97 protein-coding genes, 1 tRNA gene, 1 other RNA gene, 2 pseudogenes and 1 other annotated feature (1 of these 102 only partly in view) are annotated in these 115343 nt (G+C 34.3%); of the genes and pseudogenes, 17 read left to right on the forward strand and 84 right to left on the reverse strand.

Translation table 11 applies throughout. The features are described from left to right. Nucleotides 1-320 precede the first annotated feature (320 nt). The 7 genes from CPHY_RS14765 to CPHY_RS14800 form a co-directional block, all read right to left on the reverse strand. Nucleotides 321-605: a hypothetical protein gene (locus CPHY_RS14765; protein WP_012200862.1), complete on the reverse strand. Its 285-nt coding sequence runs from the start codon at nt 603-605 to the stop codon at nt 321-323. 388 nt (nt 606-993) lie between these two features. Further along, on the reverse strand, nt 994-1383 hold the full coding sequence (locus tag CPHY_RS14770) for a PH domain-containing protein (RefSeq protein ID WP_012200863.1): 390 nt from the start codon (nt 1381-1383) through the stop codon (nt 994-996). A gap of 41 nt (nt 1384-1424) precedes the next feature. Next, nucleotides 1425-2117 carry a hypothetical protein gene (locus CPHY_RS14775; RefSeq protein ID WP_012200864.1) on the reverse strand — a complete coding sequence of 231 codons (693 nt, stop codon included), beginning with the start codon at nt 2115-2117 and terminating at the stop codon, nt 1425-1427. 95 nt (nt 2118-2212) lie between these two features. Beyond that, nucleotides 2213-3712, reverse strand: a complete 1500-nt coding sequence (locus CPHY_RS14780) for a sensor histidine kinase (protein WP_012200865.1) — start codon at nt 3710-3712, stop codon at nt 2213-2215. After that, nucleotides 3712-4386 (reverse strand): response regulator transcription factor, encoded by a 675-nt coding sequence (locus tag CPHY_RS14785; protein WP_012200866.1) that lies wholly within the window; start codon nt 4384-4386, stop codon nt 3712-3714. Before CPHY_RS14785 ends, CPHY_RS14780 begins: the two co-directional genes overlap by 1 nt. Nucleotides 4387-4706: 320 nt before the next feature. Then, entirely contained in the window at nt 4707-5006 is a 300-nt protein-coding gene (locus tag CPHY_RS14795; protein ID WP_012200867.1) for a hypothetical protein, read from the reverse strand. Between the two features lie 53 nt (nt 5007-5059). Then, the gene (locus tag CPHY_RS14800; RefSeq protein ID WP_012200868.1) at nt 5060-5872 is read right to left on the reverse strand and encodes a peptidylprolyl isomerase; all 813 of its coding nucleotides are present in this window, start codon (nt 5870-5872) and stop codon (nt 5060-5062) included. Nucleotides 5873-6209: 337 nt separating this feature from the next. Here CPHY_RS14800 and CPHY_RS14805 point away from each other — a divergent pair, with 337 nt between their 5' ends. Beyond that, nucleotides 6210-6770 (forward strand): thymidine kinase, encoded by a 561-nt coding sequence (locus CPHY_RS14805; RefSeq protein WP_012200869.1) that lies wholly within the window; start codon nt 6210-6212, stop codon nt 6768-6770. A gap of 234 nt (nt 6771-7004) precedes the next feature. Here CPHY_RS14805 and ssrA read toward each other — a convergent pair. Together ssrA and CPHY_RS21795 are read right to left on the reverse strand one after the other, a co-directional pair. Then, nucleotides 7005-7341, reverse strand: a transfer-messenger RNA (tmRNA) gene (gene ssrA, locus CPHY_RS21340). Between the two features lie 780 nt (nt 7342-8121). Further along, the gene (locus CPHY_RS21795) at nt 8122-8274 is read right to left on the reverse strand and encodes a hypothetical protein (protein ID WP_157668730.1); all 153 of its coding nucleotides are present in this window, start codon (nt 8272-8274) and stop codon (nt 8122-8124) included. 197 nt (nt 8275-8471) lie between these two features. Between CPHY_RS21795 and CPHY_RS14810 the strand changes: the two genes are divergently transcribed. Further along, nucleotides 8472-9422 (forward strand): helix-turn-helix domain-containing protein, encoded by a 951-nt coding sequence (locus CPHY_RS14810; RefSeq protein ID WP_012200870.1) that lies wholly within the window; start codon nt 8472-8474, stop codon nt 9420-9422. Between the two features lie 137 nt (nt 9423-9559). Here the strand turns inward: CPHY_RS14810 and CPHY_RS14815 are convergent, their stop codons facing one another. From CPHY_RS14815 to CPHY_RS14825, 4 genes are all read right to left on the reverse strand, one after another. After that, nucleotides 9560-9970: a response regulator gene (locus CPHY_RS14815; protein ID WP_012200871.1), complete on the reverse strand. Its 411-nt coding sequence runs from the start codon at nt 9968-9970 to the stop codon at nt 9560-9562. A 226-nt stretch (nt 9971-10196) separates the two neighbouring features. Then, complete coding sequence (locus CPHY_RS21800; protein ID WP_157668731.1) at nt 10197-10319, reverse strand: AgrD family cyclic lactone autoinducer peptide; 123 nt, start codon at nt 10317-10319, stop codon at nt 10197-10199. A gap of 107 nt (nt 10320-10426) precedes the next feature. Further along, nucleotides 10427-11002, reverse strand: coding sequence for an accessory gene regulator ArgB-like protein (locus tag CPHY_RS14820; RefSeq protein ID WP_041703713.1), 576 nt, complete (start codon nt 11000-11002; stop codon nt 10427-10429). Between the two features lie 55 nt (nt 11003-11057). Then, entirely contained in the window at nt 11058-12362 is a 1305-nt protein-coding gene (locus CPHY_RS14825; RefSeq protein ID WP_012200873.1) for an ATP-binding protein, read from the reverse strand. A 400-nt stretch (nt 12363-12762) separates the two neighbouring features. Here CPHY_RS14825 and CPHY_RS14830 point away from each other — a divergent pair, with 400 nt between their 5' ends. Beyond that, complete coding sequence (locus tag CPHY_RS14830; RefSeq protein WP_012200874.1) at nt 12763-12966, forward strand: cold-shock protein; 204 nt, start codon at nt 12763-12765, stop codon at nt 12964-12966. Between the two features lie 255 nt (nt 12967-13221). On the opposite strand, the gene CPHY_RS14835 is transcribed toward CPHY_RS14830, so the two are convergent. The 9 genes and pseudogenes from CPHY_RS14835 to CPHY_RS22480 all read right to left on the reverse strand — a co-directional run. Beyond that, nucleotides 13222-14868: a putative manganese-dependent inorganic diphosphatase gene (locus CPHY_RS14835; RefSeq protein WP_012200875.1), complete on the reverse strand. Its 1647-nt coding sequence runs from the start codon at nt 14866-14868 to the stop codon at nt 13222-13224. A gap of 13 nt (nt 14869-14881) precedes the next feature. Then, on the reverse strand, nt 14882-15346 hold the full coding sequence (gene smpB, locus CPHY_RS14840; RefSeq protein WP_012200876.1) for an SsrA-binding protein SmpB: 465 nt from the start codon (nt 15344-15346) through the stop codon (nt 14882-14884). Between the two features lie 22 nt (nt 15347-15368). Further along, nucleotides 15369-17519: a ribonuclease R gene (rnr, locus tag CPHY_RS14845; RefSeq protein ID WP_012200877.1), complete on the reverse strand. Its 2151-nt coding sequence runs from the start codon at nt 17517-17519 to the stop codon at nt 15369-15371. A 553-nt stretch (nt 17520-18072) separates the two neighbouring features. Then, entirely contained in the window at nt 18073-18318 is a 246-nt protein-coding gene (secG, locus tag CPHY_RS14850; RefSeq protein WP_012200878.1) for a preprotein translocase subunit SecG, read from the reverse strand. A 79-nt stretch (nt 18319-18397) separates the two neighbouring features. Beyond that, nucleotides 18398-19942, reverse strand: a complete 1545-nt coding sequence (gene gpmI, locus CPHY_RS14855; RefSeq protein ID WP_012200879.1) for a 2,3-bisphosphoglycerate-independent phosphoglycerate mutase — start codon at nt 19940-19942, stop codon at nt 18398-18400. A 272-nt stretch (nt 19943-20214) separates the two neighbouring features. Further along, nucleotides 20215-21570 carry an MATE family efflux transporter gene (locus tag CPHY_RS14860; protein WP_012200880.1) on the reverse strand — a complete coding sequence of 452 codons (1356 nt, stop codon included), beginning with the start codon at nt 21568-21570 and terminating at the stop codon, nt 20215-20217. Between the two features lie 243 nt (nt 21571-21813). Beyond that, the gene (locus CPHY_RS14865; RefSeq protein WP_012200881.1) at nt 21814-22695 is read right to left on the reverse strand and encodes an EamA family transporter; all 882 of its coding nucleotides are present in this window, start codon (nt 22693-22695) and stop codon (nt 21814-21816) included. A gap of 288 nt (nt 22696-22983) precedes the next feature. Beyond that, nucleotides 22984-24207, reverse strand: a complete 1224-nt coding sequence (locus CPHY_RS22475; RefSeq protein WP_330370919.1) for a class I tRNA ligase family protein — start codon at nt 24205-24207, stop codon at nt 22984-22986. An 18-nt stretch (nt 24208-24225) separates the two neighbouring features. Then, nucleotides 24226-24969 (reverse strand): annotated as a pseudogene (locus CPHY_RS22480) (class I tRNA ligase family protein); the annotation flags it as partial. A 28-nt stretch (nt 24970-24997) separates the two neighbouring features. After that, nucleotides 24998-25364 (reverse strand) — a binding site (T-box leader). A gap of 230 nt (nt 25365-25594) precedes the next feature. Here CPHY_RS22480 and CPHY_RS14875 point away from each other — a divergent pair. Next, nucleotides 25595-26302: a hypothetical protein gene (locus tag CPHY_RS14875; RefSeq protein ID WP_012200882.1), complete on the forward strand. Its 708-nt coding sequence runs from the start codon at nt 25595-25597 to the stop codon at nt 26300-26302. A 169-nt stretch (nt 26303-26471) separates the two neighbouring features. Here CPHY_RS14875 and tpiA read toward each other — a convergent pair whose 3' ends face one another. The 28 genes from tpiA to CPHY_RS15015 all read right to left on the reverse strand — a co-directional run bounded on the left by tpiA (nt 26472) and on the right by CPHY_RS15015 (nt 60023). Then, nucleotides 26472-27218, reverse strand: coding sequence for a triose-phosphate isomerase (gene tpiA / locus CPHY_RS14880; RefSeq protein ID WP_012200883.1), 747 nt, complete (start codon nt 27216-27218; stop codon nt 26472-26474). A 136-nt stretch (nt 27219-27354) separates the two neighbouring features. Further along, nucleotides 27355-28548 carry a phosphoglycerate kinase gene (locus CPHY_RS14885; RefSeq protein ID WP_012200884.1) on the reverse strand — a complete coding sequence of 398 codons (1194 nt, stop codon included), beginning with the start codon at nt 28546-28548 and terminating at the stop codon, nt 27355-27357. 182 nt (nt 28549-28730) lie between these two features. Then, nucleotides 28731-29741 (reverse strand): type I glyceraldehyde-3-phosphate dehydrogenase, encoded by a 1011-nt coding sequence (gene gap / locus CPHY_RS14890; RefSeq protein WP_012200885.1) that lies wholly within the window; start codon nt 29739-29741, stop codon nt 28731-28733. 367 nt (nt 29742-30108) lie between these two features. Next, a complete protein-coding gene (gene lepB / locus CPHY_RS14895) occupies nt 30109-30705 on the reverse strand; it encodes a signal peptidase I (RefSeq protein ID WP_012200886.1) in 597 nt (198 codons plus the stop codon). 11 nt (nt 30706-30716) lie between these two features. Further along, on the reverse strand, nt 30717-31286 hold the full coding sequence (gene lepB / locus CPHY_RS14900; RefSeq protein WP_242657953.1) for a signal peptidase I: 570 nt from the start codon (nt 31284-31286) through the stop codon (nt 30717-30719). Between the two features lie 115 nt (nt 31287-31401). Further along, nucleotides 31402-31650, reverse strand: a complete 249-nt coding sequence (gene rpoZ / locus CPHY_RS14905) for a DNA-directed RNA polymerase subunit omega (RefSeq protein WP_012200888.1) — start codon at nt 31648-31650, stop codon at nt 31402-31404. A 36-nt stretch (nt 31651-31686) separates the two neighbouring features. Continuing rightward, nucleotides 31687-31962: a DUF370 domain-containing protein gene (locus tag CPHY_RS14910; RefSeq protein WP_012200889.1), complete on the reverse strand. Its 276-nt coding sequence runs from the start codon at nt 31960-31962 to the stop codon at nt 31687-31689. 12 nt (nt 31963-31974) lie between these two features. Beyond that, nucleotides 31975-32853 carry a YicC/YloC family endoribonuclease gene (locus CPHY_RS14915; protein ID WP_012200890.1) on the reverse strand — a complete coding sequence of 293 codons (879 nt, stop codon included), beginning with the start codon at nt 32851-32853 and terminating at the stop codon, nt 31975-31977. A 265-nt stretch (nt 32854-33118) separates the two neighbouring features. Then, nucleotides 33119-34075, reverse strand: a complete 957-nt coding sequence (locus CPHY_RS14920; protein ID WP_012200891.1) for a TIGR03943 family putative permease subunit — start codon at nt 34073-34075, stop codon at nt 33119-33121. A 100-nt stretch (nt 34076-34175) separates the two neighbouring features. Further along, nucleotides 34176-35258 carry a CobW family GTP-binding protein gene (locus tag CPHY_RS14925; protein WP_012200892.1) on the reverse strand — a complete coding sequence of 361 codons (1083 nt, stop codon included), beginning with the start codon at nt 35256-35258 and terminating at the stop codon, nt 34176-34178. A 347-nt stretch (nt 35259-35605) separates the two neighbouring features. Beyond that, a complete protein-coding gene (locus CPHY_RS20940; RefSeq protein WP_012200893.1) occupies nt 35606-37504 on the reverse strand; it encodes a glycerophosphodiester phosphodiesterase in 1899 nt (632 codons plus the stop codon). A 120-nt stretch (nt 37505-37624) separates the two neighbouring features. Continuing rightward, on the reverse strand, nt 37625-38923 hold the full coding sequence (locus CPHY_RS14935; protein ID WP_012200894.1) for an MFS transporter: 1299 nt from the start codon (nt 38921-38923) through the stop codon (nt 37625-37627). Between the two features lie 285 nt (nt 38924-39208). Then, nucleotides 39209-41755 (reverse strand): DUF2298 domain-containing protein, encoded by a 2547-nt coding sequence (locus CPHY_RS14940; RefSeq protein WP_012200895.1) that lies wholly within the window; start codon nt 41753-41755, stop codon nt 39209-39211. 231 nt (nt 41756-41986) lie between these two features. Beyond that, nucleotides 41987-42730, reverse strand: coding sequence for a glycosyltransferase family 2 protein (locus tag CPHY_RS14945; RefSeq protein ID WP_012200896.1), 744 nt, complete (start codon nt 42728-42730; stop codon nt 41987-41989). A 158-nt stretch (nt 42731-42888) separates the two neighbouring features. Then, nucleotides 42889-43983, reverse strand: coding sequence for a UDP-galactopyranose mutase (glf, locus tag CPHY_RS14950; protein WP_012200897.1), 1095 nt, complete (start codon nt 43981-43983; stop codon nt 42889-42891). 17 nt (nt 43984-44000) lie between these two features. Beyond that, nucleotides 44001-46097 carry a hypothetical protein gene (locus CPHY_RS14955; RefSeq protein ID WP_012200898.1) on the reverse strand — a complete coding sequence of 699 codons (2097 nt, stop codon included), beginning with the start codon at nt 46095-46097 and terminating at the stop codon, nt 44001-44003. Nucleotides 46098-46242: 145 nt separating this feature from the next. Beyond that, nucleotides 46243-48279: an ATP-dependent DNA helicase RecG gene (recG, locus tag CPHY_RS14960; RefSeq protein WP_012200899.1), complete on the reverse strand. Its 2037-nt coding sequence runs from the start codon at nt 48277-48279 to the stop codon at nt 46243-46245. 405 nt (nt 48280-48684) lie between these two features. Beyond that, nucleotides 48685-50367 carry a DAK2 domain-containing protein gene (locus tag CPHY_RS14965; protein ID WP_012200900.1) on the reverse strand — a complete coding sequence of 561 codons (1683 nt, stop codon included), beginning with the start codon at nt 50365-50367 and terminating at the stop codon, nt 48685-48687. 20 nt (nt 50368-50387) lie between these two features. Further along, nucleotides 50388-50744: an Asp23/Gls24 family envelope stress response protein gene (locus CPHY_RS14970; RefSeq protein ID WP_012200901.1), complete on the reverse strand. Its 357-nt coding sequence runs from the start codon at nt 50742-50744 to the stop codon at nt 50388-50390. Between the two features lie 504 nt (nt 50745-51248). After that, entirely contained in the window at nt 51249-51446 is a 198-nt protein-coding gene (locus tag CPHY_RS14975; RefSeq protein WP_012200902.1) for a large ribosomal subunit protein bL28, read from the reverse strand. A 169-nt stretch (nt 51447-51615) separates the two neighbouring features. Beyond that, nucleotides 51616-52029, reverse strand: a complete 414-nt coding sequence (locus tag CPHY_RS14980) for a GerW family sporulation protein (RefSeq protein ID WP_012200903.1) — start codon at nt 52027-52029, stop codon at nt 51616-51618. Further along, nucleotides 52029-53351: a DUF2953 domain-containing protein gene (locus CPHY_RS22190; RefSeq protein WP_012200904.1), complete on the reverse strand. Its 1323-nt coding sequence runs from the start codon at nt 53349-53351 to the stop codon at nt 52029-52031. Before CPHY_RS22190 ends, CPHY_RS14980 begins: the two co-directional genes overlap by 1 nt. Before the next feature lie 41 nt (nt 53352-53392). Further along, entirely contained in the window at nt 53393-53701 is a 309-nt protein-coding gene (locus CPHY_RS14990; RefSeq protein WP_012200905.1) for a hypothetical protein, read from the reverse strand. Between the two features lie 103 nt (nt 53702-53804). Then, a complete protein-coding gene (locus CPHY_RS14995; RefSeq protein WP_012200906.1) occupies nt 53805-55202 on the reverse strand; it encodes a hypothetical protein in 1398 nt (465 codons plus the stop codon). Between the two features lie 119 nt (nt 55203-55321). Further along, nucleotides 55322-56476 (reverse strand): ABC transporter permease, encoded by a 1155-nt coding sequence (locus tag CPHY_RS15000; protein ID WP_012200907.1) that lies wholly within the window; start codon nt 56474-56476, stop codon nt 55322-55324. Beyond that, nucleotides 56463-57668: an ABC transporter permease gene (locus CPHY_RS15005; protein WP_012200908.1), complete on the reverse strand. Its 1206-nt coding sequence runs from the start codon at nt 57666-57668 to the stop codon at nt 56463-56465. The genes CPHY_RS15000 and CPHY_RS15005 overlap by 14 nt, the downstream gene beginning before the upstream one ends. 19 nt (nt 57669-57687) lie before the next feature. After that, nucleotides 57688-59112, reverse strand: coding sequence for a pyruvate kinase (pyk, locus tag CPHY_RS15010; RefSeq protein ID WP_012200909.1), 1425 nt, complete (start codon nt 59110-59112; stop codon nt 57688-57690). A 17-nt stretch (nt 59113-59129) separates the two neighbouring features. Further along, nucleotides 59130-60023 carry a rhomboid family protein gene (locus tag CPHY_RS15015; RefSeq protein ID WP_012200910.1) on the reverse strand — a complete coding sequence of 298 codons (894 nt, stop codon included), beginning with the start codon at nt 60021-60023 and terminating at the stop codon, nt 59130-59132. 356 nt (nt 60024-60379) lie between these two features. Between CPHY_RS15015 and CPHY_RS15020 the strand changes: the two genes are divergently transcribed. From CPHY_RS15020 to CPHY_RS15030, 4 genes are read left to right on the forward strand one after another with little or no spacing between them, the layout of a single operon-like run. Next, complete coding sequence (locus CPHY_RS15020) at nt 60380-62164, forward strand: Rqc2 family fibronectin-binding protein (protein WP_012200911.1); 1785 nt, start codon at nt 60380-60382, stop codon at nt 62162-62164. A 45-nt stretch (nt 62165-62209) separates the two neighbouring features. After that, on the forward strand, nt 62210-63034 hold the full coding sequence (locus tag CPHY_RS15025) for a histidinol-phosphatase HisJ family protein (RefSeq protein WP_012200912.1): 825 nt from the start codon (nt 62210-62212) through the stop codon (nt 63032-63034). 30 nt (nt 63035-63064) lie between these two features. Continuing rightward, the gene (locus tag CPHY_RS21805) at nt 63065-63235 is read left to right on the forward strand and encodes a hypothetical protein (protein ID WP_157668732.1); all 171 of its coding nucleotides are present in this window, start codon (nt 63065-63067) and stop codon (nt 63233-63235) included. A gap of 32 nt (nt 63236-63267) precedes the next feature. Next, complete coding sequence (locus CPHY_RS15030) at nt 63268-63867, forward strand: nucleotidyltransferase family protein (protein ID WP_012200913.1); 600 nt, start codon at nt 63268-63270, stop codon at nt 63865-63867. A 199-nt stretch (nt 63868-64066) separates the two neighbouring features. Here CPHY_RS15030 and mnmA read toward each other — a convergent pair whose 3' ends face one another. The 3 genes from mnmA to nifS all read right to left on the reverse strand — a co-directional run bounded on the left by mnmA (nt 64067) and on the right by nifS (nt 67148). Next, nucleotides 64067-65140, reverse strand: coding sequence for a tRNA 2-thiouridine(34) synthase MnmA (mnmA, locus tag CPHY_RS15035; RefSeq protein WP_012200914.1), 1074 nt, complete (start codon nt 65138-65140; stop codon nt 64067-64069). A gap of 319 nt (nt 65141-65459) precedes the next feature. Next, nucleotides 65460-65900, reverse strand: coding sequence for a Fe-S cluster assembly scaffold protein NifU (gene nifU / locus CPHY_RS15040; protein WP_012200915.1), 441 nt, complete (start codon nt 65898-65900; stop codon nt 65460-65462). Nucleotides 65901-65951: 51 nt separating this feature from the next. Beyond that, a complete protein-coding gene (nifS, locus tag CPHY_RS15045; protein WP_012200916.1) occupies nt 65952-67148 on the reverse strand; it encodes a cysteine desulfurase NifS in 1197 nt (398 codons plus the stop codon). Between the two features lie 541 nt (nt 67149-67689). Between nifS and CPHY_RS15050 the strand changes: the two genes are divergently transcribed. Beyond that, the gene (locus CPHY_RS15050; protein WP_012200917.1) at nt 67690-69219 is read left to right on the forward strand and encodes a putative polysaccharide biosynthesis protein; all 1530 of its coding nucleotides are present in this window, start codon (nt 67690-67692) and stop codon (nt 69217-69219) included. A gap of 317 nt (nt 69220-69536) precedes the next feature. Here CPHY_RS15050 and CPHY_RS15055 read toward each other — a convergent pair whose 3' ends face one another. The 12 genes from CPHY_RS15055 to CPHY_RS15100 form a co-directional block, all read right to left on the reverse strand. After that, nucleotides 69537-71318, reverse strand: coding sequence for a hypothetical protein (locus tag CPHY_RS15055; RefSeq protein ID WP_041703715.1), 1782 nt, complete (start codon nt 71316-71318; stop codon nt 69537-69539). A 397-nt stretch (nt 71319-71715) separates the two neighbouring features. Continuing rightward, nucleotides 71716-71817, reverse strand: a complete 102-nt coding sequence (locus CPHY_RS22695; protein ID WP_081428556.1) for a zinc-ribbon domain-containing protein — start codon at nt 71815-71817, stop codon at nt 71716-71718. 52 nt (nt 71818-71869) lie between these two features. Next, nucleotides 71870-72451: a hypothetical protein gene (locus tag CPHY_RS15060; protein WP_012200919.1), complete on the reverse strand. Its 582-nt coding sequence runs from the start codon at nt 72449-72451 to the stop codon at nt 71870-71872. 451 nt (nt 72452-72902) lie between these two features. Further along, nucleotides 72903-74168, reverse strand: a complete 1266-nt coding sequence (locus CPHY_RS15065; protein ID WP_012200920.1) for a cytochrome P450 — start codon at nt 74166-74168, stop codon at nt 72903-72905. Nucleotides 74169-74459: 291 nt separating this feature from the next. Beyond that, nucleotides 74460-75062, reverse strand: coding sequence for a helix-turn-helix domain-containing protein (locus CPHY_RS15070; RefSeq protein WP_012200921.1), 603 nt, complete (start codon nt 75060-75062; stop codon nt 74460-74462). Between the two features lie 162 nt (nt 75063-75224). After that, a complete protein-coding gene (locus CPHY_RS15075) occupies nt 75225-75569 on the reverse strand; it encodes a GIY-YIG nuclease family protein (RefSeq protein WP_012200922.1) in 345 nt (114 codons plus the stop codon). Between the two features lie 120 nt (nt 75570-75689). Continuing rightward, complete coding sequence (proC, locus tag CPHY_RS15080) at nt 75690-76487, reverse strand: pyrroline-5-carboxylate reductase (RefSeq protein ID WP_012200923.1); 798 nt, start codon at nt 76485-76487, stop codon at nt 75690-75692. A gap of 28 nt (nt 76488-76515) precedes the next feature. Continuing rightward, nucleotides 76516-76686, reverse strand: a complete 171-nt coding sequence (locus CPHY_RS22570; RefSeq protein WP_334290446.1) for a helix-turn-helix domain-containing protein — start codon at nt 76684-76686, stop codon at nt 76516-76518. A gap of 44 nt (nt 76687-76730) precedes the next feature. Further along, entirely contained in the window at nt 76731-78425 is a 1695-nt protein-coding gene (locus CPHY_RS15085; protein ID WP_012200924.1) for a flavin monoamine oxidase family protein, read from the reverse strand. A gap of 135 nt (nt 78426-78560) precedes the next feature. After that, nucleotides 78561-78980: a ribosomal maturation YjgA family protein gene (locus tag CPHY_RS15090; protein ID WP_012200925.1), complete on the reverse strand. Its 420-nt coding sequence runs from the start codon at nt 78978-78980 to the stop codon at nt 78561-78563. Next, nucleotides 78946-79290, reverse strand: a complete 345-nt coding sequence (locus CPHY_RS15095; RefSeq protein WP_012200926.1) for an MmcQ/YjbR family DNA-binding protein — start codon at nt 79288-79290, stop codon at nt 78946-78948. Before CPHY_RS15095 ends, CPHY_RS15090 begins: the two co-directional genes overlap by 35 nt. 455 nt (nt 79291-79745) lie before the next feature. Then, the gene (locus tag CPHY_RS15100) at nt 79746-80780 is read right to left on the reverse strand and encodes a hypothetical protein (RefSeq protein WP_012200927.1); all 1035 of its coding nucleotides are present in this window, start codon (nt 80778-80780) and stop codon (nt 79746-79748) included. Between the two features lie 554 nt (nt 80781-81334). Here CPHY_RS15100 and CPHY_RS15105 point away from each other — a divergent pair. Continuing rightward, nucleotides 81335-82351, forward strand: a complete 1017-nt coding sequence (locus CPHY_RS15105) for a right-handed parallel beta-helix repeat-containing protein (RefSeq protein WP_012200928.1) — start codon at nt 81335-81337, stop codon at nt 82349-82351. A 751-nt stretch (nt 82352-83102) separates the two neighbouring features. Here CPHY_RS15105 and CPHY_RS20945 read toward each other — a convergent pair. From CPHY_RS20945 to metA, 7 genes are all read right to left on the reverse strand, one after another. Beyond that, nucleotides 83103-83891, reverse strand: a complete 789-nt coding sequence (locus CPHY_RS20945; protein ID WP_012200929.1) for a DUF3883 domain-containing protein — start codon at nt 83889-83891, stop codon at nt 83103-83105. Between the two features lie 28 nt (nt 83892-83919). Continuing rightward, complete coding sequence (locus tag CPHY_RS21810; protein ID WP_157668733.1) at nt 83920-84060, reverse strand: hypothetical protein; 141 nt, start codon at nt 84058-84060, stop codon at nt 83920-83922. A gap of 343 nt (nt 84061-84403) precedes the next feature. After that, on the reverse strand, nt 84404-85351 hold the full coding sequence (locus CPHY_RS15115; protein WP_012200930.1) for a DUF3883 domain-containing protein: 948 nt from the start codon (nt 85349-85351) through the stop codon (nt 84404-84406). Next, the gene (locus CPHY_RS15120) at nt 85326-87308 is read right to left on the reverse strand and encodes a DEAD/DEAH box helicase (RefSeq protein WP_012200931.1); all 1983 of its coding nucleotides are present in this window, start codon (nt 87306-87308) and stop codon (nt 85326-85328) included. The genes CPHY_RS15115 and CPHY_RS15120 overlap by 26 nt, the downstream gene beginning before the upstream one ends. Nucleotides 87309-87312: 4 nt before the next feature. Next, a complete protein-coding gene (locus tag CPHY_RS15125) occupies nt 87313-88605 on the reverse strand; it encodes a hypothetical protein (RefSeq protein ID WP_012200932.1) in 1293 nt (430 codons plus the stop codon). A gap of 3 nt (nt 88606-88608) precedes the next feature. Continuing rightward, complete coding sequence (locus tag CPHY_RS15130) at nt 88609-90222, reverse strand: DNA cytosine methyltransferase (protein WP_012200933.1); 1614 nt, start codon at nt 90220-90222, stop codon at nt 88609-88611. Nucleotides 90223-91097: 875 nt separating this feature from the next. Next, the gene (gene metA, locus CPHY_RS15135; protein WP_012200934.1) at nt 91098-92003 is read right to left on the reverse strand and encodes a homoserine O-acetyltransferase MetA; all 906 of its coding nucleotides are present in this window, start codon (nt 92001-92003) and stop codon (nt 91098-91100) included. A 257-nt stretch (nt 92004-92260) separates the two neighbouring features. Here metA and CPHY_RS15140 point away from each other — a divergent pair. Continuing rightward, nucleotides 92261-93435: pseudogene (locus CPHY_RS15140) on the forward strand (IS110 family RNA-guided transposase). Between the two features lie 175 nt (nt 93436-93610). Here the strand turns inward: CPHY_RS15140 and ligA are convergent. Beyond that, nucleotides 93611-95572: an NAD-dependent DNA ligase LigA gene (gene ligA / locus CPHY_RS15145; RefSeq protein ID WP_012200935.1), complete on the reverse strand. Its 1962-nt coding sequence runs from the start codon at nt 95570-95572 to the stop codon at nt 93611-93613. A gap of 191 nt (nt 95573-95763) precedes the next feature. After that, nucleotides 95764-97197, reverse strand: a complete 1434-nt coding sequence (rluF, locus tag CPHY_RS21355) for a 23S rRNA pseudouridine(2604) synthase RluF (RefSeq protein ID WP_012200936.1) — start codon at nt 97195-97197, stop codon at nt 95764-95766. A 568-nt stretch (nt 97198-97765) separates the two neighbouring features. Here rluF and CPHY_RS15155 point away from each other — a divergent pair. The 3 genes from CPHY_RS15155 to CPHY_RS15165 all read left to right on the forward strand — a co-directional run bounded on the left by CPHY_RS15155 (nt 97766) and on the right by CPHY_RS15165 (nt 99754). Continuing rightward, a complete protein-coding gene (locus CPHY_RS15155) occupies nt 97766-98167 on the forward strand; it encodes a hypothetical protein (protein WP_041703716.1) in 402 nt (133 codons plus the stop codon). 242 nt (nt 98168-98409) lie between these two features. Next, nucleotides 98410-98482, forward strand: a tRNA-Arg gene (locus CPHY_RS15160). 534 nt (nt 98483-99016) lie between these two features. Next, nucleotides 99017-99754, forward strand: a complete 738-nt coding sequence (locus CPHY_RS15165; protein ID WP_012200938.1) for a hypothetical protein — start codon at nt 99017-99019, stop codon at nt 99752-99754. A 296-nt stretch (nt 99755-100050) separates the two neighbouring features. On the opposite strand, the gene CPHY_RS15170 is transcribed toward CPHY_RS15165, so the two are convergent. From CPHY_RS15170 to CPHY_RS15190, 5 genes are all read right to left on the reverse strand, one after another. Continuing rightward, complete coding sequence (locus CPHY_RS15170) at nt 100051-100983, reverse strand: DUF5688 family protein (protein WP_041703717.1); 933 nt, start codon at nt 100981-100983, stop codon at nt 100051-100053. Between the two features lie 611 nt (nt 100984-101594). Beyond that, complete coding sequence (locus tag CPHY_RS15175; protein WP_012200940.1) at nt 101595-102392, reverse strand: hypothetical protein; 798 nt, start codon at nt 102390-102392, stop codon at nt 101595-101597. A 41-nt stretch (nt 102393-102433) separates the two neighbouring features. Beyond that, complete coding sequence (locus tag CPHY_RS15180) at nt 102434-104092, reverse strand: putative bifunctional diguanylate cyclase/phosphodiesterase (RefSeq protein WP_049762398.1); 1659 nt, start codon at nt 104090-104092, stop codon at nt 102434-102436. Nucleotides 104093-104721: 629 nt separating this feature from the next. Then, the gene (gene gltA / locus CPHY_RS15185; protein ID WP_012200942.1) at nt 104722-106101 is read right to left on the reverse strand and encodes an NADPH-dependent glutamate synthase; all 1380 of its coding nucleotides are present in this window, start codon (nt 106099-106101) and stop codon (nt 104722-104724) included. 12 nt (nt 106102-106113) lie between these two features. Then, complete coding sequence (locus CPHY_RS15190; protein WP_012200943.1) at nt 106114-107004, reverse strand: sulfide/dihydroorotate dehydrogenase-like FAD/NAD-binding protein; 891 nt, start codon at nt 107002-107004, stop codon at nt 106114-106116. Between the two features lie 445 nt (nt 107005-107449). On the opposite strand from CPHY_RS15190, the gene asnB reads away from it, so the two are divergent. After that, on the forward strand, nt 107450-109303 hold the full coding sequence (gene asnB, locus CPHY_RS15195) for an asparagine synthase (glutamine-hydrolyzing) (RefSeq protein ID WP_012200944.1): 1854 nt from the start codon (nt 107450-107452) through the stop codon (nt 109301-109303). Between the two features lie 255 nt (nt 109304-109558). Here the strand turns inward: asnB and CPHY_RS15200 are convergent, their stop codons facing one another. The 5 genes from CPHY_RS15200 to CPHY_RS15220 all read right to left on the reverse strand — a co-directional run bounded on the left by CPHY_RS15200 (nt 109559) and on the right by CPHY_RS15220 (nt 114100). Continuing rightward, nucleotides 109559-110320, reverse strand: coding sequence for a sensor histidine kinase (locus tag CPHY_RS15200; protein WP_012200945.1), 762 nt, complete (start codon nt 110318-110320; stop codon nt 109559-109561). Beyond that, nucleotides 110313-111035, reverse strand: coding sequence for a LytR/AlgR family response regulator transcription factor (locus CPHY_RS15205; protein ID WP_012200946.1), 723 nt, complete (start codon nt 111033-111035; stop codon nt 110313-110315). Before CPHY_RS15205 ends, CPHY_RS15200 begins: the two co-directional genes overlap by 8 nt. A 40-nt stretch (nt 111036-111075) precedes the next feature. Next, nucleotides 111076-112014, reverse strand: a complete 939-nt coding sequence (locus tag CPHY_RS15210) for an SPFH domain-containing protein (RefSeq protein ID WP_012200947.1) — start codon at nt 112012-112014, stop codon at nt 111076-111078. A gap of 1 nt (nt 112015) precedes the next feature. After that, the gene (locus CPHY_RS15215) at nt 112016-112456 is read right to left on the reverse strand and encodes an NfeD family protein (RefSeq protein WP_012200948.1); all 441 of its coding nucleotides are present in this window, start codon (nt 112454-112456) and stop codon (nt 112016-112018) included. A 177-nt stretch (nt 112457-112633) separates the two neighbouring features. Next, complete coding sequence (locus CPHY_RS15220; RefSeq protein ID WP_012200949.1) at nt 112634-114100, reverse strand: MFS transporter; 1467 nt, start codon at nt 114098-114100, stop codon at nt 112634-112636. A gap of 213 nt (nt 114101-114313) precedes the next feature. On the opposite strand from CPHY_RS15220, the gene CPHY_RS15225 reads away from it, so the two are divergent. Beyond that, nucleotides 114314-115204, forward strand: coding sequence for an HAD-IC family P-type ATPase (locus CPHY_RS15225; protein ID WP_012200950.1), 891 nt, complete (start codon nt 114314-114316; stop codon nt 115202-115204). Between the two features lie 90 nt (nt 115205-115294). Continuing rightward, on the forward strand, nt 115295-115343 hold the 5' end (the start) of the coding sequence (locus CPHY_RS15230; RefSeq protein WP_041703719.1) for a hypothetical protein. Its footprint extends 164 nt past the window's final position; only the first 49 of its 213 coding nucleotides appear in the window; the start codon lies at nt 115295-115297; the stop codon falls past the right edge of the window.

The following is a 115343-nucleotide window of genomic DNA, read 5'->3' on the forward strand; positions in this document are numbered from 1 at the left end:
AAAAACATACGGATAAAAAGAAATACTCCCTTAATACTAAGGAAGTACCTTCTATATAAATTATTCTCTTTGTTTACTATATATTTTGAAACAATAACTTATATATCTATATATCTATATATCTTATATCTATATACCTACTATCTATATATCTTATATCTATATACCGACTATCTATATACCGACTATCTATATACCTTATATCTATATACCTTATATCTATATACCTTATATCTATGTAATAAAATTACACACCAACGGAATCTAATTACAACTCAATCTATTATTCTTATGAAATTTAATGTATGGTATAAGTAACACTATTTATCCATGGTTGCTACATCTGAATTAGTTTCATTTACTTTTGCTGCCTTACGTCTTCTTATTCTTGGCTTAGCTTTATCCTTGATAACATTTTTAAAGAGTTCTGGTTTAGCAACTCTACTATGTACTATGCTACCGCATTCTGTACAAATCAAATGCTCCACTTTAGAACCAGCATATCCTGATTTTCCAGTCATAACGGCACCTTGAGCACTTTGATATCCCCACCCCATCTCATTACTTCCACAAAATGGGCAACTCTCAATTCTTATCTCAACCATGAAAATACCTCCTTTTTACTATCCCTCAGTTAAGGGCGCATACCATCCACCTTATTGTACTATAGAGTTTCTAGAATGTCCATACAAAACCCCCGAATCCATGATACGTTCTTTTACAGATGCATTGGGATTATTCATATTCTCGTCAATTGAAAGAAAAGTTGAGTAAATAACAAACAGGATTATATCAAAAACCTATCAATGTAAAAAGGATGCTATCTATATAATGAAATCATCACTACTTAGATAGCACCCTTTTCATAATTTAAATATATTTTCCATCTTTGTTATCAAAATAAAGAATATAAATATCTAGTTCTATCTACTTCTATAGTAAAGAGTACTAATATCCAGTTCCCATCACTTCTATAGTAAAGAGTACTAATATCTAGTATTCATCTTCCACGTCATCCTCATCCACATCTTTTTGTTCTTGTCCGTCTAAGATATGCATGGCCCTACGTTTTCTTCTAGCTTCTTCTGAAGCTTCCATTAAATAGTCCTTTATGCTAGAGCTCTTACGTATATGTATTAGCTTAAGCTCTGGGTGGGTCTTATCTCCAGTATAACAGGTAACAGTACCAAGGCAAAAAACTCTTTCCAAAAAACTACGTGTTAGTCTTACATCTTGAACTTTATACATATACGCATCATCCTCAACTATAGTTAAAAAACCACTCTGAATGTTGATTTTATCTGGTCCAATGCGATATGTAACAAAGTGCAATGGTAAACCAAACAACTTTGTACGTTTCTTCTCCTTATAAACTACTTCCATGTTACACTCCCCCACTAACATATACTTGCACTAAAACTTCACTACTTCAGTTTAATGATTGCAGTTTTCTCATCCTTTGAAATTATGAGATTCGCTGCTTTCATCTCTTGTTTTTTAGGCACTTCAAAGATCACGATAGCCTCTTTCGTTTCTTTGCCTCCAATTTCCAAGTCTATATAGCGCAAATCATTTAATATAAATGTTAACTGTGGCTTCAATATCGTACCCATATCGATATCTAACTGATACTGGATCCCTGCATCTGTTAATTGAAGTTTTGTTGCATTCTTCGATGTGTTTTTTACATTGAACTTAATTACCATCAACTGCTTACCCTTGGAAGCATCTAAGGAAAAATACTCATCCGAAAAACTATTTACTATATCATAACCAGTGTATTCTATTGTTAGATTCTTAATCCCAATTACTTCGGTAAAATCCGAATTCGCTTGAATATTAGCTCCTGTTTGATGACCATTTGTATTTCCCTTATTAGAAACTGTACTAGGCTTTTCAGCACTAGGAGTTGGGGTTACGGTTGCTACAGGTATTGGTGTAGGTGATGGTTCAATTAATGCTTGGTCATAAGACCTTTGTTGACTTAATAATACACCCGATAGATATTCCGCAATAATATTATTTTCATTTTCCGTTAGCCGAATTGAGCTGGCACAACCGGTTAATCCAAACATAGAAACTACTGCTAAAGATAGCAATAATCTTTTTTTCAACATATCTCCTCCTATGGAAGTAAATTCTATATTTTTTATCACTCAATTGTTTTTCTCATCATAACACTTTTTTCTGGGTTCGGCAACGAATATCAAAGTTATGATGTAATATCTAATTCAAACCAAAATTCAACACCATTTGAGTGGTTTACAACACCACATTCTTTATTGTGTGCATTCATAATAGCCTTTACGATGGATAAACCGATACCATTTCCACCATATTCTCGTGTTCTTGCTTTATCTACTTTATAGAACTTAATCCATACTTTTTCTAAATCCTCTTCTGGAATTAACTCACCAGTATTAAAAACTGCTACACGAACTACATTCTCCATATGAATCAATTTGATTTCAACTATTTTAGCACCATCTGCATGATTGATCGCATTGCTTACGTAATTCGTCACTACTTCTTCAATCATGTATTCATCTGCCCATACATAACATGGCTGTTTTTCTTCAAAGATTATCCTAATCTCTTTTTGCTTGCATAGGATATCTGTCGATTGAATCACAGAATTAATAAGAGATACAATGTCGAAACGAATAATTTCCGGCTGATTATTACCAAATTCTAATTGATTCAAACTGAGTAGTTTTTTTACCATCTTATTCATCTTCATTGCTTCATCAATAATGACTTCACAATAAAACTCCCTACTCTGTTCATCCTCCGAAATATTATCTTTAAGACCTTCTGCATACCCTTGTATGAGAGCGATTGGTGTTTTTAGTTCATGAGTGACATTTGATAAGAATTCCTTCCTCATCTCGTCAATTTGTACTTTATCTTCAATATCGGATTGTAATTCAATATTCGCAACCTTTAATTCAGAAATTGTTTGCTCTAATTTTTCAGAAAGCATATTAATGCTATTCCCAAGCTGTCCAATTTCATCTTGTGACTTTCCTTCATACTTCGCATTAAAATCTAGGTTTGACATTTTCTTGGCGATGTTTTCTAATACCAAAATAGGTTTCGTGAAACTTCTGCTAATAAAGTACATAACTATCGTACCAACAACAGTTACAAAAATTCCGACATAAGCTAAGAAATTATTGGATATCGCAGAACTCGCCTGAAGATTTTCCATGTTAGTTCGTATGAATACGATAAATCCAGTATCTAATATTCCAATCAAGTCAATATAATTCATCTGCATCAATGCATCATGTTGGATATAAATATCGTATTTATTATCAACGGTTTTAATCCATTTTATTTTATCAATTAATGTATCTGGCGTATTTCCGTATAAGTACGCTTTCATTGATTTCTTTACTCGTTGAGTGTCACGATCAGTTCCATTCGATCGATATACCAATCCTAAATCCATATCTGAGATATATGCACTTGCATTGTTTTTCGAAATCATACTATCCATCATTACTAATTGTTCTTGAGTTAAACCTTTTTGACTGCTTTCATTGAAAGTATTATTAACCTCATAAAATACTGAATCCAAAGATTTTATCTTACTATACTGATAGTAATCAGTTAAAAAGGATTTATTTAATCCCCAGCACAAAAAAATCGTTAATGCCAGCGATATAGTAAGTAAAAATGTTATTTTCAATCGTAAGGAATGTTTCATTATACCACCTCGAATTTATAACCCATACCCCAGATGGTTTTGATATAATCACCCTTATCTCCCATTTTACTGCGAAGTTTTTTCACATGAGTATCAATGGTTCTAGCATCTCCAAAGTAATCATAATTCCATACATTATTTAAAATCTTTTCCCTGGATAAAGCAACTCCTCTATTTGTTATAAAATAGGTTAATAGTTCAAATTCTTTAACGCTAAGCTCAATCGCTAAATCATCTATCTTAACTTCATGCGCTGCCTTATCTATCACAATACCACCAATTTCCATAGTCTCATCCAAAGTTTGTATTGATCGACGTACAATGGCTTCTACACGCGCAACTAAGATTTTTGGACTAAATGGTTTCGAAATATATTCATCAACACCTAATTCAAAACCTAATAATTCATCTTTCTCATCACTTTTTGCAGTAAGCATAATGATTGGGACCTTAGAATATTTACGGATTTCTTTACATACTTGCCATCCGTCCATCTTTGGCATCATCACATCAAGAATAATTAAGGATATATCTTTTTGTTCAAAGAATATATCAACTGCCTGCTCCCCATTCTCTGCTTCTAATACATCATAGTTACTTCGAGAAAGGAAATCCTTTACTAATTTACGCATTCTGCTTTCATCATCTACCACTAAAACTTTTAGGCGTTCCATATTGTCCCTCCACTCTTTTCTACAGCATAACAAATATCTATGTAGAATTTGTGAAAACCTTAAACTTAGTTTTCTTTCTCCTGCAATGCTTTTTCTTTTTCAAGTATAGCATTTTCTCTATCTGTTAATTGCTTCTCCCATGCTGAATACTTATCTCGAATCTTTATCTCAGCATCTGTAAAAGGAGAGTTCTTACTAAGTAATACAGATACGAACATTCCAATTATAATTAAAATTAAAAAAGCATTGATGATACGCAAATTTCTTAGTTTCGCTTGTAATATATCTTTTTTTGCTTCTTTCTGTACCTCAGACGTCTGTTAAAAAGATGTGCTACGTACATAGGAACCTTTTTTCATCTCCGTTGGTACTGTTACAAACACCGGGCTCACCGCTTTATCAGAGAATGCATTCAGTTCTCTTTGTACTTCCCTAAGAAAATTGATTCCGGTCGGAGTAACAAATGATTGCTTTTCGATTAATCCTTCATATAGTTTTTTCAGCTTTTCTCTGTCCTTAAAGTCAGTTCTACCTTTAATATAAGCAATTGATTCAGCCTCCTTCTTGGCTAAGTCCATCTCTTTCACAGTTGCATACCTATATCCATCAAACTCAAACAATCCTTATTCCCCCTTTTTACAAAATGTGAATTATGTTTTTAAAAAGAATTTCTTTATTCAACTTCAGAAATTTTTATATTTTCTATCACAACTGGATTCTTTGGAGTTCCTTGATCGTCAGCTTTCTCGGTATTTGCGATAGCATCTAACACATCAAATCCTTCTATGACTTGTCCAAATACAGTATGTTTCCTGGTTAACCAAGGGGTACCACCATAGGTTATAAATTGATTCAACTCGTTTGAAGATAATTTTACGCCATATGCCTTTTGTACATAATCTATAAAGGATAAATCATAATATTCCTTTGCTAAATCCTTTAAAAGATTGACCTGTTCTGAATCAGCTTGTACAATAAAGAACTGACTACCATTCGTATTCGATCCACTATTTGCCATACAAAGAGCACCACGGAAAGGATATAAATCATTAGAGAATTCGTCTTCGAATGGTTCACCGTAGATACTTTCACCACCAAAACCTGTTCCTAATGGATCACCACCTTGAATCATAAACTCCTCTATGATACGATGAAACGTAACTCCATCATAATACCCATCCTTTGCATGTGTTACAAAGTTCTCTACTGCTTTTGGTGCTTCCTTCCCGAATAATTTTATCTTCATCGTGCCATAATCTTTCACATTAATTTCGGCAATTGTATCACCTTTCTTAACATCTTTAAACTGATATAACTTTTTTGCTTCTTGGGTAAGAGTCGGTTCCTCTACAACACCTTCCTTGCCTGGTTCCTCTTGAGTGATGGAGGATTTACCCTCACTGTTTCCTTTGTTTATTAAACCACATCCCACTAAACTAATCGCTATGGCTCCACATAATATCATAATTCCTAATTTCTTATGCATGGTATTCTCCCTTTATTTTTTTCTTATTTATTTAGTATAATAATGTTTGATTAACGTTAGTTTCATAAGTAATCATACTGTCACCTTTTTACTTTTGTATCGTATCATATTTTTTTGGAAAATACAACGGAAGTAAACAGTTGCTTATTCTATACACTAATGGTAGAATAATTTCCATATGAGTACAAATTAAATAGGATGTACAAAAGCGTTTGGTTACCATTCTAAGAATTCCCTCGATTCCTAGTTTTCATGCTAATATATTTAGAAGGAGTTTTAATCTAGTTAGATGGTTAATCAGAAAGAACTCGAATTTCTTTCTACCACGGAGGTATGGATGTCAAAATTATATTTTAAATACGGTTGCATGAATAGCAGTAAATCAGCGAATCTTCTGATGATACGCCATAATTATGAGGAACAGGGCTTTAATATTTTATTATTAAAACCTTCCATAGATGACCGAGAAGGAAAATCAATTATTAAATCAAGGATTGGAATTGAAGCAGAATGCATTATGGTTAAGCCATTAGATTCTATTAAGGATATTTTTCAAAAAAATCCTGCTGATATTATTATGGTTGATGAAGCTCAATTTCTAACGAAAGATCAAGTCGATGAACTATATGATATTTCTTTTCAAAACAATGTCTTATGTTTCGGTTTGTTGACGGATTTTCAACAACGTCTTTTTGAAGGAAGCCAAAGATTGATTGAGCTTGCTGAGAGTTTACAGGAAATTAAAACTGTTTGTGCCTGTGGTCGTAGAGCAACGATGAATGTTCGCTTTGATGAACATGGTAATGTAATTACTCGTGGCGAACAAGTTGACATAGGAGGAAATGATAAATATAGAGCGATGTGTAAATATTGCTATAATAATCTAACAAAAAAATAAGAGAATGTTAAATTATTATATATATATTCTTAGGTAATCTAATACACCATATTGTTTCTGTAACTATTAGTGTTAGGGTATGCAAATTTTTTGCATCTCTAACACTTTTATTTATGGAAGGAAAAGTTTGCGAGGTTGCTTTTACTTATTTAATTAATATTGTAATCTAGATAATTTTTTACATAAAAAAAGAGAACAAAAAGATATTTACATAATCTTTCTATCCTCATGCTTTAGTGGAGATGACGGGAGTTGAACCCGTGTCCAAAAGCCCTTCCATTGTACTTCTACAAGTTTAGTTGATCTTTTAACATTCCCTACGTCAGACTCGAATCAACACGATTCTGATTTCAGTAGCTTCATGTTACGCCCACATACTCAAAGCTTTGTATGAGTCGTTTCCTACATAGTCGATGCCTGGGTCTTAAAGTATAGGTGCTCTAAGTCAGACAGCTGCCATTAGGCAGCGTATGCTAAATTATCGTTAGCGTTTATATTTATTGTGGATTTAACGCATGCCTACGACTTGCTTCTCCAATTTCAAAACCCCTGTCGAAACCGGTACATCCCCAAATTATTACAGTACCTATTTTGAGGTGTGAGCTTATTATAGTATAGTATTAACTTTTTGTCAATAGATATTAGGCTGTAGTTTTTTTTACAATATTATAATAACAGCTGCAGCTTTTCGTGTTATCGAAGACTGCAGCCGTCACATGTATGAATATACTTTGGGGGCTAAATTAGTTATTGAATATTTCCCTTGTCCATTTATCTGGCATGGAATTCAGGATTTCTTGAGTCAGTTATCATATATACAGCCAACTGAAACATCAAGCGATGAATTTTCCATCCTGCAATATTCTTATTCACCTTATAGGTTACCCGTTTATTATTTACCTCTGCTCTCTCAAAAAACGAATCACTTTGATCTCGAAGAAACAGATTATTAACTCTTTTAATAAATTTCTCTTACTGTGTTACTACTTGCAACATGTTTTTAATTTTATGAAATATGACTAGTCCTTTTCCTGACATGTTTTTTCCTGATATGTTTTTTTCATCTATCTATATAAATTTTATCCCCTCAAGATTTTTATACCATGTTTTTTCTATTGTCCGGAATTGTTTCTAGCTCTTGATCAACATAGGATTCCCCAACACCAGTAAATCTGATAATGTATCGTATGTAATAATGCTACTGTAATTTTGGTATTGTTTTACATTCTATAACAGACATCTTAACATTTCCTCATCATGATGTTTCCTATCTTGCTGTTTCTTATCTCGCTGTAACTAATAGTTAGTAATCAAATGAATGGTAAAGAAAATTGTAACAATTAATATTTTATCATAACTTAACTGGTAAGTTTACAATAAGACCTGCTTGATCGCATAATTGAATTTGATTTGTAGATTTAGTTTCATTTGAAACTGATGCAAAACATAATAAATTACTTGCCAACACAACTACTGATAAAATTACTAATAATTTTTTCCCCATACCCTTCTCCTTATAATATAATTTGATTGATTTATTGATTTCCTTTATGTTATATTGAGTTTAGCATATAATTTTTGCCATGGATATTGACAAGTATGTCACATTGGGGTGATTTAATAATTTCCTTTATGTTTATTTATTTTAGTATATTATTTCTGTCTTGAAAATTGACAAGTATGTCACATTGGGGTGATTTAATGATAACAACTACATTTGGAGCTTTATTAAAAGAAATTAGAAAAACAAATAATATGACACAAGTAGAAACATGTAAAGATATCTGCTCTTTAAGACAATATGTGAGAATTGAAAATAATACTTCAGAACCTTCGATGTACCTAGTTCAGCTGCTTTCCCATCGTTTAAATTATGACCTTATTGCTTATTATAAACTTATATACTGCGATCAAACATTGCAAGCAAATACAATAAAAACTGAAGCAGATGTCTTAATTAAAGGTGGTCAGTATGATGATTTAGAGAAACTTATAAACAGATTTGAAAATTACCCTGAATTTAAAAAGGGTGAAAATCTTCAGTTCATATACTATTATAAGTCGTTATGTGCCCACAGCAAAAAAGATTATAACCAAGCGGTACAGTATTGTATTAATGGATTACATATTGAAGATCCAAGTTTTAGTAAAAATCGATTATATGGTAAAATCAGCTCAAGTATTGGTTTGAATTTATATCATAATCTTGGGTGTTATCTAAATGAATTAGGAAAATTGGATTTATCTATTGATATATGGAATAAGATATTAATCGACATCGAAAAGAAAGTAGCATTAAACTTTTCTTATTATCAATCCTCAATAGAATTTGTAAAACAACTATATTTATCAACTTCCTATAATATGGGTACACAAAAAACTATATTAAAGGAGTATAGAATGGCTCTAAGTTATTTTGATAAAGGAATTGTATTTGCAAATAAGCATAATTGCTCCTATTATTTAACTAATATAGTTAGGCAAAAAATGCGTGTATTATATACACTCAATAGATATGAAGAAGCAAGGGCCTCTTACGACATCTGTATGGGGCTATACTTATTACAGGGAGATACTAAGGAATTAAGAAGCTGTGAGCAAATTATGAAGGAAGATTATCCAGAGTTATTAAAAATAAAAATGTATGACTAGAAACGTTACGAAAAATAAAAGTGCGAATAGAAATTACATAAATAAAAGTACGAATAAAAAAGTAATATATAACAAAAACCGTAAAATCCATGCATGGATTGCACGGTTTTTGTCATATATGTATTAAATCGTTTTCATTACCTCGGCAAAGGTACCTGATACATCACATCATGCACCTCATCTATTATACTCATCAAACTTTCAGTACTAAACGGTTTGGAAACTATATTCGTTATCCCAAGATTGTATGCTTCTCTCATCTTTGATTCATTCACTGTTCCAGATAAAATCGCAACATAAGGCATATCTATTTCCTTCTCCATTAAGTACCGAACAATATCTAAACCATTTTCATGTTCCAATTTTGTTTGAGAATTAGTATTTAAATTCAGATCAAGAAAGATAAGATCTATCTTTTCCTCGTCTAAGATCTTAACTGCCTCTTCATAGGTTCCAGCATCAAACATATATAAATTTCTATACTTGCTTAAACTAGATTTTATACCGATTCGGATAAAAGCTACATCATCAACAATTAATATATTCAAGTCTGCTACCTCATTTCAACATAAATTCATTTTTTTATAAAGCTACTTTTATTAAGATGATATTTATAATACCATAATAACAGAAATACTTAAATAATTCAATTGAGTTTCCTTTATATTTCGCCTTGCAGAACCCAAATGATGAGTGCATATTATTGGGCACTCCTAAAAAGCAGAGCCTACATGTTTTACAATGTTAGGCTCTGCTTCCAAATATCTTACCAGATTATTCAATTAATTCCTCTGGCATTTCATCCTGGCCCAAAATCCATATTAAGCATGGATAAACAGAAGTTGCCTCTGCAATTGCTACAAATGCTGTTACAGCTAATAATAAAAGCTTTGTCATATAAATAACCTCCTTTATTAATTATACATTAATGTACAAGCTCATTTTAGCACCTCTTACATAATTTAACAAGTGCTTTATTGGTTACTTTTAACAATATTATTATATTATATTCTATCATGCTGAACTTTGAAAATCTTGTACGCCATTGGAGTAGTTAGTGATAATATAAGTAACATCGAGAATAAACACATACTATAAATCTCCATCCAAAGAAAACGAATAGAGAAGGTAAGTACCATAGCGATAAAAAATTTAAATTTCAACTCTTTCTTTAGTTCCATCTTACGAATCGGTCTTGCATATGTACCTTGGGGTACATATCGATACCATAAAATAAGATTAATCAACCACAAAATTATCTCTAGTTCGATTGTCAATGGTAATGCTTTGGTTATCACAATGATAGCACATACTAATAGTAAGGAACTGAAAAAACATAGCATATAATTTTTAACATGTATACCGCCAGAGTAACCCCGGTATAACTTAAGGATAATCATTACTAGCACAGCTTCTTTCAAACAATGAAACCAAAAAAATATAAACGCAATTAGAAGCGAATAAATTAAGCTGCGTAGAAAATTTTTTGTTTGGTAAACGGCACGTTTAGCTCTTATGGGTTCATACCCCTTAGTTGTAATTAATAATTGTTCTAAATTATTGTAAGTAAAATGATTCAATTATACAGCCTCCTATAAGCATCATCACAAATTACGTTCCTTAATCCGAAGTACACTAATTATTTATGATAAGTCGTATCTCAAATTCTCCCTCGCCATCAATAATATCGTAATTAATACTTATATTTTTTCTTACCATTTCTTCAATGTTTCTAAGACCAATATGTTTTGATGTTCCGTACTTTAATAACTTACCGTTTTTATCATAGTTCTTGAAATTCTTAGTAGTAAATTCGAATCGATTATCATCAAATATTAGATTGATATAAACCGTCTTGTCTTCAGTGAAGTGTGCAACTTCAATCGCATTATCTACAATAATGTTGATTAGATCCACAAATATTTTGGAATTTATTTTAACATTGCTGCTACCATCATAAATAACCTTTAAGTTCACACCTAATTCCCTAGCATAATCTTGTTTCATACTTAATATTGAGGCTACCACAGTGTTTGGAATATTAATATATTTTAACTTATAATTTATTTTATTTTTTTCATCCCATTCCAGTAAGTCTTTTAAAACTGTTCGGACATCCTCAATTTTAAGTTCTTCACAATTTACAAAGAAGTTCACAGCCTGCATCATATTATTGTAACTATGGCCGAAGTAATTTATATTATCGACAAAATCCTGATGAATCTCGTTTAATTTATTTCTCTCTTCAATTTGACGATTCCTATAGCTTGTGATAATAGATTCATAATAGGTTAATAAAAAAATTGTTGCGGCAAGAAGTATCGTAAAACAGATTAACATAAATGATTCATTACTAATTCCCAATTTATCATAAATTCCTTCTCCCAAAACAGTAAACGTTAGCATAAGAAATAACGTTATACCAAACTTGATGTATTTTACATATCTTTGGGTTCTTTCGCTCTTCGTTTCACAATATCTTATTACTTTCTCATAGATATTATCTTGATTTATCCACATATAATAAGCTGTAATCAACATACCAAGCATATATAATATTTGACAAATATCACGATGAATTTCTATCGATAATGTAATAGATAATAAATAAAGTGAAAAATTAGTAATTAATAGAGCTAAAATCTGTAAGAAAACAATTACGACAGTTATTAAAATTCCGGTAGTTATAGATACCACAAGGTTACGCTGATATAAGCAATAAGTTAAGATAATGATAACAGCTACCGGTATAAATATCATAAGTATTTCACCCATATAAAAAGGTAAATTCATATCCATGTTTAGTTTATAATATGACAAACCAAATGAAACAATTGTAAATCCTGCTAATCGACAAATTCCTTTTTTACGAAATAAAGAGCGTATAAAAAACGCTAGTACTAGACAATCTATTAATAAAAAAATTGTATCATGCAACATATGTAATTCCCACCTATTTTCTAATTCCTTTAACATCTAAATAGATTACACTATTTCTATATTCTACCTTTTTTGATTAATTTTGTCAAAGCAATAACTGACATTTACTAATAAAAATAATAAAAAATAATAAATTCATTTTACCTTATTTTGTAATTGACTTCTCTTCTTTACTATGTTATAGTTAGAGGGTAATATAAATGCGATTTTGATTCACATATTTTTGTAAGTCATTAACATTTAATGATTTACAAAAATATGTGATTTTTTTATGAGCTAATCACTCGTAAGCATTAAGTGCAGTCGCTTTTTAGTTTTAGACAGTAAGGTCACTGTAAAGTTTCTTTATTGTTCAAAAGACAGCAAGCTGTCAAATATTCAATATTTTAGGAGGTATCTTATGAACAAGGGTACAGTAAAATGGTTCAATGCACAGAAGGGCTTTGGTTTCATCACAAATAGCGAGACTGGTGAAGATGTATTCGTACATTTTTCCGGTATTGCATCTGAAGGCTTTAAGTCTTTAGAAGAAGGTCAGAATGTAACTTTCGAGATTACTAAAGGCGCTCGTGGTATGCAGGCAACTAACGTTAGCATTGCATAATCGAATAAAGATTTAAGAAAGAGTCTCCGTCTTCAAGCAATAGCTTGAAGACGGAGACTCTTTCTCTAGGAGAATACACTTCGTATTTGAACCTGAAGTGTGAGTGATCATCCTTCGCATAAAAAAAGAGCAAACCATAACTTGGGTTGCTCTTTTTTTTATGACAAGGAAAGTTCGTGAAACATACTTTCACTTGTCATGAAATATTGTTAAGCTAAAAGTTATAAACTTCTTACTACACAATTTTGATTCACATTATTCTTGCATTGCTGCAACAATCGCAGGAATCAACTGTTTCTTTCTTGATACCACACCATCTAACTTATACCCATTGGAGACTTCCTTAACATGAAAAGCGTTCTCAACTACTTGATTTGCCATGGAACCAACACAGAGTAATTCCGTTGATTCACGTATAATATTTGTTAACATAAAGAATATCATATCTACTCCATGCTCTTCTCTTGCCTTCTCAAGATATGGATATAAACGATCCTTGATTTCTGAAAGTTCTAAAGCATTTAAAGAGTTAATTTGTCCTACACCAAAGGTTGTATCTCCTACAGAGAAATCTTTATAGTCTTGATAGAAAATTTCATCTGCTGATTTTGATTTTAAATTACTTCCTGCTTCAAATATCTCTCCTGCAAATTCTGTTACATCAACTCCCGCAATCTTTGCAAGATGTTCTGCTGCCTCTATATCAAACTTAGTACAAGTTGGTGAACGATACATTAATGTATCCGAAATAATAGCTGCACATAGAAGTCCTGCAATCGATGGTTCTATCTCAACACGATTTTCGCAGTACATCAGATAAACAATCGTTGCTGTACAGCCAAGTGGTTGATTACGGAAAAATACTGGTTTCATTGTCTCAATGGTACCTAGACGATGATGATCAATGATTTCTAAGATTTCTGCATCTTCAATTCCGTCCACTGCCTGGTCTTTCTCATTATGATCCACCATAATCACTTGTTTTCTTTCCATATTCAATAAGTTACGTCTAGAAATCATTCCACGATAAATTCCTTTATGATCAAGAATAGGGAAATCTCGATTTCTTTGTTTTGCCATTACGTTCTTTATCTCATCAACGTAAGCATCCGTACGGAAGGTGATTAAATTATCTTGAATCATAAATTGACTGATTGGCATACTCTGGTTCATTAATCTTGCAACTGTATACGTATCATGTGGTGTACTTATAATCGTACAGCCTCTTTCCTTTGCCAGTTTCATGATAGTCATAGAAACTTTAGCACCTTCACATACTACAATACAACCTGCTTTCATCTCAATTGCACAAAGCTGAGATTCATAACGATTTCCTAGAATAACTAAATCATTCTCTTCTATATAATCTTCCATTAAGTCTGGATTTGCAGCGGCAATTAATACCTTTCCTTGTTCAAAGATTGTATGCTCGTCACCAACCAAAAGAGTACCTTCCAGCGTTTCTAAGATGTTAATGTAAGGAGTCTTTGCTTCTGCTAGAATACGATTATCATATACTTCCATATAAGATGTAGTGATGTCACCAGTCGTAATAATACCCTTTAATTTTCCTTTTTCCGTAATTGGTAGAGTTGCAACATTATTTTTCCTCATTAAACTCCATGCTTTTTTTAAGGATAAGGTATCGTCAACTCCTTCTGTTTCTCTTATCTCAATATCACGTACTTGTGTCTTAACATCAGCAACATATTCTGGTGGTGTTATTTTAAATCGTTCCAGAATATATTGAGTTTCCGAGTTAATCTGTCCTGCACGTTTTGCTACATAGTCATTACCTGTTAATTTACGTTTTAATGCTGCATAAGAGATTGCAGAACAGATGGAATCTGTATCTGGATTCTTATGGCCAATTACTATTACTTTTTTCGCATTTGTTATCATACATATCCTCCTGCTAGAGATTCTTTACCTTAAAGTCTTTCTCCGCTTCTCTTTTCTGATCTTTCTTTGCAATATCCTGTCGCTTGTCATAGAGCTTCTTACCCCTAGCTACTCCGATTTCCATCTTTACTAGACTATCTTTTAGATAAATCGTTAACGGAACCAAAGTATATCCTTTTTGCTGGATCTGACCAACAATTTTATTTATCTGAAATTTATGAAGTAATAACTTTTTAACACGCAATGGATCTTTGTTAAATATATTTCCTTTTTCATATGGGCTTATATGCATGTTATAAACATAAACTTCCCCATTTTCAATACGCATAAAGGATTCTTTAATACTGCATTTTCCCATACGTAGGGATTTTACTTCGGTGCCGTGTAATACGACACCAGCTTCATACGTTTCCTCTATGAAATAGTCGAATCTGGCTTTTTTATTATTTGCAATTAGCTTAATACCTTCTTTTGCCATGTCCTATTCCCCCTGATTCTTTTTATTCTTCGATGCGATTTGCCCTACCTACGATAGAAAAATTAATCGTCCGCATCAGTTTGTCAGTATCCTCAACTCGGATAACGACAGCCTCTCCTAATTTATAGATTTTCTTGGTATGCTCTCCTGTTAACAAATAATGTTCTTCATCATAAATATAATAATCATCATGCATATCTGCAAGTCGAATCATACCTTCTACTGTATTCGGAAGTTCCACATACATACCCCAAGAAGTAACTCCTGAGATTACTCCTTCAAAGGTTTGCCCAATAAATTGGCTCATATACTCAACTTTCTTGAGTTTTTCTACTTCTCTTTCAGACTCATCTGCCCTACGTTCTGCTAAACTTGATTGCCTAGCTACCTCATTTAATATGCTCTCATAATGATTGATTCGTTTTTCCTTTAAACCTCCACGTAAGTTTTCCTTTATAATTCTATGAATCTGAAGGTCTGGATAACGTCTGATTGGAGAAGTAAAATGAGAATAGTATTTGGTAGACAAACCAAAATGTCCATCACAAGTCGTGGTGTACTTTGCCTGCTTCATACTACGAAGTGTCAATCTACTAATTAATGCTTCCTCAGGCTTACCATCAATCTTAATTAGTAGTTTCTGCAATTCCTTTGGATGAATTTCATCCTGCCCGATTCTCATGGTATATCCAAAATTATTGATAAATACACTAAGCTTCTGTATCTTTTCTAAGTCTGGGTTCTCATGAGTACGATAGACAAACGGTAACTCTTGCCAGAAGAAATCTTCTGCAACAGTTTCATTGGCAATTAACATAAAATCTTCAATAATCTTCGTTGCTTTATTTCTTTCATATGGCTTGATATCTGTAGGTCTACCATCAGAATCTAATATAATCTTACTTTCCGGAAAATCAAAGTCAATGGAACCGCGCTTTCTACGCTTTTCACGAAGTATATCTGCTAATTCTAACATTAATTCAAACATTGGAACAAGTTCTTTATACTCTTCTATCTCTGCTTCGTCATGATCCTCTATGATCTTTTTCACAGAAGTATAGGTCATTCTTCGATCAACATTAATCACCGTTTCTGCAATTCGATGACCAACCACATTTCCTTTTTCATCTATCTCCATCATACAGGATAATGCAAGACGGTCACTGCCCGCATTTAAGGAACATATACCATTCGATAATTTGTGAGGAAGCATTGGAATTACTCTATCTACTAAATATACACTGGTTCCTCTCTTTAATGCTTCCTTATCAAGTGGAGAATCTTCTGTAACATAGTTACTAACGTCTGCAATGTGAACACCTAATTGATAGATATCACCTTTCTTAGATAATGTGATTGCATCGTCTAAGTCCTTAGCATCTTCGCCGTCTATGGTTACTGTTTGTAGATTTCTTAGATCTACTCTTCCGCCAATATCTGCACTGCTTACTTCTTCCCCAATACGTTCTACCTGTTTCATTACTTCGTCTGGAAATTCTGTTGGCAATCCATTTTCTAATATTACCGATACAACATCAACACCAGGGTCGTTGATATGACCAATAATTTTTATAATCTTACCCTCAGGATTTTTTGTTTCGCTACCGTAATCCGTTAGCTGTACTAATACCTTATGGCCATTTACTGCGCCTTTGGTATGTTCCTTAGGAATAAAAACATCACTATTAAACTTTGTATTGTCAGCAATAACAAATCCAAAGTTCTTGCTTTTTTGGAAGGTTCCAACAAGTTCAGTTACGTTTCTCTCTAGGATACTGATAACCGCTCCCTCTCTTCGTCTTCCACTTTGTTCTTCAAAGATCGCTATCTGTACACGGTCTTTATTCAATGCACCTTTGGTTTCGCTTTCTGGGATAAAGATATCTTCTTCATTTTCTTCCCCCTCTATTTTAACAAATCCAAAGCCTCTTGTGGTACCAGAAAATATTCCCGTTTTTATATTACCATTCGTTTCTTTATATCTTCCATTCCCATCTAGCATAATCTTCCCATCAGATATCAGAGAATCCATAACTATTTTTAAATCATCTCTCTCATCCTTTGGAACTTGAAGTAAACTTGAAAGTTCTCGAAACTTCATTGGACGATAAGATCTGTCTGTTATTACTTGAAGCAATAACTCTTTTTTATTATTTAATATTTCTTTTTCCATTCTAACTCCCATCTATGTGCTTTAGCACACATATAAATCAAGATGTTTAAACTCCTTTTCGTTTTACACTGTTACAGAACTTATTTTTTGTATCATAAGTAATGATATAATAAAATCACTAACTAATGAGAAGCTATATTATCGGAACCAGTAACGTATTCCGATAATCGGATTTACGGTGCAAAGAACGCACCTTTTTCTAGAATCTGGTTTATCAGAATCAGCTTCGCATCTTCTCATAAGTTATATTAATTCTTGTTTCTTTTATTATTCGTTTTATGTAGCTTTATTATAATCAAAATCAACAGAAACTTAATTCTTCTGAATTAAAATACGTGATTTAAATAATTTCTTTTACCTTTTCAAAATATACTCTATTTTGGGCTCTTCCATTATAACATGACATGTGCTATAGCAAAAGAAAAAAGTGAAAAGTATAACTATAACCTAAAAAAACGAGAACAAATGGAACTCCACCTGGAAGCTAACATGCTTCTCTTTGGAATCATCCACTTATTCTCGCTTTACATTTTACTTATGTGCAATCAATTTTCTACAATCCCCAATTCATATTGAGAACTATAGAAATAACGATGAAAAGTGCTCCTAAAAGCTTTGTAATCTTAACAAGCGCGCCTTCCATGGAACGTCCTTTGTTCTTTCCCCAATAAGTATCTGCAACGCCGTTGATTGAACCAGAAAGTCCTGCAGACTTACCTTCTTGCATTAATACAACAACTACTAATCCTAAACAGATGAGAACGTATAAAACTGTAACTATCGCTCTTAATATTTCCATCAATAACACCTCCTAAAAGTCACACTGAATATTTTACCACAATCGCGGAAATAAGACAAGTAGTAACTGATTTTGGAATTTATTTTTTGATTAATAAAGATTTTCCAGTCATTTCTTTTGGTTGTTCCATCTTCATCATTTCAATTAAGGTTGGAATGATATCAGCTAAACAGCCACCTTCTCTTAAAGTATAGGAATCATCGTAGTTTATTAAAATAAATGGAACTGGATTTGTAGTATGAGCTGTAAATGGCTCTCCATTTGTATAGTCTACTAACTGCTCTGCATTTCCATGATCTGCGCAGATAAACATCTGTCCATCAACAGAAAGAAGTGCATCATAAGCCCTACCTACACACGCATCCACTGCTTCTACTGCCTTGATCGCTGCATCAGAGATTCCAGTATGACCAACCATATCTGGGTTAGCAAAGTTAACGATGATCACATCGTATTTTAGTGATGTGATTGCTTCTACTAACTTATCCGCTACTGCATTCGCACTCATCTCTGGCTGAAGATCATAAGTTGCAACTTTGGGAGAATTCACTAGGATACGATCCTCTCCTTCATTTGGTGCTTCCACACCACCGTTAAAGAAGAATGTAACGTGAGCATATTTCTCTGTCTCAGCAATTCTAGCCTGAGTCTTTCCATGTTCAGCAAGGTATTCTCCAAATGTATTTGTAATTGAAACCTTTTCAAATGCTACGCTCTTATTAGGGATTGTAACATCATACTCTGAGAAACAAACATAAGTAAGAGGTAATCTTCCGCTCTTACGAACAAAGCCGTCAAAATCATCTGTACAGAATGCTCTTGTAATTTCTCTTGCACGGTCAGGACGGAAGTTAAAGAAGATTATAGAATCATTTGCTTTAATAGGAGCAATTGCCTTACCATCCTTAACTACTACAGTAGGTAAAACGAACTCGTCATTCACGCCTTCTGCATAAGAAGCAGCTACTGCCTCTACTGCATTCGCAGCTTCTACACCCTCGCCATCCACTAAAGCAGCATATGCTTTTTCTACACGGTCCCAACGATTGTCACGGTCCATAACATAGTAACGTCCAGTTACAGATGCAATACGACCTACTCCTAGCTCTGCCATTTTAGCTTCTAAAGCTTCCATAAAGCTCTTACCAGAGGTTGGAGCAGTATCTCTACCATCTAAAAATGCATGTACATAAACATTCTCTAAGCCATGTCTCTTCGCAAGCTCTAATAATCCATAAAGATGTGTAATATGACTATGAACACCACCATCCGATAATAATCCGAATAAATGAAGTGCTGTATTATTCTTTTTACAATTCTCTACTGCTTTTATTAACTGAGTATTTTCAAAGAAATCACCATCTTGAATTTCTTTTGTTATACGGGTTAACTCCTGATATACAATTCTTCCGGCACCCATATTAAGATGTCCAACTTCAGAGTTTCCCATCTGTCCCTCTGGAAGACCAACTGCCATCCCAGAAGCATTACCTTTTACAAATGGATAATCTTTCATCAATTTATCAAGAACAGGCTTTTTGGCTAATGCTATTGCATTACCTTCTGTCTTCTCGTTTAATCCATATCCATCAAGTATCATAAGTACGGTCGGTTTTTTGCTCATAATTTATTCTCCTTTTGTTCATTAGAATTATGTCAAAACTTCAAACGGTCAAGTATTTCCGATGTAGTGCTCTTTTCATTTGTTAAAATTTTAGCAAATGCACCACTTCATTCTTTACTATCATAACATGAATTATTCATTAGTCAAGAGGATTTCTATGTCCGCTATTCCTCCTATGTCCATTATTCCTTCTATGTCCGTTATTCCTTCCGACGTTTCTAATTATCGTGATGGTTGGAAGTTTTGAAATCATATTTCATCCCATTTATACCTTATGACTTATTCCCTAATTCTCTCCATACAGAACATAACATTGTTACAATGCAGGCAGTTCCTCCAAGAAAATTTGAAATTGGTTCCGCTAAGAAAACTCCATTCGTCCCTAGATGTCCAACTCGAGGTAATAAAAGTGTTAATGGAACAACAATAATTGCTTTTCTTAATAAGGAAAAGAAAATCGCATATTTTGATTTTCCAAGAGCGACAAAGGTTGCTTGCCCTACAAATTGAAGCGACATCATGAAGAATCCAAAATAATAAATTTTCATAGCCGGTACCGCTGCTTTTATTAAATCCGGCTCATGATTAAATAAGCGTATGAAAAATTCAGGAAACCAATTCAGTAGCCCCCACATAACTAAAGTATAGGAAATCGATGTTACCGCCATGAATTTGATTGCTTTTTTTACACGTTTATATTCTGATGCTCCATAATTGAATCCCATCACAGGTTGCGCACTGTTTGTAATTCCGCTTACAGGCATGCTGATGATTTCACGAACAGAATTGATTACCGTCATTACGCCCACGTACAAATCTCCGCCATAGCTTTGTAATGTGGTATTACAAGCAATCTGAACTGCTCCATTGGTTGCTGACATAATGAATCCAGACATTCCAAGTCCGGTGATTGCCTTGACTCGTTGGAGAGATAGTTTCATTGTTTTTCGTCTTAACTTTAAAATTGTCTTTTTTCCAGTTAAAAATTTTAAGATCCATAATGCAGAAATCATTTGTGATATTACGGTAGCAATTGCAGCACCTTGAACTCCCATGTCAAATACAAAGATGAGAATTGGGTCTAAAAAAATATTCGTTATTGCTCCAATTATTACGGAATACATACCAATTTTTCCGAAACCTTGGGCATTGATAAAGCTATTCATCCCTAGTCCTATCATAACAAAGACGCTACCGAGCAGATAAATCGAAATATACTGATTAGCAAATGGGTAAGTTGCATCACTTGCCCCAAATAAATATAACATCGGCCGTTTTAGCAGAAAGCAAGCAAGAGTAATAAATAATCCGGAACTTAGAAGTAAAGCAAAAGAGTTTCCCATAATCGCTTCCGCTTCTTCATTATCCCCTCTTCCCCTTGCTATGGAACATAGTGGGGCTCCACCCATACCAAACAAATTCGCAAAAGCAATGATGATTGTAATAATAGGGAGTGTCAAACCCATACCGGTTAATGCTAATGTAGCATCTTTTGGCAACAAACCTATGTACATTCTGTCTACAATATTATATAGAACATTTACTAGCTGTGCTAAAGTCATTGGGATTGCAAGTTTTATTATATTTCCAACTACGCTTCCTTTGGAAAAATCATTCGTTTGTGCCATCTTATCTTCCACCCTATTTCTGTCTTGATACGTAATTACGGAAGGATACTAAACCATACCCTTCCGTAATTTTAGACCCCTTATTTCAATATGTCAAGTTTCTCACTTTTGTAGACCTAAAGTTTCTCACTTTTTATAGCCCTAAAGTTTTTCACTTTTTATAGACCTAAAACTCACGTAACATAAGAGTAACTAAGCTATATTGTATTTTGACGATTCCTACTCAACTATATCTCTTCTTTATTAGAGCAGTAGTAAAAACGTCCCCAGTACAATGAAAGCTAATCCAATGAAGGCTTTTTTACTCAGTTTTTCTTTAAAAACAAAATAAGAAAATGCAACGGTAATTACGATGCTTAATTTATCAATAGGTGCAACTACGCTCGCTGGGCCAGTCTGTAGTGCTCGATAATAACATAACCAGGAACCACCTGTTGCAAGACCTGATAAGATTAAAAACAACCAACTTTTCCGATCTATATTTTTTATAGTATTTTGCTTTTTGGTTACAAACACCACGATCCAAGCCATGATTAATACAACAACGGTACGGATCGCAGTTCCAAGGTTCGAATCGATATGTTCAATTCCAACTTTCCCAAGTATAGAAGTTAAACTGGCAAAAATTGCAGAACCAAATGCATATAAGATCCATGCATGTCTTTCACTGCTCCTATTTTTTTCACTGCTCTTATTCTTTTCACTTCGTTTTTTTTCTATCATCAGGTAGGTACCTGCTGCGATTATGATATAAGCAATAGCTTTTACTACAGTTACACTTTCATGAAGAAATAAAAAAGCGAAACAAAACGTTAATACCGTACTAGACTTATCGATTGGAGTTACTTTATTAATATCTCCAAGTTGTAATGCCTTAAAATAACAAAGCCATGAAGCACCAGTAGATATTCCTGACAATATTAAAAATATCCAGGTCTTAACGGCTATATTACCAATACCCCCTTGGCTATTCACAAGGAATACCATAATCCATGAGAAGATGAGAACTACAATCGTCCTTAATGCAGTCGCAACATTAGAATCTGTATTTTTAATTCCACACTTCGCTAAAATAGCCGTTAAGCCTGCAAATAACGCTGATAAAAATGCAAATAATATCCACATACCCTTCTTACATATTGAAAAACAATATGTTATCCTTTCCACCCATTCGCTTCAATGCACTAATTGAATTGATTTCCTTTTTGTATCCTATGAAATAACAAATCTGTTAATGTCATTATAATTTTAATACAATAGATGAAAAATGCAACTATTTTCTAATCGTAGCAATACAGCTGTTTAAGTGTATTGTAACTTTTCTATGAATAGAAAAGTGTCTTTCATACAAGTTTGTTGATATTTAAAAAATAATTATCATTCAAACTGGTTTGGTTGCTTAGTAAATAAATTTTATCGTTCAAACTGACTTGGATGCTTCGCGAAAAAGTCAACTCTTGGTTCCAAATATTTAAGCTCGTGTTCTCCTTCTGCGGATATAAAATAAGATAACGGTTCAAACACATGCTCCCAAGAAAAGAACTCTTTCCCGACTTTTAGATATTCTTGTATCATTTCACAACCTCTTGGCGCAATAGGATGAAGTAATATAGAAGTCGTACGTACACCATGGAAGCAATCAATTAAGAGCTGTTTTAATTTTTCTTTATCTTCAGATTCCTGTGCCATCTTAATTCCATTCGCCCATCGCTTATTCATAGAACGAATATACGTGTCTAATACATACGTAATACTATGAAACTCATGACGATACATATGCTCTTCGTATTTTAAAATCGTATCCTTCGCCTCATCAATTACCTCCTGACTTACAGCTCCTAACGGAAGCTTTCCATCGAAATCAGACTGTACCTGATAAAAACAGGAACGAATCAAACGGTTAAACACATTTGTAAGAAGATTGCCATCTTTTAATACCGGATCTGCACCTATCTGTTCTTCTTTTGGCAAATATACCTGCGGCATAAAGCTAACGCTCTTATTGGCTAATCCTAAACTTAAAAAATGGATTCTCAGTTGCTCATCCGTATAATAATCAAGAAGTTCACCAGCCATTGGAGGTTTGATATCAGAACTGCTGCTTGCTTTCTTATCCATAAATAAAATATGATTATTGGCAACAAGCATTGGAAGTTTTACCTTTGCCATATCAATATGATTTACCTCCTCACTAAAGAGAACTGCAAACATCGCCATCTCAGCTATTCCATAAAAGTAAATATTATCTTCACCGATAAATTGATACACTTCGCTATCCTCATGAAGAAAATAATCCTTCCATAATTCCTCGGCTTTCCCTTGAAGTTTTAAATATTCTCTAATAAATGAAATCGGCGCCCATAGAGATTCTGGCCATACCCAAAAGGTTAAATCTTCTTCACCTGGTACCGGAACTCCCCATTCGATATTTCCTGTTAAGCGAAATGGCACTAATGTTTTACCAGTACGATAGCGAAGCCCCCCTGCTGCTAAGATATCTTTTGCTCTATCTCTATCATTTAGATTTTTAAATACAAAAGTTACAGAAGGTTTCTTCTCCTCATTGATGGTTTCATGCGCTGGTAGCTTTTCTTCTAATTCTTTTAAATCCGCGATTTGCTTTTTTAATACATGCATTACTGGAGGTTTTAAAAATTCTTCAATTGTATTTAATAAATACTTTCTAGATACCGTATTCTTTCTTAGCCAATCAATCCTAGTCTGAAGCATTTCTGTGCAGTCTTCTAAACGGAAGTACCAATTATTAACCTCTTTCATAATTGGGGTTTTTCCTGATAAAGTGCTCTTTGGGTTTATCAAATCACTTGGCATATACTGATGTCCTAGGGAACATTCATCTGCATATCCATGTTCGGATTGACACCCTTCAATTGGACATTGGCCTACAACCTGTCTACCATTTAAGAACACATTAAAATCAGGATCATAAAACTGTGTTGTTGTCAATTTTTCTAAATAGCCTTGTTCTTTTAACTTTAAAAATACTTCTTCTGATACCTTCTCATGAATTTCACCAGCCTCACCTAGTGCAGAGGCTGCATAAAGGTTTGGAGATATCTGATATTATTCAAGTACTTCTTTTTGTTTTTCATGATTACTACGAACATAATCTGTGATCGATCCAACATTCTCATTCTCTTCTAGTTTTTTACGATAGCTTTCCAAAATCGGTGAGCCATAACAATCTGTTCCCGAAACAAATATTACATTTTCCTCTCCGATACGATCTCGCAAAAATCTTGCAAAGGTATCTGCATGAACAAACATACCACCAACATGGCCAAAATGAAGTTCTTTATTGCCATAAGGCATTCCTGCTGTAACAACTGCGCGCTTTGGAAAAACTGGACGCGTCTTTTCTTTTTTCCATTCAGACATAAAAAAATCACCTCTTGCGTTATATTTAGCAAGGGGCGAATGAATTCGCGGTACCACCCTATTTCATTGATACGTCACCATATCAACCTTATCAAGTACACTTAGATACTCTAGTCCTGTAACGGAGACAACCGTCATAGCATCAATAAAATAAGGCAACAACCATTAATATTCTGGTAATCATTAATTCTCTAGTAGCCATTAATATTCAGGTTACCATTATTTCTCCAGTGGTATTCATTAATTCTCTGGTAACCATTAATACTTGGTATTCCTAATTTTATATCCGTATGCAGCTCCGAGTCTTGTTTCACCATTCTTTCACTACCTTCTTCCACCAACCGAAGGCTCTCTGTAAGTGTTAGAAAGACTACTCTTCTCTTCCTAGCCTTTTTCTTGTTTTCTGTATTATAGTTTTAATCTTACATTATGTCAAGGGCTAATCGCTCTATGATTGTTTAATTGATACGCTAATCACTTAATTGAATTAGCCTTCTCTTATATTATAAGAATATATTTTAAGAATAACCAAGGTATACTCCTACTAATCCATATTCCGTAATATGATATCATTTTTGTTTATGCTATAATAACACTGATAAATCAAAGTTTGCAGGGGGTATTTATGAAAATCAGATGTGTTTGGGAACATAACGGAAACGATACGCTCCTTTATTCAGATAACTTTATCGGAGCATATACAAGGGGAAGATCAAAAGATATAGCACTGGAAAAAATGCAAGGAGAAGTGGAATCATATCTTAGATGGCAAAACGAATTGATCCCTGATTCACTTGTACCAGAGATAGTACAACAAAAGGAAAGTCAATTGCAAATTTGCGATGCAGATTCCGACATTATCTTTGATGAAGAAAAGAAACCTTTAACCAAAGAAGAGTATTTACGTTTGAAAGAATTGGCTTTAAAATCTGCAAGCGATTTTTTGAAATTATATGAAATGATTCCCGATAAAAATAAAAGCGTTTTACCAAAAAGAAAAACCTTTTATGGTGATGCACCAAGAACAGCTTATGAGATGTATGAACATACCAAAAATGTAAACTCATACTATTTCGGAGAGATTAATACTCAAGTTGATAACAAAGGAACAATTTATACGTGTCGAAAAAAAGGATTTGAATTATTGGAGCAGAATTCTAATTATTTGATCAATCAATTAGTTGAAAGTAGTTATGATGAGTTTTGGTCTTTGAGAAAAGTTTTGAGACGTTTTATATGGCATGATAGAATACATGCCAAGGCAATGTATAAGATGGCTATTAAGACATTTGGCTATAATTCGGTTGAAAATGTATTTAAATTTAATACATAAGTTCAAATTTATCGATTACCTTATAAATAAAGGGAGTTACAGAGAACTAAAATGTTGAATAAAATCTAACACTTTGGTTCCCTGCACCCCCTTTACTTATACGATATTATAGTGGCATACAATTAAATGGTACACTATAACATCGTATACTCTATAACATCTTTTATACTTATTTATAATTTACAATCTGTCCAAAGTCAGGTTTTAAGCTAGCGCCACCAACTAAGCCACCATCGATATCTGATTGAGTAAATAATTCTGGTGCACTTGCAGCTGTAACGCTACCGCCATACTGAATACGAATAGCTTCTGCAGTTGTTTCACCATAAAGCTCACCGATACATACACGGATTGCAGCACAAACTTCCTGAGCTTGCTCTGTTGTTGCTACTTTACCTGTACCAATTGCCCAAATAGGTTCGTAAGCAATTACGGTTGTTGCTGCTTGCTCTGCTGTTACATTTAAGAAAGCTATTTTAATTTGCTGACGAATCCAGTCTATTGTAATTCCTTGCTCTCTTTGTGTTAAGGACTCACCGCAACAGATAATTGGAGTAATTCCGTGCTCTAATGCCTTTAATACTTTCTTATTTACTGTAATATCAGATTCTGCAAAGTATTCTCTTCTTTCAGAATGTCCAATTATAACATATTTTACGCCGATATCAGTTAACATGTTAGGAGCGATTTCTCCAGTATAAGCACCACTCTCTTCATAAAACATATTCTCAGCACCAATAGAAATGTTTGATCCCTTCGCTGCTTCAATTGCAGTTGTTAAAGAAATCGCTGGTACACAAAATACTACGTCTACATCATCATTTTTAACTAATGGCTTTAATTCTTCTATTAACTTAACAGTCTCACTTGGAGTCTTGTTCATTTTCCAGTTACCTGCAATAATTTTTCTACGCATTGTTTGTTCTCCTTATTCTTTTTAGTCTATTATGTATGATGGCTGCTTGTTAGGAGCGCATACCGCTTCAAACAAACAGCCATGCATCGACTATTGTATTATAACCAATAAAACTGAAAAGATTTATAATTTTATATTATTTATCGTTAGCTGCTACTACACCTGGAAGCTCTTTGCCTTCAAGGAACTCTAAGGAAGCACCGCCACCTGTTGAGATATGAGACATCTTGTCTCCAAATCCTAACTGATTAACAGCTGCTGCAGAATCACCACCACCGATGATTGTTGTAGCATCAATATCAGCCATAGCCTGAGCTACTGCGATTGTACCCTTTGCATAATTAGACATTTCGAATACACCCATTGGTCCATTCCATACTACTGTCTTAGCACTCTTAAGAGCATCTGCATAAAGTTCGCAAGTCTTTGGTCCAATATCAAGACCTTCTTCATCTGCTTCGATTTCTCCACGGCCAACTATTCTGGATGGAGCATCGTTACTGAACTCTTTTGCAACTACTGTGTCGATAGGAAGTAATAAGTTAACACCATTCTTCTTAGCTTTTTCCATCATTTCTTTTGCATAATCGATGTAATCAGCCTCTAATAAAGAATTACCAACTTCTTCTCCAAGAGCCTTCATGAAAGTATAAGCCATACCACCACCGATGATAAGGGTATCTACTTTATCAAGAAGGTTGTTAATTACGGAAATCTTAGAAGAAACTTTAGAACCACCAAGGATAGCGACTAAAGGTCTTACTGGATTATTTACTGCATTTCCTAAGAAGTCGATTTCTTTCTGCATTAAGTAACCAACTACTGCTGTATCAACAAACTGTGTGATACCAACATTAGAGCAATGTGCTCTATGAGCTGTACCAAATGCATCATTTACGAATACATCGCAAAGGGAAGCAAGTTCTTTAGAGAAAGCTTCACCATTTTTTGTCTCTTCTGCTCTGTAACGAGTATTCTCAAGTAATACTACATCTCCATCGTTCATAGCAGCAACAGCAGCCTTTGCATTCTCACCAACTACAGTTGCATCTGCAGCGAATTTAACTTCTTTAGAAAGTAATTTAGCTAAAGCTTCTGCAACAGGAGCTAGGGATAACTCTGGCTTTGGCTCTCCCTTTGGCTTACCAAGATGGGAGCAAAGAATAACCTTTCCACCATCATTGATTAATTTCTTAATAGTAGGAAGTGCAGCTACAAGACGAGTATCGTCTGTAATCTTTCCTTCTTGTAATGGTACGTTAAAGTCACAACGAACTAAAACTCTTTTTCCTTTTACATTGATATCATCAACTGATTTCTTGTTTAACATACGTAAAACTCCTTTCTTTATCGAAACAGCGAAACGGCTTCCCCGTTTTTCTGCAAAATTTATTCTAGGTAGGAGATATTTTCTATAACAATACACCTATGTGGATGTAAATTCAAGAAATTTCCTAGTAATTTAAAAAATGGGTCCGGTCCATAAAGACCGGACCCATACTGGATCTTCTATTATGCTAATTCAGCGAAGTACTTGATTGTTCTTACCATCTGGCTTGTGTAAGAATTCTCATTGTCGTACCAAGAAACGATCTTAACTAAAGTCTTTCCATCAGGAAGCTCTGTAACCTTAGTCTGAGTTGCATCGAATAAAGAACCATATCTAATTCCAATGACATCAGAAGATACTAACTCTTCCTCTGTGTAACCAAAAGATTCACTAGCTGCTGCCTTCATAGCTGCATTGATGTCATTCTTAGTTACTTTCTTGTTAACAACTGCTACTAACTCAGTAGTAGATCCTGTTGGAACTGGAACTCTTTGAGCTGCACCGTCTAATTTACCAGCTAAATCTGGAATAACTAAACCAATTGCCTTAGCAGCACCAGTGCTGTTAGGAACGATGTTACAAGCAGCTGCACGAGCTCTTCTTAAATCGCCTTTTCTGTGTGGTCCATCAAGTACCATCTGATCACCTGTGTAAGCGTGGATTGTAGTCATGAAACCTTTTTCAATTGAAGCTAACTTGTTTAATGTATCTGCCATAGGAGCTAAACAGTTTGTTGTACAAGAAGCTGCAGAAATGATTGTATCTTCAGCTGTTAATGTATTTTCATTTACGCTGAAAACGACAGTAGGAAGATCATCACCAGCTGGAGCGGAGATAACAACCTTCTTAGCACCAGCATCAATGTGTGCCTGAGATTTAGCCTTGGATACATAGAAACCTGTACATTCAAGTACAACGTCTACTCCAAGTGTTCCCCAAGGAAGTTTAGAAGCATCTGCTTCAGCATAAATTTTAATTTCCTTACCGTCAACTACGATAGAAGACTCTTTTGCTTCTACTGTGTGTCCGTCATATCTTCCCTGAGCTGAATCATACTTTAACAAATGAGCTAACATAGCTGGGCTTGTTAAATCGTTGATTGCTACTACTTCGTAACCTTCTGCGCCAAACATCTGTCTGAATGCAAGACGACCGATACGTCCAAAACCATTAATTGCTACTTTTACTGCCATGATTAAATTCCTCCTAAATGAAATTTTATAATATACTGTCATAAATACTAACCAAAGTGGACAGCTATTAATTTATTTCTTGGATTGTTAAGATTTTGTCAAAGACTAAGCCTGACTATAACCAAAATCCTTCTCTATTTTACCCAATTTGTAATATAATTTCAAGCAAATTTTATTATTTTACTAATTATTAACACTTAGGCTATAATTCAACCTTTTCCATTCTTTTTTTTGTGCATTTTATAATTATAATTTTGTTAATAAAAATGATAGGGTTAATAATTAAGCTGACTTATTTTTGATTTGTATTGTAACTATTATTAACTTGAAATTATGTTTATATTTCCCTTGAACAAAATGTTAGTATTTATTTAATAGGCCCCATCTTATTGAGTGGCCATAAACGAAAAATTGCTCTTCCACCGATGTTTTCTTTTTTCACCGGACCTACTTCTTCATAGCGACTATCTAGACTTACAGTTCTATTATCACCAAGTACAAAATATTCATCCTCTTCTAATGTAATTGGATTCGCCGCAAGACCAGGTTTTCTTATTGGGTCTTTTCCAAAGTCTTCCTTCAGTAATTCACCGTTAACAAAGATATCCTCACCAATGATTTGAACTGTTTCTCCTGGCATGCCAATAATACGTTTGATATAATATTCATCATCTCCTTTTTCGTGAGGATAAAATACAATCACATCAAAACGTTTTAATTTGTCAAAGTGATAAGATATTTTCTCTACCCATAGATTTTCACCATTATGCAGTGATGTTTCCATAGAGTCACCTACTACAATTGTTCTTTGTAGTATATATCTTGGTACAATAAAAGCTGCAAAATACAAGGCCACTATGTAGATTAAGATTTCAAACACAATCCGTTTCCTCGAACTCTTTCCTTCTGTGTGTGCCACTTCAGTTTCTAAATCATGATAACCATCTACTTCTTTATCTTCCATGCTATCACCGCCTATTTATGTTTTACTATACCAAAATCTCTAAAAGGCCATATAGTGCACCACGCACGGCCCAATATGGAATCTTGTTTTACTACACCAACACTTGGATCTCTACTGTCTTTACTATTATTTCTGTTATCACCAAGTACAAAATATTCACCTTCTCCAAGGACGATTTTTTCACCAGCAATACCTGCACTCTTAATGAGATTTTCAAGTCCATAATTCTCATCTAAACGTTCTCCATTGATAAGAATTACACTATCCATAATTTGCACTGTTTCTCCTGGTAATCCAATCACACGTTTGATATAGTATAACTCATTATCATCCTCATAAGGCTGAAAAACAATGACATCAAAACGTTTTGGCTCTGATAGGCTATACGAAATTTTCTCTAAAAGCACATGGTTATTATTATGGAGAGTTGGTTCCATGGAACTTCCGTTTACTTCAACAGGTTGAATTAGAAAACGCTGTACTAACAACACAACTACAAATATAATGATAAAGTAAGCTACCGTCTCTATGGATTGTCGTAAAAACGATTTACCATCCTGCATTCCTTTATCGTTTTCCACAGTTGCTGTCTCCTCTATTTTAATGTCATTACGCATAATTTCCCTTTCATTGGAACAGGCTGTTGCAAGTCGTCCTATAAGACATCTTTACAACAGCCCTCACACTTGTTATAGCTTATTCATTTTCATTTTCGTCATCTTCGCTTACGATCTTTACTTTAGATTTGTAAAGCTCTTCCACTGCTATAGAAAGTGGTTTATTGCAACTACTTTCTGTTAAAGGTTCTGCACCGTCAATAATTTGTCTAGCACGCTTTGCTGTAGCTAATACGATAGAATAACGGCTGTTTACTACTGGCTGTTCGCCTGGTTCTACCTCGCTATTAACTACCTGCATTAAGTCATTATAAGATGGATGTAGCATTTTAATATCTCCTTCCTTGACAATCCTTAATTTATTTTATAGAGCTTGGAAAACTTCATTGCTTTCTATGCTCTCTCGTTGGTTCACACGATTTGCAATTGTCTCGGGAAGCAATGCTGACAACACAATCTGTCCAGTTTCCATAACAACAACTGCTTTGCATTTTCTTCCACAAGTTGCATCCACACAGCTGCCGCTATCTTTTGCATTTTGAACCATTCTTTTTACCGGAGCTGCCTCCGGCCGTATTACAGAAATTATCTTACCTGCATTTACTACATTACCAAAACCAATATTAATCAGTTTATTCAACTGTATCCCCTCTTACTCAATGTTCTGTATCTGTTCTCGTATCTTTTCAATTTCAGTTTTTAAATCGATTGCTTGATTCGATACAGCCAAATCATTCGCCTTCGACAAGATGGTATTAGCTTCACGGTTCATTTCCTGAGCAATAAAATCTAATTTTCTTCCTACATTTACTGCTTCATTCAGAGTGCTCTTCATATTGTTGATATGAGCCCGTAACCGAACTGTTTCTTCATCTACACAGATTTTATCAGCAAATATGGTAATCTCCGTTGCTAAAACACTCTCATCAATGGAGGTTTCTCCTAATAGTTCCTTCACTTTATCAGACAGCTTTTTGCGATATTCTGAAACGATTTGAGGTTCTCTTTCTTCGATAAATTCTACAATCGCTAACATGCCATCTAACTTTGCATGAATATCTTCTAACAAATGCTCGCCTTCTGCGATTCGTGTCTCCACAAATTTTTCTGCAGCTGCTCTTACTGTTTTCTCTAGCAAATCCCATAGTTCTTGTTCATCCATGGTCTGATCCTCAAGTGTAAAAACATCTGGAAATCTTGATAATATGGAGGCTCTAACATCATTCTCTATACCAAAATCCCGGCTCATTTTTTCGAGACCGTTATAGTATTCTCTTGCAATATCCTCGTTGTATTTAACGCAAGCTTTACCTTCCGTGTAATCCTCGTATGTAATAAATACATCGACCTTTCCACGGCTAATATATTGTTTTAGAACGTTTCGAATACCTGATTCAAAAAAGTTTAATTTCTTAGGCAATTTTACCGAAATCTCAAGGTAACGGTGGTTGACAGATTTTAGCTCTACTATCAACTTACGTTCCCCGGTATCAATCTCACATCTACCAAAGCCAGTCATACTCTTTAACATATCAGCTCAATTCCTCTCGTGATAAGTTTGAAAGAAAACTATAAATTTTCTTTCCTACGGATATTTATGCCTGCGTCGTTCTCGGTGCAAATATCAGCATTCTAAACGCGCATGTTTTCAGTGAAGAAGAATTTCTTCACACTTTGGAATAACTCCTGTGATTCTTAGTTAACCTATTGTCTCGATTAGCCATTATCTAAAACATTATATATAAAAATAATTTGTTCGTCAAGTAATTTCTAGTTTTTGGTGATTAATTCCATACTTAATTAAAGTACACTAATTTTTCTTTTGGTTCCTCTGCCATTTCGATCTTCTTCGCATAAAGAACCGGTCCTTTTCCGTGATATTCCTTGTAGTATTCAACACGAACCTGCGCTGTTAACGTAATCCACATACGGTTCTTTAACTGATCAATAGCTACTGGACCCGCATAATCTGTCTTACATAGGAAGCCAATAAATGCAATATCATCTGCGCAACAAGTCATTGCAAATCTACCAGGGACAAATGCTCCCTTAGGAAATCGCTCTGTTTTATAAACCATGGCACGAAATGTAATTGTTTTCCCTTGATACATCTTGGGATTATCCATTGCATGCAAATACCATAGTCCATAGTCTTCATCACATAAGTCAATGTGGTCTGCTGTAATATCAAATGGTAGTACTTCTTCTCCAGCATCGGTCGTAACTCCGTCAACAGATTCATATACAATCTCTGCCTTTCGATTTACAGGCTTAATGGTACGTCTAATTGCAAGCTTATCCGTAGATTCATCACAACGATTTACTATTACGGTATCAGAATATTTAAATTGTGAAATCATGATGGATTTAAAGTTATTCATATAATTTTGGTAGGTGGACGCATCGATTAAAGTGATGATCTGTGCCATTTCAAGTGGCTCAGGTAACTCCATCTCTAAAAATTCTTCGGTATCCCACATACCATTGTACTCTATCATAATCCGCTGAGGTTTATAGCGCTCATAGCAACGTTTCAAAAATTCTTCATTAAATTCATCTTGATCCTCTACTACAACCACATCAACCTTTAACTTTGCTAACATAGCTTCGTCATATTCTACTTCCCCTTCTTCACAAACAAGGAGTAAGGTTCGGACAGATTCTGTAAATTCTGGGTCTTTCATTGTTTCAAGTACAAATGTACTTTTTCCACTTTCTAAAAACCCATTGACTAAATATACTGGTATCTCCATTTTATCCTCCATGCACCAATTCGTTTGAATATGGCATTTCTATATAGTTGAAAAACTTTACTTATTTCAACTTCTTCTATTTTCTCTCTTGGAATCCTCTTTAAAATAACTCACTGATAGCTTTTGTGTCTAACTGGCTTCCAATCACACAAATTCTTCCTGTGTAATCTGCTCCTCCATGACGGATCTCAAATTCTCCTGGAACCAAGTCAAAGTGGAACCACTCACCCTCCATTGATGATACAATACCTTTTGCACGTAAGATAATACCAAGATTCTCTGCTTCTGAAAGGGTGGTAAGTACCTTTTTAAGTTCCTCTTCTTCATACTTATGCGCTGTTTCCATACCCCAGCTTGTAAATACTTCATCAGCGTGGTGGTGATGATGATCATGGTCGTGATCATGGTCATGATCGTGCCCGCAGCAATCTTCATGGTCGTGATCGTGATCATGATCGTGTCCGCAGCAATCTTCATGGTCGTGATCGTGATCATGGTTGTGTCCGCAGCAATCTTCATGATCATGATCGTGGACATGTCCACATGATTTGCAAATACCTGTATCACTTAGCATCGTATCCATTAAATCATTCTGATGTTCAATTGCACTTAAAATCATTTTGCCATCAATTTTATCCCATGGTGTTGTTACTATTGTAGCCTTCTCATTATGCTCTTTGATTAACGCAAGGCTAGCTGCTAATTTATCCTCTGAAATATCACCGGTACGGCTAAGAATAATCGTTTTTGCACTTTCAATCTGATCATTGAAAAACTCTCCGAAGTTTTTCATATACATCTTACACTTCTTCACATCAACAACAGCAGTGTAGCTATTTAATACTACATCCTCGGTAAGTACCCCAGACACTGCTTTTAATACATCGGATAGTTTTCCTACACCAGATGGCTCTATAATAATACGATCTGGATGATACGTATCAAGTACTTCTTTCAGTGCGGTACTAAAATCTCCAACTAAGGAACAGCAGATACATCCAGAATTCATCTCCGTAATTTCAACACCAGCTTCTTTAAGAAAGCCTCCATCAATACCGATTTCTCCAAATTCATTTTCTATTAATACAAGTTTTTCACCTTTTAAGGCTTCCTCTAATAATTTTTTTATTAAGGTTGTCTTTCCTGCTCCAAGAAAACCTGAAATAACATCTATTTTTGTCATAGTAATTCCTCCAATCTTGTGCTTTCGCACCTTTTCCTTGCCGATGGTACACTGGTAAGGTTTCTTTATCTTTTCAAATTTCCTGCCATACATTATACTTCTCTTTATCAAGTATTTCAATGTCACTACTTAGTGGAAATTATTATATTTTTATTATATTTTCTAGCAGTTTTCATAGAAACTGATATGATAATAAACTTAATCCAAGTGCATATAGTAATAAGAAATGTACCTATTTATCTGTATACTTACAAAAATACTACCCAATCCCTTAGGAAAGAGATGAATTGTGTGTAGCTATTGCCGAGTTGTTACTTACCTGAGATGCCTAGCTTCATTGAAACACATCACTTGAATAAACTATTAATAAACTCTTGGAAGGTAGAGTTTAGTCCTTCTCCGTACACAATCTCACGAACACGAACCGGTTGATCCGTAATGATATTATCTACCCCTAACTGCTTCATACGTTCTATCTCTGCAATCGAGTTAACGGTCCACGCATGTATTCCTTTACCTAAGCTATGTGCATAACGAATCATTTCTTTCGAAATAAAGCTTGATTTTACACTAAAAAAGTCTGCATTTTCCCAATTATAAAAATATCCATAGGCAAAAGACATAATATAACCTGTTTTTAGATCCGGATTGAGAGCCTTTACACGCCCAAGCGCCCCATAGTTTACTGAACTTAAGACGCACTGCTCTTCCATACCATACTCTTCAATCAGTCGAACAACCTCTTCGACAAGTTGTTTTTCATGGCTATTAATCTTTAATTCAATATTTAACTTAATCGTGTTTTGACAAAGGGCTAAAACTTCTTCTAACTTAGGAATCCTTGTTCCCTCAAACCCCCTGCCAAATTTCTTTCCTGCATCAATTTTCTCTAATTCCTCATACGTTAAGTTCCATATATACTGGTTTTTCCCAGTCGTTCGTTTTAGATTCGAATCGTGAAGTAGTATTATTTCCCCATCCTTTGTCTCCTGAACATCAATTTCTGCATAATCACTAAGATTGTCGATTGCAGCCTGGATGGCTGGTATGGTATTCTCTGGTGCTACGGATGAAAACCCACGATGAGCCGAAATCGCAGTACCAAACAATGGTTCACGGTTTATTAATATATTACTTTTAAAATTTTGTCCAAAATACAATCCAACCAAAGCAAATGATAATCCACCCACAAAAACTACAGTTCTCGTATACTTACTCTTGCGAATTCGAAACCAAAGACTTCGATTTTCAAATACTAAAGAATCTTCTACTTCTGAAATTTTTTCTTGCATTGCAAGGATTTGTGTCTCTCCCTTCATATCTGTTAACTTATATTGTAAGAACAACCTTGTTACAAGAGAACAGTTTACAATAATAGATAACATTCCAGCAATTAAGGAAAAATACAAATTAATCTGATCGAAAGTCGTTAGAAAAACCGCTACCACAAGAGTTTCACTTACTGTACGATAGATAATCAAACCAGAAAGAAAAACTACTCCATAATACAAGGCAATATAAAATAAACATAAAAGTACATTATAACCAATCATCGCTGAAGCAATCTTGGCACCATGTCCTTTTAATGTTTTACAACTCATTCGATAAGCATCTTTAAAGTTCATCTCATCAAAACTACAATAATGTAACACAAAGATTCCCCTATATACGAAATATGCTGCTGCACAGAGTAATATAAGTAAACCAATTACTACCGATTTAAGATTGAGAATCGCATCCAAAAGATAAGCAGGTATTCTCATCTGCATAATCATTCCCAGTAAAAGTGGTAAACTATACACAAAATAATAGAATAAGGCATAAAAATTAAGTGCTCGGTTTCCTTTTCTCTTAATCAAACGAAAAGATTCCCATAAACCGGGGAAAAAGACATGGCTTACCCTTATCTTACGAAACCTTAAACTACTATGATAGTATACGATTAATGACATCATCTCCACATAGATAAATACTGAAATTAAAATGAATAACAAAGCAATCGCTGCTATCGATGCCGGCGATGCTATGAACGCAATCAAATTCTCTAAGGTGAGATAACTAAATCCTGAAAGCTTTAATGTTACTTTCATAAGTGCTCTTACTAGGGGTACCATAACAATTAAAAAGATTGCTTTATAAATCAATTCAAATAATATTAATGTCTTTATATTCTTAAGTTTACTAAGCCAATTTTTTGATAACCATTGTTTCACTAATTTTTCCGTCTTCTTTCTTTCGTTTTCCATATCCACTTGTCACCCGCGTTTCCCAAGTGCTCCTATCTATTTTGACACAAAAATGGAGATATTACAATACAAATATAGTGTTCGCAATATCTCCTTGAATGGATCAATATTCACAATTCTTTAATCTTCGACATCAAAGTTTTCCAACATTTTCTGCTTTTTTTCTGGCTTTGCATCACCATGTTTTACAAATAACATCGTAATAAAAGATCCTACAGAAAAGAAAACAGCATAAGGGAATAACGTACGGTAAGACACAAATTCTAATAACGCACCTGATAAAATTGGAGTCATGATCTGAGCTGTCATGGAGAACGTATAGTAATAACCTGTATATTTTCCCACATCACTTCCCTTGCTCATCTCAACAATCATCGGATAGGAATTTACATTAATTGCAGCCCATCCTATACCAGTGATTGCAAAAACAACATTAATTAATGATGAATATTCAGCGAAGAAACATCCACACACATAAGAGAATGTAATCAAGCTAATACCAATTAATATCGTCTTCTTACGACCAATTTTACTTGCAATAATACCAATCGGTATATAACTTACAATCGCTGCTCCCGTCGCAACTAAAAGACAGGTAGTAAAGCCACCTGCTCCAAGTTTCCATACAACTTCTGTATATCTAGAGAATGCTGTCGTTACCGCATTATACGCTGTAAACCATAAAAAGATAGATGCTACCAAGAAGATTAAACTACGTTTTACTTCTGGTTTCATTGGTTCATTTTTAACTTCTATCCTTTCTTCCGGCTCATCTGCGTTATAGACTGCAACTTCATCTCTCATCTTATTTTCACGGATTGTAACAAGTAAAACAATAACCGCGATTAACATAATCAGAGCTACCACAGTATAGAGTGGTATGTAATTGGGTGGTGTGGTAGGTACGTAATCTGGTGACTTCTCTTTCTTCACGAATATCATAATCAACACTAAACTGATTAATCCACCAACAGCACCCATTAAATTAATAATGGCATTCGCCATACTACGAAGTGGCTTAGGAGTTAAATCTGGCATAAGCGCAACTGCAGGAGAACGATAAGTTCCCATAGATAGGAGCACTAGACCAAGTGCTATGATAAAGACAACAAATTGCTTATTTTGGTCAGCAATTGGAATTATCATCATAAATATCGTTGATGCAATGGTTCCTACGACAATAAATGGTGTCCGCCTACCCCATCTAGTGTTTGTTCGATCCGACAATATGCCAAATAGCGGCAATAGAAATAATGCAAGGACATTATCCAATGCCATGATTACTCCGGTAACTGTTTCTCCAATCCCAAACGTATTCTTTAGGATTAATGGAATAATGTTGTCGTACAACTGCCAAAAAGAACAGATTGATAAAAAGGCAAGACCTACAAAAAACGTGCGCTTATAATTTAATTTCATAGAACCCTCCCAATACATTTTGATGCTTGTATTATACCATATTCTACCTTTTTGTTAAAGTAAAAAGTGTCCGAGTTACTAGAAAAAATCGAACCGTGTCATAATTTATTCGTATATATTAATATACAAATTGGTTGTATCACGCTGGGATTTTATGACATTTACGTAGTTTATATAAATGCATTAATTTATGATTAATTGAGACAGCTTGGCTCATTAGAAAAAGCTGACTCCTGCACAATACAGAAGTCAGCTTTTCGTATTTACCTAAACATTCTCTTTTTATTAGTTTACACGAACGATAAACGTTTCATAATCTTTTCCGGATCGAGCATCAATAGAGAATACAATATCTCCTAATGTTTTTAGTAGCTCATGATTATCTGTTCCAAATTTTTCAGCTTCTAATTTACCAACATAAATGTATTCCACATAATATTCACGTAATTTTTCTCTAATTTCATTCTCATCCATTGAGGTATAAATTAGTTCCACTACTTTTTCTCGTTCCTCTACTTCTGGTGGTAATCCACTATCTGCACCAGAACGCCATAGCCACTCATGAGTTCTCCAGCCTAGAAGCGTCGGAAGCCCGGTTATGACTGAAACTCGTTCATAAAACGTATAGCTATCTCCATTTGCTTCAAGAACTACAGGCTGTCCTGTAATATTTTGATTCAGCCAATTCGTTGCTAAGAAATCATCCGCATTTTCCTTTTCCATAAATGCAGCTGCATCTAAGCCTTTATAATTCTCTGTTTTACGAATATCACCAAACCAAGAATTCATTGATGTTACACAATATCCAGTGGTCCATAATAGAAGGATTAAACCAACCATAGCAACTATTTTCCTTAGTTTCGTTCTACCGAAACGAAGAAAACGGATTAATATATAACCAAAACATAAACCAAACATGATAAACCCTTGATAGGTTAATTTAAACATGGTATTGGCACGCTTATGATTCGGATAGATATCTTTCACATAGATAATCTCAGGAAGTAAAATAAGTCCCATTGCGCATAGTGCCATAATGACTATAAACAAATCAGCAACCTGAAGACTTTCTATCCACTGGTAAAGTTTATTCTTCTCTCCACCATACGTTACTGTGGTTTCATAACTCATCATCAACTTCTGAAGGCGATTTCCGTCAAAGTTATTATAATTTGCTCGTTTTACTTCTTTTTGCTCAAGCCTTAACTTCTTATAGCTTGCTTTCTTTTCCGTAATGAAACCTTCCTTTTTTAAATCATAGTATCTTGTAATGACAAAATAACCGCAAATAACAAATGGAAGCCCCCATAATACTATCATTTGATGAACCATTGACCTAGCTTCTGTTAAATAAATACTAGTGGAGATTTGGTTGAAACTCTCCGTAAATGGTTTACACACTACACTAGAGATTAACATTATGATAACTGCTTGTGCCGCAGTTAGTATTACCGCAACTCTTGAAAACTGGTAGATAACCAAATTGGAAAATAGGATTACTGCGCCTGCCACAACAAAGTAGATTGGGAAATCCCAAAAATTCGTCATATGGAATAGTCCTATAAAAAAACCAAGCAATAAGATAATTGGATGAAATGCTTCTTGTAGAAAATCAGGTTTTTGTATGGTAATTCCATAACGAATATCATCCATCTTCTTTTTTCGATACAACAACCATGCAAATAATAAACCTAATACTGCAAGGACAAAGATGATATTAATTACATGAGCATGAAGATCCCCTAGGATAAAAGAATAGGACGGGAACTCATGAATTGTCTGGTCAGTCTCCACAACTGGATCATATCCAATATAACGCGTGGAATTTGGAAACCAATAGCTGGAAACTTCCTTCCCTGATATCTTTTCTAACCATGGTTTTATATGCTTATAAATTGGATAATGCATATTCGCTGCAAAAACGACTGCAAAACCAGAGATTAAACCAGATAAAGTACACCATAAGCCTTTCCATTTACTCTTCGCTAAAGTAAAATGCTCTCCGGCAGTTTTTCTACGACGAAGGGTGCTATCCTGTAAGAAGGTTCTAGTCACATTATAAGTAATGGAATAACACTGGGTAAAAGCAATACCCGCTAGTGTCATGAGCATCAGATTATATCCAAATTCCACACCGACACCGCTTAATTTTGAAAGATAGGTACCAAGATATTGTCCTAAATAGTAGTAATTAATACTTCCACCTGAGAACCAAGTATCAACAGGCGGCATATACTCCGTTCTCATCATACTTGTCATAAATCCATAATCCATCATTTTTTCTGTACCATAAGCCTCTGGTTTAAATCCTCTTGCATAACACCAGAATAAAAACATAACAAAAAACATGATTTCTACGGTAAGTATGGATTTCACCTTATCCACATCAATCTGATACCAATCGTTGAGGGGACACTTTTTCTCATCTCTTCTATTTTTTAGATAATAGGACAGCCCGATAATCAAGAGATTAACTAGAAAGCAAATTACTAGTGTAATTATCGCATTCTCTCTCGTAAATTTTAATAAACGCAGGGAGGATAAATACCATAACACCCAGCCTGCTATTGCAATGCCAATCGCTTTCGAAAAAATCCATCCACTATCATGAAAATTTTTAAACAATACTCCAATCAGAGGATAAAACGTAATAGTAATCGCAAGTAAGGTTAACCACCACGTTAGAAAAGGAGTAAAATCCTCTTTCAATAATTTTTTACCTATAACGAATGCTATCAAATATACTATGATTCGCATCGTATAGGGAATAATGATTTTTGTAAGACAGGAGTAAGCTCCCGATTTACTCCCTTGTTTGTTCCGTTCGTTCATATACTCTAACCTCCATTCTGTTAGTACTCTGCGAATCGGTAGCACAAATTCTTAGGGTGAAAAATCCTTGATTCTTCACCCTAAGTAACACGCCTGTTTAATACCAGTGTGAATGATTTTTTCTCACACTTGAAAACATGCCTACTTAGTAGTAAGCCGAAAGTTTGTGTCAATGATTACGTATGCACAACCTCTTGTTTGAAAGAACTTTGTTCAATCAAACTTACCATCTTATTTGAGGCACTTGTTTATTTGTATAAAGTCTTTATAAGCCTTCTTACCAATCTTTACAATCTTTTTAAAATTAATAGAATTCACGCCACCTTGACGTGGGCGAAAAGTAATTGGCAGATAAAGAACCGGTAAATTCTTCTTTGCATAAATTACTGAAATAATAACATTTGATAAATTAAAATTTTCTGGAACAAGTTTTAATTGTTCCTTTAATATATCCGCTTTCATAAGACGAAATGGTGTATTGGCATCTGTAACTTTTACACGGAAACATATTCTACAAACGAATTTCAAAGTCTTTGTAACAAATACTCTAGATAATCCGTCTTGTCTTCCCTTACGATGACCAATTACCATTGCATACTGCTCTCTTTTTTTCCAAAACTCCCAGAATTCCTCCGGTAAGGTCTGACCATCGGAATCTGTTTGAAAAACATAATCTGCTTCTGCTTTAATGGCATAATGATATCCGTACAATACCGTAGCGCCGTGACCGCCATTTGGTTTTGTAATTGGTTCAAAAGCAGGAAGGTCCTTAGCTAGCTTTTTCATCAGCTCATACGTATGATCTTTACTTCCATCATCAATCACTACTAGTTTGCTTCCATTTCCGATTTTCTCTACAATAGGATACCACTCTCTAACTACATTCTCGACATTCTCTTCTTCGTTATATGCAGGAATTACAATATATAGTTTGTCCATTTGCTTCCCATCTCCATTCATTTTGCATTTATACATACGCATTTTCCTTATGCGTATTACGCACTTTCTTTATGCGTATTACGCACTTTCTTTATGCATATTACGCACTTTCTTTATGCATATTACGCACTTTCTTTATAGCGTAATACACACCTTATTATGCGTATTATAAGCGTCTTTCTCGGTATTGCTTACTATTTTTTCTCTAAAGAATCAAATAAATCCAATGCACTTCTTACGACCGCATCCATATTATAATATCGATATTCTGCAAGTCTTCCTAAGAAATGTACTTTCGTTTCTCTCTTCATCTCTTCTTGATATAATGCGAATTGTTCTTTGCATTCTTTGGTTGGGAAAGGATAATAAGGTTCTCCCTCAGAACATGGGAACTCTTTTAATATAGTTGTCTTCTTATTTTCTTGCCATGTCATTTGTTTAAACTCTGTTATTCTTGTAAAATCATAATCATTCGGATAATTTACTACCGGAGCCTCTTGATACTTCTCGCAATCCATGGTTTCGAATTTAAAATCAATGCTACGGTATGCTAATTGGCCATGTTTATAATTATAAAAGTAATCCGTTGGTCCCGTATAGATTAGTAATTCATAGTCTAAATCATCAATAATCTCTTTATAATCTGTATTCAATAAGATCTTTATCTTCTTATCTGCAATCATGTTCTGACACATCTTAGTATATCCATGTTTTGGCATACCTTGATAACGATCGGTAAAATATCTTGTATCACGATTATAACGAATTGGAATACGACTAATTACTGAGGTATCAATTTCTCCTGGATCAATTCCCCACTGCTTCTTTGTATAATTTTCAAAGAACTTCTCGTAAATGTCGACACCTACCTTAGATAATGCCACATCTTTACTAGTTTTAATCTCATCAATTGCAACTGCTTGTTTTTTTATGAACTCTTCTACCTCTTCACAGGAAAGATTCAGGTTATATAATTTGTTAATCGTCTCCACTGTAATTGGCATTGGAATCAAATTACCGTCCACATAAGTAAGTACTCTATGCCAAAAGTCATTCCACTCCGTAAACTTACTTAAATATTCGTAGACACCTTTATCATTTGTGTGAAAGATATGAGGTCCATAATTATGAATCAAGATGCCATCTTCATTGTAGGAATCAAAAACATTTCCTCCAATATGATCTCTCTTCTCAATCACTAATACCTCTTCCTGCCATTCGCTTGCGATACGCTGTGCAATGGTTAGCCCCGCCAGCCCTGCTCCAACTACTACATTCTTAACTTTCATGAAGCGTCCTCTCTTTCCTATTGTGCTAATTTTTGTGAAGTATCATAAATCGTGGTATTCCACTCTCCTTCTCCCGTTGAAAATACCGCTTGATACGTATTCCTAATATTCTCTTCATTCACAATATATAAATCAGATGTTCTGGCATCATAATCAACAATAATGTAACGAATATTTTCTTGCTCTACCAAACTCTTTAGCTCTTCTTTGGTGTCTGCTTCATACATTCTTGTTACCATTTCCTGTCTACCTTCGGTATCATAACCAGCTGACCATCCAAAGTATGGCCATCCAAGATATAACATACCTCCCCCCAGAACAACCTGATTGAGTGCGTAATATGGTGATAATATGATATCTTTCGCAGTTGTATGATCCATAACCCATTCGGTTACTTTATCTTCCATATTTAGTACCACATAATTACTTCCACTATTCTTCCTTAATACAGTTAAATATTCATAGAAACCAGTACAAGTTAGTACGATAACTAGAATTCCACTGACAAGTTTTAAGAAAATGCTACGATTCTCAAATAATTTTACTAGAAAAATAGCAACAAATATGGAAAGCAACATAAGTGACATCATAATGTACTTATGATTTACGGTTACGTCAATAGTTAAGGAAACCGTGAAAGCAAAGATAAATGGTGCTAAAAATGAAAATAATATCCACCTTCTTGTCCCCTTTAATGTTATAAATGATAGTAAAAGGACTGGGAATAAGATACCCGTAAGCCTTTTAATATAATCTAGACTACCAAAAAAGGTCGGATTTTCGGCTATAAAACCAAATAAGAAGTTAGTCTCGATTGCAGAACCAGAGATAAAAACTTTGGATTGGATTACCGATAGAGTTGTTGCAAGCACAGCTGTTATTAAAAGCTCCAGCTTACGATCTGAGATAATTGCCAATACAAACAGTACCAATAAAATTCCAATCGTAACTGCACCATTCCAAAATGCCAATGCACCAATTATGAGCCCGGACATGATTGCTAACTTGATATCCTTTACCTTCCAACCCTCCCATTGTAAGAATAGAAGTTTTACAAACTCGATTCCCCTACGGAATATGGATGAAATACTTTGTTTATCCCTCTCTTTATTCGAAGCTACAATAAGCCCCTCCGAGGCACGATATAAACCTTCGTAAGCAAGTGGTATAAATAGTAACAACATAAGTAACATAATTGGAAGCGTAAATGCAAAATGTCTCTGATTACAATATACATTTAAATTCCATAATCCCCATTCTTCATGAGTAGTATAAGAGAAAAATGAAGAATTTGCTTTTAAAGCTTCAAAGATACCAGTACCTTTTGGTAACTCAGATAAATACGTAAATAAACTAGGTGAACTGCGAAACGCAAAAAATAAGCAACTAAGGAAACCAATGGCACGTTTTCCACCAAGTTTACATCCGAGAACATAGAGTAAACTAAAAGTGCTAATCATACCAATAGCACTTGGTATATTAAAGGCATAGTCTAACCGCATACCTAAAAACTCTAAGTTACCAACTAAAAACTGAAACATAAAGTGATATCTGATATCACTTCCAGCAAAATGGGAATAAGTCGTTGGAAAATTATTTCCATGAGAAAACGAACGTATCATGCCTATATGTGGTGAAAAGTCACTAAATACAGAGTTTCCAATATAAACTTGGCCATGTGCTACAAAAAAAGTTTGCCACATCAATTGTATTGATAAAAAGGCTACAAGAGCTAAGAAAATCCATTCTGAGGTCGTTAGGCTCATTTTGTGAACCGGATCTGCACTTTCCGCCATTTTTAGTACTCTTCTTGACCAGAATTTTTGAATTAAATATAATGCAGATATCACTAGGCAAATCGACATAGTGATTCCATTTGCAAAAATTAACGGCTGCGGTTTGTTTCTAAAAATAAGTGCTAACAAATAGACGAGCCAAGTTACTAGAATGGTTCCAGAAATAAACCATGCTGGTAATAAAACAAAATATTGATTTAATTCTATCGGATTGCCACGAAAGGACTTTTTCGTAATGTCCTTTAGCTTTGGAAATGCAAAGGTACATATCATACATCCTGTGACAAAACATATCAACAGATACAATATTGCAATCAATGGGTATCCTCCTATACTTTTCACATTTCTTTCCTAAACTCTAATATTATACTATACTATAATTGGAAAGGAAAGGGGGTAACACACCCTTCCTTTACCAACACATTTCATTTAATTACTAGTTGACCGGAATCTATTCTCTAGGTTATAAAGTGCTCATGGCAAGTCGTTCAAACTTATCCTGAAGTGCAGGATAATTATCACATAAGCTAAGGTACTCTTCCGCAGTTAAATTCTTTGCAGCTTCATTGGCTGCCTTTAAAACGGAAGCGTCCTGATAAATATCGCCAATCTTAAATTCCAAATCACCACTTTGCCTGATACCAAACAAATCACCTGGCCCTCGAAGTTTTAGATCCTCACTGGCTATAAAGAATCCATCATTTGATTTGTTTAATATCTCAAGACGCTCCATTGTCTCTTTACTACTAGATCCACTAACCAAAATGCAATAAGACTGATGTGCACCTCTACCAACACGCCCCCTAAGCTGATGAAGCTGTGCTAGCCCAAATCGTTCGGCATTCTCAATCATCATAACTGTAGAATTCGGTACATTAACACCTACCTCAACTACTGTTGTGGACACCAATACTTTAATTTCACCAGAGGCAAAACGCCCCATGATATCATCTTTATCCTTAGGTTTCATCTTACCGTGAAGATATTCAATTCCATTGATAGAAGGTAATGCCTCTTTAAGCTTTTCGGTATATTCTACAACATTTTCTGCTTCCATTGTTTCGCTTTCTTCTACCATTGGACAGATAACATAAGCTTGTCTACCTTCTGAAATCTGCTTTCCAATAAAACGATAGGCTGTTTCTCGGTAGGTGGAATCTACGACACAATTCTTGATTGGTAAGCGATTTGCTGGCAATTCATCCACAACAGAGATATCAAGATCCCCATATAAAATAATCGCTAGTGTTCGCGGAATTGGCGTTGCACTCATAACAAGTACATGTGGATTATCACCCTTATTCAGTAAACTCTCACGCTGCTTTACTCCAAAACGATGTTGTTCGTCAGTGATAACCAACGCAAGTTTATCGTAAATAACTTTCTCTTGTATCAGAGCATGTGTTCCAACAATAATATCAACTTCATGATTTTCTATTCGCTGATAAGCCTTACGTTTCATGGAAGCTGTCATAGAACCTACTAAAAGTTCTATTTTAACACCAAACCTTGTCAAGCTTGATTGAAGTGCTTCCAAGTGTTGCTTTGCTAAGACTTCAGTTGGTACCATAAAACACCCTTGGTACCCATTCTTTGCTACCAGTAATAAAGCTAAAACCGCAAGTATTGTCTTACCAGAACCAACATCTCCTTGAATCAAGCGATTCATCGAGGTGTTACAAAGAAGGTCTTTTTTAACCTCTTCCCAAACTTTTTTTTGCGCATTCGTTAATTCATATGGAAGTCCGGCAATAAGCTCAGAAACTTCTTGTTGTTCTTTGATAACAAACCCATTTAGAATACTACCTTTATTCTCTCGAATCCTTTGTAGTATAACAGTATAGATAAAAAATTCATCAAATACCAACCGTCTTCTGGCTTCCAGCATCGTATCTCTTGCCTTTGGAAAATGAATTTCTCTGATTGCTGCTTTTCTTGATATTAAGTTTTGTTCCTTTATTATAGTTTTTGGTAAAAACTCTTTAAAGTCATCAATCTGACTTAAGACTGTATTCACGGCCTTCGATACGGTATGATTGGTTAAACCTTCGGTCAACGCATAAATCGGCTGCATTACATTTAACAATATTCGATATTCTTCTTGTTTATAAATCTTTGGCTGCCCGATCACCAAAGAACCATTCTTTCTTGTCACTTTGCCACGAAAGATAAATCTTGCTCCCATGCGCAAGGTATTCTTTAAAAAGGGCTGATTAAACCACGTTAGTTTTATCGTTCCAGAAGGATCACGAACCATGCAGGTAATGATCTGAAGATTTCGTATCTTCTTCACTTCTGCTATGCTAGCTATTCCTGCCTCAATCGCTATTGTAGTTCCTTCTACAGCACTGCTGATTGGTTTTGGCATCTCATACACTTCATACCCGCGAGGATAATGCTCTATTAAATCATTCACGCTAAACAGCGATAGTTTATGAAATTTTAGTTCGGTTTTTTCCCCTATTCCCTTAATTTTTCCCAAGGAATCTGTCAACTGCATCGCATGAATCCTTTCTTTTATAAAACTTTTATTACAAAAATACTACCATAGTTATCCTATAGTTACAAGTGTCTTTCCCAATTAGATAGCTTTAATTTGTAGATATTCCAGAGCATTTTCCTACAAATTAGAATAACCCTGCATCTTGTATCTATGCGGGTTCTGAAGGAACCTCACACCGACACATGACACAGAGCCCATACATATATCTCTACATAGAGTAATAAAGCATGATTGATAACAATCACTCAAAAGGCTTGACATGGAATCAAAAAAATCGCATATTTGAAAAAACTTTCCGTTCAAATACGCGATTTTTTAAATTAGTTCTATATTGATATCTATACTATTTCACAATCATTACTATTTTATTATCATTTTTATTTCATGATTTTAAGATATCAATTACTCCACTGATAATACATAATAGTAAATTGGCTGACCGCCCATATGAACTTCAACATCAACCATAGGATACTTCTCGGTAATTTGGTCTGCAATTTGATTTGCATCCTCTTCCGTTACTTCAGCGCCATAGTATAAGCTTATTAGTTCAGAATCGTCATCCACTAAATTCTCAATTAGATCAAGTGTTGTTTCACTTACATCGGTTCCAACAGAAAGAATAGTCTTATCACCAATACCCATGATATTACCTTGTTTAATTTCTTTACCATCAATATTTGTATCACGAACCGCATAGGTAACCTGACCAGTCTTTACACGAGTCATCTCTTCAATCATTCTCTTTTGATTTTCTTCTGTTGATTTATCATAGACATAGTTAATGATTGCTGTAATTCCCTGAGGCACTGTTTTTGATGGGATAACTACAATTTCTTTATCCTCAGTCAGAGCCTTTGCTTGCTCCGCTGCTAAAATAATATTGCTGTTGTTAGGTAAAATAAAGATGGTATCTGCATTTACATTGTCAATAGCATTTAACATATCCTCGGTACTTGGATTCATGGTTTGACCACCTTCAATTAAATAATCAACTCCAAGACCAGAGAAAATATCATTAATACCCTCTCCAATTGATACTGCTACAAAACCAACTGGTTTTCTAGGCTCTTTTTTCTTTACTTCAGCCATTTCAATATTTTTAGCAGCCTGAGCAGATGCATCAGCGATTAAACGCTCATTATGCTCTTCTCTCATGTTATCTATTTTCATTCTAGTTAACGAACCATACGTCAATGCACGCTGGATTGCAAGTCCAGGATCATTCGTATGTACGTGAACCTTAATAATATCATCGTCAGAAACAACTACAATAGAATCACCAATAGATTCAAGATATCCCTTGAATTCATGTTCTTTCTTCTCATTGTATTCCTTCTCAACCATGATAATAAATTCAGTACAATAGCCAAACTTAATGTCTGCTGTAGCAATATTTTCAACATCAACTTTTTTCATAGCGGATGATGTACTAGTAGTAGCTGGGGCAATTGTAAAGTCTACATTCTTACCAAGCATTGCATCGTATGCGCCTTTTACTATCTCTAATAATCCCTGTCCACCGGAGTCTACTACTCCTGCTTCTTTTAATACTGGAAGCATCTCTGGTGTACGAGCTAGAACTTCCTCCATACGTTTAATTACTTCTGCTCCAAAGTATACTAAATCTGTGGTTTCATTAGCAAGCTCTGCTGCTCTTTCTGCACCACCTCTGGCAACAGTTAATATGGTACCTTCCTTCGGCTTCATAACTGCTTTGTACGCTGTCTCGACTGCTTTCTGGAATGCATTTGCCATAACAATAACATTAATTTGCTTGTGTTCTGCAAATTCCTTTGTCAATCCACGAAATAGCTGAGATAAAATAACACCAGAATTACCTCTAGCTCCACGTAAGGATCCACTGGAGATCGCTTTGCACAAATCTTCGATGGTTGGGTTTACAATAGTACTAACCTCCTTCGCAGCTGACATAATAGTTAATGTCATATTTGTACCTGTATCACCGTCTGGAACTGGAAACACGTTCAGCTCATTAATGTATTCCTTCTTCACTTCGATGCTTTTTGCCCCTGCGAGAAACATTTTCTGTAGAAGTTTTGCATCAATCGTATTCAAAGTCACTTGTTTGCTCCTCCTTAAATCTAGTCGATGACTCTTACGCCCTCAACAAATATATTAATTTTTGCGACTGTAAGGCCCGCAAATTCCTCTACTTTATATTTTACATTGCTAATCAGATTCTCTGCAACGGCAGATATACTCACTCCATAAGAAACAATGATATGAAGATCAATCGTCATAACATTATCCTCGATAACTACGTTAACGCCATGGTTTAAGCTTTCTCGCCGTAATAGTTTTGCTAAGCCGTCTTTCATACTAACGGAAGCCATACCTACAACCCCGAAGCACTCAATCGCACTTGAGCCTGCGTATTTGGCGATTACATCCGTATCTATAGTGATTTCACCCATTTTGGTAAACATCGTTCCATTCATACGTAACCCTCCAATCTAATTCGTATAATAATCTATTATAACCTGTTTTCATAAAAAAAGAAACTAAATTTTGATAGCGTCTTTATGAGTGCTTTCAACGCTCATGTCTTTTAGAGCTAGAACTTCTTATTACACTTACATGGATAACATACAACTTATCGCATATATATGTAAAAAGCAGCTAAAATAAGGCTTGACTATGAAGAGAATGTGCGGTTTCATCTTTTTTTGGATAGCTGTTGGAATGACAATTATGCTATTCATCACCAATGGTTTTTTGGCCATATGTATTATCATCCTGTTCCTTATTCTTGGCTATAATCTCTTCTGTTGTTAGCAGACCATTTTATTATAGAGATTGAACAGTCAACAAAACGAGACTTAGGAAATATCTCACACATTACAAGGAATGAAACTTTAACTGATTGCTTTTTGCATATGATATACAATAGTCCCTACACAACAAAAAAGGGTGTCAGTTTATGACACCCCTTTTTATATGGATTAAGCACGCTCTACTTTACCGTCTCTTAAACAAGAAGTACATACGTACATCTTCTGTGTTCCTCCGTTAACCTTAATACGAACAGATTTAACATTGGACTTCCACATTTTGTTGGATCTTCCAGAAACCTGACTTCTGGAATGGCTCACAACTTTACCAAAGTGAGCACCTTTATCGCAAATTGCACATTTTGCCATTGAAAAGCACCTCCTTAATTAAATTAGGCCTTGCGTCTCCCTGCGTAAGAGCCGCCAGCATCGTGCATAAATTACACTGTGACCTACAAACAAAACTATTCTATCAGAATTTAAGACATAATGCAAGCAGAAAATGATTTTTTTCTACTGCATTTCTTTCTTTAAATTCTTATTCAAAGTCGTCCTCTTTCCCATTTAGAATATCAAACGCCCTATCATTTATCTCTTGTTCTTCTTTTTTCTTCTTCGAATCCTTTGTAAAACGATCGATGACGTCTGGTACCATATCAATAATCTTAGTTACCATATCTTGATTTTTCACATTTACAAGACGAATCTTTCCGTCCTTAATTACAAGTACTGAGCTAGGAGTTATTTTACCACCCATAGCCCCTCCGGCATTGTTCTTTTTATCATTCGTAAATGCTCCTGCACCGACACCAAAGCTAACATCTACTAATGGTAATATGATGGTTCCATCTTCAAATTTTACTGCATCGCCAACTACTGTTTTCGTAGTAATAAAAGAATCCATACCTTTAAACAATGACTCTACGGTTTGGTTAAAATTCTGTTCTGCCATTATAATAACTCCTCCTTTAATAGCTTTGTATTTTTGATTAATCGTTTAAAATTCTTATCTCGTAATAGCTTTATTCCTATTATAAGTAAGTTAAATAATCTTATTCTGCCCTTTATGAAAAGCTCACCTTCCAAAACTTCTTCTTCAAAGTCTGGCTCTATTTTAAGATACTTACCATAATATCCATAGAAAGCAGATGCTACACCAAGTATTTGTCCCGTCGTAGCTGGATCTCCTGTCCCATAATGAATATAACCTTTGGTTTTGGTAGGCCGTATATGCCTTAAAAGCTTTTTGAGACTTGAGAGTCCTAATTTAATACCTACTTTATTCTCCTCAAGTTTAAAATAATCAACTACTTTTCTTTTTTTCTCCCAGAGACCTTGTAATAACTTCTTTATAGATGATAACTTATCTTTTAACTTAAGAAAAATATTTTTTAGATTTTTTATCTTATTCCCAATCGAGATAAAAAATCTCTTTATTTTTCCACATAGCCGTTTGATTTTAGTTATGAAACGTCGAAAGAACGAAATCTTTTTACTAGCCTTTTTATTAGCCTTTTTATTGGCCTTTTTATTGGCTTTTTCATCGACTTTTTCATGATTAGAATCTATCGATTTATCCTCTAATAAGTGATTTTTATGCTCCTCATCAAAAGATGTATCTGTTTCTTTTATTGGTACGATTAATTCTCTATTATTATCGATTGATTCATTCCTAGTGATAAATTTACTTTCAGTATCAATCAATTCTTGTTTATTATCATTAGATTCATTCTCTTTATCACTTGATACCTTATCTTTATCCTTTGATACTTTATCTTTATCACTTGATACTTTATCTTTATCACTTGATACTTTATCTTTATCACTTGATACTTTATCTTTATCACTTGATACTTTATCTTTATCACTTGATACTTTATCTCTATCACTTGATACTTTATCTTTTGATTTTTTAATCTGTTGGTTTGAATTTTTTTCTGATTCTGATGATTCATCCTCAGAATGCTTTTTCTTATTCTTCTGTTTCTTTTTCTTCTGTTCTTTCTTACTTGAATCGTCATTATCATAAAAACGATAACCTGCAATTCGAAGTACAATACTTAGCTTTTCCTGTAGATATAATATTCTTAGATGTACCAGTCCAAAAGCCCAAGTTACTTTTCCATTTACCACTATATCCGAATATTTCTTTCCCTCAAAGCGATAACGGATTGGAACAAATAAGACAACCAGAATAGCCAAAAGTAGCAAACCCAAGAGGGCTGCTATCACTATCCCGATTATTTTTAATATCAGTAATAAAATATGAAGCATTCTATTATTCCCCAATCTTATATGCTTATCATAGCAAATTGCTAAGCAAAATACTCTCGCACCTTAAAATCTCCGGTAGCCTTGAAAATTTCTACAAGCATTTGCATTACAACTTCCTTGGCCTCCTCCATATTATAAGCCAATCCAAGGATATGAACTTCACTATTTTTTATGTGAGGAAGCTTTAAATGGCTAGCCGGTATGATTTCGAATAGATTTTGGTCATTGGAAGCAAAGATAATGCAATAGATATTGGGAGCTTTTCTCCCATGATTAATCGCATAAATCATTCGCCTATGCCTTTTCTTGATGGATTCGCCATAATACAATTTTTCATTCCATTGAATCATGTTCTCCTCATCCTCTTCCTCTTTTTGGTTATCCCCTAAATTATAACACAGATTCCTATTAAAAATACAGCAGATTTTATTATGCGATATATTATCGTATACTTTAATCTAGTAACTGTTTTAGAAGAGAAACACTAGCAACGCGCTCTGCTACATCACGGCAACTTGCTAAGGAATTTCTCATATAATCTCTAACTTCTGTAGAATTACTAAAAAGTACAGGCATCTCCCTTAATGTTGCTGCAATACGTGCACGATTCATTAACTTATTTCCTTCACTTAACGCATTACTAAATTCATCAACAAGTTCACTCCATCTTTTTTCTAGAAATGACTTGTCTGCAATTTTTCCATTCCGCTGTTTATCTAATTCAATAAATAAGGAATTGGAAACTAAGCTTTGAGATAATACAAGACATTCTAACTGTTGCTTTAGCATAAGTGCCTGTGCAAGGTCTTTGTGATCATTTTTAATTAAATCAATCAAAGCCTCATCTTCTATAACACGATCTAAATACTGCTCTATTTTTCCTTCTACTACCGAGAATTCGTCTACTAAGTCTTCTGGGATTGCGGTAAACTGCTTCTTTTGTAAAAGCATTGCAATCTCTTTCACTATGCCCTTTAGTAAGTTACCTGTGGTTACTGCTTCTTCCAGCGCATACACTTCATTTAACAATACACTATAAAGAGCGTTTACTGCTTCTTCCAGCGCATAGTAACTCTCTGTCTCAACTTGTATGAGAGAAGTAGCATCACTAAGTACTGTTTCTAATTCTTTATACTCAGATTCACTAAGGTTTTGATAATCTGCATTCTCAAAACGCTTCACAGCCTCCATAAGCTGTGGAAAATCTTCTTCCTTATGTTCCGGTTTATAGATACCTGCAGCAGAACGAAGCATATATATAAAATCTTCTACCGTACTCTCTTCACTACCTTCATAGATCGAGAGACATTCTTTTAACATATCATAGAATCTATTCTTCGTCATACGAACTGGCAACTGGGAAAGCATACCACGAATATTCTCATTTATTACCAGTTTATCTTCATTCGCAAAAATCACGGAAACAAGTTCCTTTACTTCTGCTTCGACATCAATGTCTTCTAAGTCGTTCTTATAGTTTGGCTCGATACGATTTAGCATATATTCATACAACGAAAAACAGTCCGCATAAGAGGTCAAACCTTGCATAATAGAAAGTATTGAGGTGCGAAGTTCATGTAACTTCTTAATCCCCTTTTCTCTCTTAATGGCATCAAACTCTGCAAGCACCGTACTTAAGACAATGTCATTTACCTTGAGAATGTGATTTTTAGCCCCCTTTGAGCATTCACCAGATACAAGCATTTCATACACATTATAATAATGCATAGCAAAGCTCATACCACTATAAGCATAATAATCTGAGGAAATATGATTTAACGACATTGGTAAATGTACCTCTAATTGTTTTCCCTTACGTACTTCCTGCTCTATCTGTTTTCTATTTAACATATTGCATTTATCTCCATTCTTTCAAAATCTCTATATCTTACCATCTAACTAATTAGTAAGTGTGTGTATCGTATACAACAGTACGTAATCTAAGTTCTAACGAGTTTTAGAATCCTAAATTAGATATTGATTATTATATCAACAAATTTCTCAATAAACCACCCGTTTGGTGTAAATTTAAAAACATTTAAGAAATCAAATTTTAATACCATCCCTAAAAAAGAAAGGAATCCGCTTGCTCCAAGTACTAAAACCGTGATAGCGCCAAACAATTGATATGCAATGAAACTATGTACGATTTTTGTAATGAATAAAAATAACAGCGATATCATAAGAGCAAATACTATGGATAAGAGTAATAACCTGCCAAATGCCTGCGGTAATTTTGCATAATAGCATACACAGGAAATAAAAACTACATTTAGGATAAGCGATAAGATGAGGACGCTTCCTATTGTGCCAAGGTCTTTTGACCATCTAGAAATCATCGATATCTTTACCCTTTTTTCAATTCCTTGTTCTCTTTCCATACATACATAGGTATAAGAAAACATGATGACAAAGGAAAGTAGGATAGCAAAAAGACCCGCTATAACTTGTCGGTAGATAAGACTGTTATCTAAGTTTTCAAACATCTCCTGCCCACTTGTTGTATCGGAAAGCGTAATATCAAATTGAAATTCAAGCTCATCATTTTCCCTTAACTCTTTTACATATCGATAAAAGTCCTCTTTCGCCTCACCGCTTTTGTCCTTTAAGATTGCTGCAAAGCGAGATGCGGTACGTTCCGTACAAATCTGATACATCATCTCTCCGGCAAAGATATCCGAAAAAATTGATACCGATAGGTCTCCTCTTACTTGATGTGTTGTAATTAGATGAGTCAAATCACCATTTTTCAGTTTTTCTTCATAGCCTTTGTTAATGATATAAAAACAATAAATTTCACGTTTTTGTAACATTCGTTCTAACGTATCAAAATCTTTTTCTATCACTAGAAACGATTCCACGCTATGTAGATTCTGGGCTAAACTCAAAGAACTTTCCGACGGCACTTCTACTCCATTCTCCGATTTTACGTCAAGATTAATTACCCCAATAGGAATCCTACTCTGCTTCGTCGCAGCTTGATTTAACGAATTACAAACTAAGAAAAAGCTAAGGACGGAAAGTAAAAATACGATAACAGTTCCCTTATCTCGAAGTACTAACCGTAGAGAAATTGAAATACGATTTAATATATCTTTCATCATAGAGGTTTTAGATATCTTCACGTACCATCCCCTCCTTTCTTCGAGAAACAAATCCTATACAAAGTACTAGGAATATTATGAGGAGCACCATACCAAGAATAAAAAGTAGAGAAAGAGTCTTCTCAGTTAGATGCAAAGTAAAACATCTATTTAAAAACCAATAATTTGGCGACAACTTTGCCAATTGTTTCATAGCATCCGGTAAATAGAAAAGAGGAATTAGTCCAGCACCAATAATGGCACAATATAATATCAAAGCATTCGCTACCAGTAAGTAATTCGGTAGTTTTTGAAATAAGGTTCCAAGGAATAAAAATACCAATACTGTGGTACCAAAATATAAGATAGAAAATACAATTTCAGAAAAACTAGTTTTAGGAAACAAACCAACCTGCCCCAAACCGTAGAATGTAAGTACTGGCACAGAAAAAAGTCCCTGATATAAGATGAACTTGGCTAACACCACGGTTGTAACTTTCGTACCCATTGTAGTTAGACGAGATATGATACCATTTTTTCGCTCGATTAATAGATCCATTCCTGCGAAAACAGCAAGATAGGATAAAAGAAGGAAGAATGCTTCATAGGTATAGTACGTACGTAATGGTATTCCTGCAACATCCTGTTTTTCAATATAATCAAAAAAGTTCTCTCTTCCAAGAGCAGTAAATACTAAATCATAGGAAATACGGAAATTTTCAGAGTCAATAAGATTTTGTGGCATGGATGCCTCCTGCATCATGTCATATAATGCGACGCAGTTTATTTCAACTGCAGATATGTATCGTTCATAACCGAGCAGCATGTTTTTTAAGATAATAGCTTTTGTGGTATCTTCCTTACTTATCACAGCTTGCATCGGAGTGTTTTCAATATAAATTAAACTTTCTGCAAAATTTGGTGGGATTAACAAATACATTGTTAATTCTCCATCCTCAAATTTTTGCTTTATCTCCTTCTCTTCCCCCACTATAACACTTATATATTGGGAGAATACCTTATTGTCTTTAAAATAAGATACCATAAGAGTTGAATATTCTGATTTGTCTTTATCAATTACACCGATGGATACGCCTGCCTTCGGTGAGGCAGGTTCCTCGGACACATAAAAAGCAGTGCCTATTATAAACATAATAAGCACAGCAATTAGAAACATCCATATTTGTTTATTTTGACCCCAAACTTTGAGGTCCTTTTTCATTAAATTCCACATGAATGCCTCCTACGGTTGTTTAGTCAATAATAACCGCTTTTATCATATTAGTTACGCTTGACTTACCAGCTGGTACACCTGCTGTTAAAATCACAACATCACCAACATTTACATAGCCATGTTTACTTACCGTCTTCACTGCTTCATCTAAAAGATGGTCAGTAGAATTCACTTCATCTACCTTTAATGGCTGAACACCACGGTAAATCTGCATCTTACGAAGTGTACGATCTAAAGGAGATAATCCAATGATTGGACACTTTGGATGGTATTTTGAAACCAAACGAGCGGTATAACCAGAGAAGCTAGAAGCAATGATTAATTTAGCATCAAGGCGTCCAGCTGTTGCAACTGCGGAATAGCTAATTGCGCATGAAACATCTTCGCTGCCTGGTACAAATTCACTCTCGTTACATGTAATAGACTCGTAATGTGTTTCTGTTTCTTTTGCAATCTTCGCCATCATCTGTACTGCTTCAATAGGATATTTACCAGCAGCTGTTTCTCCAGATAACATGATAGCATCTGTTCCATCATAGATCGCATTCGCAACGTCTGTAACCTCTGCACGAGTTGGACGTGGATTACGAATCATAGAATCTAACATCTGAGTTGCTGTAATAACTGGCTTAAATGCCGCATTACATTTTTGAATCATGGTCTTTTGGATGTATGGAAGAGTTTCTGGCTCTACTTCTACACCAAGGTCACCACGAGCAACCATAATTCCGTCTGTTTCTGCAATAATTTCGTCTAGGTTTTCCATACCTTCCATATTCTCGATTTTCGCAATAATTGCGATATCAGAATTGCAGTCATGAATGATACCACGAATTTCACGAATCGCTTCTGCATTACGGATAAAAGAAGCTGCGATAAAGTCAACTCCTTCATTGATACCAAAGATGATATCTGCTCTATCCTGCTCAGTGATTGCTGGAAGCTTAAGCTTTACGTTTGGAAGGTTTACACCTTTTCTACTACCAAGCTCACCACCATTAACAACTTCACAGATTACTTTTTCGTCGTCTTCTACTTTTTTAACTTTTAACTCAATCAGACCATCTGCGATTAAGATTGATCCTCCCACCACAACGTCCTCTGGAAGGTTTTTATAAGTAACACTGATAATTGAACTATTACAAGGAACATCCTCTGTTGTTACAATTACCTGTTCGCCTTTTTCTAGGGTAAACTCTCTACCATTTTCCGCAAGTCCGGTACGAATCTCTGGTCCTTTTGTGTCAAGAAGAATCGCGATTGGAAGACCTAATTCTTCACGAACCTTCTTAATTTTAGCAATCATTTCACCATGACCTTCATGATTTCCGTGTGAGAAATTCAATCTCGCAATATCCATTCCACTTAAACACAATTCCTTAATCATCTCTTCGGTTGAAGTCGCTGGCCCTAAGGTACAAACAATTTTCGTTTTTTTCTGCATCTTTTAAATTCCTCTCTTTAACTGTCCTGTTCTCTGTCTTCTCGATGCACATGTTCATGAGTATATAAGTGATCCATACAGTACTCATAATTTCCGTCGCATTTGGAACAAAATCTGAATTCTAGGCTTTCATCATCTAATTCCGTTCTGCCACATACCGCGCACTTATGTCTCGTAACAGTAGTCCTGCCTTGAAACTGAATAACATTATCTGGATTGTGAGCTTTTCGTACCTGACGCTTGTAATTTGCTCTTCTTTTGTATTCCTTTGGAGATATTCGTCTGTAATTCCTAGTAGCAAAGAAGAATATTAGGAAATTTAATATTGCTAAAACCATCGCAATACCCTCAAATACTCCTGTTCCTCCTGCTCTCACAATCAAAAAGACCTCATAACCATATACGATTGCATAGAAATAACCAAGATACTTAACCTTGATAGGAAGAACAAACATGAGTAAAAGTTCAACATTTGGATATAATGCTGCAAAGGCAAAAAACATTGCTTGATTAATATAAGTTAGCCCATACTGAACACTACTTCCGGTAACAGCATAAATTATTACGGTAGCAAGAATATTAAACAAGATACCACTGAAAAAATAAAGGTTAAAACGGAATGCTCCCCAGGAGCGTTCAAGTGAGCTTCCTATCCAATAATATAGATACATCTGGATTAAGAAGAAAAACAAGTTAAAACCGTTAATAGATGGTACTTGAATTAAGAAGGTAACCAGTCTCCATACCTGTCCCTGCAATACTTTGTCAATATCGAGACTTAGGTAAGTTTTAAGGTAAGGATTAATTAGAGTGATTATAAAACCTACAACATATAAGCCTATCACATAATTCATAAGATTGTGAATAGCATATTTGCCGAATTTTCTTTCAATTTTATTTAAAAATTTCATATAAACCTCCATTTTCCTATTCGGTACTGCCACTATCCTCACACTATTATATGTATTCACGCTAAGCTTGTCAAACGAAACTAAAACATCTTAATAATCTTTTCACTTTATGTTGATTACACTCATAACTTTGACTGAAACTGGTAGTATACATTATTTTATCGCCGGAATATGGCATGTTAAAAAATTTTATGGTATAATACTTAAGACATATTATTCAAGTATTTATCTAAGATTTGTGTTAAAAATATTTAGTGCTCCAATATACTTTTTATAAATAATATTAATGAGTATCTCTAAACGCTCATTTTTACATTGATATAAAGAGGCGCTATTGCGCCAGAATAGAGGTTAATATGGCATTTGATGGTTTTGTGATATCCAATTTATTATATGAATTAAATGAAAAGCTTGTTGGTGGGCGTATAGTGAAAATAAGCCAGCCAGAAAAGGACGAGCTTGTAATTACAATTAAAAATTACGATCAATATAAGCTATTTTTATCTGCATCTGCGGGACTTCCACTCATTTATCTAACGGAGCAAAGTAAACAAAATCCTTTAAATGCTCCTAACTTTTGTATGCTCCTTCGTAAGCATCTAAATAGTGCGAGGATACTCTCTATCACCCAACCTGATTTTGAACGTATTATACAGTTTGAAATCGAACATTTAGACGAGATGGGGGATTTACGAAAAAAATACCTTATCGTTGAAATTATGGGAAAACATAGTAATATTATCTTCTGCGATGAAGAATTTACAGTAATTGATAGTATCAAACATATCTCTAGCTTTGTAAGCTCTGTAAGAGAAGTGTTACCTGGAAGGAAATATTTCATTCCTAAAACAATGGAAAAATTAGATCCTACAATTATTAGCTTTGATGAATTTAAAAATCAAGTAATGTCGAAGCCTATGTCGATTGGAAAAGCACTCTATAGTACGCTAACTGGAATTAGTCCACTTCTTGCAAATGAGATATGTTATCGATCAAGCATTGATTCTGAAGCCTCCACTGCAAGCCTAAGTGAAGATTTAACTTACCATCTCTTCCAGAATTTTATACGAGTAATGGAAGTTACCAAATCAAAAGAATATACTCCTAACATCGTCTATCGCGGGAAAGAACCTGTAGAATTTTCTAGTATTCCACTCACATGCTACCAAAGTGCAGATGGTTACGAAGAGCGTGACTATGATAGTATTTCTGGTGTATTAGAGGACTTCTATGCCTCCAAAAATACGGTAACACGTATCCGTCAAAAGTCAGCAGACCTGCGTAAAATTGTTGCAAATGCAATTGAACGTGAGTCAAAAAAATATGATTTACAAAAAAAGCAACTCTTAGATACAGAAAAAAAAGATAAATATAAAGTTTACGGTGAATTACTAACTACTTATGGGTATCAAGCAGCTCCTGGAGATAAGTCAATCACGGTTTTAAATTACTATACCAACGAGGACTTAGACATACCATTAAATCCAGAGATATCAGCTCTTGAGAACGCAAAGGCTTATTTTGAACGATATAGCAAATTAAAACGTACGTATGAAGCTCTCAGTAAATTAATTGTTGAAACAGAAGAAGATTTAAAACATCTAGATTCCATTCGTACCTCCCTTGATATCGCGATTGCAGAAAATGACCTTGTTCAGTTAAAAGAAGAATTAATTGAATATGGCTATATTAAGCGACATTTCGTCCGAGGAGATGGAAAGCAGTCTGGAAAGAATGGGAATAAGCAAAAGAAAACAAAGATAACAAGTAAACCATTCCATTATCTTTCCTCCGATGGTTACCATATGTATGTTGGAAAAAATAATTATCAAAATGATGAACTTACCTTTGATTTTGCTATCGGAAATGACTGGTGGTTTCATGCGAAAGGTATCGCAGGTTCTCACGTAGTTGTAAAAAGTAACGGAGATGAACTTCCAGACCGTGTATTTGAAGAAGCTGGTAGTCTTGCTGCTTACTACTCTAAGGGTAGAGAAAACGAAAAGGTTGAAATTGATTATACCGAAAAAAAGAATGTGAAAAAACCAAGTAAAGGGAAACCAGGTTTTGTTGTTTATTACACTAACTACTCCCTTATTGCAATACCAGATATTAGTTCCTTAACCTTAGTCTCAGACTAGATCATGGGCTATAATATAATACACGTTTGAGAAAGGATCTTCCTCATGATACTTGCTGATTTTCATACCCATACAAACTTTTCTACCGACTCTGATTACAGCCCCGAATCCATGATAGAGCGTGCTATCTCTTTGGGTTTATCCACCTATTGCATTACAGATCACATGGATTATCGTTTTCCGCATGGAGATGAGGGTACCTTTACATTTTCTCCAGAGGATTATATAACACATCTTCAAGAATTAAAAAAACGCTATGCAAATCAAATTGAGCTTTTAATTGGAATTGAGCTAGGTCTTAGAAATGAACCAGAACAAAAAGAAGAGGTACGTGAATATTATAATTCGTTATTATCCACCTATCCTTTTGATTTTGTTATAGGGTCTACTCATGTACTGCAAAATATTGATCCCTATTATAAAGAATTCTGGACAACGACTACAACAGAAGAAGGTATACTAGCTTACTTTCAGTCCATTGCTCATAATGCCAAATATTATCAAGGATTCCAGGTATATGGACACCTTGATTACATTATCCGCTATATACCAGATACTCTAAAGGCTTATGACTATCTTGATTATAAGGATATTCTGGATGAATGTTTAAAAGCTCTTATTGAGTATGGAATCGGTATTGAATGTAATACCTCTGGTTTTAAATACAAGCTTTCAAATCCTCATCCAAAAGCAGAGATTTTAAAACGCTATTTAGAATTAGGCGGTGAGATCCTAACAATTGGTTCTGACGCTCATAAGCCAGAACATATAGCTTATGATTTTACAGTAGCCAATGAGTTATTAACGAATCTTGGTTTTCGCTATTATACGGTATTCCGGGATAAGAAGCCTACGTTTGTGAAGTTGTAATACAGAAAGATGTACCTGGATATAAGCCAGATGAGGAAATTATTCTTATTTACAGATGTAGTAAGATATAAGTCTGACAAGGAAACATTCGTATTGGCAGATGTACCAAGATACAGTCAGACAAGAAAACCATTCGTATTGGCAGATGTACCAAGATATTGTCTGATAAGAAAACCATTCGTATTTGAAAGTACGCTATAAGTGTGTATGCACGTGTGGAGGGCAACTTTAAAATGTTGGAAGGCTATAATTTAGATATTAATACACAAATGAAAACTCTGGAAAATATTATTATGTCAAGCGAGATTATTAATACAGCTTTGAAACGAGCAAAGCAGTTAAACATAGATAATTACTACATCGGGGCAGGTTGTATAACACAAACAGTCTGGAACTATCTTTCTAATTATCCGTTGGATTATGGTATAAAAGATATTGATTTTGTTTATTTTGATAATTTAAATTTAGATTTTGAATCTGAAAATAGAGTTATCATGCAAGTAAAGCAATTATATTCAGCTTTAAGAATTGAGACAGACGTAAAAAATCAAGCAAGGGTTCATCTGTGGTATAAAGACCATTTTGGTTATTCGATTGAGCCATATACATCCCTTGAATCTGCTATAAATACATGGCCAACTACAGCTTCCGCAATTGGAATTAGGTTGGATAATAATAATGAATTTAAAGTGTATGCTCCATTTGGATTGAATGATTTATTTGGTAAAATCGTTCGAGCAAATAAATCACAAATCACAAAGCAAATTTATGAAAAAAAGACAGCAAGTTGGTTAGGCAAATGGTCCGATTTAAAAGTTATTCCTTGGGAATAGATAATAAGACTCCATCTTACCATTAAATATTTATCAAAAAATTCTCATACAGTTCTTCTATTTATTATTTATTAACGTAGCAATAATCTTGTTGTGTTCATCAGTTAAATAATAAAAAGCGCATCTGACAGAAGTTTTTAACTTTAGGCAGATGCGCTTTTAAATACCTTTTTAAACTTTTTAATACCCTTTAATGCTCTTATTTTATAATAGTTCCGCCACCAACAACGATATCACCTTGATAGAAAACAACTGCTTGTCCAGGTGTAACCGCACGTTGAGGGGTTTCAAACTCACATGCTATTTCAGTGTCTGATACTTTACGAATCGTACACTTGGAGCCTTCATGATTATAACGAATCTTTGCGATAACTTCCATACCGTCTTCAAACTCTTCTACGGCCATCGCATTTAGTTTATTTGCAATCAAACGATCTGTGAATATGTCATCATTACTTCCAATTACTACTTCATTTGTTTCAGGGCGAATTTCTACAACAAAAGCAGGGCGACCAAGTGCGATACCAAGTCCCTTTCTTTGGCCAACTGTATAATGAATGATTCCCTGATGTCTACCAAGGATATTCCCCTTCGTGTCTACAAAGTTACCAGGTATGATTTTCTGTCCTGTATAATCTTCAATAAACCCTGCATAGTTATTATCTGGCACAAAACAGATTTCTTGACTATCTGGCTTATTTGCAACCAATAATCCTATCTTAGCAGCAATTTCACGTACTTCTTCCTTGGTATACTCACCAACTGGCATCAATGTTTTGCTTAACTGATCTTGTGTTAAATTATATAATGCATATGTCTGGTCCTTCGCAGCAGTAGCGGATTTCTTTAATGCAAATCGTCCATTTGGTAAGGTTACGATTCTTGCATAATGACCTGTAGCGATATAATCTGCTCCAATTTGCAATGATCTTGTAAGTAGTGACTCCCACTTTACATAACGGTTGCAAGCAATACAAGGATTTGGCGTACGACCTGCCTGATATTCCTTTACAAAGTAATCCATAACGTTAGCCTTAAATTCTGATTTAAAATTCATCACATAATAAGGAATATCTAAAGAGTTAGCAACTCGTCTAGCGTCATCTACTGCGCTCAAGCCACAGCATCCTCCATTTTCCTCTACTGTTTGGTTATCCTCATCCTGCCAGATTTGCATTGTAACACCAATGACATCGTATCCAGCCTCTTTTAAAAGGTACGCTGCTACTGAGGAATCTACCCCTCCAGACATACCAACTACAACTTTTTTCATATTTTACCTCATTTCTACGTATCTTTCCTCGCATCCGAAGTTTGTACCGTGGATTACGCAGGCAAAATTCTACCTCAAACCTATTTACTTACAATACCACTATAATACAAACAAATGCAAGCATTTGCTAGGCTCATACAAGAAAAAGTACGCTCTGCAAACTTTTCCCTGTCGTGAATAAAAAAATCAACAAGGCACTGTTCTATCCTAAGATTGAAAACAGCACCTTGTTGTTACATGTCAAGATGAGCTAGTGAGCATCACATCTTGCTTTAATACATTGTTGTTTAATGCATATCTTGATGATTCGTATTTCGAATTAATACTCTTCGTTTACTTCCTCTTCTTCATGAATGTCATTCTTTGGCTTTTTTAAACCTTCAATTTGAATACCATTCTTTTCAGCATAATCCCAAAGAGCTGCATGGATTGCTTCCTCTGCCAATAAGGAACAGTGTACCTTAACTGCTGGAAGACCATCAAGAGCCTCCATTACTGCTTTATTTGTTACTGTTAAAGCCTCTTGTACAGTAAGACCCTTCACTAATTCTGTTGCCATACTGCTTGTTGCTACTGCTGCGCCACAACCAAAAGTTTTGAATTTTACATCTTGAATAACTTGGTTATCATCAATATCAAGGTACATTCTCATGATATCTCCACACTTAGCATTACCAACGGTTCCGACACCGCTCGCATTTTCTAATTCGCCAACATTTCTAGGATGTTGAAAATGATCCATAACTTTTTCTGTATACATAACTGTTCCTCCATTTTCTTTTCTAATATCTTGGTATGTTAATCTATCAAATTATTCTGCACGATTCTTTGCTAACTTTTTCATAAAGTCTTCGTACAGTGGTGACATCTGTCTTAATTTATCTACAATCTCTTTTATCTGATCGATTGTGAAATCGATATCTTCTTTTGTTGTGTCCTCACTTAGAGTTAATCTTAATGAGCCATGTGCAATTTCATGTGGTAATCCAATTGCCAATAAAACGTGAGAAGGATCTAATGATCCAGAAGTACAAGCTGAACCACTGGATGCTGCAATTCCTTGCATATCGAGCATGATTAATAGAGATTCTCCCTCGATGAATTGGAAGCTTAAGTTTGCGTTATTTGGTAAACGATTCTTACTATGTCCATTTAATCTAGTGTAAGGAACTTCTTTTAATACTCGCTCAATAAGATAGTCTCGAAGTTCTATTTCCTTCTTGGTTCTTTCCTTTAAATTGGATGCTGCAAGCTCAACTGCCTTACCAAATCCAACAATACCTGGTACATTTTCAGTACCTGCTCTACGCTTTCTTTCCTGAGCGCCGCCGTGAACAAAAGAACGTACCTTAAGGCCATTTCTAATATAGAGGAAACCAATTCCCTTTGGTCCATTTAATTTATGACCACTGGCACTTAACATATCAATACCAAGTTCTTTCACATCGATTGGCAACTGTCCAAAAGCCTGAACTGCATCCGTATGGAATAAAATATTGTGCTGCTTCGCAATATCACCAATTTCTTTTACAGGCTGAATCGCACCGATTTCATTATTTGCATACATAATTGATATTAAGATAGTGGTTGGACGAATCGCAGCTTTTAATTGATCAAGCTTTACAATTCCGCTTTCATCCACATCGAGATAAGTAACTTCAAACCCAAGTTTCTCTAAGTACTCACAAGTATGCAAAACCGCATGGTGTTCGATCTTAGATGTAATAATATGATTACCCTTGTCACGATAAGCTTCTGCAACACCTTTAATCGCCCAGTTGTCAGACTCAGATCCACCAGCGGTAAAATAAATCTCATTATTCTCACAGCCTATGGTCTTAGCAATGATATCTCTTGCTTCTGTTACTGCTTTTCTACTTCTCGTCGCGATTTCATATACGCTGGAAGGATTCCCATAATTCTCATAAAAATATGGTAACATGGCCTCTACTACTTCCGGTCTGGTCTGAGTGGTAGCAGCATTATCTAAATAAATCATTTTACCCATTCCGATCTCCTCTTTTCTCTAACCTGTTTTAGTTTATTCTGACTTATTTTTGTCTATAAACATTTTTCTATTATTTCCATATGATATGAAATCATACGATATGACTAATACATTTGCTCTCTTTTATCATCTTTCAGATATCAAACCATCACTTTTCCACTCTGCAGTGAATTTTCATCACTATACAGCTTCGGATTATCATGCTTATCACTATTCTTGCGAAGTAACACACTACAAGCTTTTGATATATTTTACGCATCGATGATTCTCTTGTGAAAGAAATGCCAAGGTCTTCACTATTTCCTGTCGGTATTTCTCTGACAATGTTGTCTTTTTTCGACAATTCGGTTATATCCTAGTGATTTACTATGATATCGTCATTTTACCCCCAGTTAATCGGTTTGTCAATCCCTGTAGTAAAAGATTTATGACATTTTGTGACCTTGTCACATCAACTTTGTTCTACAACGTATATCTTTGCACTTTTTGAATATATTTTAATAATTCCACTGTGCCAGACATCCAGGAGGAGACTGTACACATGAGTAAAAATACAATTATCAAAGGGACCCTCATTCTCACGTTTGCAGGTTTGCTTACCAGGCTGATTGGATTTTTTTATAGAATCTTTTTGTCAAAGGCTTTGGGTGCTGAAGCCCTTGGTCTATATCAGCTCATTTTTCCTGTCTATGGTATCTGCTTTACTATTTATGCCTCGGGAATTCAAACAGCAATCTCAAAGCTTGTTGCCGAAGAAGCTGCAAAAGGCAGTACCAAAAGCGCAAAACGAGTTTTAAAAACAGGGATTTTACTATCTGTAACGATAGCTTCCATTATCTCAATCATCATTTATAACTCAAGTGATTTAATCGCAACTAAACTTTTGCTTCATCCAGAGACTGCATCTTCCCTTCGCATACTTGCCTATGTTTTTCCATTTTGCGGTATCACCGCATGTATTAATGGTTATTACTTTGGATTAAAAAAGGCTGGTGTCCCTGCACTAACGCAGCTGGTTGAACAAATTATCCGAGTAGGATTCGTTTATTTTGCCGCACTTTACTTTGGCGGAGGTAAAATAAAAGCTACTTGTGAACTTGCGGTTGCTGGTATCGTATTCGGTGAGATTGCATCGAATATTTATAATCTAATCTCATTAACCACACAAAAAAAAGAACCCAAAATTTCTAAGGGGGTAGAAAACCAATACCAAAGCCGTTTTCTTCACGCACTAGCAAAAATGAGCGTTCCTCTTACTGCAAACCGACTCTTTATCAGTGTTTTACATAGCTTTGAGGCAATTTTAATACCTGCCATGCTTCAAAAATCAGGGTTATCCGATTCTGAGGCATTAAGCTTATTTGGTATCCTAAATGGTATGGCAATTCCTTTCTTGCTATTCCCATCGACGATAACCAACTCCCTCTCCGTTTTACTACTTCCAGCAATTTCGGAAGCTTCTGCGAAACAGAATACGAAACTTATTGCACATACCGTCTCAGTTTCCATCAAATACAGCCTTATCCTAGGTATCTTTAGCACTGGATTTTTCCTGTTCTTTGGATCGCCTTTGGGAATGTCTGTGTTCCATATTGAGGAAGCTGGAACTTACCTGGTGGTAATGGCTTGGCTCTGCCCATTTCTTTATACTGCGACAACACTAAGTAGTATCATAAATGGATTAGGTAAAGCTCATTTAACTTTCCTTAACTCGGTAGCGGGGCTATCCCTTCGTATTATATTGCTTGCCCTTATCATACCAAAGTTCGGTATCTATGGATATTTAATCAGTGTTTTAATAAGCCAATTATTAACCACTGCACTTGATGTTATTATTGTGGTAAAGAACATACCTTTTAAATTTGATGCGATTAATTCTTTGCTAAAACCAGGTATAATTACCTTTTTCGCTTGCTCCGTCTTCTACCGTGCTTATCTATTTCTTAAAACGGTCTCTAAGATACCTGACGTTGCCTTAATTGTCTTATGTGCATTCGCACTTACCGCTATTACTTTGTATTTACTAAAAGCAACGAATGCGATTAAGATGGGTGAATGGAAAATAACTTAGATAAACTCTTACATTTGGTTCTATCATAAAAGTTGGGATATGTAAATGCTAAATTACATATTCCAACTTTTTGTTATTAAATTAATTCCATTTTATATCGGATGTTGCAGATTTTTTCTCCCTTAACACTATATTGATGAGTATCCTTTCGGTTACAAGCTATATAAGTAGGTTAATTTAATAACCTATAGATAAATACAATATCCCTATTGTAACAATAAACGACATAATTTAAAAGAGATAGTTTGTTATTCTTTCAATTGAAAGGAGTAACAAACTATCTCTTTTTTTTACAAGGACATAACAGTACTATCTTTTTACTCAGGTGTTTTAATATCTTCTGTCTTTACATCGGAATAATTTCTTATGCTCTCCTTCCTAATTTCTTTTTTACAAATGGAGAATATCGCTTCCTCTAATAATTTTTCTGGTAGCATGAATACATATTTTTGAGGACTTGTTATCATATCATCTGGAAACTTAGGGAATAAATATCCCTGTCCAACCATTGTATCATTATTTAGTTTCGACATCCCACGTTTAAAGCTATCAAGATAGTTCCCATAGTGTACACAATAAAGCTTATAAGTATTTCTTAACTCCCTTGGGATTACCTTACTCGTATATTCATAAAGAGCATTCACAGCAACTAACCGATCAAAATAAAAAGCTGCAGTATTATAATCTATAATACTTAAAAGGAAAAAGCGATTTTTTGTCTTACCTATATGTGCTTCCATTCCGGTGAATATTTCCGAAGAGTCCGGTATCGACTGCCTTACCTCATCAAAATAATTATCCATAATGCAGTCAAATACAATTTCAACCGTTACCTTTTCCTTCCTCACCTCTTTTAGCTTATCAAAGCAGGCCACTAACAAAATACCAAATACTCTTGGAATACCTTGTGAACCGCAAATTAGATGTTTAAAACTATCTTTTGAGAATAAGAGTTCTACAAGGTAATTTGATAAACCATTTCGCTCCTCTTCTGTCATCACGATTCTTGGTGATACGATTAGGCCATTTGGTAGTTGAATAAATTCCTCATGTTTCATTTCAAATAGAAAGTAGTTTAGCATTGCATCCTTAAAGAATTGATGTGCTTTCTCATTGTTATAATCAAACATACTATCAAAATTAATGCTATTATGCTTAAAGATATCCTGAGAAAGTTCAATACCTTCTCGAAAACCGTACTCTTGTCTCGTTTGCATGCGATATTCTGACCAAACAGAAGCTATCTTTACTACAATAATGCTTGAGCTAAAAAACAACTGTTTCAATACTTGGGCTACTTTGGGCTGTATCGTTGTTGAGGTATCTCTATCGATTTGAGTAAACTCATCAATGCAGATGTATAGAGTACGATATCCCATAGTCTTAATTATCTTTTCGATACTTCTTCTTATTTCATTGATATCAATACGATAAACATACTGTTTATCCTTCGTCGTTCTAATTTCTCGACCAGCTTTTTTTCCAAAAGAAAATCTCATCGAAAGAAGTTTTGATAAAAAATTATTCGTTTGTAACAGCTCACTGGTATCCGCACTTAAGTTAAACTCATTCTCTTTTACATTGGTATGTTGCGAACTTTCTGATCCTGTCAACAGCTTTATTTTCTTCTTACCTTCTTCAATAAGTTGGGCTAACTTTAATATATCATCCTCAACCTGACCAAATTTTTTTGGCTTTGGACGTAATGTTTTTTCTTTTTGCGTAAATTCATTCATTAAAAATGTTGTAAATTCTAACAACATATTCTGTACGCAATATGCTATATTATCTTCTAATGCTCCACTCAATATCTCAATGCTATTCGGAATACATTCATCCAATCTTACGTACCAACAAGAATCTTCCGGATGCTCTGCTTTTCTCACTTGATTGACATAATGGGTAAATGCTTTGAGAGTTGTCGTCTTACCTGTACCCCTTCTACCAAAGATTATTTGGCATTCCTTTTTTAAAAGTTCATCAAATACTTGTTTATTTGCGCAAACATGATAGCACTGTTCCATGTTTAGTTGATTCGCATTCGAATAAACACTGCTCTTTATCCTTTGAATCACCTTTTCTCTGGAATACTTGCTCATACTCAACCCTCCAATGATTATTCCCCCCGATATCTTTTGTATGGCGTATTCCTTATCTACTTGTATTACCATAATTTTACTATCTTTTATCATTTGAGTCAATCCTATTTTCTGATACATTGTCCCTAATTCTCGAAATTGTTTTGGATTCATTCTTATCATAGTGGTAGTGGATGTTAATTTCTTTTATTATGGATACCAATTCAGATATAGTGAAGTTTCATTTATTATAGCAAAATGATAAACTATTGGGTTCTCTTATATAAGGAATGTACAATTATTCAATGTGAATTTTGGCTTAGGTTAAAATTGTATCACTTAGCAACATAAAAGAAGGGTATAAACCCCTCCTTTCAACTATTTTTATTGTCAAGTAATGTTCGTTCAAATAGTAATGTTATGCTTTCCTTATATCTTCGCCTTGTATCACGTTAGCACCACATTGTAAGCAAAATAAACTATCATTTGGAATCTCTACGCCACATTTCCTACAGTACATATTTCCCCCGATCGCTAATTTTATGATATTGCGATTTATCTACAAAAATAACTTATACAACCTCAAACAGAAAAACACAAGAATTTTTGCCCTCACTATCTAACGGAGAGGATATAACTTCTTTCACTTTTAACGTTAAACCAAGCATTATCTCATAATGATATTTAAAATGTCCTCCACAACAGAAACAATAGTTTTTCGAAACAGGATAATCACGTTTTAATTTATTAAAATTTGAACAAGCACATGCAAATCTATCACCATCCCAGTATTCTACTGCATGTATAGTAATTGTACCGTCTTTATTCAATAGAGGCTTTCCCATATTAGGGACCTTAGTAATCTTTTTTAGCTTTTCTTCTAAAGATAATTCTTTATTTTCATTTCGAAATGCAATCGATGCCTTCTCTCTTGCCCCGCCCTTACAGCATGCATTCCATTCTAGGATTTCACGACTCTTATCTAAAGGTATATTATCATCCATAATATCAATAGCTTGTTTAAAATAGGCTGCTTTTTGTTTCTTAGGACTGCTACTAACTAATTCTTCATAACCTGAATTGATAGACTTTATAATATTATCCTCTACTTGGAATTGAGTTAACGATTCTTTGAATTTCTCAACACTTGGCATATACTTTTCTCCTTTAATTAAAAATAAGGTCTGTCATAATTTTGGGTTAAAATTTAATATTTTTTAAACATTTCCGCAGTCATTTTCTATATATTACCATGTTTATTGTTTTCTGTAAATCTATACCAAATTCTATATAGTCTTCACAAACTTTCATGGAATTGTTCCCAAATATGTAGAGCTATGGAATGATGAGTTTGCACTTTACTGACACACAAAAAACGACGGTTCTGATCATTATTTCAAACCGTCGTTTCCACTCTTTTTCTATTTATTCTTATCACTATCTACCTTAGAAATGAGGTAGTTTAATTATCCTTTGTTTGGAACACTTTCTATTATCCTTTGTTTGGAACACTTTCTATTATCCTTTGGCAATACTTTCTATTATCCTTTTGCAATACCATCTATTATCCTTTGGAACACTTTCTATTTACTTATGGAAAACATTTTACATAGAAGTGCGAGTTTTAATTTTCCTCATAATAAATCCACTCTTAGGTAAGGATGGAATCTTTATAAGACTATATCTTAATTCTTGTTCTGGGATTTTAAATTCTAACTTATTTACCAGAAAATCTACACTTAACTTCATAAGTTCTATTGTTATCCCCTCTCCCGGACATCTGTGTCCCTTTGAAGGATCGCCACCACCTTGAGGGATAAAATCAAATAAATGCTCCCTCTTCTCGGAAAATCGCTCCGGTCTGAATTTATAAGGATTTTCCCATATCCGCGCATCATGATTTATACCGTAAACATCAAGGATTACAAGCGTACCTTTTTTAAAGTTGTATCCTTTCCACATAAAATTCTTCCTTGTAATTGCACCTAAAAAAGGAGTAAACGGATAGTAGCGTCTTACTTCCTGTACAAACATTTCGCGCATATTTTCATCACTGGATCGTAATATTTTAATATATTCTCTGTGCTCATATAATGCAACAGCCGTAAAGGTAATGAATGTTGAAATTGCAACTACTGGACGTAATACATTAATAAGTTCCACTGCAGCCATTTGAGTACTCAGCAGTTTCCCGTCCAAATCCTTGTAGTAGGCTATCTGATGGAGCGCTGAATTTCTTCCAGGCCTTAATTTGCCTGATCTGGTAGCTTCTATGATACCTCTTATCCACTTTTCAGTCCGTTTTCTTGCTTTTTTTCCTTTCCAATACTCCGGTCCGATAGCAGTAAAAGTATTCACCATTGTGCTAAAATCCTTCGCACGACATTTAACTTCGGAGGCTGGTAATGGTACTCCGGCCCATTCACATACTGATTGACACAAAATACGATTCACTTCATCATAGAGAACAACCCGTGAAGCACCTTCCCATCTGCTAATAGCCTCTTGCCACTTTTCTGTTGTAATCTTTGATAGCCGATCCTGCTCTTCCTGATTCATGATTGTCATGAATAGTTTCTTTCTGTGAAGGTGCCTCCGACCATCCATCGTTTGAATCGCATTTACTCCAAAAAGTGTTTTCTGAATTCTCTTAGGCAAAGCTCCCTTTTTTTTCATTAATATTGGATTGTAAAATAGCTTTGGTGCTTCTTTTCCACTGATACAAATTGCTTTTTTTCCTAGTAAGCGTGTTTCAAATACATCAGAGGAATATCGTTCCGTTCTGTTTTGGATAAAGAGATATCCTTCCTTCAATAGAGTAAATGTGTTATCAATACATTTATCGCGTGGAATCTGTTTTTTCACTATCATTTCCGTTATCTACTCCTATCAATTTTTCTCCATTTCTGTGCATTTGAATACTTTTAAGAGATAGCACAGGCACGAATTTTTATAGTCAATCATTGTTTTAAGCTTTATGTTGATAGGATAATAATTCCACCATATTAATAAATTATTCATGTTTTAGGAAGTTCCTAATTCATTGGATTCGCATCAAATCGTATAGTGTTAATTTCAATCTTTCATAAAAAGAAAAGATATCACCCCAACGGTAATATCTTACTCTGTTTTGCATTATTCATTTTGCTTATTCGTTTTGCATTATTCGTTCTCTAATTCCATTGGCATCGCCCATAAACCGTGTTCCGTACAATATGCATATAAAATACCTTTGTGAAATGACAGCGGAATACGCACAGCGCAGGATTGTTCAGGATATAAACGGTTTAACAATACCTTATCCGTTCCCACGCAAGCAATAAAAGTAATATAATGTTCCTTACTCATTGGGTGCTTAGAAGAAACATAGTAATCCAAATCGATTTCTTCTATGGTAAAAGTATGCTCTGAAAGGTGCATCCTGGGTATAAGTGGTGTAAGTTTTCTTCCACAGCAGGAAATATTACCACTACCAGTGCCAGTTAGAACATTACCGCAGAATGGACATACATAAAATTTTACCCTTTTCATATTCCCGTTATCGAACTGATTCATTCTGAGTTTTCCTTTTAACATTTGTTCCAAATCTACGCCAAGTACAATCGACAATTCGCCAAGAAGAGATACATCTGGACACCCAAAACCATTTTCCCACTTTGAAACCGTTTTATTTGAAATGTTTAAAGCGTTGGCAACTTGTTGTTGGGTGTAACCATGTTCCTTACGAAGCTGTTTTATTAATTTTCCGACTTTCTCACAATCCATACAAGCCACCTCCAAACTTTTGATATGATAACCTATCAAAAGTTACTTCTTTACTTCTGATGAAAGGAGCGGTATCTAAGTCTTCGAGCCGATTATAACACAATTTAAACTCCGTTAGGATATCATGGATCCAGATTCCCTACGACTGCTTGCATGAACTAATTAGAGCCAGATCTTACTTGCCTTATTGTCTATTGCAAAGCATTGCTCTCTTAATTTTTCTAATTCAGCGGTATGGTTTTTGCGAGGGTCTTCGTACTTTAGTATCTTAATAACTGAAGTCTCAAATCCGTTCTGTCCATATTTATTCCAGAGTTCCTGCATCCGTTTGTTAGGATGATAATTTGCTGCAAGTTTTGCGTTGTTACTATTAAAATCTGCCCTTGTATCCTTTGAGATACCTAAAAATGATTCTCCTGTTTCTTTACAAAGATAGGATATGACGCCCATTTCCGGACGTCTATTTTTATACTCTTCAATAAGTTCCTTTTTTTTCACACTATCCATATTATTTCACCTCATATTAAAGATAACAAGGAAAAATAAGTTGAGCAATCCACGCTCCGTAGACACTGTCTATTATCTCGATTCTTCTATTTTCTTGATTCTTCTATTTTCTTGATTCTTCTATTTTCTCGATTTTTCTATCTCATCGATCGCTTCAATCACAGCAGAACGTAATCCTTTTCTCTCAAGGGTAGCTACACCTACTATGGTAGTCCCACCAGGAGAACATACTGCATCCTTCATAGCACCCGGATGAGCACCAGTCTCAATCTGTAATTTTCCTGTCCCAGCTACCATCTGACTAGCCAATCGATAGGATGTATCCCGTGGTAATCCATGTTTTACCGCCCCATCTGCTAACGCTTCCAAAAACATACTAACAAATGCTGGTCCGCATCCACTTAGTGTTCCTGCTACTGTTAATTGTTTGGTATCTACGAACTCTAACAGGGCTATTTTAGAAAATAGATCTGCAACAGTATCATATTCTTCTTTTGTTAGGGAATGATGGTTTTCACAAATAATGATACCCTCTCCGATGGATACAGGAGTATTCGGAATCGTACTTAGATGATGAGTTCCTGGTACTAAGATAGCTTCGTATTTATCAAATGGATAACCTGCTGCGACGGAAATAACAATTTTTTTCTGTAATAACTCCTTTATTGGTGTAATTACCTCTGGAACCATAAAAGGTTTCACTGCAATTATTATTATATCACATTGTTCTACCAACTCGTTCGCTGATTTACATGGGATCATACCTTTTTCTCTTGTATTTTTACAAAGCTTCTCATAATTTTTTGCACTCGCATAGATTTGTCGCGGCTTCACAACATTCTTAAACAATAGCCCATTCGCTAACGCCTGTGCCATATTTCCAAACCCAATAAATCCAATCGTTATATTTTCTAACATAGCAACCTCGATTCTGACGCTTTAGCGTCTATTTATTTCCTTTAGAAAAACTATTTTTCCTATATTCCGAAGGTGTAACTCCAACTATACTTTTAAACTGCCTCATAAAATGTGCCTCATTTTTATAACCGCATTCATTTACAACTTCTTTAATTGGCATGTTGTCTTTATAGTTTGCCTTTTCTATAGTTGTCTTTATAGTATGATGTTATATCTTTCTGTTAAAGGGTTTTAAAATATATTTTACGGAAACGTCACATCACAATATTGTGCTATAGCATTTGCAGCTCTCATTCCACTTTGTAAGGCTCCTTGCTGCCATCCATGGGTCGAAGAAGTGTGTTCCCCAGCAAAATAAACTTTTTCATCAAACTCCGGTTCAATCATAGCATAAGAAAAAAGCCTTTTTTGCTCTGGTGAAAAGTAACAAAAGCCTCCATAAAAACCCTGTTCATTATCCCATTCAATCGATTTCGTATCCTCTACAATAGTATCTAGATATCCTATTGGAAGGCCATGAACCGCTTCTACTTGCCTCTTTATCTTTTCAATACGTATCTTGTAATCTAGATTCCCTACTCGCAGAGCATTCTGAGTGAGATTATAAGAAGCTAATAAAACTCCCGGTTTCTCCCATAAGCGATTTTCATTAAAATAAGATTCACTAAGCCCTGCATGATCTGACGGATACCAAATGCTTGATATTGGTAAATCCGTATAAGAGCCTCCGCCCAAGATTCTCTCATTGCTACTCCCCATTTCCCAGAATCGATTACTGCACTTAAAAAAGGTCTTTTGATTGCTAACATAAGTGACTTCCTTGATTGCCTGCATTTTACTGGTAGAAAACATAGGGTATATATCAACAGTTCGAAGACTAGAGAAAGGAATCGCGCATATCACAAAATCAAATATCTGTTGATTAGTCTCTAAAGATTTCACATCTTTGTAATCTATTACAATCTGTTCGCTAAAATCACTTTGACGGATACCTGTTACCATTTTTCCACTATTCCATGTAACATTTCCATAAGCTTCCGAATTAGAATTTGGCTTATTAGACACCAAGGAATTATAAAAAGAAAGGGGCAATTGCACCATTCCTCCTATTATCTCATATCGAAAAGCAGAATCTACTGTATAAGTTTCTTGCAGATTTTCAAAAAAACTATTGTAATATAAGGAACCAAGAAAAGGCGCAACACAGGATATTAACTCCATGGCCCCCTCACTTAACCCCCTCATCTCCATCACTTGCCGTATGTTATAATAATCTATTGATACAATCTGTTCTGAGTAATTTTCTCTAATCTCCAAAATTTCTCTTCGAATTTCCGGAGTTAAACTAAAAAGCAAAGTAGTTAGAGCATAATTTAATAACTCCTGCCAAGATGTTTCACTTTCCATCTGTGTTAGTGGAAATTCGGGATAGATTTTTTTCATAACATCTAACCCTTTGGGATCATTTCTCGCTCTTCTATTCCTTACATAAATAAATGCATTCTCATTGTCTTGGACAAATGGTCTCGTATTTAGACCAAACAGATTGATATAATGCCATACAGTTTCATGGATGACAGGAATTCGCATTGCTCCTAATTCCCCATACAACTGTTTGTCAGCATCAAAATAATATGTATAGACTCTTCCACCGATACGGCTTTCTTGCATTTCAAATATCGTGATATCGAAGCCAAGTTTTCTAAGCTCGTAAGCAGAAGATAACCCAGCAAGACCACCTCCTACTATCCCTACACTCTTCCCCTTGCATTTCTCTGGTGATACAATCGTTGTAATATCGACAGGTGGGCTTAGTAGTTCTATTAGATTATCAAAATCTTCCGGGTGCTTTGCCTCTTCTAAGGCAATTCTTATCATCTGATGTCTTTCTTCATCTGTTGGATTATTGGGTTGTTGAAATTTTATATCATTACTCACACAAATCCCACCTTTAGCTTTTGGAATATGAGATTCCAAATTATGATTTGTATAAGTATATTCGGAAGTCTTTGGAAGAATACTGCGGATGTTGGAAGTGGGGTGACTTTAATCTTAGTTCATTGTGGGTAAGCATTATTTAGTTACGGTTACTTGGCATCTTTTTCTATTCCTTACTATCCACTCATATACACCTAAAATTACACACCCAACTCCATAACACAGAATATCCATCCAATCAAAAGTTGAGCCAAGAATTATTCTAAAGAAAGTATTATTCTGTAATCCTAATGCCTGCACCAATTTAAAATACTGCAAAAACTCCACGCCTGCTGCAAAGACAAATAAATACAAAGGCATTAAGACATACTTTTCTGGAATTATAACACGTATTGCAGAGTAAAGTACGATAACAACCAACACATCTCCAATGTATGGGCGTACAAAGTTATCATGTACATATAATGCGATCAGCACCTCAATGATTATTAGTACTATAAATGCTACTGCATATTTTATTCTATATTTTCTTTTTTCGTCCTTTTGTAAGCTCATAGCTTTCCTCAATCATTCTTTTAATATCGTCTTCTGGAACGGTTCCATCTAAAATAATGGAATTCCAGTGTTCCTTATTTAAATGGTATGCTGGAACTACTGATGGGAAAGCATCCCTCCATAAGTCTCTCCATTCCGGATTACATTTTACATTAACCCAGATTAAGCCATCCTTTTCATAGATCCAAGCAAACACTTTCTTATTTTCCTTATGACGCATAACAGTCCAGTTTGGATCATGGAATGGGTAGTCTTCGTAGACATCTTTTAGGTTGGAGCAGTAGGTAATTATTTGGTAGCGTAGCTTCATCTTTGCTGACCTTTCACTTATTTGGTGTTATTTAAGGATACATTTATGAAAAGAATGCCGGTAAAATAATTCATAATCATTATTTTGGGTTACTCTCTTTGTTCATTATAATCTAAGTGCTACTAGTAATTATAACACTATTATTAAACCTGTAAATATTATTTTAAATTGCTTTAAATTCTTATATGAATCAGAATATTAAGGTAATTGCAATTATATCATTACGAACAAATAAATTAATTTACCAAGGTGTTACAACAGAATTATACTAGAATAATTACTTTTAAATGAAACATCATTTTACTATTTAGCCTTTTTCATTCGTCCTAAAAAACAATCCATAATGTAGCAGGGAGCAGGATACATGTTTCCTTAAACCATATTGTAGATTTACATGTTAGTTAATAAAATAATAGAACCTAATCGACTTGATTAGGTTCTATTAAAATTAAATTTTACTTTATTGCAATATAGTAGATTTTAGTATCTCCAAAATTACTTCCACCTGTATAAGGTCTTAACATATAGAAGATATAAGAAGAATTAATTTTTATTCCTTCCATTTCCAATTGTTTATTATTGTATGTATTACTGATATCAAGTGCAGTTTGGAAAGCACCGGTACTAGCTTTAAGTTTATTGATTTTAGCTACTCCATCTTCACTTCCGCCAGCAACATAAATATAACCATTGTATATATCATGTGATTGGTAACTATATACGCCTGCTGATAATACTCGATCAACTGTCCTACTTACTGTACTAATATATGGAGTTGTATTAAGCAAAGCATCCTCAATTTTAGCATTAGTTAAACCTCCATCAATATTATTAAAATAAATGTACTTTGACTCTGCACTATTAGCCTCTCTCACACATATACTAGCCGTTGAAAACGCTATTGATACTCTTTCATAAATTCGATCAGGATTGTATTGATTATGACCATTTGGAGAAGTATCTTTGGCAATACCACCATTTTTATCTACTGTATATGTGCCTATTACACTATAGCTTCCCTTCTTTCCTGATGTTGGTTTTATATATTCTACACATGAAATTTTAGTTGACCAATAGTAATCAGGAGCTGAAGCATAAGCGGCTGATCCAACCCATAAATATGTTTTACCATTCTCTTTAATTATTTCAAGTGATTCTCCATGTCCGAATCCTAAAAGTGCAATATAATCTTGTCCTGTTATTTGAGTACCACTGACAGTACATCTTATTACGAATGTTGTATCGAAACGTCTTGTAGTAAGATATACCTCACTTCCTATTTTCTTGTCAGAACTTTCAACAAAGGCTAAACTTTGTATTGCAGTTTCCTTATCTAGTTCAGATGATGGTATAATATTCTTTATGTTTATACTATAGGAACCTAATACGGATTCAGCTGCAGAAACAATTACACTTGGTGTTGATAAAATAAATACTAGTACTAATACGAATGTTACTACACTATTAATTATTTTCTTTAATAATCTCATATACCCACCTCCATAGATATTAATAAAATTGTTTCATTTCAATTGTGGATCCACATTTTTACTATATCATACTATTTCAAGACAAACAATACTATTATTAGTTATTATTCATTTTAATATCGCATTATTCTGTATATTTCGACTGTTTTACCATATTGCCTGTCTATTACTGTGCGTTTTTCCACTATAATAGCTCAAAAAATTTCACCTTCATTTGCATTGGAAAAGAAAGAGCTTACGAAAAAATGAAGCATTCATATGTGGGTTTGAGATCACCATATAAAAGTTATAACAATTATTTATTCAAAATATATAATGTATCAACATTTATTCCATGTATTAAATTTCAAAGAATTTTTTATATTTTTTCTCTCTTGTAAGCACTTACAAAATATGTTAAAATTAGTATGACTAAAAGATAATACTAGTTGGTTTATATTAGATTAAAAAGGAGGGGAGATTTCAAATTCTACGAAAGATAGCAACGAGTCAAAGCTAAGAACATTATACCTTTAATTATTCACAGACAAAAAATAAAACAAAGGGGTATTATTATGGCAAAAAAAATATGGAGAAAAGTAAGTTTATTAATTGTTTGTGTAATGTTTGTGGGTTTATTTCACTGTGTTCCTGCGAAGGCAGCAACTACATATTATTATGTTTCAACTACAGGTAGCGACTCCAATAATGGCACTACTAAGGAAACAGCTTTTAAAACTCTTACAAAAGCTTTAACTAAAGCTAGTGCAGGAACAACAATTTTTGTTTTAAATGGAACTTACAGTTATTCTACGACATTTAAACTAACTAGTAATGGTACGGCTTCTGAGCCAATAAAAATATTAAACTATAGCGGACATAGCCCTGTTATTGATTTTTCTAGTCAAGAATATGCGGATAGTTCAAGAGGTTTTCAAATATCGGGAAATTATTGGATTATCGCTGGTTTAACGATAACTGGTGCTGGGGATAATGGTATTCACATAAGTGGAAACTATAATCGAGTGCAAGATTGTTTTATCACTAAGTGCGGAGATACTGGTTTACAAATCAGTAATGGTGGTTCTTATAATACAATTACTCGTGTTACTTCCACTTACAATTATGATAAGAAAACGAATGGTGAGAATGCGGATGGTTTTGCAGCAAAATTAGGTATCGGACCTGGAAATGTTTTTACTTCCTGTAAAGCATACAATAATTCCGACGATGGATTTGACTTTTATGATGCGAAAAATGCAGTAAAGGTATATGACTGTGAAGCATCCTATAACGGAGTAGCGGATGGCAATGGAAATGGTTTTAAAGTAGGAGGAAATAACTCAGCGGATAATCATTATCTTGAAAATTGTACTGCCACAGGAAATCGTTCTAGAGGATATGACCAAAATAACAATACTGGTTATATTACACTAGTAAATTGTACTGGTACAAAAAACAACGTAAATTTCTATTTCCCAAAAGCACCGGCTTCTGGAACACATAAGTTTACTGGTTGTATCTCTTCTGGCGGAGCAAGCAAAGATAAAATTGTGGGAGCTACCGTTACGAACTGTTCATTTTATCAGTAAAAATAATATTATTTCAATTAGTATTAGAGTAGTAGGTTCTGATTCAGATGAAGATTAATTTTAAGGGATTTTATTGACACCTCATTAATATTTATATTAATATAGAGTACTTAAAAATCATATGGAATTATCAGGGGTTTTAAATCTGAATAATTAAGGGTAAAAGCCGCTGTAGGTGATTATAAGAATCAACTACAGCGGCTTTGAAATGATATCGAATATAATATTTTACCGATTAAATTTTTCAGACCCTTCAGTTGCCTCTTCTTTGAAGCACATAGAAATTTGTAAATTTTTCTATAGAGTAGGCTTTATTATTTCCCATACATTGCCCAAACAAATACTGGCAGAATTAGAATGCTATGTTTTAAAAAATATATCACAGAAAGCATTGGAAATAATTTTTAATAAAGTATCTTAAAGATATGGATTTAACACATATTTTCATAAAGATTACAATTTATAGATTCAAGGCATTTACAATTATTAGAATATATGATTTAGAAAATTAAAAGACTGGTAATTCAATCACCAATTGATTAGACACCAAGCTTTTGTAAGCCATGATGTAATCATTTGGCTAGATATTTTAATTAAGAATTACTACTCAAAATGTTCTCAAATAGGTTGCATTTCGATTTACAATGAGTGCATATTACACAAATAGTAACCAGTAAACATTATAAAAAGGCAATTACCCAATATAATTAGACATTGCCCCTATAAAATATCATAGCTTTTCTTGTTATTCCTATATCGTGTCTTTAATATCTGCTATCCACTTAACAGAAATCACCTTTTCAATTTTCTTTTTGGGCGATAGCTTATCAACAGGATTTACTATAAATTTTACCAATGGATTATCTTGATCAACATAGCTAACAAGCACTAGTATATATCTACTGCCATATTGGTTAGCCACACTCCACTCTTTATCTGTAAACAGTATGTTAGAACACTTATCAAGCAATCCTTTTACTTCAAAATATAAGTTTTCATCACCCTTCAATTCAAAATCATAGCCGCATCCATGTTCTGTTTTGTCAATTAATTCACCTTTATACTCCGAAAATTCTCCTTCCTCAAATTTTAATATAAATATTTTTTCTGCTTTTTTTCCTGACATCCCTCTAGTCGTATAACTGCGTGTCGACCTATCATTTTTATCATCATCGTCATCTATGTTCATAGTTTCTATATACAGTTCAATTTCTTCAATACGTTCATTTTTCTTCACATTATAGATAATATCTAATACTACATCTCTTAAAGCTAATTCGCTAAAATTATCATAAATTTCTAGCACTTGATTTCTGCTTGGACTTAGTTCTCTTTGATACCACCCCACTCTGCTATTTTCAAATAATGGATCAAATTGTTCTCGCATATTCTTGATAGTATTAGGCTTTATTCCTAGTATCTCTCCAATATTATTAAATGCTTGATTAAAAGATTTATATCCTAAATTCTTAACCCCATCTCTGTCATATTTAGATAAATAAAATGCTACAATTAATCCTAATTTATTTTTTTTATCCATAGTACTTTTCTCCATTTTTCATAATTATTTATCCAGATTTTAAATGCGAACCCTGATTCCCGATTATTTTTACATCAAATCCACAGGATAACTTTCTACCCTCATCGAATAACCCTTTTACTCGGTAAAGATGTACCATTGTTTCTATTGTCTTAAAATAAAACTCCATTATATTCATTCTTTTTTAGATGCTTTGTAAGCAGCTCAACTACCATGGAAATATAATTGTATTCAAATAAGTGGAGTGTTTTACTTCCAGCTCTCCAACAATGAATTTGGAATCAGAACCGTTTACTCCAGATTGGAGGAAGATGATTCAAGCAACGACAAATAAAAAACTCATATTTAAAAATGCATACCCTCACCATTATGTATATCAGTTTTAGACATATCAAACCAAAAACTCTATTTAAACAGATTACCCTTTAGAATTACCTCTGTATATTCTGAAACTACATACATACCGAAAATATACATTTACTACGGATTATTCGTTTAAATTTTACGTTTCACTAATTAGCATAAGTAACTTTATATGACTGTGGCTCTAAAAGCCATTGTTCACTTTTAAACACATTTTTAAAAGGATTTTGAATTATTTTGGGGATATAATTACTATATTTCATTTTAGCGACTTCAACTAAATATAGATAATAAGCATCTTGCATTATCCTTGCTGCCTCAATTTCCGCTTTTGACCAATAAAATTCACATTTAATGTTTACTGCCTTAACCTCAATAAATCTATCGTATGATAACGATTTTTCTGATTTAAATGATGCTATATCATATCCAGCATTTACATCTACTACTGAAATTTGTTTTATTGGGTATTGCGAACAGTTATTCAATCGTATTCTTTCATAATTTATTACAAATTGCTCCGCCAACTCTCCTATTTTAGCATCTTCCTGCATTTTTTTGTATAAGTCTTGAAGCGACATGGCCCGTGATTTTTTACTTAATAAGTCTTCAATTTTCTTTTCATAATTCTTAGCTATATAAAATTTGGTAATAAAATTCTCTCTCTCTAATAGAAAAAATCCATATGAGACCAATAAATCTCTTAACTGGCTTAACTGTAAATCAAAATATTCTTTCCTAAATAAGTATAATTGCTTACTTGGAATAAATTCAAACATCTGATTGGTTAAATAATTCTTCTCACAGAGTTCTTCAATGATTTCATTAATAAACCACAAATCAAATTGTAATTTATTACCTTGCATTTCTTTTACTTTTTTTGTTAAATGATATTTATCGTTTTCAGATATTATAAGCTTAAAATACTCCAATAATCTTAAAATTGCATAAAAATCAAATTGATTTTTACTTCTATTAACACTAAGTAGAAACGCATCTCGTTTGGTTAAACTTTTTTCACCAAACACATCATTGATTATGTAATCAATATCATCTTTTCTTCCAATCACTTTATATTTTTTTAGTTCTTCTAACATAATCTTTAATCATCGCTTTCACATCGGCATCCCCTAAATCTTCAGAAACATTATCAAACAATGGAATTGGCATACTTTCCATGATTTCTGTCATCCGTCGTTCTTTTAAATTAAGTCTTTCATGAATAATTTCATCGATAGAATCTTTAGACAAAATATAATAATAGTTAGTTTCTATTCCAGCCTTTAATCCATACCTATGAATTCTATCTTTCGATTGCATATAATGAGCTGCATTAAAAGTCCTTTCCAAATAAATAGCATTATGACATGATTTGTGTAATGAAATTGATTCTGCTACAGCAAACGGATTCGCAATAATAACTTTAAATTCACTATTCTCTTTTTGAAAATCTCTTACTATTTTTTCTCTAGTTAAAGTATCATTATCTGAATTCATATCTTCCTGTTCAACTGGTATTGCACCGTATAGTTCTTGACATTTAATCCCATTATTTTCAAGATACAATTTAAGATCATGAATATTTTTAACAAAACTTGCCCATATAACAACTTTACCACCGTCGCTAATGATACTATCCACCAATTTCTTAACTTCAATAAACTTTGCTGGTATTTCATTATCTTTATAATCCAAAATCTGCTTTAGCAAGTCAGTATCATCGAAATTCTTTAGTAAATCTATAGACAAATCTTCATCATACAAGAATTCTTTTAATGGCATTCTTAATAAAGTTGGATTTGTCGCAGCCTGCATCAGTCTAATCATTTTTGCTGCAACTAATTGTTTCTTAAATTTGTCATTTAAATCATCTTCTTTATTTTCAATAATTGATTCAATATACTTTTTTTCAATTAAATCATAAATCCTTTGTTGAAATTCTCCCATTTCAACCTCAATTGGACTATGAATTTTAACAGATGGAAGATTTAAATCACTCTTTTTAATACGTATAAAATAAGGCGCTATTGACGAAATCAACCTTGATACCCTAACATCATTAGGTTTGCTTGACATATCTTTTAGTTGATTTATCTGAAATCCCATTACATTTTTTGAAGGCCAAATAAATTTGAATAAATTATATAAATCATCGTATCCATTTGGTGAAGGTGTTCCAGTTAAAATAACTCTTGATTTGCAAAATGGAGCCAACTTTAACACAGCATCTGCACTTTGTCCACCAGATGTATTCTTAATTTTATGTGCCTCGTCTAATACTACCATTACTTTATTATTTTTCAAAAACCAAATTAAAGCATCACAGACCGTTGCAACAGATGCATAAGAAATTAGCGTAATCTCCGATGTATTATTAGAATATAAATAATCGATTTTATCTTGTTTTTTTAAAGAACTTATCAACCTCTTTGTTGTGGTTCTTGTCCCAAAGCACTCTTCATATTCTTGTTCCCATGGACCAAATGAGCTTAATGGTCCAATTATTAATATTCTATCAATCTTCTTATTATCGTTTAAGTCTAAATTCTTTAGATATGCATATGCTCCATATACAATACTAGTTTTTCCCGCTCCTGGCACAGAAAAATTACATGCATTTTGCGAAAAAGCTAAATGATATGCTGACAATAATTGAAGCTCATATAAAGACCTGTTGTTTATATTTTTGCTAAGCACTTCAATAAACGCTTTAAATTCTTCATGCTCACAATTATTATTTCTAATTTCTAGTGCTTTTTTTGAAAAAAGATTGAATTTGTCTTCTTCCTCATAAAAATCTAGTATTATTTTTTCAGCTTCTTCAGCATGTTCAGCTTCAAATCCATATTTTTTTAACATACTTGATATTTTTTCAAGCATAACCGAGCTCTTTTCCTCATTAAGTGGAATCTTAATGATACTATTTTCAATTTGAGCTTTTAATGTTCCTCTAAGATATAGATACGCGAAGCGATTTTTACATAATTCACCAATTGCTCCCATCAAAATAATATTATTTTCTAATTCATTAATATTGACTTGTACTTTGTTCATTATCTCACTTCCGATCTAACAGTTTCTTCATATCCCAAGTTATTTTACTAATATCTTTTATGTATTCTAAAACTCTAGGATTATCAAAAAAACCATCTTGGCTTGTATCAACTGAATTAATTGCATTGTATGCTCTCTCCAATAGTTTCAAAGGCTGATTCGCATCTCGTTTATCTTCCAATTTACTTGTTTGTCTTCTTAAATTACCTTCAAGATGACTTTTAACTTTTTTACTCCAATCAATATCTCTTGATCTTAGTAATTGAGACAACTCTTCATTCGGTTGCTTAGCTCTTAAAACATCAACACATTCTTCATCGTTAGGTATTTCCATATGCATTTTTTTAAATTCGTCCCATATATCTTTATGTGCAAAAATACTTCCTTCTTTACCCGTCTTTGCAATATCTCGAAACTCTTTACCTTCATAACGAGCTCTAATATAATCAAAACATACTAATTTCAAATCTGAAATATCTGATTCATCATATGCCCAATCAACAGAACTCGTATTAGCACTACGATTTTTATACGACTCTAAATAGCCTTGCAAATCAACAAAGGGCCCTTCTGTTTTCTCAAGCCTTGTATATATTCCTGTATATCCGTATGTGTCTAAATATTCTTCCATTAACTCTAGAATATCAAGCCATTTTTTTATTTGCTTTTCACTTTCTTCTCCCATAAAGTCAGCTATATCTTTATTTGTAAAATACTTTTTCAATTCTTTGCATTTTAAGTATTTTTCGATAGCATTATAATCCAATTTATCATCTTCTCCCATTTGATAAATTGTTTCTAACTGCTGCATATCTTTTTCAGTTGCATCATCCGGTAAGATTATTGCAAAAAAATATTGGCAATGTTCCACCTCTGAAAATGTATGATTCATAGCAGTTCTCTCAGCAAAAAGTTTATTTAATAAGCTAGCTCTCCTATTTCCATCAACGATTTTCCCATCCGCGGTTACAATACCATATCTTTGCTGACCATTTTTTAATAAACTTTCCATTGTTTTTTTATTTCTATCTTGCTTAGAATCATATAAAAATTTTTCAATAATAATTTTATCTGTATCAACTTCTGGATTTAGTGGTCCATTCTGAGTCTCATATGATTGTACTTCAGTACCAATTCTTCCATTATACTTATTATAAATTAAATATTCTAATGGTATCTTGTACACATTTTCTTTACGAATTTCACTTTTATACCTCAATGGTATACCTGTCATTTGGACATTGCTGCTATCCTGTTTGATTTTTTCCAATTCACGTTTTCTTATTATCGCGTCCATAATTTACCTCCTCATCTCCCCTATGCAAAGTTTTAATAAATAATAACCGATATAAATATCTAATGGAACAGAAATTATTTTTCCGTTTGTCTTTATCTCAATCTTTAAAAATGATGTTGTAAGTGGCAAAACCTTTTCATCCATAAATTTTCTGATATCATTTAATAATTCATATGGACCCATTAGATCTTTTCTAGCTTCTTTTGGCATACAAAACCGTTTCTGGAAGTCACTAAAACTACACAACTTTCCCGAGTACTCATTTACAAAGTTTTGCACATAATTTCTTATATCGCTAGGTATTAATTTTTCGTTAATTCTAGGTGTATAACAGGCAGCATTCTTTTTCCCCTGACTATAATGTAATTCAACACTCCAAGTATATCTATTCTTTTCAAATGCAGAATGATAATTGGTAAGCTCTACTCTATATGCACAATTTATCAGGTATGGGATGTGGTATTTAAATTTTGCATTATCCTTTTTCTTTCGCTCTTTCTTTTCCGTTATTTCTGTATAATTTAAATTAATAAACCCAATTTCCTCATCATGTTTAATTCTAATATAGTGTAATGGAACATTTTGGTTAGAATCTAACATTATTGATTTTCCTACGGCATACGATAGTTTAGGAGGAACTGCATTCCCAACCAATGTGTATTTTACACCAATACTATTACCATAAAAACGATAATCAATTGGAAAACTCATTAGAGATGCAGCTTCTCTAACTGTTGGTAATCTATATTCGTCGCTTCCATATCCTAAAATCATAGCTTCTCTTGAACTTGTTGACATTGTAGCCATTACAGTCCTTGCAGGTTTATTAAGGTTTTCTGGAAAAGTCATTTTCCCCATATAGCCTCTATCTTCTTTCAATCTTTTTGCCGTTTCCCACTCAAATCTTTGTAATTTATAAATATATTGATGATCCGTTACATCTTCAACTGGTAAAATTAAATCATTATAGTTATAATCAATAATCTCTTTTTTTTCACCACTCAAAGGAGTCCCTAAACTTTTTAAAATATCACCAAGAGTCACTAAATTATTATCATTTTTAGTTTCGATAATTGCTGGAAAATCACCGCATAAAAACCTTTTTCGATTTGTAGGAGCCCCAAAATACTTGGCATTATATACTTTAGCTGATTCACATCTTGTATTAAGTTTAAAGTTCCCTTCTAAATTTAAATCAGCTGCACTATAGCACTTCTTTATGTATTTTTGTATATTGGGAACATTTTCCAATACCCAATATTTTAATATTGAATTTTTTTTAAACTTTTTTCTTGCCACAATTCTTAAATAAGCTTCTAAAAGTTGAATTCCTAAAGTTTTATCACCTTTTCCCGACTTATTTGAATTAGAGAAAGCTACACACGGTGGAGAACCAATAATAACTTCTGTATCTGGTACTAATTTTTCAAATTCTTCATCCGGAAGATTCGATATCCTAATTACATCATCTTGTATAACATTTACCATTGGTTTATTAGCTTTATATGTATTAACCGCAGGCAACCACTTATCAACCGCAAATACAATATCAAAACCTGCTTGTCTAAATCCTTCCGAAAAACCACCTGCTCCACAAAAAAAATCCGCAACTTTCATAATATCCTCACTTCAATCTCTAGTCTTATCACTTTATTAATTCATTCTCGATTATCATAACATCAGGGTCTCTGTACTAAATCATGACTTTTCTTCTATATCTAATATACTGCAATCTAACAATGAGTGCCTTTACATATTTTGCACAACTCGTCAGTAGAAACACTTTAATTTCCCGAAGATTATCCATCGTGTTTATTATAACTCTTGTAATAATCCGTATATTTCTTCATCATGTTTCGATCGATTAATAATTTCTATATCAGTCCTATCCTACCTCTTATCAATTCATTTCTTTTATATTGTAAACCTACAATTATTCTACCAAATTAACCATAAAAACTCAATTGAATTTGAATTTTTCAATTTAATGTAAAAAATTAAAAGAGCTTATAGAGATATCTATGCCCAAATGTATCTAGGCAAGGAAGCATTTTCTGCAATCCACTCGTAAAGCATCTCTTGCTTCTATACAGTTACATAAATACAATTCTTCTGTACATTGTATCTATAAACAATTCATCAAAAGTAACCCTTTCCTAAATCCTTTTGCTCTAATCCTAACACCCCCTCCGACATTTTCTGTAAAATCAAACAAAAGCAGCATGCTCAAAGTCCTACCCGCTCAGGCATCACCTTGCAAAACATACTGCTTATCTACATTCCATGTACCGATTCCTATCTTACTGATTATCTTCTGCAATCATTTATTTCATTGTATCATTTTTAATATACTTTTTCACTTCATCTAAGACCTATTTTGGTACTTTTTTCGTACTCATTTTAAGACCATTTTTACAACAAAACTTATGATATTATTGTGATAAAATATTACACTTACAATCGTCCTAGAAAATATGTTTTAATAGTTCTTCCTAAAGCTCATACGGCGTAACCTGATATACATAATAATTCAACCAATTCGTATACAACGCATTCGCATGCGCTCTCCAAGAAAGATTTGGTCTTTGCATCGAATCATCACTAGGATAATAATTCTTAGGTAACTGAATCTCTAAACCTTTATTTACATCCCTCTTATACTCATTATCCAAGGTTATTCGGTCATACTCTGGGTGCCCCATCACAAAGATATGTTTTCCATCTCCCCCCATCACAATAAGTACTCCAGCTTCCTCCGATTCTGCAAGAATCGTAAGGTCAGAGTTTTGTAAGATCTCTTCTCTGGAGGTTTCCGTATGGCGGGAGTGAGGGGCTAGGAATACATCATCAAATCCTCTCACTAATGGTTCTTTTCTATTTAATAGTTTATGTTCAAAGATTCCAAACATTTTATCAGGAAGAGGATATTTCTTAATTCCATAATGATAATAAAGTCCAGCTTGCGCTCCCCAGCAAAGATGAAGTGTCGAAGTTACATGTGTTTTCGACCATTCCATAATTTTTTTAAGCTCATTCCAATAAGCAACCTCTTCAAATTCCATCTGTTCCACAGGAGCGCCAGTAATGATTAAACCGTCAAAACGTCTATTTTTCACATCCTCATGAGTTAGATAGAACTGCTCAAGATGGCTCGTAGCGGTATTCTTTCCTACATAGGTATCAGTGGTTAAAAATGTGATATCAACCTGAAGCGGTGTATTACTTAAGCTACGAAGTAATTGAACTTCGGTATCTTCCTTTAATGGCATTAGATTTAAGATTGCTATTTTAAGTGGACGTATATCCTGATGCATCGCTCGCTTTTCATCCATCATGAATATATTCTCTTCTTCTAGAATTTTCTTTGCAGGTAAATCATTTTGAACTTTAATTGGCATCGATATATCCTCCTACTATTATATTGTCATAGTCATTCTTTACCTTTTCTGTAGGTTAGACTATGCTATATTAAGATACTGTGGATTGGTTCATTCCTCCTACCACTTGATGGTTTAAACGAGGCTCCAACCACAGTCTCTTTGTTCATTTGTTAATCAGTTAGTTACCGCATGACGGTTCATCAAGAAGTAGGTTACAATCGCAAGGAGCCCTGTGGATCTTAAAACAGTATCAATATCATTTAAGGAGGTTCTATATGATTTTTGTAGGAATTGACGTTGCTAAAGATAAGCATGATTGCTTTATCACCAACTCTGACGGTGTGGTCTTATTCAAAGCCTTTACCATACCAAACAATCTAGAAGGGTTCAATAATCTTTATCAAAAGATAAAATCCGTTATGGAAGATGAACACAAAGTAAAAGTAGGCCTAGAAGCCACTGGACACTATAGTTACAATCTTCTTGGATATCTCATCGATAAAGGTTTCCCGACCTACGTTATCAATCCGTTACATACCAATCTGTACAGAAAAAGTCTAAGCCTTAGACAGACGAAAACGGATAAGGTAGATGCCCATACAATTGCTTCTATGCTTATGTCTAATGTGAGCTTAAAGTCCTACTCAGACACATCATACCACAACGAAGAATTAAAATCATTAACTCGCTATCGATTTGACAAAGTAAAAGAACGTTCAGCTCTCAAAGTTTCTGTATCAAGACTTGTTTGTATTCTTTTCCCCGAATTAGAAAAGCTTGTTACAACACTTCATATGGCATCAGTTTATGCCTTACTTTATGAATTTCCTGGAGCCCAACAAGTAGCTTCTGCACATCTAACCCGACTATCAAATCTTCTTGAAGAAGCTTCAAAAGGTCGTTATCGCAAAGATATCGCCATTTTGTTTAGAGAAGCTGCAAGAAATTCCATTGGTTCAAATATGCCTGCAAAATCTCTCGAACTTAAGCACACTATTAGGCTTATTCAGGAACTCGATTCTGAGATTGATGAAATTGAAAACGAAATCAATCGTATCATGGACGAAATCAACTCCCCAATACTTAGCATTCCAGGAATCAGCTACCGTATGGGGGCCATAATCATCGTGAGATTGGTGATTTTAACAGATTTGACTCTCCAGATAAGATATTGGCTTATGCTGGTTTATCCCCCTCAACTTATCAATCCGGTCAATTAGATAGCTCCCATTCTCGCATGGAAAAACGTGGTTCAAGATATCTAAGATATGCTTTATTCAATGCTACTAAATATGTTTGCCATTGGGATCCGGCATTTAGTACATACCTAGCTAAAAAACGCGCTGAAGGAAAACACTATAATGTTGCTATATCTCATGCAGCCAAAAAGTTAGTTCGAGTCATTTATCAACTCGAAAAATCCGGACAACAATACATAAAGTCAGCCTAATCATCTCTAATTTCATATCTTCTTTTTGAGCACCGATATCGATGCTCTATTTGTCATGCAGTTTACAAGGTTCTGATTGCAATGAAAAGTCATTGCCACCTTATTCATAAGCATATCTGTTTTTTAACTTTTTACTTGACTTCTTTTAATAGTAGTCTCTTTTTATATTAAGCTATTATGCTTCGTTTAGTAATTGTATGAATTCTTCTTCTGTAATAACAGGAATTCCAAGCTCTCTTGCTTTCTTATTTTTCGATGAACTTGAAGTATTATCGTTGTTAATCAGATAATTAGTTTTCGCTGTAACAGAACCAGTCACTTTTCCCCCGTGCTGTTCGATTACATCCTTTACTTCATTTCGATTTGTAAAATGTTCTACAGAACCAGTGATAACAAAGGTAAGTCCTTTTAGTTTTTCAGAACCCCCTGCTGCCTCTTCTTTTTCAAATGTTATTTCCTTTAATAAATCTTCTATAATAAGTTTATTTTCCGGTTTTTGAAAATAAGACACAAATGCTTCTGCTATGACATAACCGATCTGTGGTATCTGTGTAAGCTCATCAACCGTAGCATTTGATACTTTATTAAAATCATAACCAAACTCTTTACAAATCAGTTTCGCATTTGCTAATCCAACATTTGCTATGCCTAAGCTATATATAAATTTAGCTAAAATTGGCGTTCTCGCTTTTTCCACAGAGTCTACAAGATTTCGGAATGACTTCTCGCCAAAGCCCTCCATGGTTGTAATCTCTTCTTTAAAATCTTTCACGTGAAAAATGTCTGCTAGTTCCTTGATAAGCCCTTTTGCAATCAATTTCTCTATGGTAGCCTCTGATAGACCTTCAATATTCATAGCATCACGGCTTACAAAATGGGTAAAAGACTTTATTTTCTTTGCAAGACACTCTGGATTCATACAGTACAATGACTTCACATCGCTATCTTGTTTTATCATCGTATCCCCACCGCAAACCGGACAAGTCTTTGGTATTGGTAAATGTCCACTTCTTGTTAGGTTATCTGCAATTTGCGGTATAATCATGTTTGCTTTATAAACCGTTACCTTATCACCTAATCCAAGCTCTAGTCCCTCCATAATGCTGATATTATGAAGGCTCGCACGACTAACTGTTGTTCCTTCTAATTCTACAGGCTCAAAGATAGCGACTGGATTGATCAGTCCTGTTCTTGAAGCACTCCATTCAATTTCTTGTAAGGTAGTTTCCTTAATTTCATCTCTCCATTTAAATGCTATTCCGTTTCTTGGGAACTTCGAAGTTCTTCCAAGTGATTCACCATATGCAATATCATTAAAAAATAGCACTAGACCATCTGATGGAAAATCATTCGTGATAATATGGCTTTCAAAATACTCCATCGTTTCTGCCATATTCTCTGCGGTTACAAGTTTTTCTTCCACCACATCAAATCCTAGCTCTTTTAACCAGTTGAATTGCTCCATCATCGTTTTGAAACGATTCATCTCATCCATTCGTATAAGAGCAAATGCGAAGAAATTAACATTACGCTTTGCTGTTATCGCGTTATTTAACTGTCGTACAGAACCGCTACAAAGATTTCTTGGGTTCTTATATTTTGCATCTGCGTCCGGGATTTGTGCATTTATCATTTCAAAATCCGAGTAACGAATTACTGCTTCTCCTCGGATAATCAGTTCACCTTCATATGGAATTGTTAGTGGAAGATTTTTAAATACCTTTGCATTGTTCGTTACAACTTCTCCTACTTCACCATTTCCTCTTGTTACAGCTTTTACTAACTCACCATTTCGATAAGTTAAAACAATGGTGAGACCATCCATCTTCCAGGAAAGAATTCCTTCTTTATTACCAAGCCAATCAATTAAAGCTGGTACTTCTTTTGTCTTATCAAGAGAAAGCATCGCAGACTCGTGACGCTCCTTTGGTAACTCGCTTAATATTTCATAACCAACTTTTCTAGTCGGACTTCCTGCTAAGACAATTCCAGTTTCTTCTTCAAGCTTTTTTAACTCATCATACAATTTATCATACTCAAAATTGCTCATGATTTCCCGGTCTTCCTGCTCATAGACTCTTGCTGCCTCGTCAAGAAGTTCGGTTAATTGGGTGATACGTTGTTTTTTTCCCTGCATTGTCTTGCTCCTTTTTTATCATTTCTCTAATACTCTTCATGTGTCCAATATTTAATCTTGTGAAATGTCTTTATCTCACACTACCTAAATACACACTTACTTTATTACATTCTGATCTTATTTATACTTCACTTATTTCACACTGTCTCTGCTACAACTACCTTTATTCCATAAAGCCTTATTGTTTCAACTTACCTTTTGTAATCTGATTTCTTAGTTGCAAACCGATTACTACTTGCATTTCCCTTTGAGTAGCTCCTAGGCTGCTCTGTTTTGCCTCTTGATGCGAACTTATTATCCTCTGATTTGATCTTAGAAACGAACCTTTTATCCTCAGATCTGTTCTTTGCGCCAAACTTATTCCCCTCTGAACTATTCTTTGAACTAAACTTATTTCCTTCTGAGCTATTCTTTGAACCAAACTTATTTACCCCAGAACTATTCTTTGAACCAAGCTTATTTACCCCAGAACTATTCTTTGAATCAAACTTATTTCCTTCTGAGCTATTCTTTGAACCAAACTTATTTCCCTCAAAGCTATTCTTTGAGCCAAACTTATTTCCTTCTGAGCTATTCTTTGAACCAAACTTATTTCCCTCAAAGCTATTCTTTGATCCAAACTTATTTCCCTCTGAGCTATTCTTTGATCCAAACTTATTTCCTTCTGATTTATTCTTTGAAGCGAATTTATTTACCTCTGCTTTATTTCTTGTAGCATCGCTTCTTTTCTTATCATCTTTCTTTTCTGCGAAGTATTTATCTTTCGTTCTTCTCTTTCCAGTAGCTACATTGTTACCGTGTGTCTTAGCTATATTTGCCACGTTCACTCTTTCAATTGGGAATTCATCATCTGGTTCTAAATTTAAGGCTTCATTGTTTGATAACTCAATTTGTTCCTTTATTCCCTCAAGCTCTTTATCCGTTAAGTTACGATATCCACCAACTTTTAGCCTTCCAAGATTAACATTCATAATTCGTATACGTACTAGTTTAGTAACCTTATAATCAAAATGTTCGCACATACGACGAATCTGACGATTCAATCCTTGTGTTAAGATAATTCTGAACGTAACCTTATCAATTGCCTCTAATGTACAAGGTTTGGTTACTGTATCAAGGATTGGTACTCCTCCTGCCATTCCTTTTAAAAATGCAGCAGTAATCGGTTTATTTACTGTTACGATGTATTCTTTTTCGTGATGATTTCCCGCACGCAGGATTTTATTAACGATATCACCATTATTCGTTAAGAAGATAAGGCCTTCGGAATCTTTATCAAGTCTTCCGATTGGATAAATACGCTGACTGTATTTAATATAGTCTATAATATTATCTGGTTCCCTTTTCTCTGTCGTACACACGATACCCTTTGGTTTATGAAATGCAATAAGAACCATCTTTTCTTCTCTACTTACTTCTTTCTTACCAAGCACAACCTTCTGCCCTGGTAATACTTTGCTTCCCATCACAGCAACTTCGCCATCAATGGTAACCTCGCCTTTTGCTATTCTAGTGTCTGCTTCTCTACGAGAACAGATTCCAGATTCACTAAGATATTTATTAATACGGACAGCTTTCTCTCCCGTCTCTTCTGTATCAAATGATCGTTTTGTAACCTTCGCCATGTTTCTTATTTTCCTTTCCATCTGAGAATCTCATAAGGTTTCTAAAATTTCGTGGAATCTAATCCAAATAAAAAATTTCATAGAACCTATTTCTAAGAAATAAGCCTTCCAATAAATTTTTTAAAGTCAATTCTTCAAAGAAATATAACCTTATTTTATTTTCTCACCAGTTGTACTATTATATCATTATTTTCTTATCATTCCAATCATTTCTTATATTCCTATTTACTAGTGTTTACTATTCATTAGACCCCATGAATATCCCCCTTATGAGGTTATTACTAATCAATATGTGGCTGTCAATGTGCATTCTTTCAGTTAATCTTTATTTCACTATATAATTTCATATTTCACGAAATATGAAAAGCTTATTTTCATACTTGGTGAACTTAATAGTTATATTTACTGAAATGTTTAGTAATATTTGTGTCTTTTGCTAATTTACACAATTTGTCATTTATTGTAAACTTATAATATGTTAAGTATCTCTTAAATTTTAAATCCGGATAAGAGCTACTTGATATATTCTATTACTTATAGTTGAGTTTTTTATGAAAGGAGTCGTACTATGAAAAAATTATTTAAACGTCTTATTGCATTTACATTTGTCGCTGCTTTACTTTTTACATCATTAGCACCTTGCTCTAATGTATTCGCTGCAACTAATACTGGTTCTGATTCACACGATATGGTATTTAAAGCAAATTCTAATACTTTCGCTAAAGTTACTGTTACAGTAAAATATACATATACCGGAAGTAGTGCTGAAATAACTTCCATTACGAGATCCCTAACTACATATGATACTTCAACTTATACCGTGCAGTACGATAGTATTGCTTCATCATATAGTGGAGCAAGTGGAACTATAACCTATAAAATTTATAAAAATGGTGTATATTATAGTTTTGCAACTTTACTAGTATCTGTAAGCCGTGATGGAACTGTTAGCTGGAACACTGGAACTTGATTTTATTTAGTATTATTAAAAATCCGCCGGTTAGGGAGTAATCCTTAACCGGTCCTTTTTAATTTTTAGTATGCGTTTTTAATAGAAATAAAACCCTATTGTTGTTCCAATTATGTGATACATACCTGCATTTCATGAAATATTTTAATTCGTTTTTTGACTTTACAAATCTTTCATTTGTCGATATAATATTGGAGTACTATAAACAATTTAATATAAATAGCCTTTCTTAGGCATATCTTGCATCTGTAGCTCAGTGGATAGGGCAGCAGCTTCCGAAGCTGAAGGTCGTAGGTTCGAATCCTATCAGGTGCATTTTTTATACTCAAAATTAGCCTTTCTTTTATTTTTTCATAAAAAATCTCATTTTCTTCTTTGATATTACCTTTCCCCATGTAAATTTTTGTTACATCTTTGTTACAAATTATTAATCTAATGTTACCAAAATATGAGATATCAGTTGATTTTTGGGACATCTTTTGGTATGATAAGTAAGGTTAAATAATTCATAATATTATACTAGTAATTTATTGTACATACAAACACCCATCGCATGCCAAGCAAGAAAAAGCAAGCTTCACGAACTTTTCTTTGTCATGAATAAGAGTGTGGAGTGCTTTTATTTATTTCTTTCTAACTTCGATGTATACCACATCTACTAATTGAAGCAGTACTGATATAATTTAAAATTAATGTTTTTAATTTTCGCACTTACACTCATTACATACCAAATCTATTTACAGATGTGGTACAGCCATAATTATATAGTGTGATATGCTATTGATTTCATACTATACTCTTGATCAACATAGCAATACCATCTCAAAGTAGAACTTAAGGAGTAACCCTATGAGATTAAAGTATAAAAAATTGTTGTTATTATTCACGATGGGTATCTTTGGAATTGGAATGGTCACTATCTCCTTTCAAGTTTCGCCGGATGCATTACAAGCTGCCTTTATAAAAGAGGGAGACCGAGATTCTTTAGAACCTACTAGTTCTCCCGATTCACAAGCAATCACTCCTACAGCATTTGCAACAAATACACCAATACCAGAGAATCCGAATGCACTTAAGAAAGATGCTTATCCGGAAATCAATGAATTAATAGAAACATATTATAAGGCAAAAGTTAGTACAGATGCCAATTCCATTGAAATTTTAAAAAACTGTGTTACAGATGCAAGTCTTCTTGATTTTGAACGTATTTCGAAAAAAGTTGAATATATTACAGATTATAAGAACTTCCATTGTTATAGCAAACCCGGAACTGGTGAAATTGATTACATTGTCTATGTATGTTATGATATTATGATCACCAAGATACAAACCGGAGCCCCAAGTGCTGATGTATTCTATATTACCTATCAGGATGGAAAGCCACATATCTTTTTGGGTAATGTATCTCAGAAAACTAAAAATTATATTGATAAAACAAATTTAGACGAAGACGTTCAAAAACTAAGTAAAGAAGTTGACGATAACTTAGCCAAAGCAATTGAAATGGATGAAGATTTAAGGGAATTTTACGAAAATCTAACTGCACAAACTTCAAATGTTGAACCAAGTGAAACACCAGCTCCATAAATTATTTATATTCCCTTAAACATAAATGATTTTAAGCGTTCGTGTTGAAGTCCAAGCGGATATTCGCAATTAGCTTACGCTACCAGCTCTACCTCATTGCCACTACGTGGCATTTTAAAACATGCAAGTCCTTACCCCCGCTTATAGAAGCGGAGAACTTACCTGATGAGGTTAAATTATAATATAAGCGGGAACAAATCTTAAATTCCTTATGAAGATACAAAGCGTATCTTAGGAATATATATTTGTTCCCGCTTTTCTAGACTGAATTACATTAAGAACTAATAAACAAATTATCAAGTACCCAAATCTAACAATCCATCTCTTATCGATTCATAGCTGTATACGGTATCCGAAAGAATCTCTTCCATCGCAACCTGTGTCTGATTAATTTCTTTTACCATTTCCTCCAAGTGTTCTCTATCCCTATCTTCTCCGACTGGTACTAAAATTAGCTCATGGATACTGGATGGCAAAAGGAAAAAATCTGATCCTAATTGTTTATAAAAGAGTTCCAGTAATCCTTGGTATAACAAGCAACTAGCACCATTAATTCCACAACTATTCGTTAAAACATACATAGATGAATTGAAATTGGTTGGTAAGGTTTCTACTTCTTTTTTTGGTGTCCATGACTCATGCTTAATTGCATCATAAACAATGTCTTCCATAGGTCGTATGAGAGCTGGAAAGTTCTTTTTAGTATTTTCCATAGCCACATTTCGTAACTCTTCTACGGACACGCCCCAGTTCTTTCGATGTTCTTCTGTAATTCGAACACTTCCAATACCCTCTTCATCCCTTCTGATTAAGCAATGAAAGGTAACTGCAAATTCTAAAACGCGGTAATGCGGGATGTTTTGTAATAATAACCGATTTTTTTCATAATTTACTAACCGATAGATTATCCTTGATTTTACTTCCTCAAACTCCATTCGAGCTGGTATCGCAATCCTTCCCGTCTCCTCTCTCGCTCCATCATAAGCTTTTATTATCTCATCTACTATGTCAGTTACAGACTGACCCTTTTGATAATTCTCGTAATAAGGATTTAAATAAACACTTGGCATTATCTTATCCGTATTACAACGTATCATAAGACCATCTAGTAACAAACCGTTGTTTTTTCGAATCTGATTTAAATCAGTTTCATATCCTTCTCCTAGACGTTTTTTCACTTCCTCCTTCATATAGTTTAGGAAGTTTTCATAGGACATTAAATTAGACACCTAGAACATCTCCTTTCCTTGATTTCCATGAGTTATCTCCACTTTTGAACTTCACATAAATTTATCAAATTAAGAATTCGAAATTTAAACCTTAGATAATAAAAATAAATATAAACTTTCAAAAAAATTTCAATGAATTTCCAAGAAAGCCATCCTCAAAAAACTTTCATAATAAGTTTTCAGATGAACTTTCAATAAGCTTTCAAACGAACTTTCAAAATGAACTTCATATTTCTATATAAAGATTTAAATTTTTTGAATAAAGAAAAGCAACCATCGCAAGCTTTTCCTTGCTATGTAACATTAAGTGGCAAAACCACAAAATGCATTTTGCTGAATTCTTTAGTACACAGACTGAGGTTCGAATAGAAATTGGGGTAATTTACGATAATGTAATTTTAGACTTTAATAGCAAAATATTTTGATTCATTCGTAATGATTATTTTGCTTTAAAGAAATGAAATTTAAATAAGATTCTACTTTGATTTACTACGAAAGCCAAAAGTGGGTGTATATCCATCATGGTAGCTTAATCGTACCAAAAGTAGATAAAAAAAACAATCGCAAGTTTCCATTGCGATTGTAGAAATTTTTGATTAAAATTCAACAAATTAAATAAATGAACCTCTGGTACTTCTGTTATACTTCGCATCACTCATACTAATTGCTACCTGACCTGGTAGGTAACAGGCCCACATTCCTACGCCCGCTATTTGTACTAAGATATCCAAAACCTTTGATTTATTGGAAAGATACATAGGCAGATTATATAACCCTACTTGTATGTCACATAAGAAAAAGAGTACCATTCCAAGGCAAAATAAACCATATCGAATCTGTCCATTCATATAATGCTTCTTTGGATATAGAAGGATTAAAAAGATGAGGTTTCCGACAAAATTCACGATGTAGAATACACTTGCGAATAAGAGTAGATCTAAAACAAAACCATTAAGTTGCAAGACAACGATAACTACAGCACTTACAAATACTCTTGTAGCAAGGTGAAGAAAGAAATTTAAGAAGCCTTTCTCATGTCTACTTCTATGAACACGATTTTCCATACGAAGTGAATACCGTGATAAGCTGAACATACGATAAAAATAAATTAGCTGAACGATACAAAATGCAATAACTCCATATTGAAATTTTGTTGTAAATAATAAAAAAACATCCGCTATTACTGTAAATACAAAGGCAATATTTAATAAGATTCGATCTGCTATTGCTTGATAACATAGTGTTCTTATCACTGTCAAAACAAAGCATAACACAATCGATGTAAACTTTATAATCGAGGACACAATCACTGGACCTCCAAAGATGTCCAGTGCTAAGAATGCTAGATATAAAATTCCAAGGCTACAAACAATGATCTTACTTAACCTATTCCCCAAACGATAATTCATATGCTTCCTCCAAATCTAAGGAAAGACATTCTGCCTGTTTCCTACGAATTTTCGCTATTTAATTTCTTCAGTATCTCAAATGCTATTTCTTTAGGTACAGGCTTACCGTAGTAATATCCTTGCGCTTTTCCACAGTTGATTTCTTTTAAGAATTTTTCTTGTTCCGATAATTCCACACCTTCTGCAATCACTTCAATATTTAAATGTTTTGCTAGATCAATCATCGTATGAACAATCTTTTGATCAGAATTATTCTCTAATATCGTATCTAAAAAGCTTTTGTCAATTTTTAAATTATTCACTGGTAATCGCTTTAGGTAATTTAAAGAAGAGTATCCTGTCCCGAAATCATCTAATGCGAAAGTAATACCGATTTCCTTAAGTTTTGATATCGTAGAAATTGAAAATTCCAGATCATCTAACGCAACGGTCTCTGTAATTTCAAATTCCAAACCTCTTGCATCTGCTTTCGTCTCCTCCAGTATTTCATATACCATAGGGAGAAAATCTTTGTCCTTAAATTGTCTCGCTGACAAATTCACAGCAATCACGATATCACGATAACCACTCTCTTGGAGCGAACGCAGCTGCATACAAGACTCATAAAGCATCTTCTTTCCAATTGCAACTATCATTCCATTATCTTCAGCAAGTGGAATAAAATCAATTGGTGCAATAATTCCCTTCTCTGGATGTTGCCAACGGGCTAATGCTTCGAATCCAACCACACGGTCATTTACCAGATTAATCTGCGGCTGATAATATACAACAAATTGATTCTCTTCGATTGCCTTACGAAGTTCTGATTGCATCTCTAACTTCTGCATCATCTTAAGATTAATTGAATCATCATAATAACAGAAATTATTTTTTCCACGTTCTTTTGCTTCGTACATAGCAGAATTCATATTCTTTACAAGGCTTTGTGTTGTCTTACCATCCTTTGGCGCAATCGCAACTCCGATACTGACCGTAATAAAAAATTCTCTCGTTGCAACTCGAAATGGTGTTGCAAAAATTTGCTGTACTTCCAAAATTCTTTCTTCTAACTCTGATAAATCTGTTAGATTCTGAATTAATATTGCAAACTCATCTCCACCGATTCTTGATAAATAATCATTTTCTTTGATGAGTTCTTCTAAGCGATGCATCACATCAATTAACATCTCATCGCCATAGGAGTGGCCTAACGTATCATTGATGTCTTTAAAATTATCAATATCGATATCTAAGATTCCAACGATTTCATTCTGACGTATTGTCGCCATGATACCATCCAATAGTTCAACAAATGCAAGCCGATTTGGCAGCGATGTCAAATAATCGGAATACGCCATACGTTTCACGATTTCTTTACTCTTTTTCAGTTCTTCATATTTACTATGTAATGCATCTTTGGTTGCAGTAACCTCTGATAATGCCTTTTCTAATTCTTTATTGCTCTCTTTTAGTTTCTGATTTACATTAATAGCAGCTTTCTCTGCCTTGGTTCGCTTCCTTATATTCACAAACAATAAAAGAAAAAAAATCAAAAACACCACAATTGTCACAAGTAAAATATATAATAAATTCCGCCCAGACCCAATGTCTATCTGATTAACGGTCGTATCTGCAGTTGTATTCATTAAAATAAGTTCGGTATCTGTAGAAGTTGTATTCATCGCTGATAATACAATTTGAAGCAATCTGCTTTTTCCCATTCTTATTCTTATGCTCTCTTGGAGTTATATTTCATACAAGAAATCACGCTTATGACTCCTTGTTTTTCTACGGAGCATTCCTTTCTACACAATATGTCTTCTATTGTGTTACAATCTGTCTTCTAATACGTAACCTCAAAATCCGTACCTTTATAAAATTACCTTATCAGATATATACTAACATAATTACCAAGTTCTTTCAATTATAAAATTACAGATTTTCGCAAAATATTACGTTATAAGTATTAGAAAAGCGAATATTATGGCTCATTTTGTTCATAATAAAGGAAATATTCAATTACCTCGACATATTTATCGATTCTAATAAATTTTCTATTTAATTTAAATTCTTGTGTCTATCAGAAAATAGTGATAAGTCTATACCTTCTGAAACTCAAAATAGTATGTTTTGTGATCTTTTTCTTGTCATGAATGAAAAAACTGGGGAAACCAAGTCTATCGCATGAAGCATAGCTTCACTTTAGAATTTTTGGTTTCCCCAGTTTTTTAATACACGATAAATTCGCAATCCAATTCACTTATCATGAACAAGAAAATACACACTTCGAGAACTTTTCCTTGTTATAAATATTTATTATCACATGATAAAATATATCGCTACTTATAATTTATGATAAAAATTCATCAATTCCTTTCGCTGCCGCCTTACCTGCTCCCATTGCTAGGATAACAGTTGCAGCTCCTGTTACAGCATCACCACCGGCATATACACCTTCTTTTGTGGTCTTGCCGTCAGTTTCTTCTGCGATAATACATTTATGAGAATTAATCTTAAGACCTTCGGTTGTAGAAGAAATGAGTGGATTAGGACTTGTTCCTAAAGACATAATAACAGTATCAAGCTCTAATACGAATTCAGAATCTGGTACCTCTACTGGTCTTCTTCTTCCGGATGCATCTGGCTCGCCAAGTTCCATCTTTACACAGCGCATTCCTTTCACCCATCCAGTCTCATCTACAAGAATTTCTGTTGGATTTGTTAATAAATCGAATATGATTCCTTCTTCTTTTGCATGATGTACTTCTTCTACTCTTGCTGGAAGTTCTTCTTCACTACGACGATAAACAATGTGAACCTCTGCCCCAAGACGTAATGCAGTTCTTGCAGCATCCATTGCAACATTACCACCGCCAACAACTGCTACCTTTTTACTGGAGACAATTGGTGTATCATAGGATTCATCAAACGCCTTCATCAAATTGCTTCTTGTTAAGTATTCATTTGCTGAGAATACACCATTTGCATTCTCACCAGGAATACCCATGAATTTTGGCAGACCAGCACCAGAACCAATGAATACAGCATCAAAGCTTTCCTCATTAAATAATTCATCAATCGTGGTTGATTTTCCAATTACTACGTTTGTTTCGATTTTAACACCAAGAGCTTTAACATTCTCAATTTCTGTCGCTACTACAGTTGATTTTGGCAAACGAAACTCTGGAATACCATATACCAAAACACCGCCTGGCTCATGAAGTGCTTCAAAAATAGTTACGTCATAGCCAAGTTTTGCAAGATCACCAGCACAGGTTAAACCAGCAGGGCCAGAACCAATTACCGCTACTTTCTTACCCTTCTTCTCCTTTGGAGGTTCCGGTTTAATTCCATTTTCTCTTGACCAATCTGCAACGAAACGTTCTAATTTACCAATGGATACTGGGTCTCCCTTAATGCCACGAATACATAAAGCTTCACACTGGGATTCCTGAGGACAAACACGGCCACAAACTGCAGGTAATGCAGAATATGTGCTGATTACTCGATAAGCTTCTTCAATGTTACCAGCTTCCACCTCTTTAATAAAGCCAGGAATGTCAATGCTAACTGGACATCCTAAAACACACTTTGGGTTCTTACATTTTAAACATCTCGTTGCCTCAAGCATAGCCTCTTCTTTATTATATCCAAGACAAACCTCCTCAAAGTTTTTCGCTCTGACACTAGGTTCTTGCTCTCTTACCGGTACTCTTTTTAATACGTCCATGTGATTTTCCCCCTATTCCTCGCTGCCGCAGTATCCGCATCCGCCATGATGAGTATCGCCTTCTTTTTCACGAAGCTCTTTTCTTCCTTCCTTGGTCTTATACATCTGCGATCTCTTCATTGCTTCGTCAAAGTCAACCAAATGACCATCAAACTCAGGGCCGTCAACACAAGCAAACTTTACCTGACCACCAACCGTAATTCGGCATGCGCCACACATACCAGTACCATCTACCATAATAGGATTCATACTGACAACAGTCTTAATTCCTAGTTCTTTCGTTAATAGGCAAACGAATTTCATCATGATGATTGGGCCGATTGCAATGACAAGATCGTATGATTTTCCTTGATTTTGTACTAACTCTTTGATCATATCATTTACATTTCCCTTAAACCCATAGGAGCCATCATCTGTTGCTACATATACATTTGCTGCAACTTCCTTCATCTGATCTTCTAAGATGATGAAATCATTGCTACGTGCACCAATAATGCAATCTACATTACATCCAATACTCTTCATCCACTTTACCTGCGGATAAACCGGAGCAGTACCTACACCACCGGCAACAAAGAGAATCTTCTTTTCTTTTAACTCCTCAACTGGTTCGTCAATTAATTCAGACTTACAACCAAGTGGGCCTGTAAAATCTCTAAAGTATTCACCAACCTCGTACTTAGCCATCATCTGAGTTGATGGACCTACCGCCTGAAATACGATGGAAACAGTTCCTTCTTCCCTATCATAGTCGCAAATGGTTAGTGGAATTCTTTCTCCTTTTTCATCCATCTTAACAATCACAAATTGACCTGGATAGCAGCTCTTAGCAACACGTGGAGCTTCTACATCCATTAAATAGATGTTGGAAGCTAGAAGCACTTTTTTAGTAATCTTGTACATACCATCTCTCCTAACAATTTTTTCATCCGTTTTGCCTGGATTTTATGTAGTTATTCTACATGAATTTCTAACCTTAAGCAAGAAACAGTTAAGAAACACATGTTAAATAAATAACAATTAATTTGATATCATTGGTTATTATAGACCATCGGGTTAAAAAAATCCAGTATTAATTACAAGTTTTATATAATAGCATATTTGTGCTATTCTGTCCATAGCACTGTAAACTTACATTCAAGCAATTCCTTGTTTTAAATCACTTCACCAGAATTTAAGATGTATATCTATACACTTAAAGTAATATATATTACTAAAATTTACCGATTATTGTTAATAAGTTAACATTCAAATTTACATGTCTGACTATTTCTATGCACACATTTTCTATTCATTACATAAATTAATGTGACAATAAAAAGAACTTGCTATCGGGAGGTTACATACCATGTGCGGAATTGCTGGTTTCTATCATCCTAGACAAAACTACTTAGAGAAAGAATCCTACTATAAAACAATTTTAAATTGCATGACCAAACGTCTTTATCATCGCGGTCCGGACGAACAGGGAATCTATCTGAATGAACACATAGGCTTGGCTCATGCGCGTCTATCCATCATTGACTTGGTTTCAGGCGGACAGCCAATGCTACGCTCTTTTGGAGAAAGGACGTACGTCATCGTATACAATGGCGAAATATATAATGCAGAGGAATTAAAAAAAGAGTTGCAACAACAAGGCATGAGTTTTCAAACGACTTGTGATACTGAAGTCATACTACTTGGTTTTATTGCTAATGGACCTGATTTCGTAAAAAAACTGAATGGTATCTTTGCTTATGCAATCATTGATGTTGCAAAGAATTCCCTCTATCTCTTCCGCGATCAAGCTGGGGTAAAACCTTTATTCTATACTTTATATGAGGATACCTTAATCTTTTCCTCTGAGATAAAAGGATTGTTTGAGTACCCAGGATTTACACCGAAAGTTACGAGCGAAGGGTTAAATGAAATATTCTCAATCGGTCCTGCCAAAACCCCTGGATGCGGTGTTTTTGATAAGGTCAAGGAAGTTTTACCAGGGGAAATGGTTTGCTATAACCAAAGTGGTTTTACGAAAGAACTCTATTGGAAACTGGTGAGCAAGCCACACGAGGATTCTTATGAAGAAACCATGGAACGAACTGGGTTCCTAGTTACGGATGCGATACGCCGCCAGATGGTCAGTGATGTTCCAATCTGTACCTTTCTCTCAGGTGGGATAGACTCTAGTATTGTAACTGCAGTTTGTGCAAATGAATTAAAGAAAAAGAATAAGCAACTTGACACCTTTTCCTTTGACTTCGTGAACAATGAAGAATTTTTTAAAGCTAATAAATTTCAGCCATCAAGAGATCTGCCTTATGCACTGAAAATGGCGGAGCATTTTAACACCAATCATCATCTTCTAGAATGTGATAATGTTATGTTAGCGAAGCGACTACATGATTCCGTACTTGCAAGAGATTTGCCAGCTATGGCGGATATCGATTCCTCTATCCTACATTTTTGTTCTCTCGTCAAACAATATGATAAAGTAGCTCTGACAGGGGAATGCGCAGATGAAATCTTTGGAGGCTATCCTTGGTTTCATAGTGAGGAGGCCAAAAAATCTCATTCCTTTCCTTGGTCAAGAGACCTAAGTGCAAGAAAGCAGTTATTAAAGGATGAATTTCTTCAGTGTCTTCATATGGACGAATATGTTCAGAATGCGTATGAAACAACAGTGAGTGAAACACCTTATCTCGCAGAAGATTCCGAGGACGAAAGAAGACTTAGAGAAATCTCTTATCTGAATCTTAAGTGGTTTATGCAAACCTTATTAGATCGTATGGATCGAACCAGTATGTATAGTGGATTGGAAGCTAGAGTACCTTTTGCAGACATAAGAATCATTGAGTATCTATGGAATGTTCCATTTTCTATGAAAGCTCCGGATGGCATCGTAAAAGGGTTATTAAGAATGAGTTGTAGCGGTTTGTTACCCGATGATATTCTCTGGCGAAAGAAATCTCCTTATCCAAAAACCTATGATCCAGGATATGAATCCTTAGTTGCTACACAATTATTAGAAGTAATGAATGATAGTTCTTCACCAATCGTTTCATTTATTGATAAGAAAAAACTGGATTCCTTCCTTCATACTCCATCTGATTATGGGAAACCATGGTATGGCCAACTTATGGCTGGTCCGCAAACACTAGCATACCTCTTAATGATAAATGATTGGTTAGAAACTTATCATATTGAAACAGTAATATAATACCTATAAAAATTAAAAAGATATCAAAGCTAAATTATATTAAAGCTAAGATTATATTAAAACCAAATAAAACAAGATAATGCTTTGCAAACTTTTCCTTAGAATAAAAGAAAGAGGGAATTTACAAGCCAACACATTTCCTATTGTGGTGGTTCTCATATATTCCCTCACCTTTTAATATTTTCGAAATTAACTATTAAAAAGCCGATAGTTTATTCTTCATTTATAGAGCTTTTGAAGATTTAATTTCAAAACTTAGAACTCAACATGGAAGCTAACATAATTTTCTCCAAGAATTATTTCATTCTCCACATAGATATCCCCGCCCCAATGCTTCATAATGCGATTTGCATTATATAAACCATATCCTTGACTCTCCTTCGTATTTTTTGTAGAGTAACCACGCTCAAAAAATCTAGATAGTTCATTGATTGGAATCTTTTCATGGCGGTTCTTAATGATAAAAATTAAGCGGTCATCCTCGGAGGTTAGATAGATTTTTACGTTTCCTTCTTCTTTACCACAAGCTTCAAAAGCATTATCAATCAAAGTTCCAAGTACTTCTACTGCATCCATCTCCGGCACATTCGTAAAGATATCTTTGCTCCCCACAATCAATTCAACTTGAACATTCGGGGGTGAAGCTATAATTTTACTATACAAAAACCCCGCTAACACTTTGTTACTGATTTTTAGCAACCCTTGATAATTATGTTCTGGTAAGGATATAAGCTCCCTAATATACTCTGCCTGTGATTTGACAAGCTCCTCATAATTATCTATGGTTAAATGCATACTTAGGAGGGCATTTAAGTGGTTGTCAAACTCATGCTGCCTTGCTCGTATTTCTTTAATAAATTCCTCCAAAGGCTTTACATATAATTTATACAACCGCAGTTCATCTTCCTGTTTTAGATAAATCATTAACTTTTGCTTCCATAATAGATATATAGCTAAAAGAACAATCAATACGATCAATAGAATGGCCAGTGATTTAAATATTGTAATATTATTCATTCATCCATCTCCTCATATTACTTTTATAGGTAATCCCTATCTCTATTGTTTTATGAATGCCCTTTAGCTTTATCAATTGATTTACAGTATCCACGTAGTCAATATAATCGGTGTTTACAACAAACATACGATGACATTGAAGAAACTGCTCACTTGGAAGCTTCTCTAACAGTTGTCTTATCGTTAAATACTTAATATCTAATATCTCCTCTTTTAAGTAAAGACTCACTCCTCTTGGAATCGCCTCAATACAGATGATATCTTCAATGTGAATTCGGTAATTAACTCCAGCCTTTTTGACGGTTAATTGCTCTCTTTTCATCGGGGTTTTTTCCATCGCTAATTTTGATAAAAGTTCGAGTACCTGATTCTTTTCATATGGTTTAACCAAGTATGAATAACATTGAGTCTCACGGTAAGATATTAATTCTAGCTCTGCTATTGATGTGATAAAAACAATCGGTGTAAACGCATAGAATGGTATCTCTCTTATTTTTTTAGCAAATAAAATTCCTTGTTTATTCTCTTTCTCAAATGCATCTAGGTTAATATCCAAAAGAAATAATGCTATTTTAACTTCACTTTTTAGTATTCTAATTGCTTCATCGTAAGTGTATGCAAAAAGAGCATGTAAGTCCAGCTTACTCTCTTTTATGATTGCTCCCAACGCCTCTGCATTTTGCTTACAATCCTCTAAGATTAGTACACTGGTCATAACATGCTCCTTTGATACAATTTCTTAATTAGAAATTATTTTACAGTTCGTCTTTCGCACCAACCTCAGTAAGGCTCTTAACAAGTCCTGCCATTCCTTGAATTTCGGATGGAATAATAATCTTTGTAGCCTTACCATCTGCAGCTTTTGCAAATGCTTCTAAACTCTTTAATTGAATAACACCCTTCCCTGGATTAGCTTCATTTAACATACGAATACCATCTGCATTTGCTTTTTGAATTGCTACGATAGCTTCTGCTTGACCTTCTGCTTCGCGAATAGTAGCTTCTTTCTTAGCTTCCGCGCGTAAAATCTGAGATTCTTTATCAGCTTCAGCCTCTAGGATTACAGATTCTTTCTTTCCTTCCGCTACAAGAATTGCGGACTTTTTCTGACCTTCTGCAATTAAAATAGACTCACGACGTTCACGCTCTGCCTTCATCTGTTTCTCCATTGCATCCTGAATTGCAGCTGGAGGAATGATATTCTTTAACTCAACACGAGTTACTTTTATCCCCCATGGGTCAGTAGCCGCATCAAGAGATACCCTCATCTTCGTATTAATAATTTCACGTGAGGTTAATGTTTCATCCAATTCCAAGTCACCGATAATATTACGAAGTGTTGTTGCTGTTAAGTTTTCAATTGCCATCATCGGATTTTCAACACCGTATGCAAATAACTTTGGATCAGTAATTTGGAAAAATACTACGGTATCGATTCTCATTGTTACGTTATCTTTTGTAATAACTGGCTGCGGTGCAAAATCGGCAACCTGCTCTTTTAAAACAACTTTTCTTGCGATTTTATCAATTAGTGGAACTTTTAAGTGTACACCAACACTCCATGTTCCTTGATATCCACCAAGACGTTCTACTACATAGGCATACGCTTGAGGTACGATCTTTACGCAAGATGCTAATACTAATAAAATAATGATTCCTAGCCCTATTAAAAGGTAAATCTGTGCATTACCCATATTAATTCTCCTCCCTATATTCTGTTACAATTAGTTTCACACCAACAATATTAACAATTCTAACCTTCGTTCCTGGTTCATAGATAACACCATCTGTTTCAGAACGTACGGTCCATTCTTGGCCATTGACTAATGCTTCCCCTGTTTGATTGTCATTGTCAACCTGTTGTGTTATTTTAACAACTTTTCCAATGAGTCCCTCATAATTCGTTTTCACTCGGCTTTTATTCAGATGTTTGACTGCAACTGGTCTTGTAAAAAATAAAAGCAGTAGAGATACCAGTATAAATAGAATCATCTGAATCCAGAAGTCCACTCCGAGCAATGATGCAATGAAACCTATAAGAGCACCACCAGCAAACCAAACGGTAGTCAGTCCAAGGGTCGCAATTTCTATGGCAAGCAATAAGGCTAAAACGATAAGCCAACATAATGATACCATAAACTTCACCCCTATATGCAATTGCATATTCCTTTCCTCTTTGATATATACAGAATATACTAAGCAAAGAAAGGAATCAATAGATTTGCGTGAATTAGGTTATTTTCAGCTTGAATGATAAAAGTTGAATGATTTAATAATAAACAATGACTTTTTTTACTTACTGGTTAATAAACATTAGCTTAATTTTTCAAAATGGTTATCTTCAATACTATTTTTTAGATTAATTTCACGCATCTTCTCTTTATCTAAACTATAATGTTTCATTGAAAGTAAAGAAAGTAACCATCCCCCTATTGGTATGATACAATAGCATAAAATCGCCACCATTTTTAACGAGTTAGTTAGCTTATCTTCTATTTGTGGTAAGGCATTTCGAAAGCCAATCATAGCAACCACAAGTCCTACAAAAGCAGTCCCAAAAGCAGAAACAACTTGGTCAATTAACGAAAATAGTGCTCCCATGATACCAGGAATATAATTCCCGCTACGATACACCTCATAATCAGAGCAATCTGCTATCATTGGTACGACAATATTATTGCTTACTGTCTTACAACCATTTAATAAGATAAAGATTCCAAAAAATAAGAGTGAAATCATATTCCATTTTGTTAAACCAATTTGAGTTAAATTACCAAATAATAATAAGAATGTCATAATGATTTGAAAACAAATCGCTAACCATGTAAAAGATTCAAAGGCCTTCTTCTGTCCTAAACGCTGAGCCACCATAACACCAATTGACACAACGAGTAAATTTGGAATGGCGGTTACTAAACCAATCTGACCTGACAATTCATAGTTTTTCATCATGATTCCAAAAATTATAACACCAACTGTTATATTACTGTAAACCATAGAGGTGAATTTATTCACTGAAGCAGCCGTTACTAACATTCTGATTGGCTTATTATGTTTCATGATGCTAACATAATCTTTCATATTAATCTTTGTGACTTGATCAGAACTTCCATAGTATTCTTTTCTATCTTTACTCCATATTCCAATTACTGCACAAATCGTACAAATTCCACCGATTAGTACAATCCAGAGCGTTAATTCTTGATATAACTTAGGATTTTTAAACCCGCCATACTTCTTCGCAAGAAATGTTTGCGCATAGAGGGCCGTTCCGCCGTAGCTTGCAGTAATAAAAAGAGAGTCAAAATAGGTGGATAAAGGTCTCATCTTCGGATTATTCGTCATTACTGTCTGGCCTGCTTTTGCTACCAGCATCTGAAATGTGTAACCAAAAACAAAGATAATATAAATTAAGACAAAGATCGGTAACCTGATAGCTTTTGGTATTGTGTAAGAACAATAGTATAATAACAAAGAGCTAATCGCCATTAATGCATTCCCAAGCACCATAAAAGGTCTAAATTTTCCGTATTTTCCTTCCGTTCTGTCTACGACATAACCGATAAATGGATCAATCAGTCCGTCAAAGACTCTAAGTGCTGTTAATACAACTGATGTTAATACGACCGAAAATCCTATAATACCATTCACAAAATATGCGGTATATTCCATTAAAGCCAAATATAATGTGGAAGCTGCTGTATTAAGAGAAAACAGTGCAATCAGAAAAGCACTTGCATTATTATAACGTGGATCTAATTTTTTTGTACTAAATATCATATAGCCCTCACAACTAGAATTTATTTAAATGACCTATCATCGAAAGCCAATGGAATTGTAATCACATTATTTCAACCAATGGTAACATACTTTGCAATAACATGTCAAATTCTTCCTCACTTTCTATACTATCCAATATTTCTTTGGAACATACATCTCATAATTTCTTAATTTACTCATATATTTTTTTGAAGAGGATTTGGAGTGAATGCAATGCTATTCCATACAAGATCCATACAAGATACCTTAAAAGCTCTCAAAGTTAATGCTTCAACTGGGCTTAGCACAAAAGAGGCACAAAAACGGCAACAGGAATACGGCAAAAATCAACTGGAGGCAAAAAAGGGAAAAAGCATTCTCTCCCGCTTCCTTTCGCAATTTAAGGATTTTATGATTATAGTATTAATCGCTGCGGCTGTCGTATCCTTTTTTATCTCCCTGCTAAAGGGTCATGCAGATTACATAGACCCCATCATAATTTTCGCCATAATATTTTTAAATGCAATCTTGGGAGTTATACAAGAAGAAAAGGCTGAAAAATCACTCGAAGCACTTAAGAAAATGTCAGCACCAACCGCAGAAGTATTACGTGATAGTAAACGAATCACACTTCCCTCCACGGAACTTGTACCGGGAGACATTATTTACTTAGAAACAGGACACTACATACCAGCAGATGCACGCCTCATTACTAGCATTAATCTTCGCGTTGATGAGTCTGCGCTTACTGGAGAGTCACATCCAGTTGAAAAAGATGCCAATGTAATTCTAAAAGAAAACACGATGCTAGGAGATAGAAAGAACCTAGTGCCTGCAACCGGTGTAATCACCTTTGGTCGTGGGATTGCGGTTGTTACTGCAATTGGTATGGGTACTGAAGTTGGTACAATTGCGCGAATGATAATGGAAGATGAGACTCCAGAAACACCACTCCAAAAACGTCTTGAAAAGACTGGGAAAGCTCTAGGTATTGCAGCTTTAGGTATTTGTATCGCTATATTTTTACTTGGTACCTTACAAGGACGTGAATTATTTGATATGTTTATGACTAGCGTAAGTTTAGCAGTCGCCGCAATTCCAGAAGGGCTACCAAGAGTAGTATAGTATAAAGTGCTTGGGTAATGGGCACTTTTTTATTGCCTAATCATATCTAAAATGTTACTATATGACCATAATATGGAACCGGAGGTGGCTATGAAATACGGTATTAGAAAACCAAGTTTAAAAAAGAGTTTTAAAGCTC

This window comes from Lachnoclostridium phytofermentans ISDg (genome assembly GCF_000018685.1).
GTDB classification, from domain to species: Bacteria; Bacillota; Clostridia; order Lachnospirales; family Lachnospiraceae; genus Lachnoclostridium; species Lachnoclostridium phytofermentans.

Coding starts and splice junctions, on each gene's coding strand:
- nifU (WP_012200915.1), bottom strand. CDS start 65,900: ATGTATACAGAAAAAGTTATGGATCATTTTCAACATCCTAGAAATGTT.
- rpoZ (WP_012200888.1), bottom strand. CDS start 31,650: ATGCTACATCCATCTTATAATGACTTAATGCAGGTAGTTAATAGCGAG.
- CPHY_RS15125 (WP_012200932.1), bottom strand. CDS start 88,605: ATGGACGCGATAATAAGAAAACGTGAATTGGAAAAAATCAAACAGGAT.
- CPHY_RS15065 (WP_012200920.1), bottom strand. CDS start 74,168: ATGATAGTGAAAAAACAGATTCCACGCGATAAATGTATTGATAACACA.
- rluF (WP_012200936.1), bottom strand. CDS start 97,197: ATGGCGAAGGTTACAAAACGATCATTTGATACAGAAGAGACGGGAGAG.
- CPHY_RS15075 (WP_012200922.1), bottom strand. CDS start 75,569: ATGGATAGTGTGAAAAAAAAGGAACTTATTGAAGAGTATAAAAATAGA.
- glf (WP_012200897.1), bottom strand. CDS start 43,983: ATGAAAGTTAAGAATGTAGTAGTTGGAGCAGGGCTGGCGGGGCTAACC.
- CPHY_RS15180 (WP_049762398.1), bottom strand. CDS start 104,092: ATGGGAAAAAGCAGATTGCTTCAAATTGTATTATCAGCGATGAATACA.
- CPHY_RS15155 (WP_041703716.1), top strand. CDS start 97,766: ATGAAAAAATTATTTAAACGTCTTATTGCATTTACATTTGTCGCTGCT.
- gap (WP_012200885.1), bottom strand. CDS start 29,741: ATGGCAGTAAAAGTAGCAATTAATGGTTTTGGACGTATCGGTCGTCTT.
- CPHY_RS15025 (WP_012200912.1), top strand. CDS start 62,210: ATGATACTTGCTGATTTTCATACCCATACAAACTTTTCTACCGACTCT.
- CPHY_RS15175 (WP_012200940.1), bottom strand. CDS start 102,392: ATGAATTATCGTTTGGGGAATAGGTTAAGTAAGATCATTGTTTGTAGC.
- CPHY_RS15015 (WP_012200910.1), bottom strand. CDS start 60,023: ATGAAATTTTTAAATAAAATTGAAAGAAAATTCGGCAAATATGCTATT.
- CPHY_RS15205 (WP_012200946.1), bottom strand. CDS start 111,035: ATGACCAGTGTACTAATCTTAGAGGATTGTAAGCAAAATGCAGAGGCG.
- CPHY_RS21810 (WP_157668733.1), bottom strand. CDS start 84,060: ATGGAGTTTTATTTTAAGACAATAGAAACAATGGTACATCTTTACCGA.
- CPHY_RS15130 (WP_012200933.1), bottom strand. CDS start 90,222: ATGAAAGTTGCGGATTTTTTTTGTGGAGCAGGTGGTTTTTCGGAAGGA.
- recG (WP_012200899.1), bottom strand. CDS start 48,279: ATGCAGTTGACAGATTCCTTGGGAAAAATTAAGGGAATAGGGGAAAAA.
- CPHY_RS14800 (WP_012200868.1), bottom strand. CDS start 5,872: ATGCATAAGAAATTAGGAATTATGATATTATGTGGAGCCATAGCGATT.
- CPHY_RS14940 (WP_012200895.1), bottom strand. CDS start 41,755: ATGAACGAACGGAACAAACAAGGGAGTAAATCGGGAGCTTACTCCTGT.
- gpmI (WP_012200879.1), bottom strand. CDS start 19,942: ATGAGCAAAAAACCGACCGTACTTATGATACTTGATGGATATGGATTA.
- CPHY_RS14825 (WP_012200873.1), bottom strand. CDS start 12,362: ATGTTGCATGATACAATTTTTTTATTAATAGATTGTCTAGTACTAGCG.
- CPHY_RS14925 (WP_012200892.1), bottom strand. CDS start 35,258: ATGACAAAAATAGATGTTATTTCAGGTTTTCTTGGAGCAGGAAAGACA.
- CPHY_RS22695 (WP_081428556.1), bottom strand. CDS start 71,817: ATGTACTGTAGGAAATGTGGCGTAGAGATTCCAAATGATAGTTTATTT.
- CPHY_RS14915 (WP_012200890.1), bottom strand. CDS start 32,853: ATGTTAAAGAGTATGACTGGCTTTGGTAGATGTGAGATTGATACCGGG.
- CPHY_RS15060 (WP_012200919.1), bottom strand. CDS start 72,451: ATGCCAAGTGTTGAGAAATTCAAAGAATCGTTAACTCAATTCCAAGTA.
- CPHY_RS14785 (WP_012200866.1), bottom strand. CDS start 4,386: ATGGAACGCCTAAAAGTTTTAGTGGTAGATGATGAAAGCAGAATGCGT.
- CPHY_RS14980 (WP_012200903.1), bottom strand. CDS start 52,029: ATGGCAGAACAGAATTTTAACCAAACCGTAGAGTCATTGTTTAAAGGT.
- CPHY_RS15215 (WP_012200948.1), bottom strand. CDS start 112,456: ATGGTATCATTATGTTGGCTTATCGTTTTAGCCTTATTGCTTGCCATA.
- CPHY_RS14865 (WP_012200881.1), bottom strand. CDS start 22,695: ATGTGGATATTATTTGCATTTTTATCAGCGTTATTTGCAGGCTTAACG.
- CPHY_RS15225 (WP_012200950.1), top strand. CDS start 114,314: ATGCTATTCCATACAAGATCCATACAAGATACCTTAAAAGCTCTCAAA.
- CPHY_RS15055 (WP_041703715.1), bottom strand. CDS start 71,318: ATGAGCAAGTATTCCAGAGAAAAGGTGATTCAAAGGATAAAGAGCAGT.
- ligA (WP_012200935.1), bottom strand. CDS start 95,572: ATGCAGGGAAAAAAACAACGTATCACCCAATTAACCGAACTTCTTGAC.
- CPHY_RS14830 (WP_012200874.1), top strand. CDS start 12,763: ATGAACAAGGGTACAGTAAAATGGTTCAATGCACAGAAGGGCTTTGGT.
- CPHY_RS15030 (WP_012200913.1), top strand. CDS start 63,268: ATGTTGGAAGGCTATAATTTAGATATTAATACACAAATGAAAACTCTG.
- CPHY_RS20945 (WP_012200929.1), bottom strand. CDS start 83,891: ATGGATAAAAAAAATAAATTAGGATTAATTGTAGCATTTTATTTATCT.
- rnr (WP_012200877.1), bottom strand. CDS start 17,519: ATGGAAAAAGAAATATTAAATAATAAAAAAGAGTTATTGCTTCAAGTA.
- mnmA (WP_012200914.1), bottom strand. CDS start 65,140: ATGAAAAAAGTTGTAGTTGGTATGTCTGGAGGGGTAGATTCCTCAGTA.
- CPHY_RS14970 (WP_012200901.1), bottom strand. CDS start 50,744: ATGAATGGAACGATGTTTACCAAAATGGGTGAAATCACTATAGATACG.
- CPHY_RS14835 (WP_012200875.1), bottom strand. CDS start 14,868: ATGATAACAAATGCGAAAAAAGTAATAGTAATTGGCCATAAGAATCCA.
- CPHY_RS21805 (WP_157668732.1), top strand. CDS start 63,065: ATGAGGAAATTATTCTTATTTACAGATGTAGTAAGATATAAGTCTGAC.
- smpB (WP_012200876.1), bottom strand. CDS start 15,346: ATGGCAAAAGAAGGTATTAAGCTAATTGCAAATAATAAAAAAGCCAGA.
- CPHY_RS22190 (WP_012200904.1), bottom strand. CDS start 53,351: ATGCTTCATATTTTATTACTGATATTAAAAATAATCGGGATAGTGATA.
- CPHY_RS14995 (WP_012200906.1), bottom strand. CDS start 55,202: ATGTTAAATAGAAAACAGATAGAGCAGGAAGTACGTAAGGGAAAACAA.
- CPHY_RS14990 (WP_012200905.1), bottom strand. CDS start 53,701: ATGATTCAATGGAATGAAAAATTGTATTATGGCGAATCCATCAAGAAA.
- CPHY_RS14780 (WP_012200865.1), bottom strand. CDS start 3,712: ATGAAACATTCCTTACGATTGAAAATAACATTTTTACTTACTATATCG.
- CPHY_RS22475 (WP_330370919.1), bottom strand. CDS start 24,207: ATGCATGTATTAAAAAAGCAAATCGCGGATTTAAAAGAATTAGAAGAA.
- CPHY_RS21800 (WP_157668731.1), bottom strand. CDS start 10,319: ATGACAAAGCTTTTATTATTAGCTGTAACAGCATTTGTAGCAATTGCA.
- CPHY_RS15095 (WP_012200926.1), bottom strand. CDS start 79,290: ATGAAGCTACGCTACCAAATAATTACCTACTGCTCCAACCTAAAAGAT.
- CPHY_RS14885 (WP_012200884.1), bottom strand. CDS start 28,548: ATGTTAAACAAGAAATCAGTTGATGATATCAATGTAAAAGGAAAAAGA.
- pyk (WP_012200909.1), bottom strand. CDS start 59,112: ATGCAGAAAAAAACGAAAATTGTTTGTACCTTAGGGCCAGCGACTTCA.
- CPHY_RS14805 (WP_012200869.1), top strand. CDS start 6,210: ATGTCAAAATTATATTTTAAATACGGTTGCATGAATAGCAGTAAATCA.
- lepB (WP_012200886.1), bottom strand. CDS start 30,705: ATGGAAGATAAAGAAGTAGATGGTTATCATGATTTAGAAACTGAAGTG.
- CPHY_RS15050 (WP_012200917.1), top strand. CDS start 67,690: ATGAGTAAAAATACAATTATCAAAGGGACCCTCATTCTCACGTTTGCA.
- CPHY_RS21795 (WP_157668730.1), bottom strand. CDS start 8,274: ATGGGGAAAAAATTATTAGTAATTTTATCAGTAGTTGTGTTGGCAAGT.
- CPHY_RS14770 (WP_012200863.1), bottom strand. CDS start 1,383: ATGGAAGTAGTTTATAAGGAGAAGAAACGTACAAAGTTGTTTGGTTTA.
- metA (WP_012200934.1), bottom strand. CDS start 92,003: ATGCCAATTAAAGTTCAAAATGATTTACCTGCAAAGAAAATTCTAGAA.
- CPHY_RS15100 (WP_012200927.1), bottom strand. CDS start 80,780: ATGAGATTATTAAAGAAAATAATTAATAGTGTAGTAACATTCGTATTA.
- asnB (WP_012200944.1), top strand. CDS start 107,450: ATGTGCGGAATTGCTGGTTTCTATCATCCTAGACAAAACTACTTAGAG.
- CPHY_RS14765 (WP_012200862.1), bottom strand. CDS start 605: ATGGTTGAGATAAGAATTGAGAGTTGCCCATTTTGTGGAAGTAATGAG.
- CPHY_RS14975 (WP_012200902.1), bottom strand. CDS start 51,446: ATGGCAAAATGTGCAATTTGCGATAAAGGTGCTCACTTTGGTAAAGTT.
- nifS (WP_012200916.1), bottom strand. CDS start 67,148: ATGGGTAAAATGATTTATTTAGATAATGCTGCTACCACTCAGACCAGA.
- CPHY_RS15200 (WP_012200945.1), bottom strand. CDS start 110,320: ATGAATAATATTACAATATTTAAATCACTGGCCATTCTATTGATCGTA.
- CPHY_RS14945 (WP_012200896.1), bottom strand. CDS start 42,730: ATGTATAAATGCAAAATGAATGGAGATGGGAAGCAAATGGACAAACTA.
- CPHY_RS15020 (WP_012200911.1), top strand. CDS start 60,380: ATGGCATTTGATGGTTTTGTGATATCCAATTTATTATATGAATTAAAT.
- CPHY_RS14935 (WP_012200894.1), bottom strand. CDS start 38,923: ATGAAATTAAATTATAAGCGCACGTTTTTTGTAGGTCTTGCCTTTTTA.
- CPHY_RS15070 (WP_012200921.1), bottom strand. CDS start 75,062: ATGGATTGTGAGAAAGTCGGAAAATTAATAAAACAGCTTCGTAAGGAA.
- CPHY_RS15120 (WP_012200931.1), bottom strand. CDS start 87,308: ATGAACAAAGTACAAGTCAATATTAATGAATTAGAAAATAATATTATT.
- CPHY_RS14810 (WP_012200870.1), top strand. CDS start 8,472: ATGATAACAACTACATTTGGAGCTTTATTAAAAGAAATTAGAAAAACA.
- CPHY_RS14875 (WP_012200882.1), top strand. CDS start 25,595: ATGAAAATCAGATGTGTTTGGGAACATAACGGAAACGATACGCTCCTT.
- proC (WP_012200923.1), bottom strand. CDS start 76,487: ATGTTAGAAAATATAACGATTGGATTTATTGGGTTTGGAAATATGGCA.
- CPHY_RS15005 (WP_012200908.1), bottom strand. CDS start 57,668: ATGTGGAATTTAATGAAAAAGGACCTCAAAGTTTGGGGTCAAAATAAA.
- secG (WP_012200878.1), bottom strand. CDS start 18,318: ATGGAAATATTAAGAGCGATAGTTACAGTTTTATACGTTCTCATCTGT.
- CPHY_RS15090 (WP_012200925.1), bottom strand. CDS start 78,980: ATGAGCTTACAAAAGGACGAAAAAAGAAAATATAGAATAAAATATGCA.
- CPHY_RS15210 (WP_012200947.1), bottom strand. CDS start 112,014: ATGGGTAATGCACAGATTTACCTTTTAATAGGGCTAGGAATCATTATT.
- gltA (WP_012200942.1), bottom strand. CDS start 106,101: ATGGACGTATTAAAAAGAGTACCGGTAAGAGAGCAAGAACCTAGTGTC.
- CPHY_RS15165 (WP_012200938.1), top strand. CDS start 99,017: ATGAGATTAAAGTATAAAAAATTGTTGTTATTATTCACGATGGGTATC.
- CPHY_RS14775 (WP_012200864.1), bottom strand. CDS start 2,117: ATGTTGAAAAAAAGATTATTGCTATCTTTAGCAGTAGTTTCTATGTTT.
- CPHY_RS15190 (WP_012200943.1), bottom strand. CDS start 107,004: ATGTACAAGATTACTAAAAAAGTGCTTCTAGCTTCCAACATCTATTTA.
- CPHY_RS15220 (WP_012200949.1), bottom strand. CDS start 114,100: ATGATATTTAGTACAAAAAAATTAGATCCACGTTATAATAATGCAAGT.
- CPHY_RS20940 (WP_012200893.1), bottom strand. CDS start 37,504: ATGGAAAACGAAAGAAAGAAGACGGAAAAATTAGTGAAACAATGGTTA.
- CPHY_RS15105 (WP_012200928.1), top strand. CDS start 81,335: ATGGCAAAAAAAATATGGAGAAAAGTAAGTTTATTAATTGTTTGTGTA.
- CPHY_RS14860 (WP_012200880.1), bottom strand. CDS start 21,570: ATGGCACAAACGAATGATTTTTCCAAAGGAAGCGTAGTTGGAAATATA.
- CPHY_RS15115 (WP_012200930.1), bottom strand. CDS start 85,351: ATGTTAGAAGAACTAAAAAAATATAAAGTGATTGGAAGAAAAGATGAT.
- tpiA (WP_012200883.1), bottom strand. CDS start 27,218: ATGCGTAGAAAAATTATTGCAGGTAACTGGAAAATGAACAAGACTCCA.
- CPHY_RS14920 (WP_012200891.1), bottom strand. CDS start 34,075: ATGGAGATACCAGTATATTTAGTCAATGGGTTTTTAGAAAGTGGAAAA.